This is a genomic window from Pseudoalteromonas sp. Of11M-6 (genome assembly GCF_022347905.1).
Classification (GTDB): Bacteria; Pseudomonadota; Gammaproteobacteria; order Enterobacterales; family Alteromonadaceae; genus Pseudoalteromonas.
In genome coordinates this window covers 1-115,343 of record NZ_JAKRFW010000003.1, presented here as the reverse complement: position 1 = coordinate 115,343, position 115,343 = coordinate 1, and the positions used below count along the sequence as shown (strand labels likewise).

The window sequence follows — 115,343 nt, the reverse complement described above, 5'->3', positions numbered from 1 at the left end:
ACCAATGAGCATTTTCAAATTGAGTATGTCAATCCAAAAATGCAGGAAATGACGGGCTATGATGAACAGCATTTTATTGGCTCTCCGCTTTTGAGTATTATTTCAAAAGACATGGCAATTCTCATTGATGATATCGATATTGACTTACGCAGTCGCAATCATTGGCGCGGGGATACCATGTTGGCGGGTAACAGAGAGGCGCCTATTTGGGTCAGTTTGAGCGTGTCGCCGATCCGTGAAGAAGGCGGCGCAATTTCAAGTTATGTCGCCTCAGCCCAAGATATTTCGTTTGTAAAAGAAAGCCAGCGTAAAATGGAAGAATTGGCTTACTTTGATACCTTAACTGGCCTTGCCAACCGAACGTTTTTCAGGATGCAGTTACGTAAATCCATGGCGCTTGCCGAACGTGGCCATTACGCCTTTGCTCTATTTTACTTTGACTTAGATGAGTTTAAACGCATCAATGATACCTTGGGACATGACGCGGGTGACCGCTTATTGCTTGAAGTCGCGACGAGATTGAAAAAGCGGCTCCGTGCAGAAGATACCATTGCCAGATTGGGTGGGGATGAGTTTGCGGTGTTACTGAGTGGCATCAATGAGCGAGAAAATGCCATGGAAGTTGCCAATATCATTCAAAAGACACTGGCAGAACCAATAAAACTGGGGAATAACGAAGTGATCGTCAGTGCAAGTATTGGTATCACCATGGCTCCGTTTGACAGTAAAGAAGAGGAGCAGCTGCTTAAACATGCAGATTTGGCAATGTATCAGGCCAAAGCAAAAGGGCGGAACACTTACCATTTCTATAGCCAAGATTTAGACGAAGCTGCTAACGAGCGCCTATATATAGAAAACGAGCTGCGTATAGCAATTAAAGCGCAACAATTTACCTTGCATTATCAGCCACAAGTGAACAGTGAAAGTAGAGAGGTTGTAGGCTATGAAGCACTTATTCGCTGGTTCCACCCAAGCGAAGGAACTATTCCGCCAAGTAAGTTTATTCCAATTGCTGAAGCGACAGGCCTAATCGTAGAGCTTGGTGCATGGGTGCTAGAAGAAGCATGCCATTTTTCTCGTCGTTTAAAAGCCGCGGGCAAGATTGCCAACGTATCCATCAACCTTTCTGCGAGACAGTTTAAAGACGCACAATTGATCAGTACGCTGTCAGATATTATTGACAGAACTGAGATGGAGCCGACTCTACTACACCTTGAACTTACCGAGAGTATGTTGATGGGAGACGTGGAAGCGGCAATCATACAACTTAAAGATATCAAAGCGCTTGGTGTTTCACTGTCTATTGACGACTTTGGTACAGGCTATTCGTCTTTGAGTTACATTAAGCGTTTCCCAGTTGATATACTCAAAATAGACCGCTCCTTTGTAAAGGATATCCCTGAAGATCCGAACGATATGGAAATCACTGCAGCTATCATTGCGATGGCGCAAAAATTAAATTTGCAGGTTATTGCTGAAGGGGTGGAAACTGAGGCTCAGATGACGTTCTTGGCGAAAAATAACTGCTATATTGTACAAGGTTATTACTACAGCCCGCCGTTAAGTGAAGCCGAGATTTTGCGGTTTGCCCCAGCGGTATAGCGACTCAGCCCCAAAGCTTGGGGCTGAAAATAATAAGCGCTTAACCACCAGCAATTTTCACTTTGAAGCCTTGGCCTTCTAATAATTGCTTAAGCTTTTCTCTGTCATCGCCTTGAATTTCAATAACGCCTTCTTTAACTGCACCACCTTGACCCATTTTAGATTTAAGCGTTTTTGCCAATTTCTTGAGATCGTGCTGTTCACTATCGATGCCAACAACAAGCATAACACCTTTACCTTTGCGCCCTTTAGTTTGTCTTTCAATACGAACGGCGCCGTCCTTAAAAACTTTCCCTTGAACTTCTTGCTTTGGCTCTTTGGTGTCAATACGGCCTACATCTGTGGAGTACACAAGTCTTGATTCTGACATTGATTCTGGTCCTCTTACGGGTTCTTTGCAGAGATCATAGCAAAAAGCAGATTAGATGTTTTTTATTTTTTGCTAAATGATTTTTAAGCGTTATATTTAAATTGGTGAGGGGAAACAAATCAAAATAATTTAGGAGCTTAATGATGAGCTTGAGTAAAAACGCTTCTGCTGACGGTAAGACACTAACCATTCAAATTAGAGGCAAGTTCGACTTTAATTTGGTGCAATCGTTTCGTCAGGCGTATGCGGAGGTGAATGATCAAACCGAAAAGGTTGTTGTTGACCTGCGTGAAACCGACTATATGGATAGCTCCGCTTTGGGTATGCTGTTAAATATGAAAAAAACACTAGGAAGCTCAGTTTCTAGCATTCAAATTAGTAATTGTCGTCCACAACTTAAGAAAATCCTCCAGATCTCTCGTTTTGATAAGAAGTTTGATATTGACTGAACGCCGATAGATTAGCCCCTCATGAATATCTTGGTAGTCGACGATCAGGTATTAAACTGTAAGCTGCTCAAGGCGATGCTTGAGCAACAATTTTATACCGTTTTTTGTGCGCACAATGGTCGTGATGCATTAAAAATTCTCGAAAGTCAGGACATCGACATCGTGCTGCTAGACGTTGTCATGCCCGTAATGGATGGCTTTGAGACTGCCCCCAAAATAAAGCAATATGCGGGCGACGTATACCTCCCCATCATCTTTATCACTGCACTTGAAGATCAAAGCAGCTTTGAAAAGTGTCTCGCTGTAGGAGGCGATGACTTTATTCATAAGCCGTTTGATAAAGTCATTTTATCAGCCAAAATCAAAGCGCATGCGAGGACTCGTAGGCTCAGCCAACAAAGCAACGAACAACGCCGACAACTAGAATATCACTATAACCAAATAGAGCGAGAGCACGAGATTGTTGAGCACATCTTTAGTAATGCGCTTGCACAACAATCTGAATATCCTGAGATTTGTGAATATCACTTGTCACCCGCGTCAATGTTTAATGGCGATATGTTTTTAATGGCCAAGAGCCCGATGGGTGGCTTTTATTGTTTACTTGGTGATTTTACTGGCCATGGTTTAGCAGCTGCGGTCGGCGCGCTTCCGGCGTCGCGCATTTTCTATACTATGGTGCAAAAGGGGATGGCGGTGAGTGATATAGCCGTTGAGCTCAATACCGCCCTTAATGAGTTATTACCCGGTCATATGTTTTGTGCAGCAGCAATCATTGAATTGAGCAGCTCAGGGAAAAGTGTTTCTGCTTGGCTTGGTGGTTTGCCAGATTTATATCTGATTGACCAAAATGGTAGCCTTATTAAAACCATTGAGAGCCAACATATGGCACTCGGCATTTTAGAAGTCGATGAGTTTGAACGTAATCTGCTGCATTTTGAAGTTAGCCCCGACCAACGCCTCGTAATGGCGACAGACGGTATCATCGAGTCTGAGTCTGAGCGGGGGGAAATGTATGGCGAACGACGGTTAAAGCGCTTGCTGGCGAGTCGGCAGCATATTTCCACGGATCAAATTATCTCTGAAGTTCGCGAGTTTTCTGGCAATACAGAGCAACAAGATGACTTAAGTATCGCGATTGTTAATTGCGTTGCTAGCGATTCAATTGTTTCTGCGCCTAACCATTATTCAAGTTTGCCGTTTAATATTTCGTTATCTTTAGATGCCAAGCAGATGAAAACGACAGATCCGGTACTTGAGCTGGTGGACTTGCTTAGTGAAGTTGACGGGATTTCGGCGCATCGCTCTAACATCTTCTTACTACTCTCCGAGGCCTACAATAATTCTTTAGATCACGGAGTGCTGGGGCTAGATTCTGAGATTAAAAATAAAGAAGATGGGTTTTTTGAGTTCTATAGTCTGCGAGAGAGTGTTCTGAAGGAGCTAAAAGAAGCGCTCATTATTATTTCTGTGCGCTATAGCCCTGAAGAGCTAAAGCTATACTTCAACATTTGTGATTCAGGTAATGGTTTTGAATCAAGCGAGCGCAATAAAGCGCAGCAAGAGCATAGCCACGGTCGAGGTGTTAGCTTACTTAACGAGATTGCCCAAAGCGTTAGCTACAACAGTGCTGGAAATGAAGTAGAAATGATTTATTCACTCACCTCCAAATCGGTCTAAATTCCACTCAAGCGCATTTCACCTCTGCTTTAGTTTAATATCTATTCCTATTACTCTATGTACCTGTTTTTTAGTGTTGGCAAGGTATAAAGAGCGTGGTAAAGTTGCATTAACTTTAGATGTTTAGATGGCTAAAATGTCAGATTATATTTCATTGAGTGGATTATCTATCTCCCGCGAATTGCTTTTGCTGCAATTAGAAAAACTAGATGCTTATATTGAGCAAAACTCAAGCCTTGCTGTGTGGTCATATCAGATCCCTGAGCTTGGGGAAGGAGGCGCTTGTAGCTTGTTTGGGCACCTTCAGGAAGCGCCTTTTTTGTTGAGTGACTACGTTGAAAAGAACACGGTGAATGAGCAATCGCTTGCTAAGCTGCAAACGATAGTGTCAGCGGTAGTTGAATTTACAGCTGTTGATTGGTTTGGCATATACCAAGCAAGAGCGACAAATGAAGGGAAACAACTTCTCAAATTAGCGTACTCTGGCGCGCCGAGTAGACCGCTATTCCCAATAACGGAGGCTTTTGCCGCTACGTCAAATAATATTCAAACGGTATTAAGTGCTAAAGCTCGAGTGATTAATGACATCCCTCAATATGTCGCCAGTGGTGGAGAGTACTACACTTGCGATCCAAAGGTGAAAGCAGAAACCTGTATGCCATTATTCGATGATGCTCAAAATTGTATTGGAATTATTGATGCAGAAGCGTTTTCTGAGTCATTTTTCAACGAAGAAATTTTAGCATTGCTTGCAGCAGCATGTACGAGAATCCCTGAATATTTACCCAAATAATTATCGGAATGTCCGGCTGTAAACTTGACGCCTTTGTGGTGCTGCCAAGTTTACAAAAATGAATAAAATTCTAGATAAATATGGTAACTGAGATGCAAGTCTCTATGTTACCATCAAGTCTACTGGAATCGGGCGTCAGCCGCTCGAGTTTGCATTAATTAAAATAAAAGAGATAAGCCATGTTCTCAGAGCTAAAACCACTTCCAACAGATCCTATTTTAGGCCTGATGGCCGCTTATAAACAGGACACTAACCCAAACAAAATTGACCTTGGTGTAGGTGTTTATAAGGACGAGCAGGGAAACACGCCGGTACTTAAAGCGGTTAAAAAAGCGGAAGCGTTTCGTTTAGAAAACGAAACGACAAAATCTTATATTGGTTTGGCTGGTAATTTAGACTTCTGTCAAAAGATGGAAACACTGTTACTTGGAGAGCATAGTACATTATTGGCAAATCGCGTACGTACGGCGCAAGCACCTGGTGGTACTGGCGCATTACGTGTTGCTGCCGAATTTATTAAACGTTGCAACACCAATGCAACTGTTTGGGTTACGACTCCAACTTGGGCAAACCACATCAGCCTATTTGAAGCAGCGGGTCTAACAGTTAAAGAGTATCCTTACTACGACTACGAAAACAAAGGGTTGTTGTTTGATGAGATGATCAATGCGCTGAAGCAAGTACCTAAAGGTGATGTAGTACTACTTCATGCATGTTGTCATAACCCAAGTGGTATGGACTTAAATCAAGCGCAATGGAAAGTGGTTGCTGAACTTGCAAAAGAGCAAGGCTTTACGCCATTAATTGATATTGCATACCAAGGCTTTGGTACTAGCCTTGAAGAAGATGCACAAGGCCTTAGAACGGTTGCGGATACAGTTGATGAAATGATCATCTGTTCATCTTGCTCTAAAAACTTTGGTTTATACCGCGAGCGTATCGGTGCGTGTTCAATCATTGCAAAAGACAGTGCAACTGCTGATGTTTCAAACTCAGTATTACTTAGTGTGGTTCGTAGTATCTATTCAATGCCGCCAGCACACGGTGCTGATATTGTAAATACCATTCTAAGCAGTACTGAACTTACGCAAATGTGGTATGACGAACTTGACGAAATGCGCGGTCGTATCAATGGTCTACGTACGTTGATCAAAGAAAGCCTAGCTGCAAAAGGTGTTGAGCAAGACTTCTCGTTCATCGACCGTCAGCACGGTATGTTCTCTTTCTTGGGTATTAATAAAGAGCAAATTGACAGACTACGCACTGAATATGCTATCTATATGGTAGGCTCTAGCCGCGTTAACGTAGCTGGCGTAAGCAAAGACAATATTGACTACTTTGCTGACGCAGTGGCAAGCGTGATTAAATAATACCACGCTACACAGCACAAAATAAAAAACCGCAGAACATGCGGTTTTTTATTTTCAGCCTAAACCACCCACTGAAGTAAGTGGTTATTATCATTTAGGCTTGCTTAATTTTGGTCACTTTATCTGGATCTGACGCTTTTTCGTTTTCAGCTTTGTTTTTGGTATTGGCCTTTGGTGCTACTTTGCCACCTTTTAACACAGACACAAAGTCATCTTTTTGTTTTGCAATTTCAAGCGCTAGGGATTCAACTTGTTGCTCACTCAGCGGCACGTCAACTTTCGTTAGCATGTCTTCCAATGCTTCAGCTACATCTAGCATCTTATCATAAGCATCAGCTTCTTTTTTAGACGTGAAAGTCATACGCTCGACTCCATTTCTTTCAACAACATATTTGATGATAACGGCCATGGTTATTCCCCTATTCACTGTTTTTTTATACAGTAAATCGAATCGAGTGATTAAGCAAGTTATTTTGAAAATTTTTCAAGTGCTGTTGAGTGAAGTAGAATTAATTAAATTCATTAAAAACAAAAGCTTAATGTTTATTTTAATTTTTGAAAGAATGAATGTTTTTTGACAAAGTCAATATTCCAATCTTTATTTAAAAAGCTTCTGCAATCACTCACCGAGGTAAATGCAGTAAGCTTTGGATACTTTTTACGCACAAGGAGTGTATATATGTTCAATAAACCCACCATACTTTCTATTTTATTGGCGCTAGGTTTAAGCTGTTCAAGTGTGCTCGCAAAACCTACGGATCAAGCAAAATCTGTCTCTCAAACACAGCAGCAAAGTGCTGTACTCGATATTAATTCCGCTGACGCTTCGGCGCTTTCAAGTTTACCAGGGATTGGTATTCGTAAAGCTGAAGCCATCGTAGAGTACCGTAAGAAAATGGGGCGCTTTAAAACAACAACGGAGTTGCTGGAAGTAAAAGGAATTGGGAAAGGAATATTGGCAAAACTGGAGGGGAAAATTAGAGTCTAGTCGTAGTTATTGTGTGCGAGCTTAGTTGCTCGCACACAGGTAGATTGAAGATCAGGGCTTATTCGAGGCGTTAAACTCAGCGATTGCCTGAGCTAACTTGGGTTTGCCAAATTGTATTTCCAGTGGTGTGGTCAGTAGCGGATAAATTAATCCTGCCACGAGTAAGACAGGTAATAACAGCCAGCCTTCAAATACGACCAATGAGGCAAAAAACGGTGTGAGCAGTAGCAACTTGGCTATTCTTAACACGACCTTTGTTTTTGCATCAAGGTGGCTAAGTGCAAGACGTAAGATCATCTGCTTGTCACGTAATTTAAACGCTCTCAGTTGCTCAATTTGGCTTAACCTAAAATGCATGAATGTGATATCTCAAGTTCTTTTGGTAACGTGGAAAAATAAGAAAAGAATAAATGCAACACTATAAAATGCAAAGATAATTTCCATCCATCCAGGCATAGATAATCCTGCAAAAGACCAATCTATGTTGCCGCAGTCACCCGTTGCAGCAAAAAAGCTTGGCAGCCATTCATGCAGCGGCATAAACGCAGGAAAGTTTGGTACAAAGTCACAGGTAAAAGCAAATGGATCCGTTGTGGTTTGCATATTGATATGTTCACGGGCGATAAAATAACCCCAAATACTGCCTACACCCCACGAAACAAATGCCAGACTACGCAGTGCGAAAGAGCGAGGAGAAATCATACCGATTAAACCAGCTGCTAATAACCCCAACATAGCAAAACGCTGATAGATGCACATAATACAGGGCTCTAAACCCATACCGTATTGGAAATACAGTGCAACGGCTTCAAAAATAGCAGCGGATAGTGCTAGCAATCCCCAAGATTGCCTAGAGAGATGAAAAGATGAAATCTTCATTATAGAGAAACCCTTTTTGTTTTATTATGCTTTATCTGGCCGCGTTAGAGCAACCTTACTTCGGCAGTGTGCGCTATCTTTGCGACGATTTTTCGACTCTTGTTACCAGCAGAAGTTCGAAAATATCAGAATAGAACACTTGATTAAGTCAATTGGAGTGAGACCGACATTCTCAGCATTTCTATTCTGGCGTATTTACTCACTCACTTTTCTCGAGGGCATCGATGTGAAAAGTAGCGCGCTCAATGGCGGAGCCGTGTAAGATAACATATTCAATATCATTATAAGCCGCGACTGACTGCAAAGGGTTACTATTTAAAAGTAATAGATTTGCCACTTTCCCAGCTGCGATACTGCCGTACTGATTGTCTATCGCAAATGCTTTCGCATTATTAATGGTAGCAGCAGATAGCAAGCTAACGAGGCCTACTCCGGCTTGATCCATCATCGTTAATTCTTGATAAGTCGATAAGCCAGGTTGCGAGACATAAGTTGGTGCGGGTGGCGTATCTGAGCCAAGCAGCAAGGTTGCGCCATTTTTATATAGATAATTTAGTGCTCGTTGCCCTTGTGAGAAAACTTGCTCAAGTTTAGCGACCTTTTGTTGATTACTTATTTCACCCCAGCCTTGCCCCATTTCTCGAGAAAACCAGCGACCAGGTTCACTTTGATACCAAGCAATTTGAGACGGAGGTAATACGGTACGATATTCAGACGAGAAGGTGAAAGTGTTGTCAGTCACTTTCGCCAGAGCATTCATCACATTTAATGTGGCTTGATAGGCGATGTCTTTTTCGATGATGGTATCCAGCACAGCTTTTACATTGGTTGGTAGTTCGCTTTCACTAGGGGCTGTATTTGGCGCTAACCAGTTCCAAAGTCCATGCGCCATAACGTTGATATTGGCATCTACAGCAAGTTGTTGCATATCAACGGCATTCGCATGTGCCATTACGGGTAACTTCAATGAGTTTGCGGACTCGACTAATTGTTTAGCAGTTTCTTGGTTAATAAGCGGTATAGCACTGTTTTCTCCGAAGCCATCTTCAAAGTACAGTTTGGCACAAGTTGCACCGTCAGATTTCATTCGCGTTAAGGGTTGATCTCCTTGATGAGCATGTGCTTGAGATGGCGTTAGCTCATGAGCAGGATCGCTGTGTTGCGCAGCAAAGTAGGGTTTATGTTGATGTAGCTTTGAGTAACTAAGGCCTTCTGCGTTGTACCCTTGGTAAACTGGCATTGCGCCACAAAAGTAGGCGTCGGGTGCGGGGCCATTTGCTGTAAATTCGGTCATGCCGATTGCAGTGTTTGACGGGTCAATAACTTGCGTGACGCCATAGTAAAGATAATTAGCGCCTTGCCGTTGTAAAAATGCTGCCTGCATTTGGCGAGCTCTAGGAGAAGTGTTAAGCAACCCCGGCATAGTTTTTAGGTGGACATGGCTATCGGTTAACCCTGGTATGAGGTATTGACCATGAGCATCAATGACCTGTGCTGCATCCGGTTTTTGACTTGAGTCAGAGACTTGTATAATTTTGCCATCTTGGATGGCGAGCCAATGATTGGAAATGATATTGACTTGGTGCTTATCAATAGGATTTAAAATGGTAGCATTGTCGATACGAAGGTCCACTGCTGCAAATAATGCATGAGAAGACAGGGCGCAACAGGCCGCAAATATTAATGTTTGTTTTTTCATAATGAAAACCAGTTAGTGTTGTATTAGATGCCTTCGAGCATAACTGGCGAGGTACTTTGTGTTTTAATTTTCATATAAATTAACTCTGAAATTTTTCTTAATTTAATTAAAACTATAACAATCAATAATGTAAGGTGTTCGTGGGTTGAAAAATTTGCTTTTGGGAAATTGGCTTGTCGTGCCTAAATTGAACCAGATTGTGGAGTATCCGACTGGCCGTGAATATACCGTCACTCCAAAAGTGATGAAATTACTGTTGGTGCTGGTCGATGCGAAACCTGAGCCTCTGTGTATTGATACCCTCGTCGAGTTAGTTTGGCACCCGAAGGTGGTGTCTGACAATTCGGTCTATCAAGCTGTTGCGCAGTTAAGAAAGATTTTAAACACAGATCCGCAATACGAAGAATACATAGAAAGAATATCAGCTCAAGGTTACCGCATTCATCCAAACATTGCGCTTAGAGAGCATAAAGCGGCTGTGATGCCTGTGAGCAAAAAGCGAATTTGGCTGCTTGGTGTCACCATTACGTTGCTCGCTCTCATCGCTATTTTTGCTTTTTATATTCAAACTGATCAAAAGCACAAGACACAAAACAACCCGTATTTTGATGAGATCACTCTTGCCACACACCTATCCCAAAGTACAGCGGTGGAAGAGTTAGCGCGAGCGAAAACGATTTATCAACAAGTGTTATCTAAACAAAGTGATAATGTCGAGGCACTTAGTGGCTTGTGCAATGTCTTTATGGGGCTAAGCGTATATGGCGCGGTGTCAGAGTATGAATCGCTTGCCTTATGTCGGCCATTGTTAGAAAAAGCACGGATCTTAGATGATACAAATATTGAAGTGATAACTTCTCTTGCACGCTTTGCGGTGATGGAGAATGAAATTGACCAAGCACAGAATTATTTTAAGCGCGGATTTGAGCTCTCAACCAAGCATGCTCGCCTATGGCATTGGTACGGTCGATTTCTTCGGGACCAACACAAAATACCCGATGCAATTGCTGCGCATAAACAAGCGTATCAGTTAGCACCAAACGATGCGGTTATTATCCGAGGGTTAGCCTATGCCTATTTGAATTTTAGAGAGTTAGTACTCGCTCGAAAATATTTTGATCGTAGCGTTGCCGTAGCCCCTCACACCAAAAACAATCCGCTCTATGCGCTAGACTTTTATCCGCTTAACCAGAATAGGGCAAGACAATATTTGCTGTGGTACCACAACAATCACATCAGTCATAGTAAATTGTACCCCGCGCAGCAGTTGAGCCACATATTGGTGTTATTGAGTTTAGGGCGAGCAGAAGAAGCTGAGGAAAAATATCAGCAAGCCGCAAATTTAGGTTCAATTTCTACAGCATTTAGACTCTATGTTGAATCTGGGATCGCATGGCGACAAGGCGATTTCGAAAAGGCCGAAGAACTCTTAAAACAGCGATACGAGCTCGACTCAAAGGGTAATCATTATGTGATGCCTTATATTCTTGCTTTACTTGCACGGCAGAAAATACAACCTGCGCTAACGCTTTTTGAACAGCATTTTGCTGATATCGCGGCGTTTACATTGCCAGAGGCAGGCAATGTAGGACAACACCTTACTTATGCCTTGATGCTGAAACGTACAGGTGAACAAAGCAAGCTCAAGCGAGTAACACAGTTGTTAGAACAATACCTTAACCAAGGAAATCAGCTAGATGCAGCGTTATCTCCATACTGGTCTGCACTTAACAATGAAGCAGCAGAAACACAACAAGCACTGACGCAGCTGCTCAACACTGGCTGGTTACCCGACTACAATGATAGTTTTTTTGCTACGGATCTTTATCTCGCTTTGACATCAGAGCACGAATTTAAACAAGCATGGCTGAATAAGCTTGAAAGCAGACAGAACGAGCTCTAAAACGTTAGGTTACGCATGCATAAAATTCGCTATGTGATTTAAAAGTAGGGAGCGAATTTTCTTGGTGATTCCTTGAATAGGGGTTCTGTGTTTCGGCAGACTTTGATATTGGCTTTTAAAAACAGAGTTCGATTTTGTTGCCTGTGAGTTTTGGTTTCCTTAAGCTGCTTTGTTGTTTGCAAGCAACGCTCAAAAGTAAATTGCAAAAGATGTCCAATAACATTATTACATGCCGCTTTGTCTGTTTATTTCGCAGTCGTTCCGTGTGCACTATAAGGAGAAGTATTTGAGTTATACAAAATGAAAGCAGAGGGTGGAAGGTCTGATGAGGAGCAATTTGTTTACATTATCAGCTCAGTGTTTAGCGAAGATAAGCCCGTTATGGCCAAGCCTATATCGCCTTAAGTGAGTTCAAAGTCTCACACCGCATCGCAATCTCATCTGCATTAAACATGGCTATTTTCAGCTAGGGTGATTTGTAGCTTGTTAGTTGAGCTTCATCTGGTACAATCAGTGGATTAACAAGCACAACCTGCCAATCAAGGCATTGATGTAATAATAAAGTGGTGTGAGATGAGAATTTTCAAAGCCAAGAGCCCAGCTGGATTTGCTGAAGAATATATTGTTGAGTCAATTTGGAACGGCGAATTCCCTCCGGGATCCATTCTACCTGCTGAGCGTGAGCTTTCTGAACTCATTGGTGTAACAAGAACAACACTGCGCGAAGTATTACAAAGGCTAGCTCGTGATGGCTGGTTGACTATCCAACATGGTAAGCCAACCCGAGTAAATAACTTTTGGGAAACGTCAGGGCTTAATATATTAGAAACCTTAGCGCGTCTTGATGAAGATAAGATGCCTGAGTTGACCGATCAGCTGCTGTCAGCGCGTACCAATATTAGTGCTATCTATACGCGTGCGGCGATAAAATTCAATCCGCAGCGTGTTATCGATATTTTGTCTAAGCATGAAGAGCTAGAAGACACCGCAGAAGCGTTTGCCGATTATGACTACCAAGTTCACCATGAGCTGGCTGGGGCTGGGCAAAACAAAATTTATGTGCTGATTTTAAATGGCTTCAGAGGTTTATACTCAAAAATTGGTTGCCATTACTTTTCTGATTCAAGAACACGAGGACTGGCGAGACAATTCTATGCAGATTTAACCAAACTGGCAGAAAATCAAGAACACGATGGTGCTATTTCATTAATGCGTAAGTATGGTCATCAATCGGGTGAAATTTGGCAGCAGATCCGCGGTGATATGCCCGAAAATATCATGGACTAATGTCCACTGAGTGATAGACATCTTAAAAAGGCTTCTTCGTGAAGCCTTTTTTGATCTCCGAATGGCATCTTGAGCGGAGGTATTTGCGTCTCATCGAATTTATAGATTGGTGCTATCGGTAAATTCGATTGTTAATTATGGCACTTGCCAAATACACTAGGCGCAGTTTTTGGCGATGAGAATGACAAAGAGACTTTGGTTATGAATTTAGCTAGGGTTGTTTTTTCATAAGCACGCCACAATATCATGAACAAGATATTTTGGGCTCGACACGAGATACCAAATAAGATTGGAAATAAACCTAACTATTGGAGATAAAAATGGGTGTATTAGTAGGCCGCAAGGCACCAGACTTTACAGCAGCAGCAGTACTAGGTAACGGTGAGATCGTAGATAGCTACAACCTGCACGAGCGTATTAAAGGTAAAAAAGCGGTTGTTTTCTTTTACCCACTAGACTTCACGTTTGTTTGTCCTTCAGAGCTAATCGCGTTCGACAAGCGTTACGAAGAGTTCCAAAAGCGTGGTGTTGAAGTGATCGGTGTTTCTATCGATTCTCAATTCTCACACAACGCATGGCGTAACACTCCAGTAAACGAAGGCGGTATCGGTCAAGTTAAATACGATCTAATCGCTGATGTTAAGCACGAAATCTGTCAAGCATATGACGTTGAGCACCCAGAAGCTGGTGTTGCTTTCCGTGGTTCTTTCCTAATCGATGCTGAAGGTAATGTACGTCACCAAGTAGTTAACGACCTACCACTAGGCCGTAACATCGACGAAATGCTTCGCATGGTTGATGCACTAGCATTCCACGAAGAGCACGGTGAAGTATGTCCAGCTGGTTGGACTGAAGGTAAAGCAGGTATGGATGCAAGCCCTGAAGGTGTTGCTAAGTTCCTATCTGAAAACGAAGGCGCACTATAATTTAGTGTCGGCTTTGTGATATCTCGCTGATATCAAAAAGAAACCCGCCAATTGGCGGGTTTTTTAATGGCTACTGATACCTCAATAGCTTTCTCAGGGTAAAACTTTGACTACTCGGCTACCTTGCCTACTTTAGCAAGTGCCATGCTAGTTAAAGTTGATAAACTGACCCAGTGATTTTATCAGTTGAATGCTTAGGTAAGCGGCAAATAAACTGATCACGGGAGTTGCGAGCAGACTCAGAAATTCGAGTTCATTAATCATTAGTCTCTTCCTTTTTTTCTTGCTCGTTGTTATTGGTTGTTTGAAACGCTTTCTCTAAAGACTGTTTGGTCTCAATTTTTATTTCTTCTAGATTCGCTTTGATTGACTCAGTGATAGCTTGCGTTACTTTGGTTTTTACTTCTTGAAGTAATGAAGCATCAATTTCTGCAGCTGTTGTTGTCATGCTTGCTGTAAACAGTAAAGTTGTCATGGTGATTTTCGCTAAAGTAGTCATAATAAGTTTCCTTGTAATTTGTTAGTCGCAATAACTATTACAAAGGTTGTGCCAAAATGAATTTAATTTTTATCTTGTTGATTTTTATGTGTTTTAATTTTTTCTTGGCACAGAGGAATTAATGGGGTGGTGAATTTGACCAGTGCAGAATGGGTGAAATAGCTAAGATTTAGTTAAATTTATTAAGGCTGGATTAAGCGAAGTAAGAAAGGATGAAAAACAAGGTTTGGGCCGAATTAACGGCCAAAGTTAGGGTCATCAGGTAGGTCAACCAAGATTAATACCGCCCCTTTACCACCATATTCTAAAGGTGCTTGGTGCATCGCCAGTATATCTGGATGCTGGACAAGATACTGCGGTACTTTATGTTTAAGCACACGCTCACCAATTCCATGCACCACGCACGCACAAGCAATATGCTGCTTCTTACAAGCATGAATTAATGCTGCCAGTTCTTGTTTTACCGTTTCTTTATTTAGCCCGTGTAAATCTAAGATGAGTTCGGGCGCGTAGTCACCACGCCTTAGCTGCTTTGCTAAATAGCGATCAGCTCCGGGCTTTACGAAATTGATGGTTCCCGAGGTATCAATATCAGGAATATACTCGTCAGAAAAGTAAAACTCAGATTGCTGCTGCTTGACTTGTTGCTTCAGCTCAATGCTCTGAATTTTTTTCTTTTGTTTGAGCTGCACCTGATCTTGTTTGAGGGGTTTTACACCATTCAAAGACTCACGAAACATCGCGAAATCGTCATTTAGGTCAGCATTAGTGTTAGATTCTCTATTCATGGTGACATTTTAAATAAAAAAAGCATAAAAACCTAGCTTAAAAACCGCTACAATAGCGCCATATAGTTTGATCTTTAGAGAGTCATCATGACGGAAATGTCGCAACCACTTATTACCGAAGAAATGGCCGTTGAAGCCTTTCAAGACTTACATACCATTCAGGACTGGGTACGCTGGACAGCGAGCCAGTTTGTGAGTAACGAGGTATTTTTTGGTCATGGTACGGATAATCCTTGGGACGAAGCGGTCAGTTTAGTGCTTCCGGTGCTGCATATGCCAATTGATGCCCCCAAAGAAATCATGCATGCGCGTATGACACAAAGTGAAAAAGCGCATCTGATGGAGTTTATCAAAGCACGTATTGAGCAGCGTATTCCCGTCGCCTACTTAACCAATCAAGCTTGGTTTGCTGGTATGCCGTTTTATGTTGATGAGCGCGTATTAGTACCACGCTCACCATTTGCAGAGTTAATCGCAAAACATTTTGCCCCCTGGGTAGCTGCACCGAATAAAGTAACGCGTATTTTAGATATGTGTACGGGCTCAGGTTGTATTGCGATTGCATTGGCCAAAGCATTTGAGCGCGCACAAGTAGACGCAGTCGATATTTCTTTTGAAGCCTTAGAAGTGGCTGATCACAATATCAATCAGCATATGATGCAAGACAGAGTCTTTGCTATCCAATCTGATGTATTTAGTGGTGTACCGGGTCAAAAGTACGATTTAATCGTAGCGAACCCTCCTTATGTTGATGCAGAAGATATGTCAGATCTGCCAGAGGAGTTCCATCATGAGCCAGAGCTTGGCTTGGCGTCAGGAGAAGATGGCCTTGATGTGACCCGCACACTACTGGCAGAAGCGGCTGATCATCTAAATGATGATGGTTTGTTATTTGTCGAAGTTGGCAATTCTATGGTACATATGGAGCAGCAATTTCCTGAAGCGCCATTTACTTGGTTAGACTTTGAGCATGGTGGTTTAGGGGTCTTTGTCGTATCCAAACAACAACTATTGGAATACTTTAAAAACTGATAGGGAGCCAATGCTCTCTATCGTCTATTTAGGAATGAGGAAAAACGATGGCAGGCAATAGCATTGGCCAATTATTTAAGGTGTCGACCTTTGGTGAAAGCCATGGCGCCGCGCTTGGTGGCGTGGTGGATGGTGTACCACCAGGGCTTGAGATCACTGAAGCTGATTTACAAATCGATTTAGATAGACGCAAACCAGGCCAAAGCCGCTACACAACACAGCGCCGAGAAGGTGATGAGATAAAAATTCTCTCGGGTGTGTTTGAAGGCAAGACCACAGGCACGAGCATTGGATTGTTGATTGAAAATACCGATCAACGTTCAAAAGATTACTCAAACATCAAAGATTTGTTCCGTCCGGGTCACGGCGACTATACCTATTGGCACAAATACGGACATAGAGATTATCGCGGTGGTGGCAGATCGTCGGCACGTGAAACTGCCATTCGAGTTGCAGCAGGTGCAATCGCGAAAAAATATCTCAAGCAAGTCCATGGCATCGAAATCAATGCCTGTCTTTCTCAATTAGGCCCGATTAAAGCCGAGCATTATGATTGGTCAGCGGTTGAAAACAATCCATTTTTCTTTCCCGATGAAGCTAAGCTAGAAGCGCTAGATGAATATATGCGTGCGCTGAAAAAAGAAGGTGATTCAGTCGGTGCGAAAGTGAAAGTCGTGGCGAAAAATGTGCCTGTTGGCTTAGGTGAGCCAGTGTTTGACCGTCTGGATGCTGAGATAGCGCACTCCTTGATGAGCATTAATGCCGTAAAAGGTGTAGAGATTGGTGATGGCTTTGATGTGGTTGAGCAAAAGGGCTCTGAGCATAGAGATGAGCTAACGCCACAGGGATTTACTTCTAATCATGCAGGCGGCGTTTTAGCGGGTATTTCTACAGGGCAAGATATTATCGCATCAATTGCGCTAAAACCGACTTCAAGTATCTCGGTACCGGGGCAGAGTATTGATACCCACAACCAACCACAAGAAGTTGTGACTAAGGGTCGCCATGACCCTTGTGTTGGTATTCGTGCCATTCCAATCGCAGAAGCCATGTTGGCTATTACGCTCATGGATCACTTATTACGTCACCGTGGTCAAAACCAAGACGTCAATTTGCCGCATAAGCCAATTCCTGGTCATATCTAGCCAGTAGCGAGTAAGCTAATTTTGGCACAGTGATTGCTTTTCTTGGACAAATCAAGGAGAGCAATCATGATCACTTACCAAACCCACTCCGCAATTCGTACCACTGAGTCTGTTTCGGAGCAGCAAAGCCTTGCCCAAACTAAACGAGCTAATACCGCTGCGCAGGAGCAAGACTATGTCGCGGCTGCTAACATCGCAACCCAATCATCCCCTGTACTGGATAATAAAGCCGACGAGCCATATAAATATGAAGTGGTGGAGCGTAATCAGTCATTTCTAGAAAAAATGAGAGAAGCGGTAATGTTTAGCCGCTTAGGGGCAAATAAAGAGAAAATAGACGAATTAAAAGAGAAAATGGCAGAACTTGAAAAGCTTGCGGCTGAGGGGAAGATTTCACCTGAAGAATTAGAAGAGCGGATGGCTGCCTTACAAGAAGCGATGAGAGAAGCGGTAACTCAGGAAGAAAACAAAGCGAACAAGGACACGCTAATGAGTTAATGAGGCTTAAAATAATAAAAGCCTCAACTGAGGCTTTTATTATAGCTATAAACTAACAGCGTTTAGCTGTGATATTTTTCACACGCTTCTAGCGTATTTTCGATTAAGCTCGCGACGGTCATTGGGCCCACACCACCTGGCACTGGGGTAATAAAGCTCGCGTTTTGTTCTGCGATGTCGTATTGCACGTCACCTACCAGTTTGCCAGATTCTAAGCGATTAATGCCTACATCGATGACTATCGCGCCTTCTTTAACCCAGTCGCCTGGAATAAACTCAGGTTTACCAACCGCCACAACTAATAGATCGGCGCGACGAACGTGAGCTTCCAAATCTTGCGTAAATTTATGGCAAACGGTTGTAGTACAACCGGCAAGTAATAGTTCTAGCGACATAGGACGACCAACGATGTTTGAAGCACCAACCACAACAGCATGCATGCCTTTATAACGCACACCGGTAGAGTCGAGTAGGGTGATGATCCCTTTTGGCGTACAAGGTCTCAGTGCTGGCATTCTTTGGGCAAGACGACCTACGTTATATGGGTGAAAGCCGTCGACGTCTTTATGAGGATCAATACGCTCTAACACTTTTTCTGCGTCTAGGCCTTCAGGTAGCGGCAATTGTACTAAGATCCCATCAACTTCAGGATCTGCATTAAGCTCATCAACAAGCGCAAGTAATTGCTCTTCGCTTGTGTCACCTGGTAAGTCGAAAGATTTAGAAACAAATCCGACTTCTTCACAGGCTTTACGCTTTGAACCAACATAAACTTGGCTCGCGGGATCCTGGCCTACTAATACCACAGCCAAGCCTGGCGCTCTTAGACCTTGCGCTAGTCTGTCTTGAACTCGTTGTGCAACAGTAGAACGAACTTGTTTCGCGATAGCTTTGCCATCAATGATGTTTGCCGTCATGATTGACCTATATTAAGGGTTAAAAAACTTGAACGATGATAGAGCCTTTAAATTCTTCTATACAAGCACTTTCATGTATTGATGAAATGATTGCTTAATAAAGATGAAAATGGGGTCGCTCTATTTGTATGTCCCTTTAGTTACAACAAAGGAGGACATTTGCCCGCTATTTTCTCAAAAAACAGCCAGCCCGCCAAGTTTGCATTGCGTAAAAGCAAAGGTTTTCATGATCGGTTCTACAAGAACCGCTCAAAAATTGTTTAAGTCAGCTGTTTTATCAACAATTTGTGGCAAAATTAGGCAGTTGAAACAAAAACTAAAAAAAATATTTGACCTACTTCGGGCAAATCACTATTATGCACCCCGTTGCCAACGAGGACTCACCGATAAAAAGGTTCTTAGTTCTCCAAGGTCACAGTCGGCGATTAGCGCAGCTTGGTAGCGCACTTGGTTTGGGTCCAAGGGGTCGCAGGTTCAAATCCTGCATCGCCGACCACTTTTAAAATAAGAATGTAGCATGAAGATGTTTACGAGTTTGCGCCCTTAGCTCAGCTGGATAGAGCAACGCCCTTCTAAGGCGTCGGTCGAAGGTTCGAATCCTTCAGGGTGCGCCATCTTATTTTAATCCACATGTAGTGGCGGCTGTAGCTCAGTTGGTAGAGCCCTGGATTGTGATTCCGGTTGTCGTGGGTTCAAGTCCCATCAGTCGCCCCATCTACATGCCAAAATTAGTCGGCGATTAGCGCAGCTTGGTAGCGCACTTGGTTTGGGTCCAAGGGGTCGCAGGTTCAAATCCTGCATCGCCGACCACTTCTAAAAAATACATATGTTCGGCGATTAGCGCAGCTTGGTAGCGCACTTGGTTTGGGTCCAAGGGGTCGCAGGTTCAAATCCTGCATCGCCGACCACTTCCTCTCTAGTATTTCAGTCCTTTATTTCAAATTTACTAACTTTTAATCAATTAGCACCAATATGCCTAATTATTTAACCTGATTGCTCGACTCCGTCGTTGAATAGGTTATAATGCCGCGTCTATTAATTAACGTAGTGCCCGTAGGGCAGGCAACAAGCGTCACATGCAACGGAGAGTTTGGCAATTTAGCCGAAGGCCCATAAAAAGCATGATGGTTGTCTTGTTAGTAAGGAAGGCGCTTTGTCGCCCAAAAATGAAGATTGAGGTAAATCATGCAAGTTTCTGTTGAGACGACTCAAGGCCTTGAGCGCCGTCTGACCATCACCGTTCCTGCAGAGAACGTTGAGACTGAAGTTAAAAAACGCCTACAAAAACTGTCAAGAACACAGCGTATCGATGGCTTCCGCCCTGGTAAGGTTCCAGTGTCAATCATCACTAAGCGTTACGGCGCGGCTGTACGTCAAGAAGTTGCTGGCGATCTGATGCAGCGTAACTATATCGAAGCAATCATTGCTGAGAAAATCAACCCTGCAGGCGCACCATCTTTTGCTCCTAAGTCACTAGAAGCAGGTAAAGATCTAGAATTCGATGCAACTTTTGAAGTATACCCAGAAGTTGAACTTAAAGATCTAGACAAAATCGCGGTTGAGAAACCTGCAGTTTCTGTCACTGATGAAGACCTAGCGAACATGCTTGAAACGCTTCGTAAGCAACACGCTTCTTGGACTGAGAGTGATGCTGCAGCTGGCGAAAAAGACCGTGTAACGGTTGATTTCGTTGGTACAATCGACGGTGAAGAGTTCGAAGGCGGTAAAGCTGAAGATTTCCCTCTAGAGCTTGGTCAAGGTCGTATGATCCCAGGTTTCGAAGACGGTATCGTTGGTAAAAAAGCAGGTGAAGAAGTTGTTTCTGACGTAACTTTCCCTGAAGAATACCACGCTGAAAACCTAAAAGGTAAAGCGGCTCAATTCACAATCACTGTGAAGAAAGTTGAAGTTCAAGAGCTTCCTGAACTAACTGACGAGTTCGCAACTAAGTTTGGTGTTGCTGAAGGTGGTGTTGACGCACTTAAAGAAGAAGTTAAGAAGAACATGGAGCGTGAGCTAAACCAAGCGGTTAAAGCTAACGTGAAAGATCAAGCGATCAAAGGTCTTCTAGAAACTAACGAAGTTGAAGTGCCAAAAGCGCTAATCGACCAAGAAATCGACGCACTTCGTCAACAAGCAGCACAACGTTTTGGTGGCAACGCTCAAAACATGCCTGAGCTTCCTGCAGAGCTATTCCACGAGCAAGCGGTAACTCGCGTGAAAACTGGCCTACTACTAGGTGAAGTGATCAAAGCGAACGACATCAAAGTTGATGAAGATAAAGTTGCTGAACTAATCGATACAGTTGCTTCTGCATACGAAGATCCAAGTGAAGTAGTTGAATACTACAAAGCAAACGATCAACTAATGCAGCAAATGCGCAACGTTGCGATGGAAGAGCTAGCAGTTGAAGCTGTACTTGCTGCTGCATCTGTTTCTGATGTTGAAAAGTCATTCGACGACATCATGAATCCACAGGCTGCTCAATAAGTCTTTGAAGAAATCATTGACTTACAGCTAAGCTGAAGTTTAAATGGCTCGAGTTACTCTAATAGAGAATTCGGGCCATTTTTGTTTTTAAGCCTTGATATTGAAGCATTAAGTACTTATATCTTGAGGCATGGCTTATTTTATTAGCTATACTTATTTTACGAGTCAGGTTTCGTTGAGTATTACTGATACAGTTATATCTACTCGTTTCAATTCGCTCAAAAAAGTATTAGCCTAAACACCGATCACAGAATGTTTTTATGGACCGCGCTAAGTCCAATGAAAGTTGCTGCGAATAGGCAATAGATTCTGTGCTAATAAGGAATAAAAAACATGAATGATGGTATGATCGATCCAATCAATGCGTTAGTACCTATGGTCGTGGAGCAAACGGCTAAAGGCGAGCGTTCTTATGATATTTACTCACGACTGTTAAAAGACCGTATTATTTTCTTAACAGGTCAAGTCGAAGACCATATGGCCAATCTAATTGTGGCGCAGATGCTGTTCTTAGAATCAGAAAGCCCTGACAAAGATATATTCTTGTATATCAACTCGCCAGGTGGTTCTGTGACTGCTGGAATGTCAATCTACGACACGATGAACTTTATCAAGCCTGACGTTAGTACGGTTTGTGTTGGTCAGGCTGCGAGTATGGGAGCATTTTTGCTATCTGGCGGTGCTAAAGGTAAACGTTATTGCTTGCCGAACTCGCGTGTGATGATCCACCAACCTTTAGGTGGTTTCCAAGGTCAGGCTTCTGATTTTGAAATTCATGCTCGTGAAATCTTGGCGATCAAAGAAAAATTGAATCGCTTAATGGCGGATCACACAGGTCAACCTTATGATGTGGTTGCGCATGACACAGACCGAGACAACTTTATGACTGCAGATCAAGCGTTAGAATATGGTCTGATTGATGCGGTTCACTCTCGTCGAGAGCTTAAGTGATTATGAATTAGCCGATGAATTGAATTCATCGGCTTCTACTGTGCCAAAGCCAAATTTCTTTGGTATAGTTAAAAGAAATACGATGTTATCTAGAGATAACAGCAATTGAATGAGGTAGCTGAATGTCAGACACTCCAACAGACGGCGATAAGAATAGCAAGCTACTCTACTGCTCATTTTGCGGTAAGAGCCAGCATGAAGTTCGTAAGTTAATTGCCGGTCCATCTGTCTATATATGTGACGAGTGCGTTGAACTTTGTAACGACATCATTAGGGAAGAAATCAAAGATATTGCGCCTAAGCATGACGCGTCTGATAAATTACCTGTGCCAAAAGAGATCAGAAATCACTTAGATGATTATGTGATAGGTCAAGACCACGCTAAAAAAGTCTTGTCTGTTGCGGTTTATAATCACTACAAGCGCCTGCGTAACCAAGGTGGTAAAGGTGATGTAGAACTTGGCAAGAGTAATATTCTACTAATTGGTCCAACGGGTAGTGGTAAAACCCTTCTAGCGGAAACGCTTGCACGTTTACTTGACGTTCCATTCACCATGGCAGATGCAACGACATTAACCGAAGCCGGTTATGTGGGGGAAGATGTTGAAAACATCATTCAAAAGCTTCTGCAAAAATGTGATTACGACGTTGAGAAAGCACAGCGTGGTATTGTTTACATTGACGAAATCGACAAAATTTCAAGAAAATCTGACAACCCATCAATTACCCGTGATGTGTCAGGTGAAGGTGTACAACAAGCACTACTAAAACTGATTGAAGGCACGGTTGCATCTGTTCCGCCACAAGGTGGTAGAAAGCACCCGCAACAAGAGTTTTTACAAGTAGATACTTCTAAGATCTTGTTTATCTGTGGTGGTGCGTTTGCAGGCTTAGATAAAGTCATCGAGCAGCGCAGTACAAAAAATACCGGAATTGGGTTTGGTGCTGAAGTTAAATCTAAAGACTCTGAGCGCTCATTAAGCGAAACGTTTAAAGACGTAGAGCCTGAAGATTTAGTTAAGTACGGCTTAATTCCTGAATTTATTGGTCGTTTGCCTGTAGTTGCAACTTTGACTGAACTGGACGAAGAAGCACTAATTGAAATCCTAAATGAGCCGAAAAATGCACTCACTAAGCAATACGCGGCGCTATTTAAGATGGAAGGTGTTGACCTTGAATTCCGTGAAGATGCGCTACGAGCGATTGCTCATAAAGCGATGGAGCGTAAAACGGGTGCACGTGGTCTGCGTTCAATTGTCGAAGGCGTACTGCTTGATACTATGTATGAGCTTCCTTCACTAGAAGAAGTGAGTAAAGTCGTCATTGATGAAACGGTGATCAAAGGCGAATCAGACCCTATTATGATTTACGAAAATAACGGTAAAGAAAAGGCGGCGTCTGAATAGCTCAGTATGAGATTGAAAAAAGGAGCCTAGCGCTCCTTTTTATTTCTTAGTCCACATCAGATAGAAACCAATATAGTCAAATTGCTATAACAATAAAGGGCAATAGCGAGACAAGTTTTTAGGGTGAATATTTCATACATTTCACCACGGTAAATTGAGTGTCAAAACTAAGCTTTTTATACGTTAAATTGATCTCTACTTGATGCGGATTACTATAAACTATTGAACTTTATCTGCGTTATCCCCATATAGCTCAGTATTCCCAAAATTAATTGAAGTGCGAAGAGAACATAATGACGCTTGAAAGAACGGATCGAGTAGAAATTCCTGTGCTAGCGCTACGCGATGTAGTGGTGTATCCGCATATGGTGATCCCGCTGTTTGTAGGTCGAGAAAAATCAATAAAATGCCTAGAAGCTGCGATGGACAATGACAAGCAAATCTTTTTAGTTGCGCAAAAAGACGCCTCAGTTGATGACCCAAGCACTGATGATGTCTATCAGACTGGTACCATTGCAACGGTACTACAGTTACTCAAACTACCTGATGGCACAGTGAAAGTGCTGGTTGAAGGTACTCAACGCGCGAAAATAGATGAGTTTCTAATTACAGACGAATATTTCTTGGCGCAAGCTCAGTATATTCCATCTCAGGATGTGGATGAGCAAGAGCAAGACATATTAGTTCGCAGCGCAATTAGCCAGTTCGAAGGCTACGTGAAGCTAAATAAAAAGATCCCACCAGAAGTACTAACTTCGGTATCGGGTATTGATGAAGCTGCACGCTTAGCGGATACGATGGCTGCTCATATGCCAATTAAAGTACCTGAAAAACAAAAGGTGCTAGAAATTAACGATGTGACTGAGCGTCTCGAGTATTTGATGGCGTTGATGGAAGGCGAGATTGACCTACTTCAAGTAGAGAAGAAGATCCGCTCACGCGTTAAAAAGCAAATGGAGAAATCCCAACGAGAGTACTATCTGAATGAGCAAATGAAAGCTATTCAGAAAGAGCTTGGTGAGCTGGATGATGTTCCTGACGAATTTGAAGCCCTGAAAAAGCGTATTAGCGAAGCGAATATGCCGCAAGAAGCGGAAGAAAAAGCGCTTTCAGAGCTTAACAAACTTAAAATGATGTCACCTATGTCTGCGGAAGCGACGGTTGTGCGCTCGTACATTGAGACGATGATCAATGTACCTTGGAAAAAACGCTCAAAGGTGAAAAAAGACCTAGCTGGTGCACAAAAGATACTAGATGCCGATCATTATGGTCTTGAGAAAGTGAAAGACCGCATTATCGAGTATCTAGCGGTACAGCAGCGCACCAATAAGCTTAAAGGTCCTATATTATGCTTGGTTGGTCCTCCAGGCGTTGGTAAAACCAGTTTAGGTCAATCTATCGCGCGTTCGACTGGCCGTAAGTACGTACGTATGGCGCTCGGTGGCGTGCGCGACGAAGCTGAAATTCGCGGACACAGACGAACTTATATTGGCTCAATGCCGGGTAAATTGATCCAAAGCATGTCGAAAGTTGGCGTAAAGAACCCGCTTTTCTTGTTGGATGAAATCGATAAGATGTCATCGGATATGCGTGGCGATCCTGCATCGGCTCTACTAGAAGTGTTAGATCCAGAGCAAAATAGCAACTTTGCAGACCACTATTTAGAAGTGGACTACGATCTGTCTGATGTTATGTTTGTTGCGACTTCTAATAGCTTTAACATTCCAGGTCCATTATTAGACCGTATGGAAGTCATTCGTCTTTCTGGTTACACCGAGGACGAAAAGCTAAATATTGCCAAGCAGCACTTAATTCCAAAGCAAGTGAAACGCAATGGATTAAAAGAGTCTGAAATCAATATTGAAGACAGTGCGATCATTGGCATTATCCGCTACTACACGCGTGAAGCGGGTGTCCGTAATCTAGAGCGCGAAGTTTCTAAGTTATGCCGAAAAGCTGTTAAGAACATCTTGCTAGATAAAAATGTTAAGCAAGTTGTGATTAACCAAGAAAATCTTGAAGACTTCTTAGGTGTACAACGTCACGATTACGGCAAGGCGGAAGACGGCGATAGAGTTGGTCAAGTTACCGGGCTTGCATGGACGGAAGTAGGGGGTGACTTACTCACTATCGAATGTGCGGCAGTACCAGGTAAAGGCAAACTTGCTTACACCGGCTCGCTGGGCGATGTGATGCAAGAGTCAATTCAGGCGGCAATGACGGTTGTGCGCAACCGTGCTGACAAACTACGCATTAATGACGATTTCTACGAGAAACGTGATATTCATGTTCATGTTCCTGAAGGTGCAACACCGAAAGACGGTCCGAGCGCCGGTATTGCGATGGTAACGGGCTTAGTGTCAAGCCTCACTGGCAATCCAGTGCGTGCAGATGTCGCGATGACAGGTGAAATTACCTTGCGTGGTGAAGTTCTGCCTATCGGTGGTCTGAAAGAGAAATTATTGGCAGCGCACCGTGGTGGAATTAAACGAGTTTTAATACCGAAAAAGAACGAGCGCGACTTAAAAGAAATTCCTGAGAATGTTCTTGAAGGGCTTGATATTCATGCGGTGTCATGGATTGATGAGGTATTATCACTGGCGTTAGCGCACCCAATAGACAGTTTTAGTGTGGAATCGCAAAAAAACTAAGAAAAAAGCCAAAAAATTGAGTGAAAAGGCTTTTCAAATCTAAAAGGTGTGTTAAGTTAGGCACTGTATTCAAGCCTACTGGTTCGGAAGCCCCGTAATCACTAGGCTTGAGAAAGATTTCGAGAATTAGAGAGTCGCTGTGATGTCTCTAAATGAATAGCAAAAGTTACCAGTAAGAAGTAACTTTTGACAATAACTATGGAAGAGGATGATATTGTGAATAAATCTCAATTAATCGATCAAATCGCAGCTGATGCTGACATTTCTAAAGCGGCTGCTGGTCGTGCGCTAGATTCATTCATTGAGTCTGTAACGGGTGCACTAAAAGACGGTGACTCTGTTGCACTTGTAGGTTTTGGTACTTTCTCAGTGCGCGAGCGTGCTGCACGTTCTGGTCGTAACCCACAAACTGGTGAGACTATTCAAATCGCAGCAGCTAACATCCCATCTTTCAAAGCGGGTAAAGCGCTTAAAGACGCAGTAAACTAATTCAATTTGAATTAGGCGGTGCAGAGTCATCGCGAACTGCTTCAAGATAAAAGGCGTATCTGCTAAGATACGCTTTTTTTATACCATCACTAATCTGATTGGTGTAATGCTTAACCCAAATCTAGCAAACACAAAGTGCTTTAGTGCTTTGACTTAGATAAGAGAAACAATAAATGCTTGAAAAGATCAGAGAAGGCTCGCAAGGCCCGGCGGCTAAAATCGTATTAGGTTTAGTCATCTTATCTTTTGCGTTAGCAGGGATCGGTGGTTACCTAGGTCAAACCACAGAGCAGCCTGTCGCAGAAGTGAACGGAGTAAAGATTTCACAAACCAAGTTTTCTCGTGCTTACTCAAATGAACGCGCACGACTAGAGCAACAGTTTGGCGAATACTTTGCACAGATTGCAGCCGATCCTAATTATATGGCGCAAATTCGCCAAGGTGTTGTTGATCAATTAGTACAACAAGAATTACAAACTCAATTAGCTAAAGAGCTTGGTCTTCGTGTGAGCGATGAGCAGGTTAAAAAAGCGATTGTTGAAATGCCATATTTTCAAATTGGTGGAGAATTCAGTAACGACCGTTACTTACAAGTTATCCGTCAAATGAACTTCCAGCCAGATAGCTTCCGTGAATATCTTCGTGACGAGATGACTCGTGCGCAGTTAATCTCTGCAGTTGCTGGCACTGATTTTGTACTGAAAAACGAACTTCAGCAATCTATTGCGCTACAGCAACAAACTCGTGCTATCGACTATGCGGTATTAAGCAAAGAGTTGGTGAAAGGTGAAGTGTCAGTATCAGATGAAGAAGTTCAGAACTATTACGACTTGAATCAAACTCAGTTCCAAGCTCCAGAATTGGTGTCGGTTAACTATATCGAGCTAAAAGCTGAAGATTTAGCGCCTGCAGAACCAGTTACTGAGGAAGCGTTAAAAACGTATTACGAAGAGCAAAAAAACCAATATCTTGAACCTGAAAGACGCCGCGTGTCACACATTCTTGTTGATGCAAGCGAAGATGCTGAAGCCGCTAAACAAAAAGCAGATGAGATTCTGGCTGAATTGAATAACGGTGCTGATTTTGCCGTTATTGCAGAAGAAAAATCTGACGACGTGGTGAGCGCTGAGCTTGGCGGTGATCTAGATTGGATTGAAAGGGATATGATGGATCCGGCGTTTGAAGATGCTGCATTTGCGCTTGCCGCGGTAGGTGATGTATCTGGAGTGGTTGAATCTGAGTTTGGTTTTCACATTATCAAGCTAACGGACATTCAACGCCAACAAGCGCAATCTTTTGAAGACGTAAAAGACAACCTTCGTGCAGAGCTTGAAAAAGCAGCTAAGATCGATGCGTTCTATCAAAAGCAAACCCGTGTAGCTGAACTTGCTTTTGAAATGGCTGACTCGCTACAAGACGCTGCTGAAGCCGCTGGCGTTGAAATCAAATCAACTGAGCTGGTAAGTCGTAATGCGCTTCCTGAGCCACTGAATTCACCAGCGATAAGCAATACTATCTTCACGCCAGAGCTGCTAGAAGACCGCGTAAACTCTGAAGTGTTAGAAGTTGCACCAGAGCATATCGTGGTGGTTCGTGTTGCTGAGCATAAAGCGGCAGCGACGAAGCCACTTGAGGAAGTCAGCGCGCAGATCAAAACGCAGTTGAGCAATGAAAAAGCGTCGACATTAATTGCAGAGAAAGCACAGTCACTATTTGAGCAACTACAAGGTGGTTCTACTTTAGCTGAGATTGCCAAAGCACAAAATATCGAAGTGAAAAGCGTGACTGAGCTTAAGCGTCGTAGCTACGACGTACCGCCAGCTATCGCAGCAGAAGCATTTAAATTGCCTCAGCCTGGTGTAGCAGAAAAAGAATCTGCACTTGTAGAGCTTGGTAATGGTGACTCGGCATTTGTAGTGCTGAAGTCTGTAACCACGCCTGAAGTTGATGGCAAAGTTGATGCGCAGCAGAAGCAGTCAATCACGGCTTCTTATGCAAACAAAAACTATCTTGAGCTACTAGCAGCACTTGAAGCTAAGTCTGAAGTGAAAAGACCACAGTTACAGGTCACAGAGCAGCAATAATCGTTTTTAGATAGCAGAAAGGCGCCAACACGGCGCCTTTTTTATGCCTTGTGACAGGGATATCGGTATTATTGAATATGCTCAAGTACGGTGCTTGCAACCGCTTGTGAAGACTGATAATTCTGGCCCGTCACTATGCGGCTATCTACCTTGATAAAAGACGCATCCCGCTCTCCATATACAAAATTCCCTCCAAGCTCTTCCACTTTAGGCTGAATTTGAAAAGGAAAATGCTTGAAATACGCTCTATCTGGATTTTCAAATGCGGTAGGGTAACCAGTGATTTGTTTTCCTTTGATGAGATACTCGCCATTTTTCAAGCGCAAATTAACGATACCAGCTGTGCCGTGGCATACAGCGGCAACAACACCTTGGTTTTGTTCATATATATGCATAGCAATACGCTGTAGAGTAAGGTTTTCTGCTACTTCATACATGGCATTACTGCCGCCTACATAATAGATCGCCGCATATTGGCTAGGGTCGACTTCAGCTGGGCGCATTGTGTTGCTGAGCGCATACATATAGTCAGGTTGGTAAAGGTACTTTTTATGTTCACCGTTTGAAGTATTTATATAGCTCAGGTTTAGCGCGCCACCTTGTGTGCTGACAAAATCAACAATTAGTCCTGCTTGAGTAAATACGTCATAGGCACTGAGAAGCTCTTCGAAGCTCGTGCCAGCTGGCAGCTGACTATCGCCGTGAAAGGCCTTGCTTGATGCGACAATGAGCACTCGGCGACCTAAGTTCGTTACTTGCTCGGAAGTTAGCGTGGTTTGCTGCGCAGATTTACTGATGATTTTCCATGTGCCAGCTATTTTCTTTAGGAGTAGGTGATCGATGTACTGCACGTTTGACTTCAATATATCAATACGGATTTTGGCCTGTGCAAGGTGATCATTCACGCTGATATTTAGAATTTTGGCGCGCCTGCCTGTGTCTTTTTTCAGACCTTTATACCAACTCAAATACTCTTTCAACGGGACTTGCCACATCGCTTGGTCTGACTTTTCTAAAATAAGCATCGCATTGGGATGAAACGCTTTTCTTATCATTTCAGGCTGGTTATTCGCGGTGCCACTGATGTAGTGGTTTAGTGTAGCGGTAATTTTAGCGGTCTCATCCTCAAAAGCGATGGCGATGCTGGTTTGGATAAGTAGTAAAAATAACAATGGTACTAGTTTTGATAGGGTCATAAGCTTCTCCTGTAATGACTCAGAAGAAACATAAACTTATTTAATTAAAGCAGTCACCTAGAGTATATTTTAGGAGTCTGAGAGTATGTTCTCGGAGTGCTTAAAGCTATTTGGAGAGTACCCCGTGAGCTTCTTAAATGCGGCAAAAAATGTGGATGCAGAATTAAAACCACACTCCAGTGCAAGGTGTTCCAGCGGCATGTTGGTGCTCGAAAGCAAGTGTTTCGCATATTCAACTCTCAAGCCATTGAGATATTGTTTAAAGTTACAATGATAGTGGCGATTTACTATTTGCGATAATTTGTTGTGGCTAGTGCCTAATCGTTTGGCTAATCGGGGGAGCGTTAAACCCGGCTCAGTAAATAGCTTGCTTTCTGACATTAACGACTCAAGTTTGGCTATGAGCTGATTGTATTCATCGTCGCTTATGTGCGTATTGGCATATTTCTTTTCATTAGCAGTTGGTTTTCGTAGTAATTTGGGTGCGAAAAGGATGCTTAAATAGAGCACAAAGCTGAACGTGAGTGCTCCTGTGATGTAAGAAGTGAATGACGAAAAGAAATACGCGGCCCAAATGAGCCAGCAACCGCAGATCACAACCAAAGTAAGATGAAACTCAGCGTTGCCATTGGCGCTTTTGCCTATAGCTAGACGATAAAAAGTATAAGAACTTATCAGTAAATAACCTAGCCAAAAATAGGATGTGCCTTTGTAACCCCACATTTGCCAAATTTCAGGGTGAAGCTGATAGGGCATAAGTATACCAAATCCAATAATAAAACCGCTTAATGCCAAAAAGTGCATTGTTAGATAACGATTTTTGGTTTTACTGTAGCTTGCAAGTACAAAATTAAGCAGGCAGGGACCAAGCAAAAAGTAGGCACTCAAACCTATTTGCAGGATCGTTTTATCCAGCTCTGGGTTAAAGTAAAAAAGGACTGATTTACCAATTCGAATACAGAGTAAAATGAGGAGCACCGACACCCAGCGCAGTGCCTTTGCCTCCTGAAATTTTATTAGCAGTAGGGCGCTGAGAATAAAGCCATTAAACACCCCGATAAGTGAGAAGAAAAATAACAGATGGGCACTAAAATCCATTACTTATTCCCCGCGAAATTAAGCAGATAGCAGCTTCTGCATGGTTTTAGATTTTGGAGTATTGAACACACGTTCGGTTTCGCCATATTCGACGACTTTACCGCGATTTAATACCAAAATCTCATCACTCATGTGACGAACCAAACTCAAATGATGTGTGATAAGCACGTACGCAAGTCCCGTTGCTGCTTGTAGCTCTAGCAGCAGATTTACGGTTTGCGCGCGTACGGATGGGTCTAATGATGACAACGCTTCATCCAATACCAGCACTTTTGGGTCTAAAATAAGGGCCCGCGCTAAGGCAACCCGCTGTAACTGCCCGCCACTAAACATATGAGGATAATAGTCTATGTGTTCGCCAAGTAGCCCGACGCGGCTGAGTGTGATGCGGATTTTCTTATAACGCTGCTCTTCGGTGAGTTCAGTATTGTATTGTAGACAATCATCAAGCATATCCCCAATGGTGAGACCCGGGTTGAGCGAGCGAGTTGGGTCTTGAAAGATAAGGCGAATAGTACGACAGTCATGATTGCGAATACCAGCGTCTTCTACAATTTGGCCGTTTAGTAATATTTGTCCTGAGTCTGCCATGTCGGCACCGGCAAGTACTTTGGCGAGCGTACTTTTACCAGAGCCAGTCTCGCCTATGATTGCGAGGGTTTGTCCGGGAGCAAGCGCAAACGACACATCTCTGAGTACCTGCATCGAGCGGCGTCTGAACAGCCCTTGACGAGAAGTGTAGGACTTGTTTAAGGACTGTACTTTTAAGACGGGTTGCATTTTTGCTTCACCTTAATTAACGGAAAGTGGCAAGCATAACTATGGCCATGCGAGCGACTTTGTCTTGGCGTGACGACACATTCTTTTTGTGCTTGAGGGCATCTCGGCCCCAAGCGGCATCCGATGGGTAAATGCTGTAATGGGGGAATAGTGCCTTTCAAGGCATAAAATGCTTCTTTATGGCCGAGCCCTTGACCAAAGTCAGGTAAACTCTTAACTAGCGCTTGGGTGTAGGGATGTAATGGCTGTTTAAAAATGGCCTGAGTAGGACCTGCTTCAACCATCTGTCCGCAATAGAGCACATGCATTGCGTGGGACCAGTCGGAGATCTCTTCTAGCTCATGCGAAATCATTAATATCGACATGTTTTTAAGCTGGTTTAATGCCTTGAGCAATCGAAATACTTGCGCGCGGGCGGTACTTTCAAGTGCGGTGGTTGGCTCATCGGCAATAAGTAGTTTTGGGCTTCTGGCGATGGCCATCGCAATCATGATTTTTTGGCACATCCCCTCAGAAAGCTCATGTGGGTAACTGCTACAGATCTTTTTATCGTCTCGGATCCCAGCTTTGTGCAATAGCGCTCGGACCTTTTCTTTTCGTGCTTTTCTACGACCAAAAAAGCCACCTTTTAAGACGCTATCGGGAATAGATTCCGCGACTTGGTCGAAAATGGTAGCGGTTGGGTCAAGGCTTCGACTTGGCTCTTGGTAAATCATCGCAATATCTTGGCTGACGAGCTTTCTGCGCTTTTCTGAAGATAAACGCATAAGGTCAACGCCACGCCAGTGCATGCGGTCTGCGGTTACTGTCCAGCGCTGATTGAGTACCCCTACAATGGCTTTGGCGATCAGACTTTTACCAGAGCCAGACTCACCGACAAGTGCATGAACTTCGCCTTCTTTAAGGCTAAGGTTGACCTTATCAACCGCGCGAATAACACCGTCTTCGGTACGTAGTTCAATGGTGAGGTTCTTAATGTCTAGTAATTGCATTAATCTGCCTTACGTTGTTTCAGCGCTTCACGCAGTCCATCACCAACCAAGTTGGTAGACAGTACTGCCAAAAAAAGCAATACACCTGGGAGGCCTACAGTCCAAGGCGCGAGATAAATTAAACTTAAGTTTTCTTGGAGGATAGCACCCCATTCGGTCGATGGAGGCTGCGCACCGAGCTTTAAGAAACCAAGTGCCGCAATATCCAAAATAGCAGTCGACAGCGCCATGGTGAAGATAACCACGATATGCTCGTAAATGTTAGGCAGTATGCCACGGACGAGCAGTTTCCAGCGTGTTGCACCATCAAGCTTAAAGGCGATGATATAGTCTTTACTCAGCTCAGTGACCACTAAGTTTCTGATCGAGTGGATGTATTGTGGCAATAGCGCGAAGATAATCGCCCACACTGTATTCATCAAACCTGGCCCCAATATAGCAATGATGATAATGGCCAGCAGTAACGAAGGAATGGCGAGCGTAATATCCAATAAGTGATTAAGAAAGCTGGATTTTAAGCCTCGACTGGCGCCAGCAAGCGTACCAAGTACGACGCCGAGCGCCGTGGTAACCAAGGCTGCAATGATAGATAAACCAAACGTGTAGGTTGCTCCATTCATTAAGCGCGATAAGATGTCTCGCCCTAAATCATCTGTACCGAGTATAAAGCGCACATCGCCATCGTCATGCCAAGAAGGTGGTAGCAACAGGGCATCAGCATGCTGCTGGTTAACACCATAGGGCGCGATCAGCGGCGCTGTTAAAGCCAACACCGTCAGAGCAACAAACAGCCATAAACCCACTAGCGCAACGTGGTTTGAGCGGAATTTACGCCATAACCTAAATAAAGGTGAGCGATTAGACTCTTCGGTAAATAGATTAAACTTTGCCATGAGCCTGATTCCTTGCGAGCGGATCGAGTATCGAGTGAATAAAATCAGACAACATGTTGGCAATGATAACAAAGAAAGACACCGCGAGCAGTCCCCCTTGGATGGCGGGGAAATCACGTTGATAGATGCTTTCAATTAACCATCGACCGATCCCAGGCCAAGAGAATATCACCTCAGTGATCATCGCAAGTGTGATGAGCGTGCTAAATTGGAGACCAATTTGTTTTATCACTGGAAGCAGCGCATTTCTCAGCGCGTGGTGGATGATAAGCTGGCTGCGATTAAGGCCTTTTGCTCTAGCTGTTTTAATATAGTTCTGGTCGAGGACTTCGAGCATAGAGTCGCGAGTAAAGCGGATCAAAACTGTCGTTGGGTACATAGCCAGCACAATTGTCGGCAGCGCTAAATGATGAAGTGCATCCCAAAATGCGGCACCACCATAGGGAAAATCTTCAAGATAAATATCAATCAGAATAAAATGAGTAACGGGCTGTATTTCATAAAGTAAGCCAATTCTACCGGACATGGGGAAAAGCCCAAGGCCCAGACAAAATGCCATAATAAGCAGCAGGGCTAACCAAAAAACTGGAATGGAAAATCCCATCAAGCTTAATGAGTTAATGAGCTTATCTGGCCACTTTTTATGATAAGCGCTGGCTATTACTCCACTTGGTACACCAATCAAGACTGCAACCGTCAAAGCATATAAACACAGCTCAAGCGTTGCTGGAAATAGATGTTTCACATGAGAAAGCACGGGCTGCCCCGATGATAAAGATAAACCCCAGTCGCCTTCAAACATACGAGCCATAAACGCGCCATATTGCACAAAGATATTTTCTTCGATACGGTATTTTTCAACTAGCGCTTGCGTTTGGGCATAACTCGAGTTGACTTCACCACTGAAGTTAGTGATCAACTCACCAGGAAACAGGTAATTGAGGGCGAAAGTAAATATCGTTAGGGTAAACAACATAAAGCAAAGCAAGCTCAGTCGTCGATAAGCATATTTTGCGAACATGTTAGTCTCTCCTTGCCTCAGCGAGCGAAATACCACCAAATGGACGTAATGAGACGCCCTTGATATCAGAGCTAGTTGCTTGGAACCTTAGCCCGTGCGCAATTGGAACGAGAGGCAGTTGCTCAATGACCATTTTTTGTGCTTGCTGATAATAGTATTTTCTTTCTTCCATATTGTTGGTGTCTAACGCTTGAGTGAGCAATAAGTCAAACTCCGGATTACACCAGTTGGAAGGGTTTTTGCCACTAAATGTTGCAGTGCAGCTCAATAATGGGCTGAAGAAATTGTCTGGATCAGGTGTATCTGCTGCCCAGCCTAACAACACGCTATCATGCTCATGGCGGCCAACGCGTTCAATAAAGGTATTCCATTCGTACTCAACGATCCTGGCATTGACGCCAATATCACGTAAATCACGTTGAATAAGCTCTGCCATTTTCCGCGCGTTAGGATTGTAAATTCGCGACACCGGCATGGCCCATAAGGTCATGGAAAAACCATCCTCAAGACCAGCCTGTTTCAAATACTCTTTGGCTTTTTCAGGGTCATATGTTGGCATTTTTTGTTGCGCTTCAAATGCCCATGAAGAAGGGGGAAGCATTGAGCGGGCTAAAATCCCATTGTTGTAAAATACCGCTTGCATGATTTTTTCAAAATCTATGCTGTGCGCAAGCGCTTTGCGGACTAGCGGATTATCAAATGGTGGCTTTTCGGTGTTGAATGCCCAGTAGCCTATATTCAGATTTGCGGCCTTTTCAACTTCTATGTCTTTTCTTTGCTCAAGCACGGTGAGCTGGGTAGCACTGGGGTGCGCCGTAATATCACATTCTTTAGTTAGCATTTTTGCGATGCGGCTAGTGCCATTGGTGGTGATATCGTAGACCAATTGTTCCATGTATACCGGGTGTTTCCAGTAATGCTCATGGCGATAATATCGGATCAGGTTATCACGTAAAAATTCACGGTACTTATACGGACCTGTGCCTACGGGCTTTTGATCAAAATCTTGCTTATGTTCAAGCTGTATAAGCTGATCGGCATATTCTTTAGAAAGAATGACAGCGAAGTCTGTGGCGATATTGGATAAAAAGCTACTTTCCGCGTTGAACAGATCAAAGCGAACGGTATGTTCATCCACTTTTTTTACTTGGCGGATCAGTTGGTCGAGTCCAATACTTTGAAAATAAGGATAATTTGCATCACCAACAAAGTGGTACGGATTGTAAACATCAAATAAACGGTTAAATGAGAATACCACATCATCGGCATTCATTTTTCTTGTTGGTGTGAAGTAGAGGGTATCGTGAAATTGGACATCATCCCTCAGGGTAAAAGTGAAAGATTTACCGTCATCGCTGACCTGCCAAGACGTTGCCAACTCAGGTAAGAATTCGCCGCTTTCAGGATCAATACTGATCAAGGTGTCATAAAGCTGATTGGCAATAATATCAATCGTAGACCCTGTTGTGGTCACTTGTGGATTAAATGACACAGGGTTCGCTTCTGCACAATATACTAAGCCTTGTGACTTATCATTCACTTTATTTGGCGTCTGATCCGTACAGCCAAATAAAGCGGTACACAGCACACCAAAAAACAATTTACGCACCACTATGCCTCTTGTTTTTGGTTTTGGTCCAGTAGGTTGTATTTTTTCAAATAACCTCTAAGTTGATGATACGTCAAACCAAGGTTTTGTGCAGTTTTCTTTTGATTAAATTGACTAAATTCAAGTGCTTTTTGCAGCATTGTGATTTCATAGTCGTTGGAAAGCGATTTTAAATCACAAGGGAAGTCGAATTCGAGGGCAGGATCTGCCTGTTGTTCGTTACTCGGTTGCGCTGCAGGCAAAGGCTCAACTTTATGAGTGGCTGCAGTTGTTGGCTGGGCATTTGGCGCTTTGATCCGTTGACTCGGCCTAAATGGGCTGGCAAAGGGGTCAAACACAATATCATGAACCGGAATTTGGTCACTCCCATGACGATATAAACTACGCTCCACCACATTTTTGAGCTCTCGTACATTACCGGGCCACGGGTAATCAAGCAGTTTCTCGATGGCTTTGCGGGTAAAGCCGCTAAATAACTCCCATCCTAAATCCCGAGCCATATTTATTGCAAAATGTTCGGCCAATAATAAGATGTCTTCTTTTCTCGCTCTTAATGGCGGTAAGGTGATGACGTCAAATGCGAGGCGGTCCAATAAGTCGTGTCTGAACTCTCCAGCATCGGCAAGAGTGGGGAGGTCTTCATTGGTAGCGCATACCAGTCGAGTATCTACTTTTACGGTTTGCTTGCCGCCAACTCGCTCGAACTCACCGTATTCAATTACACGCAAGAGCTTTTCTTGCACCATCGCAGAGGTATTAGCTAACTCATCCAAAAACAGTGTGCCACTGTTAGCGCGTTCAAATCGACCTTCATGGCGCTTGCTTGCACCAGTAAAGGCACCGCTCTCGTGACCAAATAATTCACTCTCTAAAAGGTTTTCGTTTAGGGCTGCACAGTTTAGTTTGACGTATTCCTGATCCCACCGCTCTGAGAGATAATGCAAACGTGCCGCAATTAACTCTTTACCTGTGCCACGCTCGCCAATAATAAGCACGGGCTTTTCTAAAGGAGCGAGCTGTGAAACCTTGTCTAGCACAGCTAAAAAGCTGTCAGATTGGCCTAATAAATTATCCTGTTGGCGAAAACGGCTCATATTGCCTAACTCTTAGTGGTTTTTACTAATAACTAGTGTATTTTAAAAAAAGTGATAACTAAAGGTTTTTTAAAAATAAAATAACCTTATGATTTTATTATGTTTTTAATTTTGTTAAAGTTGGCAAGCTATTTGATACATAGAAGTAAGCAATTTAGCTATTAACCAAAGAGGTAACCACTATGGGAATTTTTTCTCGTTTTGCAGACATAGTGAATTCTAATATCAATGCTATTTTGGATAAAGCCGAAGATCCAGAAAAAATGGTTCGCCTAATTATCCAAGAAATGGAAGATACACTAGTCGAAGTAAGATCGACCTCAGCAAAAACACTCGCTGAGAAAAAGGAGTTAACACGCCGTCTAGATCAGCTAAAAGCACAGGTAGATGATTGGCAAACCAAAGCAGAGCTTGCACTAAGTAAGGAACGTGAAGATTTAGCACGTGCTGCTTTACTTGAAAAGCAAAAGTCTGCGGAAGATGTTGCAGCCCTTGAAAAAGAGCTAGAGCATGTAGACACGCACATTGAAAAGCTGCAGCAAGAAGTCAGTACATTACAAGATAAACTGGCCGACGCAAAAGCGCGCCAAAAAGCGATTGTACTACGTCAGCGCTCAGCAGAATCTCGTTTAGAGGTGAAAAAGGCACTCGACAGCAGTAAAGTAGATGATGCCCTAAATCGCTTTGAGCGTTATGAGAGCAAAATCGATGGCCTAGAGTCGCAAATCGAATCTTACGATTTAGGTAAGAAATCTTTAGCGGATGAGATTGCTGATCTGCAAAAGAACGAAAAGATTGACGATGAGCTTGAACAGCTGAAAAAGAAAATGGCTGAAAAGTGAAAATAGTCGCACCTACTGTCAGGGTAGGTGCTAACCAACTACAATAATAACAGCCAGGTTGAAGGCAGGAGAAGATTATGTTTGACGCAGAAGTTTTAATGGCTCCGTTGATTATTTTTATGGTCATCGTGGCACCACTTTGGTTGATTTTGCACTACCGTAGCAAAAAGCAGGTAAGCCAAGGGTTAAGTGAACACGAGCATCGTCAGCTTATCGAATTAGCCAGCAAGGCAGAAAAAATGGCAGATCGTGTTGAAACGTTAGAAGCTTTACTTGACCAAGAGTCACCACAATGGAGACGCAAGTTATGAGTAGAGTAAAGCGAGAGCTATATCGTGACCCAAGTCGCGGCAAGATAGCTGGGGTATGCGCAGGTCTTAGCGATTACTTCAACATGGAGTTATGGCTTGTTAGGATCTTATTCATCACAGCCGTGCTATTATCAGGTGGTCCATTATTTATCGTCGTGTATGTGGCATGCTGGTTTATTTTAGATAAACGTGAAGTGACGCCAAACCGTTCACCTGATGCAAAAGATGAAGATAAAGTATCGGTGAAGTTTAAGGTGTGGCAAAAAGGCGAGCCGCCAAGACAGGCACTTTACGACCTAAAAGACAGATTATCACGACTTGATGGTCGCATTCAGAACATGGAACGCTACGTAACTTCCCCTGAATTTACGGTTAGCAGAGAAATTGACAAGCTATAAGGCGGTATTGGCCGCCTTGGCATTTTCTTGAGGGGCACTTTTCTACTTATGACTACGTCACGTTTTCGAACCCCATCTTCCCTAGATAAGTTAAAACAACAAGCCAAAAAAACGCTCCACCGCTCTTTTGATAAGCATATAAAGCTTGCCGTAACCGGGTTTAGTGGCAGCGGGAAAACCGCATTTATCACGGCTCTTATCAAGCACCTGACTACCCAAACGAGCACCGACAACTTACCGTTTTTAGATGTCGTGAGTGAAGGTCGTCTTGTTGCGTGTCGTCCTGAGCCGCAGAAGGCACTGGCGGTACCAACTTTTGACTATCAGCAAGCGATAACTTGTTTGTTGGAAGAGCCGCCAACATGGCCTGCGTCAACCAAACGTATCAACACCTTAACACTGGCGTTTAGGTATCATAGTGAACGCGGACTCAAACAGCACTTAGCGCAAACCCATACACTATACCTTGAACTATATGATTACCCAGGTGAATGGTTAATGGACTTGCCGCTACTTAAAATGACTTTTCCCGAGTGGTGTGAGCAGCAATTTGCATTATTAAATAAGCCTAAATACCAGCCATTTGCACAAACGTTTTTACAGCTCCTCAAGCAGTTTGATGGGACGGAAGCGGTGGATGAAAGTAAGCTGAAAATGCTTGCACAAAGTTACCATGCGCTTTTAGCGCAGTTGCAGCGGGACACTCGTTTATCTAACTTGCAACCTGGCAGAGCGTTGATCCCAGGTGACCTTGAGGGAGCGCCAATATTGCTGTTTTTCCCGGTACAAGTTCACCCAAACGACATTACCGAGCATTCACAATATCAACAGCTTGTGGAGCGTTTTGAAGCCTACAAAAAGCAAGTCGTCGCACCTTTTTACAAAGATTACTTTTGTCAGTTTGACCGCCAAGTCGTGTTAGTTGATCTATTGGGTAGTTTAAGTGATGGCTATGACACACTGAAGGAGCAAGAAGTTGCGTTAAAGCAGATCCTCGCCATGTTTTCTCATGGTAAAAGTGGCTTTTTGTCTCGTTTATTTAACCCAAAAATAGATAAGGTGCTATTTGCCGCCAACAAATGTGATGGCGTTTTGAACGAGCAGCAGACCAATTTGACAAGGTTGTTAAATGAAATGCTGGTGGACAGCGCCAATGAGCTGCGCTTCAATGGGGTAACCGTGGACACGATGTCTCTTTCTTCGGTGAGAAGTGTTGAGGCGAGAGCGGTGAAAGAGGGGACGCAACATGTGCAATGTATCTACGGCAAGCCAGTCGGCGAGCAGCAGTTTATTAATTATGTGCCACCAACCCCGCCTGATCACGTTCCAAAAGCGCAGGCTTGGCCTCAAAATGGGTTTGAGTTTTTAGCGTTTGAGCCGCTACCTGCGAGGCAAGGAAACTTATCGCATATCAGGCTTGATCATGCTTTGCAGTTCTTAATTGGAGATAAATTAAGATGACAGATCAGACAAAATCTTACCAAGGCTCGGGTAGGCGCTTAAACATCGATACTGAACGCCAAGATGAGTCTCAACATTTGGGTGGTGAAGGCAAAGTTCTCGGCAACGAGCTGGTTGTGAGTGAAAGCCTTGATGCTGTGCCTGAACCCGAGTTACCGAAAATTGAACGTATTTACGAATCGCCTTGGCGATTTGGGTTTAAGCAGTGCTTTTTGCTTGCGCTATTAATACTTATCATTGTGGAAGCAGCACTGACCTTGATAGAGAGCTATGAGCAAAATATTCTGCTGTTTAGTCTATACACCACCGTGTTGTCTCTTGGTTTACTTGCGCTATTTAAGTTCTTATTTTCGGAAGTCATCGCACTTAGCAAGCTAAAACAACATCAGCAAATTAAGCATGATGCCCTGCGCTTATTACAGAGTGACCAAATTGGCGAGGCGCGAGCTTGGCTTGGGCCACTATTAAAAGCGCATCCAGAGCAAAAGGTTGCCGCATTTGAAGAGGCGTTACAGCCTCACCACACAGACAAAGAAGTCATCACTTTATATGAAAAAACTTTGCTCCGAGGCCAAGATGCTGAAGCTAAAAAGCTAATTCAGGAGCATGCAACAACATCGGCGCTCTTAGTTGCTTTAAGTCCACTTGCACTTGTGGATATGCTGGCGGTGCTTTGGCGCGGAGTCGTGCTGGTGGAAAAGATCAGCAAACATTATGGTATTCGATTAGCGTATCGTAGCCGCATCACCTTGTATAAAATGTTGTTGAAGCAAATGGTATTTGTTGGCGCAAGTGAACTGGTAAGCGACCTTGCTGCGACCAGTGTGGGGGCTGAATTACTTGGCAAGCTTTCTACCCGTTCGGCACAGGGCCTAAGTGCTGGGATATTCACAGCCCGCTTGGGCTATAAGGCGATGGAACTTTGTCGACCATTGCCACGCTTGGAGCACAAACAAAGTCTTTTAAAAAATGCGATTAGCTCAGTCGTTGATGTGCTATTAAGGCGTAGCAAAAAAGATTAAGCGGCAACAATTTTATACACCTCTTTAAGTAAAATTGGCTAGTCACAATAAGTGAACTAGCCGTCTCCCCATCTGGCATGCTTGTCTATTATTCTAAACTGCCCTACATATTGGTTATTACACAAAAACGACGCTAATCAATTCACTACCATGTTTATTTGGTTGGCAATAATAAAATCAGCAGGCAAGTATGAAAAAATTAAGAGATGACAGTCAGTGTATTCACGGACCCAATCATTTTGACGACCCACATGGGGCGTTAACAGCTCCTTTGTATCAAACCTCAACATTCCACTTTAAAGACGCAGCGCAAGGAGCCGCAAGGTTTGCCGGTGAAGAGCCCGGCTATATCTATACTCGCTTAGGCAACCCTACGACGCGAGAGCTAGAAGAAAAAGTAGCTCGACTCGAGGGAATGGAAGATGCTGCGGCGACCGCCACTGGTATGGGTGCCGTTTCCGCATCGGTGCTGAGCTTTTTACAGCAAGGCGACCATATGATTGCATCAAGCGCATTGTATGGCTGTAGCTTCGCACTATTTGCGCATATGTTGCCTAAATTCGGTATTGAGGTGTCATTTGTTGACTTAACCGATGAACAAGCGTTACGTGATGCGGTACAGGAAAATACAAAACTATTGTTTGCTGAAACGCCAATCAACCCCAACATGACGGTATTAGATCTGAAAATGTTAGGGGAGATCGCTAAACAGCACGAGCTCTTGTTTGTCGTTGACAATACTTTCATGACGCCGCTTTTACAAAAGCCTGTGAATTATGGTGCTGATCTTATTGTGCATAGCGCAACCAAGTACCTAAATGGTCATGGAGATGTGGTAGCAGGGCTCGTGTGCGGTTCAAAAGAGCACATAGAACTTATCAAATTAACCGTGTTAAAAGACATTGGCGCTACAATCAGTCCTCATGATGCTTGGTTAATCAATCGAGGGTTGAAAACCTTAGCTTTGCGTGTACAACGCCACTGTCAAAGCGCACAAACGGTAGCAGAGTTCCTAGAAGCGCACCCTATAGTGAATAAAGTCTACTACCCTGGTTTACCTTCGCATCCTGGTTACCAATTTCTGGGTGAACAAATGAAAGGGGCTGGTGGGGTAATTGCTTTTGAAATCAACGGCTCGCTAGAGCAGGGTGAACAATTTATCAATGCGACCGAGCTGTGTACGTTAGCGGTAAGTCTAGGTGATCCGGAAACGCTCATTCAACATCCGGCATCAATGACACACTCTCCTTATACACAAGAGGAAAGGTTAGCTGCGGGAATTTCTGATGGACTAATTCGGATTTCAGTGGGGCTTGAAGACGTAGAAGACATTATTGACGATCTTAAGCAGGCGTTTGATAAAATATAGCTGTAAGTTAATTTTTACAAAGGGGCTGGGTTTAGCCCCTTTTTATTATGTATGTAATTTTATTTTTACAGGTGTGTATTTTATAGTTTACGAAAATGCTTGTTGTGCGAAATGTGATAAACGTGCGCACTATTAAACTTTCCTTCACTTTTACTTAGTATCAAAGTCACAAGTTGAAGCGCTCCGAACCATCAACAGGACGGCAATTGAAATTGCAAGATCATAAACTCGGGGTGAAGTAAGTGAGAATGTAAAATGGCTAAAGCAAGTAAATATGTATCTAAGCAGCCAGATGAAAATGGCGTTATTGCTTGGACAGATGAAGAGAACCAAATTTGGTCAGAGTTAGTTGCACGTCAGCTAGCGTGTATCGAAGGCAAAGCCTGTGATGAATATTTGGCGGGCCTTGAGAAAATTAACTTACCAAAAGACCGCATTCCACAACTAAGTGAATTAAACGAAGCACTAGCGAAAGAAACGGGTTGGCAGGTAGCACCAGTGCCGGCACTGATTGATTTTGATGAGTTCTTTCGATTACTTGCCAACAAACAGTTTCCTGTAGCGACCTTTATTCGCTCAAGAGAAGAATTTGATTACTTGCAAGAACCAGATATCTTCCATGAGATTTTTGGCCACTGTGCAATGCTAACAAACCCAGCATTCGCCGAGTTTACACACAAGTATGGTCAGCTAGGCTATGCCGCTGAGAAGAAAGATCGCGTATACCTTGCACGCTTATACTGGTTTACCGTCGAGTTCGGTTTAATGCAAACTGAGCAAGGTCTACGTATCTATGGTGGCGGTGTGCTGTCAAGCCCAGGTGAGACTCAATATGTTTACTCTGACAAACCAGAAATTAATCCGCTTAAAGTGTTAGATGTGTTACGTACACCTTATCGCATCGACATTATGCAACCTGTTTACTATACAATTAACTCAATCAACGACTTATTTGAGATCTCTAAAATGGATATCATGTCGCAGGTTGAACAAGCAAAAGAGCTAGGGTTATTTGAACCTAAGTTTCCGCCAAAAGAAAAACTAGCAAGTTAAGGAATTATCAATGTCTGATTTAAGTGCACAAAAATGTGAAGCGTGTCGTGCGGATGCGCCTAAAGTATCAGATGAAGAACTAGCGGTTCTGATCAAACAGATCCCTGATTGGGTACCTGAGGTACGCGATGGTATTATGCAGCTTGAGCGTGTTTACAAGTTTAAAAACTTTAAACAAGCAATTGCGTTCACAAACAAGGTGGGCGATATGGCTGAAGAAGAAGGCCATCACCCAGGTTTACTTACCGAATGGGGTAAAGTGACGGTAACGTGGTGGAGCCACTCTATCAAAGGTCTTCATAAAAACGATTTTATTTGTGCCGCTAAAACTGACGAAGTATTCGCAGCACAGTAGGTCGACATTTATGTCGACAAATATCGACAACCCCATGTCATATTTCGACCTACAAAATAAAAACGGCGCTAAACAAGCGCCGTTTTTATTCATCATTTAGGATAAAAGCCAAGAAAACGTTCGTCTTTTCATTTTCCAAGCAAATACAACTAGCGTTAGCAGACATAGATTAATCTATTTTTATCCCACCCTCAGGCTACGTAAACGTAGGGCTAATTATGCCATTAGTCCACAAGATAGCGGTTGCAGCAAGAATGATGACTAACAGCACTAGGCCACAAGTCACAACCGAGCTGGCATAAATAAAACCGCGCTCTTCAGGAATATGCATAAGAATAGGCACGCCCGTATAAAGCAGATAAACGGAGTACGCCAGTGCAACCATCCCAACCGATACGACAAACCAAAGCTCAGGATAAAATGCCGCAAATGCCGACATAAACATTGGTGTTGCCGTGTAAGCCGATAACTCTAGAGTCTGTGTATAGGTCGGTGTTGAGCCAAAAGTGATGGCCATCCAGTGGGCGAGATACGCCAGAATAAAGACGCCTGCAATTAATGCGCAGTACATTGCAACACCAATTAATATTGCCGACTCATGAGTTAAATAGACAGCATCCCCAGTACCAACACTCCAGCCTAAGTAGACCGAAGAATAATACCCCATAATGCTTGGGATCAGCGCAACAAGTGCAATATGTGACAAACTGTAAAACATACTTTCGTGACGGTTATCAATTGTTTGCCACTCTTCGTGCGGGTGAGCATATAAGCCCCATAGATGATTAAAGATCATAGTTAGCCCCTCAAATATAGGTTTGTACTATTTTTGTACAATTCAATTAAGTTATGAGAGATGAGTTAATTTTTGTCAAGAAAATGTAGTTGAATAGCAATATTACTATTTTCAGAATGATCTAAAACTTCTTGGGGAATAGCCTTGTGGTGCACCTTGCAGCGAGAAGTTATGATAAAATGGCGCAAACACATTAGTCTTTTGTTGTTATGTTAGAAAAGTACACAGATTTACTTGCGCCTATTAACCAATTTTTAGGTTGTGAAACCCCGCAAGCTTGGATTGAAAAAGCAAAACAAAGCGAGCACTTACCATTGTTGCTTATCGATCATATGCATTGTGAGTTAAAAGCGGCACAAAGCGCGGCCTTCTTAATTCGTAAATATGCAATAGATGATGCGTCTGCAAAAACATTGTTAAGTTGGTTGCAACCTTACGAAGATTTTATTTATCGCAGTGTTGGTGATGGCGAGTTTTCAGGCAGTAAAAATGAATTGATTGGTGAGTTAACTGCACGACCTGAATATGCTTACAATCAAGATATCTTGAGTAAGATGGTGAGGCTTATCAAAGAAGAGCTACATCACTTTGAACAGGTGCTAGAAATCATAAGGGCACGTGATATTCCCGTTGAGTACGTACAAGCATCTCGCTATGCGTCTGGAATGATCAAACACATTCGCACTTATGAACCCGCAGCTCTGGTTGATAAACTGATCATTGGTGCTTACATTGAGGCTCGTTCATGTGAACGTTTCGCTAAACTTGCGCCACACTTAGATCAAGAAATTGCTAAGTTTTATGTGTCGCTATTGCGCTCTGAAGCTAGACATTACCAAGACTATATTGATTTGGCGCATCAAGTTGCCAACGCAACCAATCCTAAGCGCTGTGATGTAGCTGGGCGCATTAAACTATTTCAGCAAGTGGAAAACGAGCTTATCAGCTCACCGGACCCCGATTTCAAGTTTCACTCAGGTGCGCCTATTTAAGCACTAAATTTATTCAAAAGGATGGCAAAGGAGCTGCTGTTTACCACTTTCGTCAACGACGATATATGAGCTTTGTGAATACCAATCGCCAAGCACAGTGCGTACCTTACCATCTTGGTAGGTGTGCACTTTTGGTCTGTGGGTGTGGCCGTGGATCATATTGTCTACGCCATGTTTTGCGAACATGTCTGCCACTGCTTCTTCGGTGACATCTAGAATCTCGAGGGGCTTGCCTTTTTGGTTTTCAATGCTCTTACGTCTTGCATTTGCAGCGACTCTGCGACGATACCAAAGTGGCATAGCAAGCATCAGCCTTGGCCACCACCAGCCGCGGCTCTTCCTGCGAAACTTTTGATAGGCTTCGTCTTGTGTACACATCTCGTCGCCGTGCAAAATCACCGTTGGTGTGCCGTATAGATCTATCACCGCTTGTTCAGGTAGCAAAGTCATTTGGCATTCGTCAGCAAAGGCCTGTTTGATTAAAAAATCACGGTTACCGTGAATAAAAAATACTTGAATGCCGAGGTGACTCAAGCTTCGCAGTTTTTGTGCAATACTCAGGGCGTAGGGGTCTTTTTCATCGTCTCCAATCCACACTTCAAAAAAATCACCCAGAATATATAAAGCGTCGACATCAGCGGTCATATGATGGTCGAGAAAAGCGAAAAATGCGTCGGTGATATCAGTGCGGTGCTCGGTTAAATGCAAGTCGGCGATAAAATAGGTTTTACCCATGGGACCTCAAAACTAATAAGGCCAGCATAAATACTGGCCTTGAATAAAAAGTAGGATATTACTCAGCAACGTATGCTTTTTCGATGATCACATCTTCAAGCGGTACGTCTTGGTGGAAACCAGAAGAACCAGTAGCAACACCTTTAATCTTATTTACTACGTCCATGCCTTCAACAACTTCACCGAATACACAGTAACCCCAACCTTGCGATGTTTCGCTAGAGAAGTTAAGGAAGTCATTGTCGTTAACATTGATAAAAAATTGTGCAGTTGCAGAGTGTGGATCTGGCGTACGTGCCATTGCTAGGGTACCCACTTTGTTTGCAACACCGTTGTTAGCTTCGTTTTTGATCGGTGCTTCAACTGGCTTTTGCTCCATACCCGATGCGAATCCGCCACCTTGAACCATAAAGCCGTCGATTACACGGTGGAAAATAGTACCGTTATAAAACTCGCTGTTTACGTAGTTTAGGAAGTTAGCTACCGTTTCAGGCGCTTTGTCAGCGAAAAGATTAATACGGATTTCGCCGTGATTTGTTTCTAAAACAACCATGTTAGTGTCCATCGTGTTGAATGATAAAATCCTATTTTATATCAACTGGGCTTTTGTGAAAAAGCATTCCTTAAAAATCAGCGTAAAAAATCAAAAAACTGCCGTAATTTGTTATTAAAATCTAGAGGCGCTGCTATGCAGGTGGTATGATTAAAAGCACTTTTGTTAAAAAATGAACCGTACTTAGGAAGAAAACTACATGTTGCAGATTTTCAACACACTCACTCGCCAAAAAGCCCCTTTTAAACCGCTTAAAGAAGGCAAGGTTGATATGTACGTGTGTGGTATCACTATCTATGATTTCTGTCATGTAGGACACGCACGCACTTACGTTTCATTTGACGTAATGAACCGTTATTTACGTTATTTAGGTTATGACGTCACGTATGTGCGTAATATTACTGACGTGGATGACAAAATCATTAAACGCGCCGCGGAAAACAAAGAGTCGATTAATGATCTAACCGTTCGCATGACCAAAGCCATGCATGAAGACTTTACTGCGTTGAATATGCTACCTGCGGATATTGAGCCGACGGTAACAGGGCATATGGACGAAATCATCGAGATGATCGCGCGCTTGATTGAAAAAGGCCATGCTTACGTTGCGAAGGATGGGGATGTATTGTTTGATGTCTCAACGTTTGAGCAATATGGTCAGTTATCTCAGCAGGATTTAGAAATGCTACAAGCGGGCGCACGCGTTGAGGTCGCACAAGACAAAGATGATCCACTCGACTTTGTATTGTGGAAGAAAGCCAAAGCGGGTGAGCCAGCGTGGCAATCTCCGTGGGGCGAAGGTCGTCCGGGTTGGCACATTGAATGTAGCGCAATGAGTTCAAAGCATTTGGGTGAATTTTTTGATATTCACGGTGGGGGTTCAGATTTGCAATTCCCGCACCATGAAAACGAGATTGCCCAATCTTGCTGCGCAAATAATGGCCGTTATGTGAACACCTGGATCCACACCGGCATGGTACAAGTTAACAAAGAGAAAATGTCTAAGTCTCTTGGCAATTTCTTTACCGTACGTGAAGTGCTAAAAGCTTTTGATAGAGAAACAGTACGCTATTTCTTGATCAATGGTCATTATCGTAGCCAGCTAAACTATTCACAAGAAAACCTTGAACAAGCACGTTCGTCGCTTGAGCGTATTTACACTGCACTACGTGGCGTTGAGCTGGTGGAAGTCGAGCTTAAAGGTAATGTTTACGCTGAACGTTTTGAGACAGCAATGAACGACGACTTTAACACGCCAGAAGCACTGCCAGTGATTTTTGAATTATCAAAAGAAGTGAATCGCTTAAAAGAGAGTGACGCAGAAGCTGCAGGTGAGCATGCATTTATTCTTGTGAAACTCGCGGAAGTCTTAGGTATTGCGCAGCAAGACCCTGAATCTTTCTTACAAGGTGAACAAGACGACGACGAAGTAGCGCAAATCGAAGCATTGATTGAAAAGCGCCGCAGCGCTCGCGAAAATAAAGATTGGGCTGCAGCGGATGAAGCGCGTGATGCGCTAACTGCCTTAGGCGTTGTGTTAGAAGATAGCGCGGGCAAAACAACTTGGCGTAAAGCTTAACCTTCTTGGTACCAACACGATACGCAAATAAAAATGCCTTCACATCAATCGGTGTGAAGGCATTTTTATTTATAACACTATTATTATTTTTAAGGCGTTAATGTCGCCTTAAACTCAGGTGCTTTGCGTGCATTAGTCAACTGTTCGAAAGCATAGGCAAGCTTGATTAATTTCGCTTCGCTATAAGCCTCAGCGAAGAAAGAAATACCCAGCGGTAGCTCGTGATGAAAACCCATCGGTACGGTAATGCTTGGATATCCTGCAATCGCCGCGGGAGATGACGACGAGGCTGAGAAGTTATCACCGTTAATGATATCGATACTCCAAGCTGGGGTATTCGTTGGTGCGATAAATGCGTCAAGGCGATGTTCTTGTATTATTTTATCAATGCCTTGTTGGCGGGCAAATTTTTTAACCAAAGCTTGGGCTTCTTGATATCGGTGTTCTGTGATATCGCCTTTCTTTGCTGCTTCCTCTATCAAATATTGATCAAAGTACTTAATGGTGGAGGGATGTTGCTGGTTGAATTGGATGAGCTGGTTTAGGTTTTTTACTTTTACCTGCTCTGGTGTCTTGGCAAGGTAAGCATTGAGATCATGTTTAAAGTCATAGAGCAAAATATCCAATTCGGCGGAGCCTAAAGCTTCCAGCTCAGGTAAGTCTAACCCTTCAATTATTTCTGCGCCATTTGCTTTCATGGTTGCAACGGCTTTTGCAAATACCGCTTGAACTGCTGGTGGAAACTGACCTAGATGACTGGTGATAGCAATTCGTTTGCCTTTGAAACTGGCAGTATTTAAGCCTTGGGTAAAATCAATCGGCTGTTTTGCATCGCTAACGATAGCATTGAGCAATAAGGCGGCGCCCATCACCGATTTTGCCATAGGGCCAGCGCTATCTTGGCTATGACTAATAGGAACAATGCCTTCACCAGAAACCAAACCGACAGTCGGTTTAATACCTACAACGCCATTATGTGCTGAAGGACAAACAATAGAACCGTCAGTTTCCGTGCCAATAGCGAGCAGTGCAAGACCTGCGGAGACGGCAACAGCAGAGCCGGAACTTGAACCACATGGTGTTCTGTCTAACACATACGGGTTTTTGGTTTGACCACCGAGCGTGCTGTAGCCGCTCGAGCTGAAACTTGATTTAAAGTTTGCCCATTCACTTAAATTGGCTTTGCCAAGGATGATAGCGCCGGCTTGTTCTAACTGGATGATAAGCGGCGCAGCTTGGGTTTTGACGTTGTGTTGCAGGGCGAGCGCGCCTGCGGTTGTTGCCATTGGCGCCCTGGTGTCGATATTATCTTTAACAATAACTGGCAGGCCATGAAGTGGCCCTCGATATTTTCCCGCGAGTATTTCGGCATCAAGCTTTTTAGCGTCTTGTAAAGCGTTGGGATTGAGCGTGATCACGGCATTGAGCATAGGGCCACTGTCGTCAAGTTGTGAAATCCTTTTTAAATAAAACTCAGTGAGTTGCGTTGCTGATAAAGTTCGATTTTGTATTTTGGTTTGTGCTTCGAGCGTGGTAAGGTCCGCAAGCGATTGACTATGAGCCGGCAACGCAAGCGCGAGACAAGTGGTTAAAGCGAGTAGGGACTTTTTCATGACGTATTTTACCAATCCGCAGTAGTATTTTTGTTATTTGTTTGTCCTTTATTTAGTCACGAGCCCTGTAAAAGGTCAAGCGAGTAGCTTGAACAAAGCATGATTTAGGCGTCTTTAAAACTTGTATTTTTGCTGCTCGCCACACACACTTAACTTCACGAGATAACAAAAAATATAACCATGATAAAAGCACCAATAGATATAGACGTAGAGATTCCGTGGCTTGACCAAAAGCTATTTTCATTAGGTAAATTTTCATTAGAGGTGGGAGAAGCACTCTCATTTATCGCTGTGATCGTTGCGACTTTGGTGATCTCCAAGATCCTACGACTAGCATTTAATCGTCTCGCGTCAAGACAAGGGGTGATCCAGCATACCTCAGCCTATGTGATAGGCAGGATCATTCACTACATCGTGTTATTTATTGGTCTTATTATTGCTCTGACGGCCTTAGGAATAGAGATCACTGAATTAGCGCTTGTTGCCAGTGCGCTCGGCGTTGGGATTGGCTTAGGCCTACAAGGTCTGGTGAATAACTTTGTCTCAGGTCTGGTGTTACTGCTAGAGAAAACCGTCAAAGTCGGGGACTTTGTGGAGCTGACCAACGGGGTGGTGGGGGAAGTGATAGCCATTCACATGCGCTCAACTTGGATCCGTACAAATGACAACGTCGACCTGCTTATTCCTAACTCGGAAATGGTGTCAAATACAATTACCAATTGGACAATGTCAGATAAATATCGTCGTTTCCGTATTCCTTTTTCGGTGGCCTACGGCAGCGACAAAGAGAAGGTGAAGCGTGCCGCATTGGAAGCGGCCAAAAATGTCCAATATACCTTGAATACGCCGGGGCGAGAAGCAACGGTATGGATGACAGGGTTTGGTGATAGTAGCTTGAATTTCACGCTAGGAGTTTGGGTGCAACCTGAGCAGGTAAAGCGACCAACGGCACTGGTTTCTGATTACCTCTGGGCTATCGATGATGCCTTTCGCAAATATCAAATCGAGATCCCGTTTCCACAGCGCGATCTTCATTTACGCAGTGGCTTTTCTATGGAAAAGCCTGATGAAAACTGAGGGTAGAATAACGGCTAGGGGGCTAGCCGTTAGTGAGTTTACTCACTGAATGATTTTAACCACTCGTTGCGGGAATGGAATTTCGATTTCCGCATTTTTAATCGCGGCAAACACCGCTTTATTCACTTCTAATTTAGTTTCGATAAGTGAAGTCGTAGGCACCCAGTAGCGGTAACTCAATATCACTGCACTGTCGGCAAATTCCTCAATCCCCACCTGCGGCTTAGGGTCTTGACTGACCTTAGCATTATCAGCGAGTACTTGATTGATAAGCGTTAATGCACTTTGATAATCAGCATCATAAGCTATTCCTATTTCACCTTTAACCAGAGAGTTTGCAAATGAGTTATGGAGAATTTCTCCCACCACATGTTTATTCGGGATAGTGATCTCTACTTTGTCTTCGTTGATGAGCGTGGTATGTCCAAGCTCAATCATTTTAACTTGGCCGTTAACCCCTTTGATGCTGATGGTATCGCCAATCACAAATGGGCGGGTAGCAATGATGGCAAGCCCTGCGCCATAGTTTGCCAGCATACCTTGCAGCGCAAGACCAGCACCTAAAGACGCGGCACCGATGGCGGCAACAAATGGTGTAATACTGATGCCAACCTTGCCAAGAGAAATAATCACAAACATGGCAATGATAAGCACTTTGATCACATTGCCAATAAAGTTGGTTAAAGCAGGATCGATATTGTGTTTTAGCATCAAGTTTTCAGTCGCTTTAGACAGCTTTCTTGATAACCACAAACCGAGAAGGAAGATGAATATCGCAGCGAGCAATTGGAAACTGTACGTCACCAGATACTCTCGAATAATGTTGTAATAGTGTTCTATTTGCTCGATTTCTTGATTGATCACAGTCGTATCCCGAGTTATTAAATTAGAGTAGCCAACCAATGATAAAACAAAGGCACCCAAAGTGCAGTTATCATGGCGGTAATTGTCATCGCCGCTGAAGCAAAAGCGCCAGCCATGGGGTGATGCTCTATCGCTGCGGCTGTGCCTATCGCATGGCAAGCAACACCAAGCGCAGTGCCTTTCGCTTGCATATGGTCAACTTTACACCAGTGCAAGATATGTAGTCCAAACACGCCACCAAATACACCAATTAGTATCACCATAATCGCTGCAATAGCGGGGATCCCTCCGAGATAATCACTAATGAGTAAGGTGATTGGTGTTGTAACCGACAGGGCCGCCATTGAAGCTGAGAGCTGCGGATCGGCTGCAAAAAACTGGCAGATAAGAAAAGCGCTTAACGTAGACAGTGAAACACCCAACCAACTGGTTAAGCACAATGCAAAAAATACCGGTTTAATTTGGTGAAATTGTTTATACAAAGGGTAAGCGAGTGCAACGACAGCTGGCTCTAACAAGTAATGAATTGGTAGCGTTGCTTGTTGATATACCTTGTAGTCGAATTTCGTGAACAGTAGAAATGCCGAAATGGCCAAAATGCAGATCAGCACAGGGTTTAATATCGGTAAGGAGATACGCTGATATAGTTTGCGTGCACTAAAAAATAACAGCACAGTGAGCGCTGACGCCATAATCATATTAATCACGAAACTTGATGCTCTTAATGATAGGGCTTAACAATACAAGACTTATTGTTGGCACACCAACTAGCAATAACAGTAGCATAAGCCAGTGGGATTGAAACAAACTGAGATGCTCTACCAAGCCCACTCCCGCTGGAATAAAAAACAGCGCCATATATTTTAAAATGGGCTCTGCTGCGGGGGCTAACCATTCTACTTTAATGATTTTTGTGGCAAGGAGTATGACAAGAAACACCATGCCAAGTAGGGCGGCAGGGATCTGTAAAGCACTAAGCTGAATAATCCATTTAGCGCTGAAGAGACACGCCAAAATGATGGCAAAGCCTAGTGCAAATCGTAATATCAACTTCGCTCTGTGTACCATTAAATGTAAATCCTCAGCACTGCAATGGCGCTAACATGTATGATGCCTAATTGTACGCTTTCGTATTGCGATGGCCATTATACTTTGGGCAAACAAGCATTCAACCTAGCGTTACCACTTCATGCGAGGCAAAAATGGCTTTTTATTCTCATCAGCTACAGAGGCATTCTTCATCGCAATTTTGGTATTTTTAGCGGCGAGCAATTTAATTTGTGACCACGTTTCTAACCACAATAGTATACGTGCGGGCTGGTTGTAGGCTCGATTATACACTTTCTTAATTGCTGCAATGGCATCTGGCGAGCGTGCGCTAAATTGAGAGAGTAACTCTGAGAGTCTAGCGTCAACATCATCACAGATCTCGGTAATGAGACCGTCCTTTAGTGCTTGCTGGGCGTCTATTCGCTGTGCATGGACTGTCATTAGCAATGCCTTATCCTTGTTCATTGTGGCAGGCAAAAGTAAGCTGCCGCCCATGTCAGGGCAAAGTCCCCATTTGGCTTCCATAATGGCAAACTGCGCACTGCTGTCGGCTAAACGAATATCTGCGCCTAATGCAATATGACAGCCTCCACCTAAACAATTACCTGTGATCTTGGCAATGACAGGAACTGGCAAAGTTTGCCAGCCGAGTACGACTCTTTGTACCAAGTTAGCATTGCCAGGTAACCATTTTTTCAGTAGCTTGATGATCCCAGAAGGTTTATTCAGCACGCTTTTTACATCTAGACCAGCACAAAAATGTGCGCCTTCACCTTGGAGAACGACAGCCCTAATTGATTTGCTTTTTCTAATTTTCTTTATCGCATTATCTAAACCAACAAACATGTCAACAGATAGCGCGTTTTGTTTTTCTGGTCGAGATAAGGTCACAAATGCGATGTTGTTCGCTTCGGAAAATAAAATCATGATGAGATGCTCCCTGCGGGTTTTGTGCGATAGTTTTAGAGTAATAACTTAAAAGCGACGTAACATTCAACTTTTACCGATAATTTGTTCGTCATTTAGCGTTATTTTCTGTTTGATTATCGCGACTATGTATTTATGTTTTACCTCATTTTGCTATCATTGCGCCAACTTTAAAACAACAGGCTAGCGTCCATGACAGCGAGACTTTGTAGCATCGAAGAAGCCACTCACCAAGCATATGATATCTTCCTTGAGTTGGCCCCGGATAATCTTGAAGAACACGATATTAATATGTTCAACGAACATCGCGAAGAGCGTGGCTTCATTGAAGAAAGTGAGCCGGACGAGAGTTGGTCGAGCATCACTGCGTATGAACAAGAAGCAGAACCAGAGCATTTCGCACAGGTTTTGGTTGGTATCGAGTTTGATGACTCGGATCAGGTGTACGCAAAAATCTTGATTAGCAGAGATTTAGATGCACCGTTTTGTCATATCATATGGAAGCAATAACCGGAAAGTAGTTGCCAGTGCCGTTTTTTAGAACTTTCGCCTTATTTGCAATTGGCTTGGTTTCGCTACCAAGCTTAGCTACGGATCCATTCGAAGATTTTCACGAATATGGCAAAATGCCCGATGACGAAATTCATCAAAAACACAAGGGCGAAATGCTGTACGGCGACGTTGAATTTGGCTTTATCGTTAACAAAGGTAATACGCAAAATACGTCATTTAAGTTTAAAAGTAACCTTTACCAAGATTTCCCCAAGTGGCGTAATCAATTTAAATTTAATGGCCTTTATCGCCGCGAGCAAAATACAGAAACAGACGTTGAAGATGTCTCAGCGTCGCGCTATTTTGGCTCTGCGCAAGGTAACTACAAGCTAGGAGACGATAACGCTTCGTTCTTTATGTACGGTGACTATGAGCGTGACAGGTTTAACGGCAAGGAATATACCACGACATTTGCGCTCGGTTATGGCAATCGTGTGTACGAGGGACGAAAGAATACTGTAGATATCGACGTTGGTCCCGGTATGTCCATTTCTCGTGTGGATAACGAAATCGAGCTTGAACCGGAAGAAGATAGAACCGAGCAAGGCCAGCTTTTGCGTATGGCATTGCAGTGGGAAAGAAACGTTTCAAAGCGTACCCGCTTTAATCAAGACGTCAGTTTTGAGCAATCGCTGTCAGGTTTAAACTCCCGATTGTTTGCTGAGTCTGCGCTAGTCACACAAGTGATTGGCGGGATTGCGCTGAAGTTTGCGTTTATTTACCGTTATAATTCGCAGCCAGAAAATGAAAAAGAAAAGGTAGACACCGAACTTGGTGCTACATTAGTTTACAGCTTTGATTAAGAAGACTATCGATGTATAAAAATACACAGTTTGCATGGGTTATATGGCTGTTTCTAGCCTTTATCGCCAGTTTTACCATATTGGCAATTTTCCTAGCTGGTAGCAATCTCGCCTTTGTTGGCTTTTTGGTGATCCTCGCGCTTGTTGCGTTTATTTTTTACGGCTTAACCATTCAAGTGAACCAAGAGCAACAAACGTTAAGCTGGTGGTTTGGACCGTCGGTCGCCAAAATGACCTTAAAGTTTGACGATATCGATTATGTTCAGCCTGTGACTAATTCTCTACGTCATGGCATTGGCATGCGGATCAGTACAGACGGTTGGGTATACACAGTTGCTGGATTCAAGGCACTCGAAGTGGTGATGAAGGACGGCACTAAATATCGCTTAGGAACTAATGACCAAGCTAACTTGGTTACGGCAATGGAAAGTAAACTTAAACAAGAAAAAAGCGCTGAATGATCAGCGCTTTTTATTAGTAACTCGACTAATCTTAGTGGTCGTGACCACAACCGCCTTCGCCATGAACGTGGCCGTGGGCAACTTCTTCTGCTGTTGCTTCACGTACTTCAAGCACTTCAACGTCAAAATTCAGTGTGATCCCAGAAAGTGGGTGGTTCGCGTCAACAATGACTTCTTCGTCTTCGATACCAATGATCACAACGATTTGGTCGCCTTCGTCGGTGGTAGCTCTAAATTGCATACCCACTTCGATTTCCATGCCTTCAAACATTGACTTAGGAACAGCTTGAGTCAATTCGTCAAAGCGCTCACCATAACCTTCTTGTGGCTCTATGGTCACACTGAAAGTGTCACCAGCTTGTTTGCCTTGTAGGGCATCATCAAGACCTGGGATCAGATAACCTGAGCCAAGCATCGCTATCACAGGCTCATCATCAAATGTGCTATCAATCGTGTTGTTGTCTTTGTCTTGAACTGAGTAGTGGATTGTCACTACCGAGTTAGGGCCAATAATCATATAAGATCCCGTTAGTTGTCTTCTAAAGAATAAGGTAGAGGTTGAATAGTAAGACTCACCTCTGGTGAATTTTTTGCTCTTAGCACTGCGTCTTGTGGTGTGTCATTTGGCATCACAGCCAGCGCATAATAACGGCTGCTGTTAGCATCAAAGGTTTGTTGAATAACCTTGCCACCACGACGCCAGTTGTCTTCAATCTGCAGTTCAATGTCTGCCTCTTCGATGCGCTCTGCAGCATTGCCTGTCACTATGTACATGGCACGTTTGTTTTTACCAAGATAGCGCATCCGAGCTACGGTTTCTTGACCAGTATAGCAACCTTTCTTAAAGCTGATCCCGTTAAGGGCCTGAAGGTTAACCATTTGTGGTACAAATTCGTCCACGTGATCTGCATCAAGGCTTGGCTCACCTGCTAAAATGCTGGCCGCAATAAACGGTGCTGGATTGCTTTGTTGTTCCACGTCCGCGGGTAAACTTGCGCCTTCGAATGCGATGAAAACAAAGCGCTCGTCTGCGAGTTTTAGCAGCTTGCCGTTGGCAACATCCACAGCGCTTGCGTCAGACGAAAGCTCAACGCCAAAGGCAGTAGCAAGCGCTTTACTGTCCTGAGTCATTAAGCCAAAGACTTCGCAGTCAGCAAAATCAATGTCAACTTTGGCAAAAACGCCGTACTTTTTTAGCTCACGAAGTGATGCTTCAGCTTCGGCTACACCTGCAAGCATTAAGTAGTCGTCTTGATAGCGAGTTAAGCGCGACACAGACCAAAGTTTGCCTTTAGGGCTACAATGCCCAGACCACATAAAATTATCTTCTTTGATAAGGTTAATGTCTTGAGTAACCTGACCGTGCAAATAGCTAAGTTTATCTTGTCCTGAAATGCGAATAACCTTGAACGGAAGCGCATAAGCACGAGCAATTGACATAATGTTGATCCCTATTAAAGTGTTTTCGTAATGTTACCGTAAAATCATAAGTGGAGATAGGGACGGACGATTTCAATGTGCCATTTCTATAAGTTTTATGGCATATGTCCTGCACAGTGGGTATAATTTTCTCAATAGTTTATGAGGGGTTAATCAGTTTATGGTTGAGTTACTGCCTAAAGCTCGAGTTAAATGGGCTTGCCGTCGTGGCATGTTAGAGCTGGACGTTATTTTAGAGCCGTTTGTTGAGCAGGCTTATGACGCGCTATCCGACGAAGGTAAGTACGTGTTTCAGCGTCTAGTTACCTGTGAGGATCCAGATTTATTTGCTTGGTTTATGGGTCATGAAGAATGTCCAGATCCAGAGCTAAAACGCATGGTTAAGTTAATCCTTGATCGGATCCGCGTATAGAATCGACTTTCAACACAATCTTCAGAACCACACCTTCTTTGTGGTTCTTTTTTCTTGCCTCGCTTTTATCCTTTTTCTGCTGTTTCCAACACTGTGGTGGTTAGTCGCAATCGTATTTGCCGTGACGGGTTATTGCAGTTGGCAAACTGTTCTATCTCGTACACCAAAGGCGGGTACTGTACTCTTGATCCCGGAGGAAAACTTCATTGAAATACAGTCGAAAACGATAAATTTCAAAGGGCAGCTTATTGGTGCGACCATATGGTTTGATAGTCAAATAGCGCTAAAAATCATGGATGCGAACCAAGCTAAGCAGCAGATATTTTTGACTCGACGGGCAATACCAGAAGCGGACTGGCGTTTACTTTGTCGCACCGTACTGCAAGCCAATTAGAAAAAGCAACGAGAGCATGGTGATAAAAATCAGCACATACTCTACATGCAAATATTATTATTTTGTCGGTGACAAAACGGTCGGTGTGGAGTTTTCAGCCATGTCAGGGAAGTCAATGGTGTAGTGCAGTCCGCGACTTTCTTTACGTTCTAACGCGCTGCGAATAATAAGTTCAGCTACTTGTACTAAGTTACGTAATTCGAGCAGGTTGTTACTCACTCTAAAGTTGGCGTAATAATCGTGGATCTCTTGCTGCAATAACTCAACGCGGCGTAGCGCACGTTCTAACCGTTTAGTTGAGCGAACAATGCCAACATAATCCCACATAAACAATCTAAGTTCATGCCAGTTGTGGGTGATAACTACTTCTTCATCCGAGTCGCTGACACGGCTTTCGTCCCAATCTGGTAACTTAGATGGCTCAGGACGATTATCGATTTTAGCTAAAATATCTTTTGCGGCAGCGTGGGCAAACACAATGCATTCTAACAACGAGTTACTCGCCATGCGGTTTGCGCCGTGTAGACCTGTGTAAGCCACTTCGCCAATTGCATATAAATTGTCGATGTCAGTACGACCGTTAAAGTCAGTCATAACACCACCGCAAGTATAATGCGCCGCTGGCACTACGGGGATTGGCTCTTTGGTGATATCTAAACCAACACTTAAGCACTTAGCATAAATCGTAGGGAAGTGCTCAATGATGAACTCTTTGTCTTTATGTGAGATATCCAGATAGACGCAATTTGCACCCAATCGCTTCATCTCATAGTCAATGGCACGGGCGACTACATCGCGAGGGGCAAGTTCTTCGCGTTCATCGAAGTCAGGCATAAAGCGTGTGCCGTCAGGACGTTTAAGCAGCGCGCCTTCACCGCGCATGGCTTCGGTTATTAAAAAGTTTTGTAGCTCAGGGTGGTATAAGCTGGTCGGGTGAAATTGGTTAAACTCCATGTTGGCTACACGGCAACCCGCACGCCACGCCATTGCGATGCCGTCACCTGAAGAAACATCTGGATTTGAGGTATACAAGTAAACTTTACTTGCGCCACCCGTTGCTAAAGCGACAAACTTAGCCGAGATGCTCTCAACTCTATCCGCTTTGCGATTGTAGACGTAAACACCTTTAATATCGCTTGAGTCACCATATTTATCTTTAATGAGATCGATGGCGTTGTATTGCTCTAATATATTAATTTTTGGGTGTAACTGTACTTGGCTAATTAATGTGGTTTGAACGGCTTTACCCGTTGCATCAGCTGCGTGCAATATACGACGATGTGAATGCCCACCTTCGCGGGTTAAATGAAAGCGCTCTTTCCCTTTGCTATCCACTTCCATATCAAATGGTACGCCTTGCTCAATCAGCCACTTCAAGCAATTTTTTGCATTTGAGGCGGTATAGTGCACCGCGTCGCGGTCACATAAGCCAGCGCCTGCCGCAAGTGTGTCTTCGACATGTGATTCGATACTGTCATTTTTCTTATCGAATACTGCGGCAATGCCACCTTGAGCATAAAGTGTGGAGCCTTCTTTTAACGCCCCTTTGCTTATCACGGTAACTTTACAGTGGTTTGCTAAAGAGAGCGCAAGAGAGAGTCCAGCAGCGCCACTGCCAATAATGACTACATCAGTATTGTGGTGAGTCGTATTTTTCATATTCGAAGATCTTTACTGTTTTTGCGTTTAATTCTGCTATTTATACCACATCTGCTATCATAGAAGGCAGAGAGTTTGTTCCGTTTAATGAGAATCATTTAGAACATTTTGTGTGACTGCTAATGGAATAATGCTAAAAAGCAGCCAAGAAACTAGTACGCAAAGATGGATGAATTCGTTTATTTTAAAAAAAAATACAAAAAAACAGAACTTTTTATTCAGTACTAAGTCAGAGTAGCTGTGAATGATGGCAACTAGATACGATTTAGAAAAGCAAAAAGAGGAGTACCGGCTCGAATGAGCGAGCAGGATTTAGATCTAGATATAGTTAAACGCGTTCAACAGGGAGATAAAAACGCATTCAACCTGTTAGTTGCCAAGTATCAAAATAAAGTCGCAGCGCTGATTTCTCGTTATGTAGCGAACCAAGGCGATGTGGCAGATGTGGCACAGGAAACGTTCATTAAAGCTTATCGAGCGTTGCCTAACTTTAGGGGCGAGAGCGCATTTTATACTTGGTTGTATAGAATCGCGGTTAACTGTTCAAAAAATTATTTGGTGGCGCTTGGTCGAAAGCCGCCAGCAAACGACGTAGATGCGGAAGAAGCTGAGTTTTATGATGGTGCAGACCAATTAAGATCGAACGCTTCACCGGAAAATCTATTGTTAAGCGACGAAGTGAAAGCAGTGATTTTCAAAACTATCGAGCGCTTGCCTGACGATTTAAAAACCGCAATTACTTTGCGTGAAATCGAAGGTATGAGCTACGAGGAAATAGCTGTCATTATGGATTGTCCGGTAGGTACAGTTCGTTCGAGAATTTTTCGCGCAAGGGAAGCGATAGATAACAATTTGAACCCATTAATAGGTGAGTCTTAATATGGCACAAGCTGAAAAACAAGTGACAGAAGATTTAACGACATCGCAAATTTTTGACGGTGATCTGTCACTCAACGCTGAAACTGATGTTCGTTTAGACGAACAAAAGTTTGCTCGGTATGCCTTGATTGGTGATGTAATGCGTAGTCAAAAGCAAGACACACCTTGCATTGATATCACCAGCAGCTTTGCAGCGGCACTTGAACAAGAGCAAACGTATAGCGAGCCGGCCGTTGAGCAAGTGAAAGAAACGACGCCGAAGAGCAATGTGATTGAGCTAAGTACATGGCGTAAGCCGTTTGCACAAGTGGCTATCGCGGCGAGTGTGTCATTGTTTGCTGTGCTTGGGGTTAATACGCTAAGCACTGACGCAACTTTACCTGCGGGCGATACGTTACAGTTGCAGTCAACTCCTTTTGCTGGAGGCGTTTCTCCTGTAAGCTTATCAACTGAGCCTGCGCTTGAATCAGCGGCTAAAGGCATTAGAGAGTTACAGCAGCAGCGTATTGGTGCATTGGTGCTAGAGCACCAAAGACAGTCACGCATGGCGTATGCACTGCAGCAATCAGGTGAAAACAACACCGCTGAAAAGCAAGAGGAAAAAGAGCAATAAATGAGAGCACTGTTAGTTGTAGTAAGTGTATTTTTCTCTAGTTGGCTGTGGGCAAATGAAAGCGTATCAGCCAAACAACTGCTAAAAGACATGGCCGAAGCGGTGCATCATAGAAACTTTGATGCGTCGTTTGTCGTGGTGAAAGGAAAATCTATGGAGCCTTACCGTTGGCTTCATGGTAACCAAGATGGGACTGAATTTGAGCTTTTAAGTTTGCTCAATGGTGCTGGACTTGAGATGATCCGCATTGGTGACAAAGTAACTTATTTTGAACCAAAGTCTGAGCCTTACACCATCCAAACAGATTCGATAGCAGGTCCTATTCCCGAAGTTTTGTTCAAAAATATCGACAGCCTCAAAGAAAGCTATGATTTTGTCTTAGGTGGAAAAGGTCGGATCGTTGACAGACCTGCTCAGCTTGTCAGGTTAGAAGCAAAGGACGACGCTAAATACAACTATTGGTTGTGGATCGATACCGAGTCATCTCTGTTGCTAAAATCCGCTTACGTAAACCAACAAGGCGAGTTGTTAGAGCAGCTTCAGCTTACCCATATCAGAGTGACTGAAACTCCTGCTGAGCAATTGTTAGAACTTTCACAAAAACAGTTTCCTGAAGCCGTATCTGGGTTGTTGAAGACACTTGAGAATGGCACAAAAAACAATTGGCAAATTGGTTGGTTACCTCAGGGCTTTGAGCTGCTAAAATCTGACAGACATAAGTTAGATTTAAATAATGAGCTGGCAGACTACTACTTGTTTTCCGACGGCCTTGTCGATATTTCGGTATTTGTACAACGTCCTTTACCGGGCCAGCGCCCAAGTGGAGCGCTTTCGTCAGGTGCGACAACGGTGTACGTACACAACACAGGTGCGTTTGACGTATCTGTAGTTGGAAATATTCCAGCAATGACCGCAAAAGCAATCGCTGAGTCTGTGAAAAGACCTTTATGATAGAACAAACTCTGACAGTTGCCGCCATAAAAGGCGCAACTGTCTACTTAGAAGCACAGCCAAAGCCCGCCTGTGAAGGTTGTAACGGCAAATGCGGCTCCCAAGTATTCGCCAAACTCTTTGGCACCCACAAAAAACAATTCCCTGTAGATTTGACGGAATCTGTCGAAATTGGCCAAAAAATTAAGTTGGCATTAGATGACTCTAATGTAGTGAAACATGCGTTTTATGTTTACATGATGCCATTGCTTTTTGCTTTTGCTGGCATGTTTATCGCAGCCCTCGTACTTGGTCTCAATGAACCTTTGCAGATACTTATTGCATTTACGAGTGCTGCACTCGGTTTATTTTTCGCCAGAGTCCAAGGGGATAAACTCAAACATCAGGTAAAAGTGATAAAAATTTACCCAATTAGCCTACCAATAACGCAAATAGATGGTGATTGTACTAAATAAAATGTAAAATCGAGGCCTTAATCTCTATTTGTGACTAACAGAAGTATTGAATCCAGTATATGAAGCATATCCGTAACTTTTCTATTATTGCCCACATTGACCATGGAAAATCGACGCTATCAGACCGCTTAATCCAAGTTTGTGGAGGTTTAACAGACCGCGAAATGCAGCAGCAGGTACTGGATTCGATGGACATCGAACGTGAGCGCGGCATTACCATCAAAGCACAGAGTGTAACGCTTAACTATCAAGCAAAAGATGGTGAAACCTACCAGCTAAACTTTATCGATACACCGGGACACGTTGACTTCACTTATGAAGTTTCACGCTCTCTAGCCGCTTGTGAAGGTGCGCTATTGGTTGTTGACGCGGGTCAAGGTGTAGAAGCACAAACACTAGCGAACTGTTACACCGCACTTGAGATGGACTTGGAAGTTATTCCGGTTCTGAACAAAATTGACTTACCACAGGCTGATCCACTTCGCGTTGCCGAGGAAATTGAAGATATCGTTGGTATTGAAGCATTAGAAGCAGTTCGTTGTAGTGCGAAAACGGGGATCGGCATTGATGAAGTGCTCGAAGTGATCGTACGTGATATTCCACCGCCAGAAGGTGAGCCAAATGAGCCACTACAGGCACTGATTATCGATTCATGGTTTGACCCGTACCAAGGCGTAGTGTCATTGGTGCGTATTAAAAACGGTGAATTAAGATCGGGCGAAAAGATTAAGATCATGTCTACAGAGCAAGCTCACCAAGTAGATAAGGTTGGTATCTTTACTCCTAAGCAGACCAATACCGGGGTGTTGAAAACAGGTGAAGTAGGCTTTGTTATCGCAGGTATCAAAGACATCCATGGTGCACCAGTTGGTGATACCATTACCATGGCTCGTGATTCTGCAACAGACCGTTTGCCTGGTTTCCAAAAGGTGAAGCCTCAGGTATACGCGGGAATGTTCCCAATTTCATCTGATGACTATGAAAACTTCCGCGATGCGCTTAATAAATTGAGCCTCAACGATGCATCACTATTCTTCGAGCCTGAAAACTCAACAGCACTAGGCTTTGGTTTCCGTTGTGGTTTCTTAGGTATGCTGCATATGGAGATTATTCAAGAGCGCCTTGAACGTGAATATGACATGGATCTTATTACCACAGCTCCAACGGTAATCTATGAAGTAGAAACTAAGCACGGTGTGGTGAAAATCGATAATCCATCGGATTTACCGCCAGTAAACGACATTATTGAAATTCGTGAACCAATTGTTGAAGCAAATATTCTCGTTCCGCAAGAGTATTTAGGAAACGTGATCACGCTATGTGTTGAAAAGCGTGGTATGCAGACCAAGATGACCTATCACGGTAAGCAAGTTGCGTTAACCTATGAATTGCCGATGTCAGAAGTGGTGATGGACTTCTTTGATAAGTTGAAGTCTACCAGCCGTGGTTTTGCATCACTTGATTACAACTTCAAGCGTTTTGAAGCATCAGACATGGTGCGTGTGGATATTCTGATCAATGGTGACCGCGTTGATGCACTTGCAATAATTGTTCACCGCGACGGTTCACAAACGCGTGGCCGTCAGTTAGCTGAAGCGCTGAGAGAATTGATCCCTCGCCAAATGTTTGATATTGCTATTCAAGCTGCAATTGGTAATCACGTCATTGCGCGTAGTACAGTTAAGCAGTTACGTAAAAACGTAATCGCAAAATGTTATGGTGGTGACGTGAGCCGTAAGAAAAAGCTACTGCAAAAGCAAAAAGAAGGTAAGAAGCGTATGAAGCAACTTGGTAACGTTGAAGTGCCACAAGACGCATTCTTAGCAATATTGAAAGTAGGTAAGTAACAGGAAATACAAATGGCAGGTTATTTTTCAATTTTATTGGTGCTACTCACGGTCGGTTCAGGCCTTATTTGGTTGATCGATCATTTGGTGTATGCACCAAAAAGACAAGCTAGGCTTGCTATTGCGCAAGGTGCGTCTGACACTCAGTTGGATGCCGACATCATTGCGGAAATCGCACCTGAACCTGCCATTGTTGAAAACGCGAAATCAATTTTTCCTATGATTGCCGCAATCACGATTTTCCGTTCGTTTATTTTTGAACCGTTTCAAATTCCATCCGGCTCAATGATGCCAACCTTATTGGATGGCGATTTTATTCTCGTGGAAAAATATGCTTACGGGATTAAAGACCCAGTGTGGCGTAGCAAAATCGTTGAAACGGGTACCCCTGAGCGCGGTGATATTGCGGTGTTCAAGTTTCCGCTAGACGAGCGTATTGATTTCATCAAACGTATTGTTGGTTTACCGGGCGACCATATTGTTTATCGCAATCGTCAGCTTTACATTAAACCTAAGTGTGAAGACGGGCAGAGCGAAGCAAACGGGTTGACGTGTGGCGAATATAACAAGATTGATGTAGACATTGTAAATCGTGACGAGTTTACGCAAGGTCCAATGCAGTTAGTGCGTCTAACCGAGCATTTGCCAAACGTAGAACATGATATTTTAATTAATCCTGAAGTGTTAGAGTTAACAGATCGCTACTATCAACAACCAGGTACTCGCCGCGATGAGTGGGTAGTACCAGAGGGAAGTTATTTTGCGATGGGTGATAACCGTAATAACAGCCAAGATAGTCGTATGTGGGGTTTTGTACCTGATGAAAACTTGGTTGGAAGAGCGGTATTTATTTGGTTAAGTTTTGATTTTGATAATGGCCCAGACAGCATTTTGCCAGGGTGGGTTCCAACTGGTGTTCGTTTTGAACGCCTAGGTAGTATTCAGTAAAAATGAAAAGAAACGTAGAAGAACTTTATAATAAAATAGGGTACAACTTCTCTGATAAGGCGCTGCTTGAGCAGGCTTTGACGCATCGCAGTCACAAAGGCCAGCACAACGAGCGTCTCGAATTTTTGGGCGACTCTATTTTAAGCTTTGTGATTGCAAATGCTTTGTATCACAAGTTTCCAAAAGCGCGTGAAGGTGATTTAAGCCGCATGCGTTCAACGTTAGTGCGTGGTCAAACTCTGGCGGAATTCGGTGTGGAATTCGCGTTGGGTGATTATCTGCGCCTAGGTCCAGGTGAGCTGAAGAGCGGCGGTTTTCGCCGTGAGTCGACGCTCGCAGATGCAGTAGAAGCCATAATTGGTGCCGTTTTCTTAGACTCTGACATCGACGTGTGTAGAGATTTGGTACTAAGTTGGTACGAATCACGCTTAACAGCGATTTCACCTGGTCATAATCAAAAAGACCCGAAGACGCTGCTGCAGGAGTATCTACAAGCTCGAAAATTACCTTTGCCGGGCTACACTGTAATAGATACCAAAGGGCAAGCTCACAACCAAACATTCACGGTCGAATGTATAGTGGAAGGGATGGAAAGTATAATTTCAGTAGGCAGCTCGCGACGTAAAGCTGAGCAAAAAGCTGCCGAAAAAGCGCTTAAGATATTAAAGAATGACGCTTGATACACATTGCGGCATGATTGCCATTGTCGGTAGACCTAATGTAGGTAAATCGACACTATTAAATAAATTGGTTGAGCAAAAGGTAAGTATTACCTCGCGTAAACCACAAACCACTCGTCACCGCATCATGGGGATCCATACAGAGGGTAACTATCAAGCGGTGTACGTTGATACACCAGGACTTCATATTGAAGAAAAGCGTGCAATTAACCGCTTAATGAACCGAGCAGCATCAAGCTCAATCGGCGATGTTGAACTGGTTATTTTTGTCGTAGAAGGGACGCATTGGACGCCTGATGACGAAATGGTACTGGCTAAAGTTAAAGACAGCGGTCGTCCTATCTTGGTGGTGATGAATAAAACCGATCAGGTAAAAGATAAAGACTTGTTGATGCCACATATTCAGTGGTTGAGTGAACAGGGGGATTTTATCGGGATCGTACCTATCTCTGCGAAGCAAGGTAAAAACGTTGATATGATCAGAGAAGAAGTGCACAAGCGTTTACCTGCGTGTGAATTCTATTTCCCTGAAGATTATGTTACCGATCGCTCGATGCGTTTTATGGCGGCAGAGATCGTGCGTGAAAAGTTGATGCGCTTTATGGGCGATGAGTTACCGTACTCGGTGACGGTAGAGATCGAACAGTTTAAGTGGCAAGACAACGGCGTTTGGCAGATCAACGCGTTGATCCTTGTTGAGCGCGAATCGCAAAAACGCATGGTGATCGGCAACAAAGGCGAAAAGCTCAAAGTTATCGGTCGCGAAGCGCGTAAAGATCTTGAGAACATGCTAGACAACAAGGTCTATCTCGAATGCTGGGTTAAAGTGAAATCTGGCTGGGCAGACGACGAACGTGCTCTTCGTAGCTTAGGGTACGGAGAAGACTGATTGGATAGCGACTTTCGACAGGCCTATCTGTTACATCGCAGACCTTACAGCGATTCTCAGGTACTGCTTGACGTGCTGGTCGAAGGCGTTGGACAACTTAAAATGCTTGCCCGAGTCAAGGGCAAGCAATCCCTCAAACATAATGCCCAGCTGCGGCCATTTTCATTACTTTTACTGCAATATGCAGGCAGATACGATTTTAAATACCTAAACCGTTTTGAACCCACAGACAACCAAATCCAACTCGTTGGGCGGCAGCTATATTGTGGTTTGTATCTCAATGAATTAACGCAACGCGTGGTACCAACCAACGAACCGCTAGAGCAGATCTTTGCGCTCTATCAGCTACATTTAATGCGTTTGGCCCAAGATGAAGATGTGGAACCTATCTTACGTAGCTTTGAGTTGCAATTGTTAGGTGAGCTGGGTTTCGGGGTGGAACTGGAATTTGACGCTGAAGGTAATCCAGTGCGGCCAAAAGCCGCGTATAAGTACGTATCTGAGTACGGTTTTATTGCAGTCGGTCGTGAACCTGATACGATACCGGGCAGTATGTTATTGGCCATTGCCAATCAAGATTTCCAAGACCTTGCCGTGAGAAGAGCGGCTAAGCTATTAACACGAAAATTAATGGCGCCGCTGGTTGGTAAGCAAGGGCTGAAAAGTAGAGAACTATTTATTTCAAAGAAATAATACCAATTTAATCAAAAGTATAAATCGGTAAATTGGTATCGCAGTAATAGGTGGGTGATCCACTTGCTACGTCATATTATCAAGGGATAAACGATGAAAGATATTTTACTCGGCGTCAACGTAGACCATATTGCAACGCTTCGTCAGGCGCGAGGCACTAGCTATCCTGATCCTGCACATGCAGCTGCAGTAGCTGAGCACGCAGGTGCCGACGGCGTTACTATTCACTTACGTGAAGACCGTCGCCACATTCAAGATCGCGATGTTTACGTGATGGCAAAAACCATCCAAACACGTATGAATCTAGAAATCGCAGTAACTGACGAAATGCTCGACATCGCTTGCGAAGTAAAACCTGAATATGTTTGCCTAGTGCCAGAAAAGCGCGAAGAGTTAACCACGGAAGGTGGCTTAGACGTTGCGGGTAATCTTGATAGGATCACAGCGGCAACTCAGCGTCTAGCTGATGCAGGTATTAAAGTAAGCTTGTTCATTGACGCGGACAAAAAGCAGCTAGATGCTGCAAAGCAAACCGGTGCGCCTTACATTGAGATCCACACTGGTGCTTATGCGGATGCTGAGAGCGACACCGAAATGAGCGCTGAGCTTGAACGCATTCGTGAAGGCGTTCAGTATGCCCATGGCCTAGGTCTTATCGTTAACGCTGGTCATGGTTTGCATTACCATAACGTTAAACCGATTGCACAAATGCCAGAAATCTACGAACTTAACATTGGCCATGCCATTATTGCTCGAGCGGCAATTGATGGGCTGGAAAAGGCAGTACGAGATATGAAGCGTTTGATGTTAGAGGCGAGACAAGCATAACGCTTAGTGGTAAAGAAAACGAAAGGGCTGTGTAGCCCTTTCTTTTTGCCTTGTAATCGAGTTAATACAGTTGGTATCAAAATGAAAAAAATGGTGTTGGTCTTTGCAAGTTGTGCCCTTGCACCACAACTTAGCGAAGCGACAGAGAACAACGAATTTGAAATCATCACTACTACGGCATCCAGATTGGCTGAGACGGCAGGAGAGCGTCCTGTAAGCCTCTCTTTGCTAACAGAAGCTCAATTAGATGATACAGGCGTCACGCATATCGAAAAGGCGTTGAGGCTCGTTGCTGGCGCAAATGTACAACATGGTAATGGTCAAGAGTATCTACCTGCATTGCGCTCACAAGTGCTCTCTGGTGCAGGCGCATGTGGCGGCATTTTAATGGCTGAAGATGGTATTGCACTCAGAGCCGCAGGTTTTTGCAATATTAATGAACTCTTTGAATCGCACTTTGAAGCAGCTGAGCGTATAGAAGTGCTAAAAGGGCCAAACAGCGTATTGTATGGCTCGAATGCGGTGCATGGAGTGGTTAATGTGATTACTTCAAACAGCATTCAAAAAACACCTAGGGTAGCGTTAGATATCGGCTCCTATGGTTATAGCCGAACTCGGATACAAGCTGGCGATAAAGCCCTTGGCTTGGGCGCAGCGTTAACCCTTACAAAAGATACGGGTTATCGTGACGACGAAAGCGTTGAGCAACAAAAGTTGAGCGTCAAACACCAATATGAAGGTGAGAAGGTTGGTGTCGTATCTGGAATGACATACACCCACTTAGATCAGCAGACTGCAGGTTATGTAACAGGAGTGGACAGCTATAAAGATAAGCAATTGGCGAAGCAAAACGAAAACCCTGAAGCATTTAGAAAGGCAGAGTCATTTAGAGCTTGGACAGAAATAACGGGGCACTTTGACGATAGCAACACCGTGCTGATAAAACCTTATGTACGCTGGCAAGAGATGGAATTTGTTAAGCATTTCTTGCCGGGTAAGCCGTTTGAAGAAAATGGTCAAACTGGTGTGGGGTTGCAAACGCTTATACACACTGAATTAAGTGACTCAATACAATTAGATTGGGGAATGGATGCGGAATATACCCAAGGCGAGATGTTGCAGTATCAGCCTACGCCGACTGAAGGCTCTGCATTTTTGCGCTCAACTATTCCCACAGGAAAGCATTACGACTATGAAGTAGATGCAAGGCAACTCGCGCCTTTTGCAAATCTCAGTTGGCGACAGGGTAACTGGTTAGTTGAACTGGGCGGTCGTTTTGAGTCAATGAAGTACGATTATCGCAACTTTTTGCCTACTGGGCGCACCAAAGAAGATGGCTCGGTGTGTGCAATGGGAGGATGTCGTTATAGTCGCCCAGCCAGTGGCAAAGATAGCTTTGCATATTTTTCACCAAAATTTGGCCTAAGCTATGCTTTCACTGAGCGAGATATTGCCTATGTTAACTTGTCCAAAGGCTATCGCGCACCACAAAGTGCTGAGCTTTACCAATTGCAGCGAGAGCAGGTAAAAGCATCGCTAGAGGAAGAAAAGGCGGACAATATCGAGCTTGGCCTAAAAGGGAGTGCAGATAGTCTTGGCTATCAGGTCGCGATTTATGACATGGAAAAAGAAAATTTGCTCTTCCGAGATAGCGACTTTTTCTATATTAACGATGGTCGCTCAAGACACCGAGGTGTGGAGTTGGAGCTGAGTTATTCATTCACAGCACATTGGCAACTAGATCTTGCCGCAACGCGTGCTAAGCATACCTATGAACAAGATAATATTCTTGGTGGCATCAATATTAACGGCAACGATCTAGATTCAGCACCAAGGAACGTCATTAACGCCCAATTACACTGGCAAGCACTGGATAATCTCAGTTGGTCTTTAGCTTGGCATCATGTAGGAGAGTATTTTACTGACCCCGAAAATCTTCATCGTTATTCCGGTCACGATTTGCTGAGCTTACGAGGGAAGTGGCAGGTAAATCCGCATTTGGCGTTGACGATGAGAGTGAAAAATCTAACCGACGAACGTTATGCTGAGCGCGCCGATTACACTTCATTTAGTGGTGAAAGGTATTTTCCAGGAAGACCAAGAAACATTCTAGTGTCACTGGACTACCGCTGGTAATAGATGAAAAAGGGAGCAGAAAGCTCCCTTTGTGAAACTATCGTGATATTTAGTCGTCTAGTGAGCGAAGTAGTGCATTGATCCCAACTTTTTCGCGGGTTTGCTGGTCTACTTTTTTCACAATAATTGCTGCATATAGACTATGAGAGCCATCTTTGCTTGGTAGTGACCCTGGTACTACCACCGCACCAGCTGGTACGCGACCATAATGGGTTTCGCCTGTTTCACGGTCGTAAATACGAGTACTTTGTGAAATATAGACACCCATGGAGATAACTGCACCTTCTTCAACAATCACACCCTCGACAATTTCAGAACGTGCGCCGATAAAACAGTTATCTTCAATAATCGTTGGATTGGCTTGTAACGGCTCTAATACGCCACCAATGCCCACACCGCCAGATAGGTGTACGTTTTTACCGATCTGTGCACACGAGCCTACAGTTGCCCAAGTGTCTACCATAGTGCCTTCATCAACATATGCACCAATATTAACGTAGGACGGCATAAGTACCACGTTCTTACCGACAAAGCTGCCTTGACGCGCTACCGCGTTTGGTACTACGCGCATACCACCTTGTTGGAACTGCTCTGGCGTATAGTCTGAGAATTTTAATGGTACTTTGTCGTAAAACTGGTTAACGCCATCGCTCATTGGTTGGTTGTCACGAATTCTAAAAGATAGGAGTACCGCCTTTTTCAACCATTGATGTACGACCCACTCACCACTAATTTTTTCAGCAACACGCGCTGCACCTGAATCTAGCATTTCCAAAGCGTTGACAATCGCTTGTTTTACTTCGTCTGATACCGTGGTTGGAGTAATGGTATCGCGGTTTTCCCACGCGGTTTCAATAGTCGTTTTTAAATCAGACATAAATTCCTCGTTAATCTGTTTCAGCATTTAATTTTTTGAGTAGGGCGCGATGAAGCTCTGCTTTTTGTACTTCATCTAGAGCCTTGTAATCTTTGTTTGAGACGACGAAAAAGTCTTCTGCGCGTTCGCCGACGGTTGTAATGCGCGCGGCATGAATATGTAGTGAATAGGCCTGAAATACCTCAGCAATTTTAGTCAGTAACCCCGGAATATCAATGGCCTGAATTTCAATAAGGCTACGGTTTGCTCTAGCATGAGGGCGCAAGATAATTTTTGGCCTAATATTAAAATCTTTAAACTTCTGTGAGCGATTCTTTTTGACTCTGATTTTCTTTTTTGGGTCTTTTAAGAGCGTCTCTAAGCCTCTCCTGATCCCCGCTGCACGACTGGTGCTGAGTGGGTCGCCATTCACTTCTAGGATAACAAAACTAAAGACAACATAGCCATCTTTTGTGGTCATGACCTGAGCATGCTGGATCTGTGCTTTTTTAGAACCAATTACACTGACTAGTTTGGCGAATAGCGCCGACTCATAAGGACTGTATACGAATACTTGCGTCCCGCCATGCATGGGCTTGTTAGAGACGATCACGCTTGGCTGACTTAAATCATCAGACTGTAATAAGTGCTCAGTATGCCAAGAGATCTGCTGTTCACTAAAGGCAGTAAAATAATTGGCCTTAAAGCGTGACCAAATAAGGTCAATGTACTCTTCGAAGTAGCCCAAATTAATCAGTCGTTGCTTGGCTTGGCGTTTCTTATCACGGATCTGGTCGCGCATATCCATTGGGTTTTCAAGACCCAAGCGCAATGCCCGTTGAGTATGTAGATATAGCTCGCGTAAGAGGGTGTTTTTCCAGTCGTTCCAGAGGTTGTCGTTGGTGGCACGAATGTCGGCAACCGTTAAGCAATAGAGATAATCTAGCTGGCGTTCGTTTTTCACTTTTTGTGCAAATTCTGCAATAACATCGGGGTCGTTAATATCTTTACGTTGGGCTGTGACAGACATCAGGAGGTGATTTTGCACCAGCCAAGCTACCAATTTAGCGTCGGAAGCGGTAAAACCGTGCATTTTGGTAAATGCCATGGCGTCAACGGCACCAAGCTCGGAATGGTCGCCACCTCGACCTTTGGCAATATCGTGAAAGATCCCAGCCAAGTAGAGTAGCTCTGGTTTGTCCATGCGGGCAACAATCTCAGAACAAATCGGGAATTCACTAATATGCTCTTTATCGAAATAGCGGTAGATGTTATTGATGAGTTTATGGGTATGCTCATCTACCGTGTAGGCGTGAAACAGATCGAACTGCATTTGTCCAAAAATATTACGCCACTGCGGTAAATAGGCAGCGATGATCCCGTGTTTGTGCATCAGAGTAAACGCTCGTCCCATGCCATTAGGGTGTTTCAATAACCTTAAAAAAGCGTCACGACAGCCTGCGTAATCTTGCAAATCGCCTAATAAACGGCGTCTGACTTGGCGCATAGTACGTATGGTACTTGGGTCAATCTGATTAATTTTAGGGTTGTCTGCAATATGTTCAAAGAGGACAAACAAATTCTCTCGACGGAAAAAGACCGAGGGGTTTTTAACGCGAATTTTATTGCCAATACGCTCAAAGTTTCTGTCAAGTGGCACGGCTTCTTGTTCCAACTGCTCAGGAAGAATACTTTGTTCGAAATAGGAAAGCAGCATCTGGTTCATTTCGCGCACTCGGCTCATGATCCTAAATAAGCGTTTCATCATACGCTCGACCGAGGCTTTACCTTCAGAGCCAAAACCGAGGAGCTCTGCGGCATGTGGTTGATGGTCAAACAGTAAGCGGTTCTCACTGCGACCAGCGGCTAAGTGCAGTGCAAAGCGAATGTTCCACAGGTTTTCGATGCACTCTAACAGCTCTTGATATTCTTCATGGGTCAAATAACCGTGATTGATCAACTCTTCCAAAGTTTCAGCGCGGAAGTGTTTTTTAGCGACCCAAAAAATGGTTTGCAGGTCGCGCAGGCCACCGGGGTTTTCTTTAATATTAGGCTCAAGGTTGTAGGCGGTACCATGGCATTTTTTATGGCGAATATTCTGCTCATTGACCTTAGCGATAAAAAAGTCACTAGATTGCCAAATTGGGGTTTCAACAATATGTCGTTTGAGGCGTTCATATTCAATATGGTTACCACAAATGAGGCGGCTTTCCAGCAGGCTAGTGGCAAAGTGAACGTCATTTTGTTTTTGTTCTAGGACTTGTTCATGGGTTCTTACGCTATGACCAATATCTAGACCTAAGTCCCATAAATAAGTGACAAAACGCTCTAAGCAGCTGGTCACTTCTTCACAGGGAACGGATTTGGTCAGCACCAAAAAATCGATATCAGAGAACGGGTGTAACTCACCACGGCCATAACCACCAATGGCGATTAACGACAAGTCTGGTTGGTGCGCTAGCCCAGTTTCATTAAACAATTTAATCAACAATCGATCGATAAATTCGGCTCGAGAGTTAATTAGATTTCTAACGGGTTGCTTGGCAAATTGATTGCTTAACCATTTGTAGAAAAAAGCAAGACAATCACGGTAATCGGTAAGTTCTTGTGCTTCGTCAAGAAGCGTCTTCACTTTGTTCGGTAATGCCACTTAGGATCCTGTGTCATGCGCGCAAAAACAGTAGAGTCCTGTTTTACACTAAATAAATAAGAATTGCGAGTGACGAGGAGGTGAAGGGTCAAGGATTGGACAACTATCATCGTGTGTAACTGACATCTAAACCAAGGGGGGCTGTAATCGCTGTTGTGTGAGTTTTGCAATAAAAAAGCCAGCAATCTGGCTGGCTTTGATAAATGCTTTTTGCAATTAAGCTGAATGCGTAATAACGCGGTCTATCGTTTCGTCATTGCGCAGCGTTAAGATCTCAACGCCATTATCTGTGACAAGCAGCGTGTGTTCCCACTGCGCCGAAAGACTACGGTCTTTGGTAACGACAGTCCAATCATCTTTTAGTAGCTTACATTGGCGCTTACCGGCGTTAACCATAGGCTCGATAGTCAAACACATGCCAGCTTTGAGCACTTCGCCAGTACCTGGTTTGCCGTAGTGCATTACTTGTGGCTCTTCATGGAATTCTTTACCAATACCGTGACCACAATATTCACGCACGATAGAGTAGTTAAAGCCTTCTGCATACTTTTGAATTGCAGCGCCAATATCACCCAAACGCACGCCCGGTTTTACCATTTTTATCGCAAGGTATAGGCTTTCTTGCGTGATCTCGCTTAAGCGCTTACCTTGGATCGTTGGTGTACCGACGTAAAACATTTTTGACGTATCACCATGATACCCATCTTTGATCACAGTGATGTCGATATTGATAATGTCGCCTTCTTTTAGCGGTTTATCGTTCGGGATTCCGTGACAGATAACGTGGTTAACTGAGGTACAAATAGACTTCGGAAAGCCGTGATAATTTAGCGGTGCAGGAATGGCACCTTGCTCATCAACAATGTAGTTGTGACAAATGGTGTTTAATTCGTCGGTGGTCACCCCTGGCTTAACATACGGCTCGATCATTTCCAGTACTTCCGCGGCTAAACGCCCGGCAACACGCATTTTTTCGATTTCTTCAGGGGTTTTGATCACAGCACTCATTTAGACTCCAAGTCAATTTAGATGAACATTTATTATGCACAAATTTTACGCATAAGATTGAGTTAATTCTTTATATATGGTATAAAGCGCGCCGTCTTTTTACAAATAATTCTTCCTCACACGATGAGAATGAATGTTTGTAGTTAAGACAACACACTTATTAATATTAACACACACACATATCGACACATACACTTGGGTGCATGCAGTTATAAAAACTTCGTGTTGGTGCTATGGGATATGTGGAGGCCTAACCCTAACTTTTAGAGGAAATATACAATGGCAAACGTTTCAATGCGCGATATGCTTCAAGCTGGTGTTCACTTCGGTCACCAAGCACGTTACTGGAACCCTAAGATGAAGCCGTTCATCTTCGGTGCACGTAACCGCGTTCATATCATCAACCTAGAAAAAACTGTTCCTATGTTCAACGATGCTCTTAAGTTCTTACAGAACGTAGCATCTAACAAAGGCAAAATCCTTTTCGTAGGTACTAAGCGCGCTGCAAGCGAAGCAGTTAAAGAAGCGGCTATCCAAAGTGAGCAGTTCTACGTAAATCACCGTTGGTTAGGTGGTATGTTGACTAACTGGAAAACAGTTCGTCAATCAATCAAGCGTCTTAAAGAGCTTGAGACTCAAAGCCAAGACGGTACTTTCGAGAAGCTTACTAAGAAAGAAGCGCTAATGCTTACTCGTGAAATGCAAAAGCTTGAAAAAGGCCTTGGCGGTATCAAAGATATGGGCGGTCTTCCTGACGCTATCTTCGTTATCGACGCTGACCACGAGCACATCGCTATCCGTGAAGCTAACAACCTAGGTATCCCAGTAGTATCTGTTGTTGATACTAACTCTAACCCAGATGGTGTTGATTTCATCATCCCTGGTAACGACGACGCTATCCGTGCAATCCAGCTATACACTGGTGCAGTAGCGACTGCTATCACTGAAGGTCGTGAAAGCAACATCGTTGCTCAAGCAGAAAACGACGACTTCGTTGAAGCTGAGTAATTACCTGATTAGGTATTAGCTGTCATCAAGTCTTCATCAAATTATTGGTGAAGACTTGATATTCTTTATAAGCGATTAACTGCTTATCCCGTTGTTTGCCAAGCAGACCTTGAAAGATAACGGATTTTTATCAAATTGAGGCGAGCTGTACTTGATTTGATATTCAGCCAACCTAAGGTTGGTTTTATCAAGAACTGAATTCAGATTTGAGGATATTCTAATGGCTGTAACTGCTGCCCTAGTAAAAGAACTTCGTGACCGCACTGGCGCTGGTATGATGGATTGTAAAAAAGCACTGACAGAAACTGGCGGTGATATCGATCAAGCAATCGAAAACATGCGCAAAAGTGGTGCTGCTAAAGCTGCTAAAAAAGCAGGCAACATCGCTGCTGAAGGTACAATCATCATCAAGCAAGGCGAAGGTTTTGCTGCACTAGTAGAAGTTAACTGTCAAACTGACTTCGTAGCAAAAGATGCAAGCTTCCTTGCATTTGCTAACGAAATTGCTGACGCAGCTGTAGCTGAGCAACTAACTATCGAAGACTTACAAGCTAAGTTTGAAGAGACTCGCGTTGCACTAGTAGCTAAAATCGGTGAGAACATGAACATCCGTCGTGTTTCTTACATCCAAGGTGACAAGCTAGTTGCTTACCGTCACGGCGAGCGTATCGGTGTTGTTGTAGCTGGTGATGCTGACGAAGAAACACTTAAGCACGTTGCAATGCACGTTGCTGCTTCTAAGCCAGACTACCTAAACCCAGAAGACGTACCTGCTGAAGTAGTTGAAAAAGAAAAAGCGGTTCAAGTTGAAATCGCAATGAACGAAGGTAAGCCAGCTGAAATCGCTGAGAAAATGGTTGTTGGTCGTATGAAGAAGTTCACTGGTGAGATCTCTCTTACTGGTCAAGCTTTCATCATGGAACCTAAGAAATCAGTGGGTGACTACCTTAAAGAGAAGAATGCATCTGTTTCTTCATTCGTTCGCCTAGAGGTAGGTGAAGGTATCGAGAAGAAAGAAGAAGATTTCGCAGCAGAAGTTGCAGCACAAATCGCTGCAGCAAAAGGCCAGTAATCACTTATTGTGATGCCTAATGACGTAAAAGCTGACATTAGCTTTGCGTCATTGCTGAAAATTCTCTAAAATAACCGCGCATTTATGTCTAGCATAAGCGCGGTTATTTTTTACCTCACTTTTAATTGGCCCGGATATTATGACTATCAATAAAAAACCTGTTTTTAGACGCGTTCTTTTAAAGCTTAGTGGTGAAGCTTTAATGGGAGATGAAGGCTTTGGTATCGATCCAAAAGTATTGGATCGTATGGCACAAGAAATCAAAGAGTTAGTAGAGCTCGACGTAGAAGTGGGTTTGGTTATCGGTGGCGGTAACTTCTTACGTGGTGGTTCACTTGCAGAAGCGGGCATGAACCGAGTGGTGGGCGACCACATGGGCATGCTGGCGACCGTCATGAATGGCCTTGCGATGCGTGATGCGCTGCACCGTGCTTTTGTAAACGCACGTTTGATGTCTGCTATCCCGCTAAATGGTGTGTGTGATGCGTACAATTGGGCAGAAGCAATTAGCCTATTAAAATCTGGCCGTGTTGTTATTTTCTCTGCAGGTACGGGCAATCCTTTCTTTACTACAGACTCAGCAGCATGTTTGCGCGGTATAGAGATTGAAGCGGATACCGTGATTAAAGCCACTAAGGTTGAAGGGGTATTTAGTGACGATCCGGTGAAAAACCCAGATGCTACGCTATACCGCACGTTGACTTACAACGAAGTGATCGATAAAGAATTGAAAGTGATGGATTTAGCTGCATTTACATTGGCACGTGACCACAATATGCCAATCAGCGTATTCAACATGAATAAACCGGGTGCATTGAAAAATGTCATCATGGGTGAAGAGGAAGGTACCCTTATCTCTTCTCAAGCAGCAGAATAATCTGACGACTATTTCAGCAACTCGCAGTTAAGTAGCGAATCTCTAAATTGCGAGTATAATCTGGCATAACAAGAACAGACTAGGAAAGTATTGTGATCGAAGATATTAAAAAAGACGCTCAAGAGCGCATGAAAAAAAGTGTGGCGGCACTTGGAAGCCAGCTTTCTAAAATCCGCACAGGTCGTGCACACCCTGCACTACTAGATGGTATCTCTGTTTCATACTACGGTGCAGATACACCGCTAAACCAAGTAGCAAACGTAACGACGGAAGACTCTCGTACGCTGGCTATCAGCGTATTCGACAAGTCACTTGCACAAGCGGTAGAAAAAGCAATCATGTCTTCTGACTTAGGTCTAAACCCAATGTCAGCAGGTACTGTGATCCGTGTTCCACTTCCTCCACTAACTGAAGAGCGTCGTAAAGATCTCATCAAGATCGTACGTGGTGAGGTTGAAGGTGGTCGTGTTGCAGTACGTAACATTCGCCGTGATGCAAACGGTGATATTAAATCATTGCTAAAAGACAAAGAAATTTCTGAAGACGAAGCGCGTCAAGCTGAAGATGATATCCAAAAACTGACTGACAAGTTCATCAAAGAAATGGATACTCAACTAAGCGCGAAAGAAGCAGAGTTGATGGAAATCTAAATGTCTTTATCCTAGCGTTTATATTTACGCACTGTTTACGTATTGCAGAAAATTCTGCTTTGTTTCTGAGCAGTTAGGTTTTTTTGGGCTAGGTACACTGACAAATTTATTAGGTTTGAAGCGCCGCCTAAGGTATACTAGGCGGCGTTTTTTTTCACTTAAATTGGAATTATGGTTTTAAAAGCAGAGGTTATTTCGCAGCAATCATTGCCAAAACATGTTGCGATAATAATGGATGGCAACGGTCGTTGGGCTCAAGCTCGCAGGCGTCCACGCGCCTTCGGACACAAGAAGGGCGTAGATTCTGTTCGTAGTGCTGTACAATTCTGTTCCAAGTTAGGTATAGAGTCTCTGACGCTATTTGCCTTTAGTAGTGAAAACTGGCGTAGGCCAGAAGATGAAGTCAGCACGTTAATGGAATTATTTATTTATGTGCTGACTAAAGAAGTTAAAAAATTACATAAGAACAACGTAAAGCTAACCATTATTGGCGAACTTTCTCGTTTTCCTGACAGCCTCCAAAAGCGTGTTCATGAAGCTCAAACATTGACCCAGGACAATACAGGGCTTAACTTAAACATTGCAGCAAATTACGGTGGACGTTGGGATATCACACAGGCAGCACAACACCTCGCAAAACAAGTTGCAGCGGGTGAATTGCAACCAAGTGATATAACCGAAGATGCCTTGACAGAGCAGATGACGATGGCCGATCAAGCGAATCTCGACTTGCTGATCAGAACGGGAGGCGACTTCCGCATCAGTAACTTCTTGCTATGGCAAGCTGCGTATGCCGAACTCTATTTTACCGACACGCTTTGGCCTGATTTTGACGAGCAAGCATTCTCTGAAGCCATTGCTTGTTACGTGTCTAGAGAGCGACGCTTCGGATGCACAGGAGAGCAGATAAAGCAGCTCCTCGCAGAGAAAGACGCAACAAGTTAAGGGTTCAAATTTGTTAAAACAACGTATTCTAACGTCAGCGGTGCTTGCACCTCTGGCTCTACTTTTGGTGTTTTATACACCGCTGGCAATGTTTAGTACGATTGCCGCACTAATCGTTTTGCTTGGTGCATGGGAGTGGTCGGCGCTTGCGGGCCTATGTCAAAAGCGTCAGCGTTTTACTTTCGTTGGCGTCATGGCGGTGTTAATTCTATTGCTTAACACCCACTGGCCAATACAGGATTTATGGCAGCAAGGGCGCTTAGTCGCTGATGCTAATTATGTATTTACGCTCGCTTTTGCGTGGTGGCTGGTTGCTACTTTCTTGGTAGTTAAATATCCACGAGCAGCTCGTGCTTGGAATGAAGGGATCATGATGCGCTCCATCGCTGGTGTACTGACACTAGTACCGCTGTGGCTTGCGTTAAACGTGATGCGTAGTGCCGGATACGAAGATGGCGAACACATAGGTTCGGTTCTTATCATGGTGGTATTGGGTATAGTGTGGAGCGCAGACATTGGCGCCTACTTCGCTGGAAAGAATTTAGGTAAGCACAAGCTCATGCCTAAAGTGAGCCCTAATAAAACGATTGAAGGTCTTGTTGGTGGCGTGATCACCGCAGTTGTTTTTGTGTTAGTGTTTTGTCACTTCGCTGCGATTGATCTCAACATGTGGCCAATTTATGCTGCAATGACCATTATTATTGCGCTATTTTCTGCCGTTGGTGATTTACTTGAAAGTATGTTTAAGCGCGAAGTAGGTCTTAAAGATTCAGGCCGTTGTTTGCCAGGTCACGGCGGTATTCTAGATCGCATTGATAGCTTAACGGCTGCAGCACCCATTTTTGCTTTTTGCTACGCTTGGACGGTAGTGCTATGAGCGAGCAAAACTTGGTAGTACTGGGGGCGACAGGCTCAATTGGACTATCAACCTTAGACGTCGTCAGCCGCAATACAGAACAATATCGTGTATTTGCCTTAGTCGCAGGGCAAAACGCGGAAAAGATGGCTGAGCTTTGTTTACATCATCAACCCAAATACGCGGTTATGAGCTCTGAGCACGCAGCTAAGCAACTTTCTCAACGTTTGACGGACACTACCACCGAAGTACTCCATGGCGTTGAAGCAATGGCTGAGATGGCTCGCCACGTGGATGTGGATATTGTGATGTCCGCAATCGTTGGTGCAGCTGGGTTGTTACCGACTTTAGCGGCAGTCGAAGCGGGTAAAAAAGTGTTGCTGGCGAACAAAGAGTCGTTAGTAATGAGTGGCCAGCTGTTTATGGATAAAGTAAAAGCGCATGGTGCGACTTTACTCCCTATCGACAGTGAGCATAATGCCATTTATCAGTGCCTACCAACGACTATACAAACGGGACAATCTTCAAATCTAAGCCACAGCGGTGTTAGTAAGATTTTATTAACCGGTTCAGGTGGACCTTTCTTGCAGCGTTCATTGGCTACCTTAGCTTCAGTAACGGTAGAAGAAGCGGTTGCGCATCCTAATTGGTCTATGGGCAGAAAAATCTCTGTCGACTCTGCGACCATGATGAATAAAGGGCTAGAGTTTATTGAAGCTAAGTGGTTATTTAACTGTTCAGCTGACGATATTGAAGTGGTGATACACCCACAAAGTATGATCCACTCTATGGTGCAGTATCGCGATGGCTCGGTGCTGGCACAAATGGGGCAACCAGACATGCGAACGCCGATTGCATATGGGCTTGCCTATCCTGGCAGAATTGACGCGGGCGTCAAGCCATTAGATTTTTCTCAGATTGTCGATTTCACTTTTACCAAACCAGATTTTAACCGTTATCCCAACCTCAAATTAGCGATTGACGCATGTCGTAGTGGTCAGGCCGCAACAACAACAGTGAATGCTGCAAATGAAATTGCCGTTGCGGCATTTTTAGAGGGTAAGATAGGGTTTTGTGATATCTATCGAGTCAATGCCTTAACGCTTGAGCACAGTGAGCTAAGCGTATTAGAATCCGTTGAGTCTATTATGGAAACAGACCGAACGGCACGCCACCGAGCGCAGCAAATTATCGCCACATTGAGGTAACCATGTTTGAATTTTTCTGGCACTTAGGCTCATTTATTCTTGCTTTAGGGATTTTAGTTACCGTTCATGAATATGGCCATTTTTGGGTTGCCAGAAAAGCCGGCGTTAAGGTCTTACGTTTTTCTATCGGTTTTGGTAAGCCTTTAGTTAAGTGGTATGACAAACACCAAACCGAATACGTTATCGCCGCAATTCCACTTGGTGGTTATGTCAAAATGCTCGATGAACGTGTCGACGATGTGCCAGAGCAGGAGCGCCACCTTGCCTTCAATAATAAGCCAGTACTTTCTCGTATCGCTGTGGTAGCTGCAGGCCCCATTGCGAACTTTTTGTTTGCCATTGTCACGTTAGCGGCAATGTATATGGTAGGGGTTCAATCAGTAAAACCCGTCGTTGGAGCTGTGACACCAACCAGTATCGCGGCGGATGCAGGGTTTCAATCAGGCGACCACATCATTGCACTGAATGATGAGTTGGTGCACTCATGGCAAGACGTTACGTTTGAATTGATGGCGCATTTAGGTGAACCATCACTGGTTGCCAAAGTACAAGATGAAAAGGGTAGCTTAGCAATTCGCACGCTACGTTTGAGTGACTGGAAGCTGGAAAAGCAGGACGAAGCGCCGCTGACCTCAGTCGGCATTACGCCATATAGGCCGCCGCTGACGCTGCAGCTCGGTTATATTGAAGAAGGTGCGGCTGCCGACAAAGGTGGCTTACAAGTAGAAGACACGCTAGTTGCGATAAATGGTGACAAATTGGCGTCGTGGCAACAGCTGGTGAGCCGAGTTCAAAAATCTGCAAATCAAGCCATAAGCATTGATATTCTGCGCGATGGTAAGCCACAAACCCTAACGGTAACCCCTCGGGCAAAAACGTCATCAGAAGGTGTCGTACAAGGCTACTTGGGCGTTGTGCCTGTGATGGAAAAATGGCCAAATGGTTATATTGAAACTAGACAATATGGCATCCTAGATAGTATGGTGCTTGGCATTCGTAAAACTTACGACTTGATTGCCTTAAGTTTCGACATGATCGGCAACTTAATCACGGGCCAAGTCTCGGTAAAAAACTTAAGCGGGCCTGTGGGGATCGCGGTTAGTGCCGGAAATAGCGTTAGTTACGGGTTAGTTGCATTTTTAGGCTTCTTAGCGCTTATCAGCGTGAATTTAGGAGTTTTTAACTTATTACCGCTCCCTGTCCTAGATGGTGGGCATTTAATGTATTACTTAATTGAACTAATTCGCAGAAAACCAGTCTCTGAAAAGACACAAGAGTTTGGGTTTAAGATTGGAGCAGCGCTTCTTCTTGCCTTAACGTTTTTTGCACTATTTAATGATGTTTCTCGGCTTTAAGCCGTGCGGTGCTAAAAAGCGCACATTATATGCAGTTTAAATGTTTGCATTTTTGTTCAAGCATACAACGGATAACATAATACAAAAGCTGTAACGTTTGAATGTTGTGATGTAGTGGGCCTTAGCGTATCGCGCCAAAATTGTTGTAAAGGATAAAGATAATAAAATGCCTATAAAAAAACACATTGCAGTAACCAGTTTACTGGGCGCTAGTTTTGCTGCCTTAGGGCAAAACTCCTTTATCGTAGAAGATTTAAAAGTAGAAGGGCTGCAGCGAGTTGCACTAGGTGCTGCATTGACACATATTCCGATCAACGTTGGTGACAATGTCGATCAGTTTACTATTTCACGCACAATCAAGGCGTTGTATAAGTCTGGCCACTTTGACAACATTGCGGTATTCCGTGATGGTAATCAGATTATTTTTAAGGTTAAAGAACGTCCAACTATCAGCTCAATCGAATTTGATGGCAACAAAGACATCAAAGACGAGCAGCTAAATGAGAGTTTAGAACAGCAAAATATTCGCCAAGGTGAGCCGTTAGACAGAACGGTACTCGATAGTATCGAAAAAGGCTTAACGGAATTCTTCCACAGTATTGGTAAATACAATGCTAAGGTTGAGGTGAGCATTGTAGAATTGCCACGTAACCGTGTGAAGTTGATGCTGAAGTTTGAAGAGGGTGATGCTGCTTCTGTACGTCAAATTAACCTTGTTGGTAATGAACTGTTCTCGGACGAAGAACTTCTTAACCTAATTGAATCTCAGCAGGACTTGCCGTGGTGGCGCTTCCTATCTAATGACCGTTATCAAAAACAAACCATTGAAGGCGATTTAGAAAAGATCCGCAGTTTTTACCTAGACCGTGGTTATTTACGTTTTAACATCGATTCAACGCAAGTTTCAGTAAGCCCAGAACGTGAATCAGTTTATGTTACGGCAAACATCACCGAAGGTGAAAAGTATACCGTTAAAGGATTTGATTTCATTGGTGACTTACTAGGCCGTGAAGACTTAATTAAAGGTATTGTGCCACTTCGCGCTGGTGAGCTTTACAACGGCTCAGTTGTAACGGCGACGGAAGACTTCATTAAGAGTTATTTGGCGCGTTTTGGATATGCCAACGCTGAAGTGCGAACAGTCCCAGAAATCGATGATGAAAACAAAGAAGTACAGTTAACACTATCAGTTGATCCTGGAAAGCGTGTATATGTACGCCGTATCGTGGTGAATGGTAACCAAAATACAGCGGATGAAGTGTTACGTCGTGAAATGACGCAGCTTGAAGGTGCATGGTTGTCTAACCAAAACTTAGAGCGTTCGAAGCTTCAAATTCAACGTTTGCCATATATGGAATCGGTAGAGTTTGAAGTCAAGCCAATTCCAGGGGTTGAAGATCAGGTTGATGTTGACTTTAAAGTAAAAGAGCAACCAGCAGGTAGTTTCCAAGCTGGTGTTGCTTATGGTTCTTATGCGGGCCTTCAGTTTAACATCGGTGTCAGTGAGTCTAACTTCTTGGGGTCTGGTAACCAAGTTGCTTTCAATATTAACACTTCGCGTGGTTCAGAGCGTTATAGTGTATCTTATACCGATCCGTACTTTACACCTGATGGTGTGTCGCAAGGCAGCAGTATCTTCTATAGTAAGTTCGATGCAAGTGAGTTTGGGATTGTAGATTATAAATCGACGAGCTACGGTATCGGCACTAACTTTGGTTTCCCAATCAATGCGATTAACCGTGTTAACTTTGGTATTCGTTGGATTGAAGAAAGCCTTTCGCAAATTTCAGACTTTGAGCAAACACGCGTACTTCGTGAGAGCTTCTTAAACGAAAGCGATCCAAACGCAGATTACGACTTTACCAAATATGAGTTAAGCGCAGGTTGGTCACGTGTAACGGTTAACCGTGGTATGTTCCCAACCGCAGGTTCTCGTCAAAGCTTGAACTTAAGTATTACTACACCAAACTCAGATCTTAATTTCTTCAAGATTAATTACGATTCACGTTTTTACTGGCCAATCAGTAACGACCATCGTTGGGTATTCTCAGCGAGAGCGGGCTTAGGTTATGGTAACGGTTATGGCGAGACCAATGGCTTTGAGCAAGTATTGCCATTCCAAGAGTTCTTCCGTATTTCAGAGCAAGAGCTGCGAGGCTTTGACCGAAACACGATCCTACCTCGAGCGGTACAGCGTGCGCCTAAGTGTATTCCGGGTACACCTAAACCAGATGGTACATCAGGTAGCTGTATTGGCGGCGATCAGCAATTTGATACGCTAAACCTAGGTGGCCGTATCGGTGGTAACGCAAAAGCACTAGCAGGTTTAGAGCTTATTGTACCAACGCCATTCTTAGACGAAGATAATACCAGTTCTGTAAGAACCAGCTTCTTCGTTGATGCGGCAAACGTTTGGGATACCGAGTTTGATGTAGATCGCTATAACAACTTGACGGAAGATCAATACAATCTACTTTCTGATTTCTCTGATCCATCAAGGTTCAGAGTATCAACGGGTTTATCGATTCAGTGGATCTCGCCAATGGGTCCAATGCTGATCAGTTTCGCTTACCCACTCAAAAAAGAAGAAGAAGACGATACGAAGACGATCAGCTTCAATATCAGTAATACATTCTAAGGAGTTTTATTGTGAAAAAATTTATTAAATCATCAACACTAGCCATGACAGCAGCACTAATGATGGGTGCTTCAGGTAGCGCGCTTGCACACAAAGTCGGCATCGTAGACATGCAGGAAGTGTATAAGCAAATTCCACAAATGGCGAAAATTGAACAAACGCTACAAGCTGAGTTTGCTGAGCGTCGTCAAGAGCTTGAAAAAATTCAAGGTGACATTCGTTTCGAAGCTGAAAAATTTAAGCGCGAAGCGACGACTATGAGTGAAGAGCAAAAAGAAGCGCTTCGTGAAAAAATCCAAGGAATGCAAAAGACACTTGCTGAAAAAGGTCGTCCACTAGAGCAAGAAATTAAAGTTCGTCAAAACCAAGAGCTTGCTAAAGTACAAAAGCTAATCGTAGATGCGATTGAGTCTGTTGCTAAAAAAGGTAAGTTTGATGAAGTTAAAGTAAAAGATACGACAATTTACTTCAATCCTGATAAAGTAGCCGACCTTTCTGAAGAAGTGGTAAAAGCGGTTAGCAATAAGTAATGACAAAACTTCACACCTTATCTCAACTTGCTGAGTTTCTAGGTGCTCAGCTGCAAGGTGATGGCGATAAATCAATTCGAAATATCGCCACTCTCGCACAGGCAAAAGACGACCAAATCGCGTTTTTAGCCAACAGCAAATACCGTGGTCAGCTTGAAAGCACGACTGCGGGGGCCGTGATCTTGAGTGAAAAAGACGCGGATTATTTTGCGGGTAATAAACTCATTATCGCAGATCCCTATGTAGCCTATGCAAAACTTGCACAGAAGCTAGACTCAACACCTAGCGCAGCATCAGGAGTTCATCGTACAGCAGTTATCTCTGATACCGCAACGCTTGGCGAAAATGTCAGTGTGGGTGCGAATGCTGTAATTGAAGATGGCGCTGTGATTGGTGATGATGTTGAGATAGGGCCAGGCTGCTTCATTGGAAAACATGCCAAAGTAGGCGCAAAGACTAAACTCTGGGCAAACGTGACTATCTATCATGAAGTACAGATAGGCGAGCAATGTCTATTCCAGTCTGGTGCCGTAATAGGAAGTGATGGTTTTGGCTACGCCAACGAGAAAGGCGAGTGGGTTAAAATCCCTCAAGTTGGCACCGTAATTATTGGCGACCGTGTCGAAGTTGGCGCGAGTACCTCTATTGATAGAGGTGCGCTAGAAGACACCATTATTCATAGCAACGTCATTTTAGATAACCAGATCCAAATTGCCCATAACGTCGAAGTTGGTTACGGTACAGCCATCGCAGGCTGCACGGTATTAGCGGGCAGTGTTAAGATCGGCAAGTACTGCCAAATTGGCGGCATGACAGCAATCAATGGTCACAACGAAATTTGTGATGGGGTTGTCATTACTGGTATGAGCATGGTTACTAAAGGAATTACTGAGCCAGGGATCTATTCTTCTGGTTTACCTCACCAAACGAATAAAGAGTGGCGTAAGTCTATTGCACACTTACGCAATTTATCTGACTTTAAGTCGCGCCTGAAGGCACTTGAGCTGCTGACAGCACAGCTTAAAGATACTGATGTAGAATAAGGAAGCTATTTTGGCTAACGAATTAAACAGCTTTGATATCCAAGAGATTTTAAAACTTCTTCCGCACCGCTACCCAATGTTGCTTGTTGACAAAGTGGTAGACTTTAAGCCTGGCGAATATCTTCACGCGATTAAAAACGTGACGATTAATGAGCCTATTTTCACGGGTCACTTCCCAGAGCAACCTATTTTCCCAGGTGTGTTGATCCTAGAAGCGATGGCACAGGCAACTGGTTTACTTGGTTTTAAAACGGTCGAGAATCGCAGCGAGAATGAACTATACTTATTTGCAGCGATTGACAATGCACGTTTCAAACAACCTGTTCTACCGGGTGACACGATGCATTTGCACGTTAAGTTCGAAAAAGAACGCCGTAATATCTGGAAATTCAGTGCTGAAGCTAAAGTAGAAGGCAAAACTGTGTGTTCAGCTGAAATTATGTGTGCTAGAAGAGAGTTTTAATGGCTATTCATCCTACCGCAATTATCGAATCAGGCGCGCGTCTAGGCGAGAATGTTTCTGTAGGCCCTTATAGTTATATTGGCAATGACGTAGTCATTGGCGATAACTGTAAGATTGAATCACATGTTGTGATCAAAGGCCCATCTGAAATTGGTTCAGGCAATCACATTTTCCAATTCGCGTCAGTAGGGGAAGCCTGCCAAGATAAAAAGTACAAGGATGAACCAACCAAGCTAATTATTGGTGATAACAACGTTATTCGTGAGTGTGCGACCATCCATCGTGGCACAATTCAAGACGAAGGGATCACGCGAATTGGTAGCAACAACTTATTTATGGCTTACACCCATGTAGCACACGACGCAGTCATTGGCAGCAATGTGATTTTCGCTAACAATGCGAGTGTAGCCGGACACGTACATATTGGTGACTGGGTTATCCTTGCGGGTAATTCTGGTGTACATCAATTTTGTAAAGTGGGTTCACATGCCTTTATTGGTATGTACTCGGGTGTGAACCAAGACGTGCCGCCATTTGTTACAACGACTGGCACGCCAGCGAGACCCGTTGCAATTAATACTGAAGGCTTAAAGCGTCGCGGCTTTGAGTCTGATGAAATCATGGCAACAAGACGCGCATACAAAACGTTGTTCCGTAAGGGGCTGCGTTTAGAAGATGCGTTAGAAGCGCTAAAAGAAGAGGCTTCTGAGTTCGCAGCAGTTCAACAAATGATTGATTTTATTGCGACTTCTAATCGTGGTTTGATCCGCTAAACTTGAACCGCAATACAGGTTATACTTACGCCATACATTTTGTATGGCGTTTTTTTATACTGAAAAATAACAATGGCTAACGAAAAAAATATTACCATTGGCGTGGTCGCAGGAGAGTTATCGGGCGATATACTCGGAGCAGGCCTCATAAACGCGCTAAAACTTCATTACCCCAATGCCAATTTTGTCGGGATCGGTGGTCCTAAAATGCAACAAGCTGGTTGTAAAAGCCTGTTTGACATGGATGAACTGGCTGTTATGGGACTAGTCGAAGTGCTTGGTCGCTTACCTCGCTTGCTAAAAATTAAAAAGCAATTGGTGAATTACTTTATTGATAATCCACCCGATGTATTCATCGGTATCGATGCGCCGGATTTTAATTTGCGGGTTGAAAAACCGTTGAAAGCGGCTGGGGTTAAAACCATTCAGTATGTAAGCCCAAGTGTGTGGGCGTGGCGTCAAAAACGCATCCATAAGATTGCTGAAGCGACTAACCTAGTGCTGTCTTTGCTGCCGTTCGAAAAAGCCTTTTATGATAAACATGAAGTGCCTTGTACATTTGTGGGTCACACGCTAGCGGATGAAATTCCACTTGAGCCGGATACCGCAGGTGCGCGTGCACAGCTGAGCTTAAGTCAAGATGATACGGTTTTAGCACTGCTTCCTGGTAGCCGGGGCTCTGAAGTTGGCTTATTGAGTCGCACTTACCTTGCCACTGCAAAAAAACTAGTCGATAAAATTCCCGACTTAAAAATCGTCGTGCCTTTGGTAAACGAAAAGCGCAGAGCGCAGTTTTTGGAAGCCTTGAAAGAAGTCGCGCCGGAATTGAACCCAATTATGCTTGACGGCCAGTCAGCACTGGCAATGCAAGCTGCGGATAGCGTTTTACTGGCCTCGGGTACAGCCACACTTGAGGCGATGCTATATAAAAAGCCAATGGTGGTAGGGTATAAGCTAAATCCTAAGAGTTATTGGATTTTTAATACCTTTTTTACCTTTAACATCAAATACTTTGCTTTGCCGAATTTATTGGCTGACGCACCACTTGTGCCTGAATTTTTACAGGCAGAATGTAATCCTGACGCACTCGCTGATGCACTTTTCCCGATGTTAAAGGGCAATAATAGTAAGCTTGTTAGAAAGTTTTACGAGATACATGAGAACATTCGCCTAAATGCCAGCAAACAAGCGGCTCAGGCTGTAATGGAGTTAATAGATGCAAATTGAACGTCCTGATGTGCAGTATATTGCAGGCGTTGACGAGGTAGGACGTGGCCCGTTGGTGGGTGACGTTGTGACCGCTGCCGTTATTTTAGACCCAACCAAACCAATAGTAGGGTTAACCGACTCAAAAAAACTGTCAGAGAAAAAGCGCATTGCATTGGCAGAAGAAATAAAAGAAAAGGCATTATGTTACTGCATTGCGAGAGCATCAGTTGCAGAAATTGACGATCTGAATATTCTTCACGCAACGATGTTGGCGATGACACGCGCAGTTGAAGGGTTGGAAATTCAACCAAATCATGTATTTGTTGATGGAAATCGTTTACCTAAGCTAAGTGTTGCGGCAACCGCAGTTGTAAAAGGGGATAGCCTAGTTGCCGAGATAAGTGCAGCATCCATATTGGCGAAAGTCACCCGAGACAATGAGATGTTAGCACTCGATGCGGAATATCCAGAGTTTGGTTTTGCAGGCCACAAAGGTTATCCAACCAAAGCCCATTTTGCCGCACTCGAAGCACATGGTGTTACTCCGCATCACCGTACAAGCTTTAAGCCTGTGCAACGAATTTTGGCCGAGAAGGAGTAAACATGCCAGCCCCGCAATTTGTCCATTTGCGTGTACACAGTGACTTCTCAATGGTGGATGGTCTAGCAAAGACCAAACCAATTGTGGCTAGGGCCGAAGAGCTTGCAATGCCTGCGCTTGCCATCACCGATCAAATGAACTTATGTGGTTTGGTGCGTTTTTATGGTGGCGCACACGGGGCAGGGATTAAGCCAATAATTGGTGCGGATTTTTGGCTGAAGTCAGATCAGTTTCCTGATGAACCAAGCCGAATTCTCGTTCTCGCCAAGAACAATCAAGGGTATAAAAACCTCACCTTGTTGATCTCCGATGCCTATCTTCGTGGTCATGTATTCCATCGTCCTGTTATTGATAAAGAATGGCTCGCCAAATACAAAGAAGGGCTGATCCTTATCTCGGGCGCGAAAGATGGCGATTTAGGTAAAGCCATCTTAAAAGGCAATCCTAAGCTAATTGAAGAAACGCTGGCGTTTTACGAGCAACATTTTAGCGACCATTTTTATATTGAGCTGCAACGCACAGCACGTGCACAAGAAGAAGAATATCTCCATGGTGCTGTGGAGGTCGCGGCTGCGCGTAATATACCCGTCGTTGCGACGAATGAAGTGGTGTTTTTACACGAAAAAGACTTTGATGCCCACGAAATTCGTGTTGCTATTCACGACGGCTATACATTAGAAGACAAAAATCGACCAAAACGCTTTTCTAAAGAGCAATATTTAAAGACTTCTGAGCAAATGCAAGCGCTCTTTAGTGACATTCCAGAAGCTTTAGAAAACACCGTAGAAATCGCCAAACGCTGTAACGTGACGGTACAGCTTGGCACCTACTTCCTACCAGATTATCCAACGGGCGATCTGGCGATTGAAGATTTCTTGGTAAAAGTGTCGCGAGATGGCCTAGAAGAACGGTTGCAGTTCTTATTTCCCGATGAAAATGATCGCAAAGAAAAGCGTGGTGAATATGACGACCGTCTGCAGGTTGAACTCGACGTTATCAACCAAATGGGATTTCCAGGTTACTTCTTAATCGTAATGGAGTTCATTCAGTGGAGTAAGGATAACGGCATCCCTGTAGGTCCTGGTCGTGGTTCCGGTGCCGGCTCTTTGGTGGCATATGCGCTTAAGATCACAGATCTTGACCCACTTGAATTCGATCTCCTATTCGAACGATTCCTAAACCCAGAACGGGTTTCGATGCCAGACTTTGACGTCGACTTCTGTATGGATAGACGAGACGAGGTAATTGATCACGTTGCTAAACTGTACGGTCGAGACGCCGTATCTCAGATCATCACCTTTGGTACGATGGCGGCAAAAGCGGTAATTCGAGACGTTGGTCGTGTGCTTGGTCACCCTTATGGCTTCGTAGATAGGATCTCCAAGCTTGTACCTGGCGACCCCGGTATGACACTTGCCAAAGCGTTTGATGTTGAACCTCGCCTGCCTGAAGCTTACGATAGCGATGAAGAAGTTCGTGAACTGATTGATAAATGTCGCATTCTTGAAGGCTGTACGCGTAACGCGGGTAAACACGCCGGTGGTGTTGTTATCTCGCCTACCACCATTACCGACTTTGCAGCACTGTATTGCGACGAAGAAGGTAAGTTCCCTGTTACCCAGTTTGATAAGAACGACGTAGAAACCGCAGGTCTGGTTAAGTTTGACTTCCTCGGTCTAAGAACGCTAACCATTTTGCAATGGGCGCTCGACATGGCGAACGAACGCCTTGGTAGAGAAAGTCGTGAGCCGATTGATATCGCAGCGATCCCATTGGATGACCCTGCAAGTTTTAAAGTGTTACTAGACGCACAAACAACTGCGGTATTTCAGTTGGAATCTCGTGGTATGAAAGACTTGATCCGTCGCTTGAAGCCAGACTGTTTCGAAGACATGATCGCACTGGTTGCGCTATTCCGTCCGGGTCCTTTGCAATCAGGCATGGTAGATAACTTTATCGACCGTAAGCATGGTCGTGAAGAAGTATCGTATCCAGACGCACAATACCAGCATGAAAGTCTACAACCCATACTGGAGCCAACCTACGGGATCATCCTATATCAAGAACAGGTAATGCAGATAGCGCAGGTGCTTGCCGGTTATAGTCTAGGTGGCGCTGACTTGCTTCGTCGTGCGATGGGTAAGAAAAAGCCTGAAGAAATGGCGAAGCAACGTGCAACGTTCGAAGATGGTGCCAAAGATAATGGCGTCGAAGGCGAACTTGCCATGAAAATCTTCGACTTGGTAGAAAAGTTCGCGGGTTACGGCTTTAACAAATCACACTCCGCAGCCTACGCGTTAGTGTCGTACCAAACGCTATGGATGAAGACCCATTTCCCTGCCGAGTTTATGGCGGCAGTAATGTCAGCGGATATGGATAACACCGACAAAATCGTAACCTTGGTAGATGAATGCGAAAACATGAAGTTGACGCTGCTACCACCAGACGTGAATGCCGGTGTCTACAAATTTGCTGTAAATCTTCAGGGTGAGATCGTCTATGGTTTAGGTGCGATAAAAGGCGTAGGTGAAGGCCCCGTTGAAGCGATCCTTGAAGCGCGAGCCCAAGGGGAAGAATTTAAAGATTTATTCGACTTCTGTGCGCGAGTTGATTTAAAGCGTCTAAATAAACGCGTGATTGAAAAGCTCATTTACGCAGGAGCGCTTGATAAGCTTGGTCCTGACAGAGATCAGCCTGGGCGCGCGACTTTACTGGCAAGCTTAAAAGATGCCATGAAGTCGGCAGAGCAGCATCACAAAGCCGAATCACTTGGACAGAGCGACTTATTTGGTTTGCTAGCAGTTGAGCCTGAGGAGGTTGAGCAAGCCTTTATCAAAGCCACGCCGCTCAGCGATAAAGAATGGTTAAATGGGGAAAAAGAAACCTTAGGTCTTTATCTAACAGGCCACCCAATTAACCAATATCGTAAAGAATTAAAATATTATACCTCTGGCAAGTTAGTTGACTTACAACCCGGTAATCGTGATACGGTAGCAACCGCGGCGGGACTGGTTATCAATGCTCGTACCTTGATAAACAAAAAAGGAGCGCGTTGGGGGCTTATCACTTTAGATGACAAAAGTGCCCGAATTGATGTACGCTTATTTCCTGAACAGTTTGAAATGTACCAAGAAATGCTGCAAATTAACCAAATCTTGGTAATATCTGGACAGGTCAGCTTTGATAACTTCTCTGGTGGCATTACAATGACCGCAAGAGAAATCTCTACCATTGCTCAGGCGCGAGAAAAGCGTATTAGTGCAATAAAAATGACGCTAAATATGGCTCAAATTGACGCGAACTTCTTTGATAATTTCAAAAAAGTGCTAGAACCATACAAATTTGGAACGTGTCCGGTAAAAATTAAATATCAGCGTCCTGATGCATTAGCAGAGTTAACATTAGGAACACAATGGTGTGTGACGCCAAGTGATGAGCTTTTAACTCGTTTATCACTGTTGGCGGCGCAGGAATTAGAATTAGAATTTAACTAAACAGGTAGTTTAGAGCATGAGCCTCAATTATCTTGAATTTGAACTTCCAATCGCTGAATTGGAAGCAAAAATCAAAGAATTACAAAACGTAAGCCGCTCTGGCGATTTAGATCTTAGCCTTGAAGAAGAGATAAGCCGCTTAAAAGACAAAAATGTTGAGCTAACCAAGAAAATTTTCGATGGTTTAGGTACTTGGCAAGTGTCTCAATTAGCGCGTCATCCGCTTCGTCCATATACTCGCGATTATATTGAACGCATTTTTACCGAGTTTGACGAGTTCGCAGGCGACCGTACTTTTGCTAACGATCCGGCTATTCTTGGTGGTGTTGCACGTCTTGACGACAAGCCAGTAATGATTATCGGTCAGCAAAAAGGTCGTGATACGGCTGAAAAAATCAAACGTAATTTTGGTATGCCAAAGCCAGAAGGTTACCGTAAAGCATTACGCTTAATGGAAATGGCTGAACGCTTTAAGATGCCAATCATTACCTTTATCGACACTCCGGGAGCTTACCCGGGTGTAGGTGCTGAAGAGCGCGGTCAAAGTGAAGCGATTGCACGTAACCTTAAGGTGATGGCAGCGCTCAAAGTGCCAACCATTTGTACTGTGATCGGTGAAGGCGGCTCTGGTGGCGCATTGGCTATTGGGGTAGGTGACAGAGTAAACATGCTGCAATACAGCACGTATTCGGTAATTTCACCTGAAGGGTGTGCTTCTATTCTTTGGAAGAGTGCAGACAAAGCTTCACTTGCAGCAGAAGCAATGGGTGTATCAGCTTCTCGCGTAAAAGAGTTAGACCTTATCAATAACATCATCGAAGAGCCGCTAGGTGGCGCACACCGCAATTACGATGCGATGGCGAAAAACCTGAAAGTGCAGCTTAAACGTGACTTGGCTGATCTTGAAGCGCTAAGTACCGAAGAGATGTTAGATCAGCGTTATAAGCGTCTGATGTCATTTGGTTATTGTTAATACGGGTTCTGCTCGTATTGATATCAATGCTAATTTAAGTTAAAAAGCCGCTATTGAGCGGCTTTTTTTATTGATTGTAAGAAAACATGATTAATAGTCGGGTTTACCAACAAGTAGAGTCAAGTTTAAAGGTATTGAGTTCCAGCCTTGACGCCAAAGGGTTGTGTATTGCTTTATCTGGTGGTGTGGATTCGGTTGTGTTGCTCCATCTTTGTCGAGAATATGCAAACAAGCATAACGTTATACTCCAAGCGGTTTATGTTAATCATGGCTTGTCACAGCACGCTACGCAGTGGCAGCAGTTTTGTAAATCGCTTTGTGAAACACTCAATGTCCCCTTTGTTGCAAAGCAGGTTGCTATTACTCGGAAAACCCGTACTAGCCTTGAAGCGCAAGCACGCGAAGCTCGCTATCAAGCTTTAGATGACGCGGCCAAAGCCGGTTTTGCAATCGTACTTGGGCAACATGCCGATGACCAAGTAGAAACTTTCTTACTGAGATTAAAGCGCGGCTCTGGATTACTCGGGCTTGGAGCGATGAGAGCGACTACTCAGCTGCCATCTGGGCGCTATTGTATTCGTCCGTTACTTGCCGTTAGTCGCAGTGACATTGAAGCATTTGCACAGCAGTTTGGCCTTGAGCATATTACTGATGAGTCCAACGCTGACGATGTGTTTGACCGTAACTTTTTACGCAATCAGGTGATCCCGCTACTTACCTCTCGATTCAATGGTTTTGTAGGTAACACACTGCGCAGTATTGATATTCTACAGCGCCAACAAGCCATAATTGATGAGGTGAGTGAAGAAGACTTGCAAAAGTGTCGTTGTCGGATGGCGCTAAATATCACGGCTTTACAACGGCTCTCTTGTGCAAGAAGAGATAATGTTATCAGACTGTGGCTATCAAAGCAGGGCATAGAGATGCCGAGTCACAAACAGCTAGATGAAATCGTACAACAGGCGTTTTTATCGCGCCAAGACAGTCAACTTGAAATTCGTTTTAAGCAAGGCGCAGTGAGGCGCTATCGTGATGCACTTTATTGGGTAACGGAAACTAGCCAAAAGCATGACATTGAGACCGTTAACCTCAACGAACTCAGCGGGCAAAGTACACCTGTTGCTTTACAAACTGGCAAGGGGATCCGCAAACCTTTCACGGACGAAATCGTTAGCATTCGCTACGGCAGACTTAAAGATAAAATCAAACCACAGAGCAAACCTGGCTCTAATACCTTGAAACATTGGCTAAAAGATTTACACATTCCAAGCTGGGAGCGTGATTCTATTGCGGTTGTTTATTACAATGATACACCGGTTGCGGTGAACGGACTGTTTGTGAGTGCCGATCACGCAGAAGACAATGGCATTATTTGGGTAGTAAAAGATGACTGAAAGTAAAAAGATTGGCCAACAGTTAGCGCAAAAGGCACCTTATGCGGTGGTGTTCACTGCGGTGGTGTTTATCGTACTTTTTATGTCGAGTGAAGTGGTGTGGCTAAATCAAATATTTGCTTCCGCATCAGGCATTATCAGTATCGTGTTTTTACTTCTGTATTGGCATGGTAAGGGTGGAATGTATTTTATTCTTGGCTTACTTGCGCCAATGCTTGCGGTGATGTTTTCAGAGTTACCCGATTTCCTTGCGCTTGCATGGGTAATAAATGGATTTTTTAACGGCGCGGCGTTAGCCCTGATGGCCTACCTATACTTAGGAAAAGGTGCTCAGCGTTAACGCATAACACTGAGCAAAAGGGGAAGTGTTTTTTTATACTGCGCGAGCGCAGTTTCGTCCGGCTGCTTTGGCGCGGTATAAGCCGCTATCCGAACGAGCAAATATGTTGTCGGCAGTATCATGGCTCGATGCCAGCGTAAAGCCAATGCTCGTGGTCACCGTATATTTAGCCAACATGCTCGACTTTCTTACGGCTTCCATAATTCTTTCTGCAATTACCTTGTTGGTGGTAAACGCAGGATCGTCAATTAAAATGGCGAACTCATCACCACCGAATCTAAATACCGAATCAGTTGCGCGCGTTGAGGTTTGCAAAATACGTGAAAACTCAACCAGCACTTCGTCACCGGCTTTATGACCATGAACATCATTCACCTGCTTAAAGTTGTCTAAATCTAAAAGCATTAGGCTAAAATTACGATGTTGACGACGGCAACGCTCGAGTTTCTCTTCTAAATTGTCAGTAAATTGACTGCGATTATAAAGTCCTGTTAGAGAGTCCTTAGTTGCTAATTGCAATACACGGTTGTACATCAAGGCATTACGCATTGGGTAAATTAAACAGGCGTGTAATTTTGACAATTTTGCCTTGATCGCTTCACTAAATGGAAACTCACTGAAATACACCAGCTGTCCTAAGTGCTCTTTTTCTAGCTCAAGATCAAACGTACTAGCCAGAAATTGGCTATCGCTGTCCTTCATCTGAAAGACACCAAGGCTACAATGGAACTGGAGCCCCGAAATTTTTGAAATTCTTGCCACATGCTCCGCGTAAATAGTCAACAGCTCTTCAATGTTGAGTGTTGTCTGAAGTTTGTCGACTAATCGCGCGTAGTGTTCACCGCCTTGCGTACTATACTGTTCAGAATTGAACGGCAAGTAATCGCCTCTGGTCGGCAATCTCTGTGTCAAAATATGGACATTTTCCATATTTCTTCCCCTTAAATACAACAATACATGATTAATATGCGAACTTTGTGCCAAAAATTTAAACTGGCTTAAAAACAAACGCTTGCTATATTTAAGAGAAAGAAAAAGAAATCCACCTTTATTCCCCGTCAATTTTTTCGCTCAGGAGGCAGATTGCAAAGTATCTTCGCGCAGGTTTTTGCCTTGCTGTTATGTGCAGTGATTTTAGTCTGGTCCTTTAAGCGGATTGGCTTGCCGCCTATTCTGGCTTATTTGCTCACTGGAGTCATTGCAGGCAGTCACGGCATTGGATGGATGAGTGACAGCCAAGAAATCCACTTTATGGCCGAGCTTGGGATCGTGTTTTTACTGTTCAGTTTAGGGCTTGAATTTTCCGTGCCAAAATTAATGGCAATGCGAAACGTAGTATTCGGTTTAGGGAGTTTGCAGGTCATCGTTACCACGATCATTGGTATGTTTGTGTTGCGTTTTATGCAGTATGAGTGGGTGGGTGCATTTGTGATTGCAAGCCTCATTGCACTTTCTTCTACGGCGGTTGTGGTTAAGCTGTTAAAAGAGCTGGGGATGCTCAACACACGTCATGGTCAGCTCGGTATTGGTATGTTGTTATTCCAAGATATTGCCGTTGTGCCGCTGCTCATCGCGTTTCCGCTTATTTCCTCTGCGAGTAATTCAGAGCTGGCGTCAGCGCTACTTTTTGCATTTGCTAAGGGTGCGGTTGTGTGTCTGGTTTTATGGGCAGTAGGTAAGTGGTTACTACCTAAAATATTTAACGAAATCGCATTAGTAAGAACAGATGAGCTCTTTGTTTTATCTACTTTAGTTGTTGCCCTGTGCGCGGGTTCGCTCACTTATGCATTCGGACTTTCAATGGCGCTCGGCGCATTTTTAGCGGGCATGATGTTAGGGGAAAGCCAATATCGGCATCAGCTTGAGGCAGAAATTAGACCGTTTCGAGATATTCTAATGGGACTCTTTTTTGTCACAGTGGGTATGCAACTAGATATTCCTTATGTGCTCGACCAGTTTATTTATATTGTTGCAGCACTTGGCGCTGTGCTTGTGATCAAAGTGTTGATCATCGTTGGCGTTGCGCAGTTAATGGGAGAGCGTAAAAAAGACGCTTGGGGCGCTGGTATTTTGATCTGGCAAATGGGGGAATTTGGCTTTGTATTGGTTGCTCTTGCCAGTAAACATCAATTATTAGACAAGAATGAAGTGTCCTTCTTGATCACGCTTGGCGTGTTGTCTATGGCGTTAACGCCTTATCTTATTAGTAAAACCGCGCATATTCTCAATATCTTGGGAATAGAAAAAGACTGGCAACCCGAAGCGCCAAGTGGTTATAACGCGGCTGATTTAAAAAATCATGTTGTGATTTTTGGCTACGCGCGTGTTGGTCAAACTATCGCACGATTTTTACGTCCAGAGGCTATTCCATATATTGCGGTAGAGCGCAACCCGCAAATTGTACAAGACGCACAAATTGCGGGTGAGCCCGTGTTATTTGGTCATGCGGCACAAAAAACGCTGTTAAAGTCAGCAAATATTGATAAAGCGCGCTTGGTTATCATTACCTTTGATGACTTTGAACAGACGCAGGTGGTTGTTGACGCCATTCGTCGGCGTACCCACGAAGTGAAGATCTTGGTACGCATGAAAGATGACAGCTACATGGAGCAATTAAAAGCCATGGGCGTCGCAGAAGTTGTGCCAGAAACTTTAGAAGCAAGTTTGATGCTGGTTTCTCATGTGTTGTACATGTCTGGCGTGCCAATGCGCAGGATTTTTCGTCGCGTCAGTAAAGAGCGAGAAAATCGTTATCCGTATTTACATGGTTTTTTTGCTGGAGACAGCAGTGATCTGCATGAAGTCACGGGCGAGCGGTTAGAATATCTGCATGCCATTGCTTTGCCTGACCATGCATTTGCCGTTAACAAGTCAATTGCTGAGCTTGAGCTCAACGTTAAGCGCGTTGATATTACTGCGTTAAGGCGTGACGGCGAAGAAATTGCTCAACCAGATGAGCAAACCATTTTACGCGTTAATGATGTTTTGCTGTTAAAGGGGAAACCCCGCCGCGTTGAACGTGCGGAGCAGTTTTTACTCGATGGCCTACCGTAATAACGTTTCTTAAATTTATGCTTTTTTAACAGATCGCCGCGTAAAGCGTCTCCTACAACACAAAGTAGGAGCAGGTTCACCCTGCGATCTTGAGTGCAGTTTTTGTTGTCACAGTTCGCCGCGTAAAGCGTCTCCTACGACATGGAGTAGGAGCAGGTTCATTCTGCGATTTTGAGTGTTATTTTTGTTGTCACAGTTCGCCGCGTAAAGCGTCTCCTGCAACTCGGAGTAGGAGCAGGTTTATCCTGCGATCCTGAGTGTTGCCTTTGTTGTCACAGTTCGCCGCGTAAAGCGTCTCCTACAACACGGAGTAGGAGCAGGTTTACCCTGCGATCCTGAGTGTTATTTTTGTTGTCACAGTTCGCCGCGTAAAGCCTCTCCTACAACACGGAGTAGGAGCAGGTTTACCCAGCGATCCTGAGTGTTGCCTTTGTTGTCACATATCGCCGCATAATGCGTCTCCTACAACACGGAGTAGGCCTGCGTTCTTGCTCTATCTATGTGCCTTGATCATCAGGTGTATTAAATGACACGATATGCTTTTGCATCAAATGCATTTGAGTAAACAAAAAGGTTTCACCGTTAAAATCTGCCAAGTAACGGCTATTACTGGGTACCTCTGCAAGGCGTTGATATATCCCTGTACTGAGATGATAAGACCATAGCTGGTTGTCGTTGTTTACGCCGTACAATATACCATCTTTATAAACGGCAAATGGCTGCGCTAACTGAGCGCGTAACGCATGGATCTCAGTCGGTGTAGGAGCTGTGTTTGTGTTAACAAGCCAAAAACGCTGACCCATATCTTGATAAAGAAAATGCCCACTATCTACTTGTGCGGCCCAAACTACATTTTCAGAAACAATGAGTGAAGCTTCTTGGGTATCTTTGTTTATAATGTAAAGCCCCGCGTTTCCATTCTCTCTTGCTGTGACCAACAACGTTTTCGGCGTTAGCCACTGCAGGACAGAATCAATGGCAAGCGAATTAGCAATGAGGGTTTTCTCACCATTTAAAGACCAAATAGTGAGTCCTTGTTGTGTTGTGCCCGCTATCTCATTACCCGCAGGAGACCACACAATTCGTTTGCTGATATTGTCTTGCTGTGAATCGGTAAGCTGTGCAACACCTTGGTCATTGTAAAGCCATAATTGCCTTGAACCAGTACGTGTAGACGTAAAAGCAATATGATCACCATAAGGTTGAAACTGAGGGTTGTCTTCCTTCATTGTTGTTCTGGCTATCTTTGCTGCCGCAGTGGTTTGGTGATTTCGTATTTGAGCAAGACTTAATGTAAAAATATCGGTATCGGCATTTATCTGTGTCGCTAAAATCTGTTTTCCATCAGCTGAAAAAGAAGCCTCCCTTAGATTCTTTCTACCCCCAGTATCAAGTGCAACCATTCTCCCGTTGGTTTCCAGTTTATAAAGTCCATTAGTCGTCGATGCGAGCAAATACTCGCCGCTTGGATGATAACTGACTTCAATTGGCTGTAATGGTGACAATTCGTGCGGTAGTAATATCTTTGCCGTGATCGTTGGTGTCTTATCGGGATTGTAAATATTCAGGTGGTGAGTGTTGTGCTCATCAATGCTTACCATTGCGAAAACATTTTTATCTGCAATATAGTCAAGAGTGTAGTTTTCAAAGTTTGGCATATACTCGGTAGTGCGGCTTTTTTTTGTCTTTAAATCAAAAAGGTAGGGCACTGCTTGTTTGGGACGTAAATGAGATAAGTAACTGATCTCGCCATTTTTCATCCAATTTGGACGCCATATGGGCTTTTCTTGGCAAGCAATAACGGCATGTGGATTTTGTGGTGAGTTGATTGCAGTATCGAGATTTAGTGTGTTTAAAGACCAGCAAAAGGGAGACGTCTCTTGAGCCTTGCAATGACTCCGTTCGGTAAAAGTTAGTTGCTTTGCGTCGTGTGACCAACTTGGTTTTCCGTATACGCCCTGGCGAGCGGTTAAACGAGAGGTTTTGTGCGAGGCTAGATTTTTTACCCAAAGCTGACTATGGCAATTATCGCTAAAGCGCTGAAAAACAATCCATTGGCCATCAGGTGAGTAGCTGGCATTTGCATCCCATGCGTCACTTGTGGTCATTGGAGTAAAAGTAGGTTGAATAGGTACTCTGGGGTTGGCCTTTGGTTGAATTAAAACCGTAAAGAGATAAGCCGTGATAACTACGGCTAGTGCCGCTACCCCAAATTTTGCAGCGCGTGGGCGAGATTTTTGAGTCGCTTTATGCGCGCTCGGCTTATCGCTTGTCGACGTAACGGATGCCTCTAAACTATAGCCTTTTTTACTGTGCGTTTTTATAAACTCTAACTCACTATCAGCATATTTGAACACTTGGCGAATTTGGAAAATGCAGCGCTGCAATGTATTGGGAGAAACAACTCTGTCGTGCCAAACGGTGTTAAGTAGTTGCTCAAAACTCACCACCTCTCCTGGCTGTCTTGCCAATTCACAAAGCACCGCTATTGCTTTAGGGGGGAGCGCATATGTCTGTTGGTCGATAACAATATGATTGCGGTTTACATCCACAAGGTGATCTGCAATCAAAAACTGCTTTAATTCCATTTTAAAATTCTTTTTTCAGCGAATTATCAGCGAAAAATCAGCAAACTTTGCTGTTTTATCGCCCTGTTTTTTTCTAATGTAACACACTGATAAAAATAAACTAAAAAGGAAAGTCATGCGTTTTATTATTTTGCTATTGTTAATGCTACTTGCAGCATTGGGCAAGGTGTATGGGCAAACATTAGAACAACAAGCCATCACGATTGGGTCTAAAATAACTTTTGCATCTAAGATATTAAGTGAGAATAGGGAGGTCATGGTTTATACGCCAAATGATTATGACCCTAAGAAACAATATCAAGTGTTGTACTTACTTGATGCAGAATTCTTTTTTACCCAAACCGTGGGCATTGTGGAGTCTTTGGTTAGCACTGGAAAAATACCAGCTACCATCGTTGTTGGGTTGAAAACCACGGTGAGAACAAGAGACTACTTACCGCCAATTAACGGTGAGGCTCAAAGTGATAGACAGCGCTGGATTAAAGAGAAGTTCCCTCAATTCGGCAAGACAACCGAGTTTACAGCCTTCTTAACTCAAGAGTTATTTCCTTTCATTGAGTCGCAATATTCACTCAAACCTAATCGTACGTTAGTAGGGTATTCCAATGGTGGGATCTACGGACTACACACCTTTTTAAATAAGCCAGAGATATTTACTAATTATCTGCTTATTAGTCCGCCAGGTTGGTGGGGTGAGGAAGAGCTAGATCAGCAGTTTAAAGCACTTAGCAACTCAGCACATGATTTACGTCGCAATCTGTATATTAGCATCGCAGGGGAAGGTGGCGACTTTTACACCAACGGTATGCGAGTTGTGTCAAACCTGAAAGCACTTCGATCAAAAGAAGTAAATTGGCAATTTAGCCTCAAAGAATTGGAAACGCATCAAACTACGTTTTACCCAAGTCTCTATGAAGGATTAACGAAACTTTTTGACGATTTTTACTTTGAGCTTAATGAAGAAGCAGGAAAATATGCGCATATCTCTGATATTGAAGATTATTATCTTAAGCTCTCTAAGCGTTATGAGTTTGATGTGTTAGTGCCAGAGTCTATATACAGAGCACTTGCTGACGCGCAAATCAGCCATAAACGTCTAGACGCTGCACTTGCGACTTTAAATGCATTTGTCACGCGTTATCCCGACTCGTCTTATGCCCATGCAAGCCTAGGACATGGATATTTAGAGAATAAAGCGTATAACAAGGCGCTGAAAAGCTTTAATCACGCCTTGCAACTTGCGAAAGCACAGCAAGTCGACGATCCGTCAGTATATGATTATTTTGAAAGCATGATAGCTCAAGCAAAAAGTAAAATCGTGCAGTAAGCTATACAGATCGCCGCGTAAAGCGTCTCTTACAACACAAAGTAGGAGCAGGTTCACCCTGCGATCTTGTGCGCTGTTTTTGTTGTTACAGCTCGTCGCGTAAAGCGTCTCCTACAACACAAAGTAGGAGCTGGTTTACCCTGCGATCTTGCGTGATGTATTTGTTGTTACAGCTCGCCGCATAAAGCGTCTCCTACAACACAAAGTAGGAGCAGGTTTACCCTGCGAGGTTGTGCTCTGTTCTGTTTTTGTTGTTACAGATCGCCGCGTAAAGTGTCTCCTACAACACGGAGTAGGAGCAGGTTTACCCTGCGATCTTTTATGCTTTTACTACCTATCTATCGAGCTTGCTCAATAAATGCTGCTTAACGGTGGGCCATTCTGAGGCGATAATCGAATACACAACGGTGTCTCTTAGCTCGCCGTTTCTACCGATCTGGTGGCTGCGCAAGATACCATCGAGTTTGGCGCCAAGTCGCTCAATGGCACTGCGAGAGGCATGGTTGAAAAAGTGAGTTCTAAACTCCACGGCAATGGCGTCAAAATCTTCAAAAAGTTGCTGTAACAGCAAAAGCTTACACTCGGTGTTAACCGCTGTTCGACGCACTTTATCGCTGTACCAAGTATAGCCAAGCATGGCACGGCGATTGGTTATATCTGCATTGTAATAGCGGGTGGTTCCCACAATTTCGTTGCTGCTATTTAGCCTTACCACATACGCAAGGTTGCCTTCAGATGCTTGGCTTATCGCAGTGTTAACATAGCGTTCCATATCGTCTGGATTGGGCACATTGGCATACCAAAGCTTCCAAGCTTCACCATCTTTTACTGCTTGTTGCAGCGCATTAACATGGGTTGTTGATAATGGTTCAAGGGTGACATGGTGTCCTATCAGTGGTTTATTAGTTGGCCACATGCGTTACTACTTCCTTATTTTGAGTATTTTGATGGTATCTTGTTTTGCAAGAGATACAGCTAAGTGATTTGGGTCAGTTACAAAAGCCAAGGCCGATATATTGGCTAAGGGATTGGTCAAATCATCAAAAGTTGCGATATGTGTGAGCTTGCCTGTTGCGGTAACGCTAAACTCTGCAATACCAGAGCTACTCTCAGAGGCTGCGAACAACCTTTTGCCATCAGCAGCAAGTAACAAGGTGGAGACACCGTTAAGTGGCTTGCCAACTTGGTTTGCATCAATGGTCTGGAGCAAATGATATTGACCGTTTTGTTGACGCTCAAAGGCTAAAATACTGTTACTGCCCGCCGCTGCAACATAAAAAACAGTCAAATCTGAGCTTGCAACCAAGGCTTGTGGTTTACTGAGTGCGAGCAGGTTAGTGTCGTTTTTAACGATGCGCTGCTTAACAGTATAAGTACCTTTTGTCTGTTGCCACAGCGTAACGACATCGCCTTCATAACCTGCGACGATAAGCGCGTTAGTCTCTTTACTTACTAGCACATCCACAGGCCCACCCATATCAGTTTGCTCAGCGCTATCAATTGGGCCGAGCCACGTCACGCTGTTTGTAGGAGTGATCCTAAAAGCAGTGACCGTATTGCTTTTATAACTTGGGATAAATGCATAGCGCTTGTCGCCACTTAAACTAATTTTCCAAGGTGCAAACAAGCTAAGGGTGTCATGAGCTGAGGCATTTTTGGTTGGATCAAACACCACTTTGTAAGACACTTCGTCAGAAAAGGTTTGCACAAGGTTAAACTTACCCGTTTTATCTTTTGCAAACACATTTAATGCACCATCGTAAAAGCTAGTGTTAAGAATGAGATTGCTATTTACGAATACCGCATCGGATGCGCCAGTCAGTAAAAGTGGATGCGCGTCGCTCGATTGAAAGAGCTGATCTTGGACTAGCTGCTTATTTTCATTAAGCGTAAATGTAACCACTGCGTTATCGTCGCCACTTGCTGCAACGGCCTGCGTACTTTGGTGATTAAAACGCAGCTGCCTTGGATTATCTAAGCCGCTAAACCCAGCGGTGTTATTTTGGATGATTTGAACAACGTCGAACGTTTGGCTTTGTGCGCTAAATGAAATTGACCCAAGTGCGATAAGCAGAAGTGCGCTTATAGTAGGTTTATACATCTTTTTCACTACCTATTTTTATTTTTGTAAATCTTACTTGAGTTCCAAAAACTCTCTCATTTCGTCCAAGCGGTTCATGCCGTCTTCAAATCCAAGCTCAATGAGTTTTTGTGTATAAGTACGCTCAAACAGCAAGTAACTCGTTAAACTCGACGGAGAATGCTTTTTAACCCCCATGGTTCTGAGTAACAGCTTGATTGCCAACGGCATATCTTCGTAATAATGATCTGCGACTTCATTAAAATTAACCGTTGGCTTGATGAGCATATGATCTACTCGCCTAAGTTCTTTGTGCTTTTCTCTGGCCGGTAGCAAGCTTACCGTACGGTTGACGCGGTCGAGCCGTTCGATGTCTGAATTTAGGGTATCGCTAAACACACTGTCTAGCAGGTGACCGGCGACCACAGACATTCCCGGAAAATGCGGCTCATAACCGAGCGGCTGTGGCAGTTTAGGCTGCTCAACACCGATCACAAAGATTTTATCCGCACCTAAATGAATGGCAGGGCTAAGCGGGGAAAGCTGGTGGATAGAGCCATCACCATAGTAATGATGCTTAACGCGCACACTTGGAAACACCATAGGTATAGCCGAACTTGCCATGAGTAAGTCGAGCGAAATTGTGCCCGGAACGCCTTCGCGCTTTGAGCGCTGCCAAGGTTCAGCATTGTTCGCCTGATAAAACGCCACTGATTTACCAGTAGAATAGCTCGAAACCGTAATCGCGATTGCATCAAGATAATGGCGGTGTAGATTGTGATCGATGCGATTTAAATCAAGCACATTGGCCAGCAGCTTTCGAAGCGGCGAGTTATTTAACAAGCTGGCTGGTGGCTGATTAAGGTATTGCGCTTGAAAGCTGCGCATCATATTGGCAAATAAATGGCCGTATGCACCAGTAAACGAGCTTTTGTACACCATGTCGGTGCTAAAGTTCTTCCAAATATATTCCACTTTTTTCACCGCAAGGTGAAAACAAGATGCGTAACAGGCAATTCCCGCCGAGTTAATTGCGCCGGCAGAGGTACCAGTAATGATCTCAAAAGGGAGGGGAGAAGTACGAGGCATACTTTGCGCAAGCGCCTTTAATACCCCAACTTGATAAGCGGCTCTTGCACCACCTCCAGTCAGTAGTAAGGCAATTTTTTTATCACTCGTTCTGTGCTTTCTCAAAAGAGGCCATCCTGCTGTTAAATTTGCTTAATTTAAATTTGGTCTTTTTATGCGTTATTTATCTTTGTTGATGTTGTAATGCTTTAGGGGCAAAGAGTTGATAACTCCAGTAAATGCGTTATTTTTAGTAGTAAAGTGCCACTTTGCCCTCAAGCCGCTTATAGGTTGTATTATTTATTCTAGTTGAACCTAGCTAAAACCCAAGTTGTCTGAGTGCACATACCGCGCAACATATTAGGCTATTATTTTGAAATTTAAGCACTAAAGCGCTATGGTGGCACAAACAAATTTTAACAAACTAGCGGTTTAATTTAGTCGCTAATTGGCGCGATTTTGTATTTAATAAAGTGGCAATTTAGCTTAACTTCAATGTACTGAACTTAAGTTCGGTACTCAAGTATTTTTATTAAGATCAAATGTTTGAACAAGGTGTAGCCAGAGTTTGCACCACAACGCATTTTTTTAGGGTTTCAGCGCGCATTAAGTTATTAGTCAAGTATTTGGTGATAGTTTTACATTAACGCGTATCAACAATGACGAAGAGGGAGTCCCCATGTCAGAGAATCATCAAGAAGGTAATAAAAGACCTTCTAACAGCCAGTTGTTATTTGCCGCGGTAGTTGTACTAGCGTTGATTATTGTGGCTGTGTTTGTGCTAGCACAAAAAGACACTCCATCGACGGAAAACCAAAAGGTAAAGCAAGATATTGTTGTGCCTGAACAAACAGAAACGCCACTGGTCAATACCGCAAGAGAAACACCACCTGAACAAGTGGTTGAGCCTGAAGTAACCTTGCCACCGCAACGAGAGCAAATCGAGCCAGAGCAAGTAGAGCCGGTTGAACCTGAAGTAACACTACCACCGCTTTCACAAAGTGATACAGAAATTAAAGAAGCGGTATCGAACTATCTTTCTAATCAAGCGGTAAAATTGCTGGCAGACGATGATGTGATCCGCCGTACGGTGGTTTATGTAGATAACCTAGCAAAGGGTAAAGTGGCAGAAAATCACGCACCAGTGGTGAAGCCGCAAGATGGCTTTAGCGTAATTGATGACGACATTATTATTACCGATCCTAACAGCTACGAGCGTTACACACCCTATGTCGCCATGTTCGACACCATGAGCACCGCGCAAGTGGTTAGATTATACGACCAATACAAACCATTGTTTGAAGAAGCATACGAAGAAATAGGCTACGAAGGAGATGCATTCAACGGCACGTTAACTGATGCAATCGACGAGTTGTTGGCAACACCCATTCCAGACACCGCACTGCCTTTGGTAAAAGACTCAGTTACCTATAAATATGCTTATGCAGAATGGGAGCAACTTTCTCCGGCGCAAAAGCAGTTTTTAAGAATGGGCCCTGAAAACATGAAGAAAGTGAAAAAGCGTCTAGAAGAAATCAAAATTGCGTTGAACAAATAAGCACACAGCCTCATAAAATCCACAAAAGCTTGGCAAACTGTTTAAACATCACTCAGTTAGCCAAGCTTTTTGACTTTTCCCTTGCATCCCCCTGCAATCTTCGAGATAATTCTTCCCGCGCCAAACAAGGCCCTCAATGGTAGTCTTATTGGTCCTCTCGCAACAATAGTACGTGAATCTGGTCAGGTCGGGAACGAAGCAGCCACAGCGTATGACTTGTGTGCCGGGATGTGGCTGGTAAGACTGCCACCCAAACCTCCATATTTGCTGTTTGAAGTATAAGTCTTATTCATAGTTACCAAAACTATACTAATTCCTTTATAAATCCAACTAAATGCTAGATCTCAGTTAACTAGATCAAATGGTACTTTCTCTACTAATCTTCTAAAACTCATACGTACAAGTTGGTTTAGTTGCCGTGTTAGCCACGCCCGCAAAGACAAAGTGATTGTGCTTGGCTCCGCGCAAGATATATCACCATTTTTAGTTTTTAGACACAGAACCTAAATTTAGGCAGCTGATCCTAATTTGCGATGACGTAGAAGTATTTGCAGACTTAAAAGATGACTTAAAGAAAATCACGGCCATTAATCACAGATCAAACATGAGCGATACTATGTCGCTGCTAATGGGCTATCAGCTAACTTGATGGTTAATGCCAGCAAAGAGCCTTGCAAAAGCCATGGCAATACTTTAATTGTGTAGAACTTAGAACTTAGAACTTAGAGCTTGAGCAACAAAGTAGAATAACACCTCTCGACTTCTCCATGGCAACGATCGGGCGGTTGTCAAAAGAACAAGGCGGTCCATCAACGCAAACCATCCGTAATCGCACAGGAAAGCATTTTCAGCAATTAATTGAGGCTAGCAGGCGCGACGTGTAAAAAGCCACTCTCACTGCGCCAAAAGCCGTTATTGAACAGCAACGACCAACATATTCTCGATGCTATCGACGATCCAGTGATTAGAGCTGTTGTAGGCTCACTGATTGCCGAACGTAATAAATACCGTGATCAGCTCAATACATTAAAAGCCAACTCTGACTTATTTATAGACAGAACCAAAAGCGATAAAACCAACACCACACTTGAAAACAAACAACTGGTACCGCTGGAAGTTGAAACTATTAAAGCCGCAATTTCTGATGCGTTTTTCAATAAACAAGACTGGGAAGTTATGCCAACTGGACAAGTCAAAGATGCTGAGGTAAACGAGATCTATAAGCGTGGGTATGTGAATAGGCTTAAAAAGATACTCTGAATTTAGCTTTCATCCCAATTTATACATTTTAATTACGGCACCTAAAAAGATTGAAATAATTACAAGACAAGTAAGTAGCTGAATGCTCACTAGAAGCTTGGTTAAATAATCATTCGCTACTAGATCACCAAATGTGGTCGTTGTGGAGATCCCTATGCTGAAGAACGCAAAGTCGACAAAGCTAACCCTGCTTCTCACCAATTGAATATCATCCCTTAATGCATCAATTGCTTTTCTACGAGTTTCACTAATGATATTTTCGTAGTCATATCGTTTCTGAAAAAGCTTCTTTTTGGTATCAGATGCTTTTCTATATTCATCCCAAGTTTCATTGGACATAAAGCCTGCCAAATTTTGAAGGAGGTTCTCGGAGTTTAAGTATGCTTGATTCGCCGTCTTTGATTTTGCTTGTGCGAGTTCAACTCTTTTCTTTCCTAGTTCTTTTAAAATATCTAAATCAGCTTCTGTAGTTATTTCTTTCGGGAGCTTTTTCTCAAGAATATCCAACTGAACTTGGATAGCTTCTTCAGTATTTCTAAACGGTTTAAGCTTCTTCTCATCATAGAGTCTGAAGTTGTTATCAATTTCAGAGTTTCTTTTGTTATCTAGAGCAACTAGGCTGTCTTCCAAAATTTTCAGTTGATGTTCAATATCTAGGATTTGCAGTTCAGCTTCTCGTAACTTTGTATAGAAAATATCGTAATTTCTTTTATACGTATACAAATCAACTTGGAAGCTAGTTTGGTAATGTGGTCTATCTTCCCAAAGGAAGCTTTCAATATTCTGAAAGGGATGCACGTTTAGTTGGGGGTTGATGATGAATCTATCTGGCTTTTGCAACCACAGCAGCCAGTAAACGACCGCAAATAGAAGTACACATATCAGATAGTAGCTAAACCAACGTATAGGACTTTTCAATTAAACACCTTTAAATACTAATTATAGTGTGGGTTTGATATTTTTAACTTTTGTATGATTTAATGCTTTTTTTGAATTTTTCTCATCCCAGCTTTCTATAATGAACACGGCTGCGGTATGTGCTGCATGTACTGCTAGTCGAGCATGACGAGGTTTTATATTGTAGCGAGTTCTTCCCTCAGCATGCGCGGCACTTGCATGAGTTCGTAAGGCTCCGATACCACTAACTGTCGAAAATAACCCACTCAGGATTCGAATTAGGTCCTCGTCCTGAATCTGCCTAATATCAAAGCCAAGTTCATCTTTTATGACTTTCCAAACTCCCTGTAGGTCTTTTTTAGCAGGCATAGCTAAGCCCGCATCTTCGATAAAAGTCTTACAGACTGCTTCAAGTATGTTGCAAGCTGCCAATATTGCTTCTCTTGGGTCACGAACTAAATTTTCTATAGCCCTGTCGAATTCAGCATTGATAGCTGGTAAGTCTCGGTTTCTGATGATGGTAGATAAAGACTTTATCGGAGCACTAGCCCCATCTAAAATAAGACCACCTTGATGATATTCAAGTCCATATTTAGACAAACATTTCCTAATATTTTGAACATACTTGTAAGCTTTATTTTCAACTTTTTGAAGCATTACCTCGGTGTATTCTGATTGATAATCAGGGTTTTCCATATAATTTTCTATGAGCTTACCCAGAATATCTAAAGGTTCATTGGACTGGTTATTGACTCTTCTTAACCACTCAAGGGCTTTGACCGACTTACTACCTTCAGGCGGTTCTCCAGGAGCGTTGGAGTACATGAATAGAGAATCCATAGATGCGTGAGTTTCTAAGTTTGACAGAGCATCTACTGATACAGCGATAAGCGGGGCAGGTATCTGTTTGTTCATTTGGTATAACGCCTTGAGTTTGTAATGTAATTAAGGCTGCCAGAAGTTAATCTATTTTGACAGATGAAGTGCAATGAGAGCATTCAGTTAGTTTCTTGGAGTATGGCACATCTTCACTTGAACGGCTCCAAACATGAAAACAAAATGGACACCTAAACCACCTTGTTTCGTATTGTTTTGGCGCGGGGTTTAGGTCAATAAAATCCCTAAAAGCCCGTGTCGGTTTTCTTTTATAGCGTGGGTTTTGCTGAAATCCATAAACTGGGTCATATAACGGCTCGGTCTCTTCTGCCAATTGCTGTTGTTCCTCCCACTTACTCGTTTTTGTCCTAGAATAAGATTGTAGAGTGAATGTAAACATTGTAAAAGTAATTATTTAGAGCAAATGGTAGAGGTATAAGATGGATGGAAACAAGACGATTTAAAGATAGATAATAGCCCAATAGCTCGTTGATTACGGTTGTTATGCAATCAAAAACACTTCTCAATAGTAGCTTTGGAGCTACAACAGGTGAATAGGAATTTATGGGACCAACATGAAAAAATCACTCGCAATTGTTGTTTTTATAACCGCAGTAGTTGGCATTGCTGTTTTCGTTATTGGAGATATACAAAAGAAAACATTAAAGGAAGCAATTGCCTCTGCTGTAAATGTCGAACCAAGCAAATTATTGTTAAATCTCCCTCCAAAACATGCTCGCTTTCCGGGCTCAATACTATCCCCAAGCAATTCATCATTTATGGTTTACAGCTCGGGTGATGCTGATGATGAATCTATTTTGAGAGGTGAACAATTTACTATAGAAGCAGTTGTTAACGATATGTCCAATGTTCAGGCTGGTGGAAAAAGCAGCTTGTTTAATAATGCGTTTTCTAATGATGGACAATTGGAAGTAACTCTTAATATTAAAGATGCATTTATTGCAGAATTACCAATTGGTGCATTGAAGGAGAAAATTGCAAAAAATGTTTTAGTGCAGGCGGCTATGGAAAATAATATAGAGCCAATTATTGTAAGTCGCGCGTATGTTGGTGTCGTTGAGTACGTGGTTCGCGCGCTAAATGAGTCTGGTGTCAAAACGCTAGTTGATATGTCTAAAACTGGATATAAAGTTGAGAAAGCAAGACTTGGCTCATTTAACTTTTCAGATAATATTGAAGATAGAAAAGAAATATCATTTTCTATTAATTCGCCTATCGTATTTGCCTATGAAGTGATGGAAGCAAGTTATGTTGCTACTGATTTATCTGACAAAGGTGCGTTAGTACTAAATGAGTTGAGCTCTAGAAGAGTGGCAGAGATCGGTAATGAAAACCCTGTTCAAGAACGAAAAACGAACAATTCATTTGGAGTGGTTACAATTGCCAATGCACATTACGCTAACTTTCGGTCGTTAGATATACCGCAATCTACAGAAGCTTCTCTTTTGATGCGGCAATTCTTTGAATCTTATGACCCAGTTTTTGTAAAGCAACTGAATAGCACCAAACAAATGCCGATCAGTGATGATAAGTTATTGGATTGGACGGTGGATCTGACACTAGAGCTTCTTGAGAATCCTGTAGAGCACCTAGTGGTATATTACACAGGGCATGCCCTTTCTTTACCTAATGGAGAAATCGTACTACTTCAAGGTAATGTAAATAAAGACTACGCGGAACGAGCTGCACAGAGCTATAGCCCTTCACTTAGTGAGTCGGGAGATGGCCTTATTCTTGTAGAGCAGCTATACAATGCGCTGTCAATGGCAAACGTACCTTTCACACTAATGATCGATGCATGTTACCCAAATGATGAGATGGCTGATGCCCTTACTAGGGTTAGCATGCTATTAGGGGATAAGGAAGGAACTGAACTTTACTATATTGGTGATAGTGCGCTGATCACAAATGAGCTGTCAGATATTGGGAAGGTCATGCGGCAAATTGGGAGCAGATTTGAGTACCGCCAACAAAACAATGCTGTGATATTTTCATCGAAACCTGGTGCCAAGTCCGTATTTAAGTCTAACCCAGTTAACCCATATGGCTTTGAGTTGCCACCACTAGCTGCACGAATATTAAAATTTAGTGACGTAGTTGATTCTAATAATAGAAAAGAAAAACTATCTAAAATTGTAAGAATGAATATAGATTCATTGAATGGTGTCGGAGAAATTAGTCTAAGTGGTTCAGTTACATGGAGTAATCTTGAAACCATGATGAATTCATTGTAACAAGTAAAGCATTGTCGTGGATCATTTAGCTAATATCCAATGTAAATTTAGAACTCAATGGCCCAGAGTATATAGCATTCAATGGGACTAACTGGTCGTTGTTTCGGGCAATTTTCAGTCAGCCTATTTATGTATTTCGCGTTGTGGCGTTGTTGTACAAATTTGTTATCCGCTTATCACTGGGTAAAAAAATGGCAAAACCCATCAGTATTTTTTGTAATGCGCTGTAATGGCCTCACTCATTTTTCGTTTCTATACTTTGTACGGAGCTTGAGGGAAGGCCTTCAAGCACAAGTTCGAAAGAAGGAGTTTGTTTATGTCCAGTCCAGCGAATGTCACAATTAAGAATAGAACAAACCAATCAATTACTACGAAAGTCACTCGAGACTCTTGGGTTGAGGGTGATGGCAGTTCAATTGATGGTAAAGTAATCCCTCGAGGTGAACATGGCGTCTTTAAGGTGGTCGCTAAAACAGGCCACCATGGTGAGTTAGATATTGATTTTATTGGCGGAGACAGCGGTAACGTACTCGGTACTTTGGAAATCTTGAGTATTAAAGATCCTCAGGAAGGTGTAAAGAGCCTTGCAGTAAATGCTAACCAAAGCGAAATAGATGTGTCAGCAATGGGATATAGAAGTTCGCCTAATGATGACGAATTACGAAGAATTAATTTCTTAATTGTCTAGTCGTTAATATTGAAAAGAGTAAGGCAGTTTTTTGTCACCAAAATCTGGTTTGTGTAGTGAAAATATCATTGCTGACCTATACCTTAACTTCCTCATTAAAGTGGCATAGAGTTAACTTTCTCTATGCCAGCATGTCTTATACAGTATTTTAGTCTTTTAAAAGCGGTTACAAGTGTTGTTTTCTTTTCTCCTTGAGAAAATCAACGCAAATGTTAATGTTTTCTACATTAGACATTTACCACTATCAAGGACTGAAGCAGTGAAGATTAATTCACCACTAGTTAATTCGCAGGTCAATTTAGCCAGTAACTTAACCGCTAAAAAGGAGGCTGAGGCGCATAGCATCGAATCTCAAGCACCAAAGAAGGAGATGAACGCTGCGGCATTGTCAGCCGAAAATACGCCAGTATTAACTGAAGAAGAAATCCAAAAGCTAATGTCCACTTCCCCTTTAATGGCACACCTCTAAACTGGAGTTTTCCAACTTAGTGCGGTAAATCGCCGGAGGCAAGTTACCAAGGCTCTCATGTGTT

108 protein-coding genes, 5 tRNA genes and 1 other RNA gene (1 of these 114 running past the window's edge) are annotated in these 115,343 nt (G+C 43.5%); 77 read left to right on the top strand and 37 right to left on the bottom strand.

Annotated features, from left to right (window positions below; genetic code table 11):
• Nucleotides 1–1,602: the 3' portion of an EAL domain-containing protein gene (locus MHN32_RS03045; protein ID WP_174170003.1), read on the top strand. 1,362 nt of this gene lie to the left of the window's left edge; the window shows 1,602 of its 2,964 coding nt (coding positions 1,363–2,964); the start codon falls outside the window, past its left edge; it ends in the stop codon at nt 1,600–1,602.
• A 40-nt stretch (nt 1,603–1,642) separates the two neighbouring features.
• On the opposite strand, the gene MHN32_RS03040 is transcribed toward MHN32_RS03045, so the two are convergent.
• Nucleotides 1,643–1,972, bottom strand: coding sequence for a translation initiation factor (locus MHN32_RS03040; protein WP_017216143.1), 330 nt, complete (start codon nt 1,970–1,972; stop codon nt 1,643–1,645).
• A gap of 143 nt (nt 1,973–2,115) precedes the next feature.
• On the opposite strand from MHN32_RS03040, the gene MHN32_RS03035 reads away from it, so the two are divergent.
• The 4 genes from MHN32_RS03035 to MHN32_RS03020 all read left to right on the top strand — a co-directional run bounded on the left by MHN32_RS03035 (nt 2,116) and on the right by MHN32_RS03020 (nt 6,264).
• The gene (locus MHN32_RS03035; protein WP_010371095.1) at nt 2,116–2,421 is read left to right on the top strand and encodes an STAS domain-containing protein; all 306 of its coding nucleotides are present in this window, start codon (nt 2,116–2,118) and stop codon (nt 2,419–2,421) included.
• A gap of 21 nt (nt 2,422–2,442) precedes the next feature.
• Nucleotides 2,443–4,101, top strand: coding sequence for a fused response regulator/phosphatase (locus MHN32_RS03030; RefSeq protein ID WP_239420851.1), 1,659 nt, complete (start codon nt 2,443–2,445; stop codon nt 4,099–4,101).
• Between the two features lie 127 nt (nt 4,102–4,228).
• The gene (locus MHN32_RS03025; RefSeq protein WP_174170004.1) at nt 4,229–4,894 is read left to right on the top strand and encodes a GAF domain-containing protein; all 666 of its coding nucleotides are present in this window, start codon (nt 4,229–4,231) and stop codon (nt 4,892–4,894) included.
• Between the two features lie 179 nt (nt 4,895–5,073).
• Nucleotides 5,074–6,264, top strand: a complete 1,191-nt coding sequence (locus tag MHN32_RS03020; protein ID WP_010606712.1) for an amino acid aminotransferase — start codon at nt 5,074–5,076, stop codon at nt 6,262–6,264.
• Between the two features lie 94 nt (nt 6,265–6,358).
• Here MHN32_RS03020 and MHN32_RS03015 read toward each other — a convergent pair whose 3' ends face one another.
• Nucleotides 6,359–6,673: a YebG family protein gene (locus MHN32_RS03015; RefSeq protein WP_174170005.1), complete on the bottom strand. Its 315-nt coding sequence runs from the start codon at nt 6,671–6,673 to the stop codon at nt 6,359–6,361.
• Between the two features lie 270 nt (nt 6,674–6,943).
• On the opposite strand from MHN32_RS03015, the gene MHN32_RS03010 reads away from it, so the two are divergent.
• Nucleotides 6,944–7,252 (top strand): helix-hairpin-helix domain-containing protein, encoded by a 309-nt coding sequence (locus tag MHN32_RS03010; RefSeq protein WP_174170006.1) that lies wholly within the window; start codon nt 6,944–6,946, stop codon nt 7,250–7,252.
• Between the two features lie 51 nt (nt 7,253–7,303).
• Here the strand turns inward: MHN32_RS03010 and MHN32_RS03005 are convergent, their stop codons facing one another.
• From MHN32_RS03005 to MHN32_RS02995, 3 genes are all read right to left on the bottom strand, one after another.
• Complete coding sequence (locus tag MHN32_RS03005) at nt 7,304–7,609, bottom strand: hypothetical protein (protein WP_017216140.1); 306 nt, start codon at nt 7,607–7,609, stop codon at nt 7,304–7,306.
• A gap of 12 nt (nt 7,610–7,621) precedes the next feature.
• Entirely contained in the window at nt 7,622–8,131 is a 510-nt protein-coding gene (gene dsbB / locus MHN32_RS03000) for a disulfide bond formation protein DsbB (protein ID WP_174170008.1), read from the bottom strand.
• 199 nt (nt 8,132–8,330) lie between these two features.
• Entirely contained in the window at nt 8,331–9,830 is a 1,500-nt protein-coding gene (locus tag MHN32_RS02995) for an amidohydrolase family protein (protein WP_239420850.1), read from the bottom strand.
• A gap of 145 nt (nt 9,831–9,975) precedes the next feature.
• Between MHN32_RS02995 and MHN32_RS02990 the strand changes: the two genes are divergently transcribed.
• From MHN32_RS02990 to MHN32_RS02980, 3 genes are all read left to right on the top strand, one after another.
• The gene (locus MHN32_RS02990) at nt 9,976–11,733 is read left to right on the top strand and encodes a winged helix-turn-helix domain-containing protein (protein ID WP_239420849.1); all 1,758 of its coding nucleotides are present in this window, start codon (nt 9,976–9,978) and stop codon (nt 11,731–11,733) included.
• Between the two features lie 573 nt (nt 11,734–12,306).
• A complete protein-coding gene (fadR, locus tag MHN32_RS02985) occupies nt 12,307–13,020 on the top strand; it encodes a fatty acid metabolism transcriptional regulator FadR (protein ID WP_010371123.1) in 714 nt (237 codons plus the stop codon).
• Nucleotides 13,021–13,340: 320 nt separating this feature from the next.
• A complete protein-coding gene (locus MHN32_RS02980; RefSeq protein WP_010371125.1) occupies nt 13,341–13,946 on the top strand; it encodes a peroxiredoxin C in 606 nt (201 codons plus the stop codon).
• Between the two features lie 256 nt (nt 13,947–14,202).
• Here MHN32_RS02980 and MHN32_RS02975 read toward each other — a convergent pair whose 3' ends face one another.
• Both MHN32_RS02975 and smrB read right to left on the bottom strand, forming a co-directional pair.
• On the bottom strand, nt 14,203–14,445 hold the full coding sequence (locus MHN32_RS02975) for a hypothetical protein (RefSeq protein WP_045990797.1): 243 nt from the start codon (nt 14,443–14,445) through the stop codon (nt 14,203–14,205).
• A 236-nt stretch (nt 14,446–14,681) separates the two neighbouring features.
• Nucleotides 14,682–15,233 carry an endonuclease SmrB gene (gene smrB / locus MHN32_RS02970; protein WP_010371129.1) on the bottom strand — a complete coding sequence of 184 codons (552 nt, stop codon included), beginning with the start codon at nt 15,231–15,233 and terminating at the stop codon, nt 14,682–14,684.
• A 96-nt stretch (nt 15,234–15,329) separates the two neighbouring features.
• Here smrB and prmB point away from each other — a divergent pair, with 96 nt between their 5' ends.
• From prmB to MHN32_RS02955, 3 genes are all read left to right on the top strand, one after another.
• A complete protein-coding gene (gene prmB / locus MHN32_RS02965; RefSeq protein WP_026000853.1) occupies nt 15,330–16,265 on the top strand; it encodes a 50S ribosomal protein L3 N(5)-glutamine methyltransferase in 936 nt (311 codons plus the stop codon).
• Nucleotides 16,266–16,312: 47 nt separating this feature from the next.
• A complete protein-coding gene (gene aroC / locus MHN32_RS02960; protein ID WP_239420848.1) occupies nt 16,313–17,410 on the top strand; it encodes a chorismate synthase in 1,098 nt (365 codons plus the stop codon).
• A gap of 66 nt (nt 17,411–17,476) precedes the next feature.
• Entirely contained in the window at nt 17,477–17,908 is a 432-nt protein-coding gene (locus MHN32_RS02955) for a hypothetical protein (protein ID WP_010606721.1), read from the top strand.
• Nucleotides 17,909–17,970: 62 nt separating this feature from the next.
• On the opposite strand, the gene folD is transcribed toward MHN32_RS02955, so the two are convergent.
• Nucleotides 17,971–18,825, bottom strand: coding sequence for a bifunctional methylenetetrahydrofolate dehydrogenase/methenyltetrahydrofolate cyclohydrolase FolD (gene folD / locus MHN32_RS02950; RefSeq protein ID WP_102057141.1), 855 nt, complete (start codon nt 18,823–18,825; stop codon nt 17,971–17,973).
• Between the two features lie 419 nt (nt 18,826–19,244).
• On the opposite strand from folD, the gene MHN32_RS02945 reads away from it, so the two are divergent.
• From MHN32_RS02945 to MHN32_RS02895, 11 genes are all read left to right on the top strand, one after another.
• Nucleotides 19,245–19,321 (top strand) — tRNA-Pro (locus MHN32_RS02945).
• A 41-nt stretch (nt 19,322–19,362) separates the two neighbouring features.
• Nucleotides 19,363–19,439 (top strand) — tRNA-Arg (locus MHN32_RS02940).
• Nucleotides 19,440–19,463: 24 nt separating this feature from the next.
• Nucleotides 19,464–19,539 (top strand) — tRNA-His (locus MHN32_RS02935).
• A 19-nt stretch (nt 19,540–19,558) separates the two neighbouring features.
• Nucleotides 19,559–19,635: transfer RNA gene (locus MHN32_RS02930), tRNA-Pro, on the top strand.
• A 21-nt stretch (nt 19,636–19,656) separates the two neighbouring features.
• Nucleotides 19,657–19,733: transfer RNA gene (locus MHN32_RS02925), tRNA-Pro, on the top strand.
• 277 nt (nt 19,734–20,010) lie between these two features.
• The gene (tig, locus tag MHN32_RS02920; RefSeq protein WP_010606723.1) at nt 20,011–21,315 is read left to right on the top strand and encodes a trigger factor; all 1,305 of its coding nucleotides are present in this window, start codon (nt 20,011–20,013) and stop codon (nt 21,313–21,315) included.
• Between the two features lie 333 nt (nt 21,316–21,648).
• Entirely contained in the window at nt 21,649–22,266 is a 618-nt protein-coding gene (gene clpP, locus MHN32_RS02915; RefSeq protein WP_010606724.1) for an ATP-dependent Clp endopeptidase proteolytic subunit ClpP, read from the top strand.
• Nucleotides 22,267–22,388: 122 nt separating this feature from the next.
• Nucleotides 22,389–23,672 (top strand): ATP-dependent protease ATP-binding subunit ClpX, encoded by a 1,284-nt coding sequence (gene clpX, locus MHN32_RS02910; RefSeq protein ID WP_010606725.1) that lies wholly within the window; start codon nt 22,389–22,391, stop codon nt 23,670–23,672.
• A gap of 293 nt (nt 23,673–23,965) precedes the next feature.
• The gene (gene lon, locus MHN32_RS02905; RefSeq protein ID WP_017216125.1) at nt 23,966–26,323 is read left to right on the top strand and encodes an endopeptidase La; all 2,358 of its coding nucleotides are present in this window, start codon (nt 23,966–23,968) and stop codon (nt 26,321–26,323) included.
• 216 nt (nt 26,324–26,539) lie between these two features.
• Nucleotides 26,540–26,812: a nucleoid-associated protein HU-beta gene (gene hupB, locus MHN32_RS02900; protein WP_010371157.1), complete on the top strand. Its 273-nt coding sequence runs from the start codon at nt 26,540–26,542 to the stop codon at nt 26,810–26,812.
• 173 nt (nt 26,813–26,985) lie between these two features.
• Nucleotides 26,986–28,896: a SurA N-terminal domain-containing protein gene (locus tag MHN32_RS02895; RefSeq protein ID WP_239420847.1), complete on the top strand. Its 1,911-nt coding sequence runs from the start codon at nt 26,986–26,988 to the stop codon at nt 28,894–28,896.
• A 68-nt stretch (nt 28,897–28,964) separates the two neighbouring features.
• On the opposite strand, the gene MHN32_RS02890 is transcribed toward MHN32_RS02895, so the two are convergent.
• The 8 genes from MHN32_RS02890 to pspF all read right to left on the bottom strand — a co-directional run bounded on the left by MHN32_RS02890 (nt 28,965) and on the right by pspF (nt 37,579).
• Nucleotides 28,965–30,092 carry a nuclear transport factor 2 family protein gene (locus MHN32_RS02890; RefSeq protein ID WP_239420846.1) on the bottom strand — a complete coding sequence of 376 codons (1,128 nt, stop codon included), beginning with the start codon at nt 30,090–30,092 and terminating at the stop codon, nt 28,965–28,967.
• 69 nt (nt 30,093–30,161) lie between these two features.
• Nucleotides 30,162–31,190, bottom strand: coding sequence for an AraC family transcriptional regulator (locus tag MHN32_RS02885; RefSeq protein ID WP_239420845.1), 1,029 nt, complete (start codon nt 31,188–31,190; stop codon nt 30,162–30,164).
• An 18-nt stretch (nt 31,191–31,208) separates the two neighbouring features.
• Nucleotides 31,209–31,970 (bottom strand): ATP-binding cassette domain-containing protein, encoded by a 762-nt coding sequence (locus tag MHN32_RS02880; RefSeq protein WP_239420844.1) that lies wholly within the window; start codon nt 31,968–31,970, stop codon nt 31,209–31,211.
• A complete protein-coding gene (locus tag MHN32_RS02875) occupies nt 31,955–32,962 on the bottom strand; it encodes an oligopeptide/dipeptide ABC transporter ATP-binding protein (protein WP_010606731.1) in 1,008 nt (335 codons plus the stop codon). The genes MHN32_RS02880 and MHN32_RS02875 overlap by 16 nt, the downstream gene beginning before the upstream one ends.
• Nucleotides 32,962–33,855: an ABC transporter permease subunit gene (locus MHN32_RS02870; protein ID WP_010371175.1), complete on the bottom strand. Its 894-nt coding sequence runs from the start codon at nt 33,853–33,855 to the stop codon at nt 32,962–32,964. The genes MHN32_RS02875 and MHN32_RS02870 overlap by 1 nt, the downstream gene beginning before the upstream one ends.
• A complete protein-coding gene (locus MHN32_RS02865) occupies nt 33,842–34,876 on the bottom strand; it encodes an ABC transporter permease subunit (RefSeq protein WP_237115916.1) in 1,035 nt (344 codons plus the stop codon). The genes MHN32_RS02870 and MHN32_RS02865 overlap by 14 nt, the downstream gene beginning before the upstream one ends.
• Nucleotide 34,877: 1 nt before the next feature.
• Nucleotides 34,878–36,461 carry an ABC transporter substrate-binding protein gene (locus MHN32_RS02860; protein WP_239420864.1) on the bottom strand — a complete coding sequence of 528 codons (1,584 nt, stop codon included), beginning with the start codon at nt 36,459–36,461 and terminating at the stop codon, nt 34,878–34,880.
• A 26-nt stretch (nt 36,462–36,487) separates the two neighbouring features.
• The gene (gene pspF / locus MHN32_RS02855; protein WP_227386993.1) at nt 36,488–37,579 is read right to left on the bottom strand and encodes a phage shock protein operon transcriptional activator; all 1,092 of its coding nucleotides are present in this window, start codon (nt 37,577–37,579) and stop codon (nt 36,488–36,490) included.
• A gap of 182 nt (nt 37,580–37,761) precedes the next feature.
• On the opposite strand from pspF, the gene pspA reads away from it, so the two are divergent.
• From pspA to MHN32_RS02815, 8 genes are all read left to right on the top strand, one after another.
• Nucleotides 37,762–38,421 (top strand): phage shock protein PspA, encoded by a 660-nt coding sequence (gene pspA, locus MHN32_RS02850; protein WP_010371188.1) that lies wholly within the window; start codon nt 37,762–37,764, stop codon nt 38,419–38,421.
• A 77-nt stretch (nt 38,422–38,498) separates the two neighbouring features.
• The gene (gene pspB / locus MHN32_RS02845; RefSeq protein WP_010371190.1) at nt 38,499–38,732 is read left to right on the top strand and encodes an envelope stress response membrane protein PspB; all 234 of its coding nucleotides are present in this window, start codon (nt 38,499–38,501) and stop codon (nt 38,730–38,732) included.
• A complete protein-coding gene (gene pspC / locus MHN32_RS02840; RefSeq protein ID WP_010606736.1) occupies nt 38,729–39,130 on the top strand; it encodes an envelope stress response membrane protein PspC in 402 nt (133 codons plus the stop codon). The genes pspB and pspC overlap by 4 nt, the downstream gene beginning before the upstream one ends.
• Before the next feature lie 48 nt (nt 39,131–39,178).
• Nucleotides 39,179–40,591, top strand: a complete 1,413-nt coding sequence (locus MHN32_RS02835) for a YcjX family protein (RefSeq protein ID WP_211866579.1) — start codon at nt 39,179–39,181, stop codon at nt 40,589–40,591.
• A complete protein-coding gene (locus MHN32_RS02830) occupies nt 40,588–41,613 on the top strand; it encodes a TIGR01620 family protein (RefSeq protein ID WP_211866577.1) in 1,026 nt (341 codons plus the stop codon). Before MHN32_RS02835 ends, MHN32_RS02830 begins: the two co-directional genes overlap by 4 nt.
• A 190-nt stretch (nt 41,614–41,803) precedes the next feature.
• Entirely contained in the window at nt 41,804–42,982 is a 1,179-nt protein-coding gene (locus MHN32_RS02825) for an aminotransferase class I/II-fold pyridoxal phosphate-dependent enzyme (protein WP_239420843.1), read from the top strand.
• A gap of 255 nt (nt 42,983–43,237) precedes the next feature.
• Nucleotides 43,238–44,035, top strand: a complete 798-nt coding sequence (gene phhA, locus MHN32_RS02820) for a phenylalanine 4-monooxygenase (protein WP_010371198.1) — start codon at nt 43,238–43,240, stop codon at nt 44,033–44,035.
• A 10-nt stretch (nt 44,036–44,045) separates the two neighbouring features.
• Nucleotides 44,046–44,390: a 4a-hydroxytetrahydrobiopterin dehydratase gene (locus MHN32_RS02815; protein WP_010606741.1), complete on the top strand. Its 345-nt coding sequence runs from the start codon at nt 44,046–44,048 to the stop codon at nt 44,388–44,390.
• Nucleotides 44,391–44,586: 196 nt separating this feature from the next.
• On the opposite strand, the gene MHN32_RS02810 is transcribed toward MHN32_RS02815, so the two are convergent.
• Entirely contained in the window at nt 44,587–45,186 is a 600-nt protein-coding gene (locus MHN32_RS02810; protein ID WP_010606742.1) for a Yip1 family protein, read from the bottom strand.
• Nucleotides 45,187–45,395: 209 nt separating this feature from the next.
• On the opposite strand from MHN32_RS02810, the gene miaE reads away from it, so the two are divergent.
• A complete protein-coding gene (miaE, locus tag MHN32_RS02805; protein ID WP_239420842.1) occupies nt 45,396–46,178 on the top strand; it encodes a tRNA isopentenyl-2-thiomethyl-A-37 hydroxylase MiaE in 783 nt (260 codons plus the stop codon).
• A gap of 9 nt (nt 46,179–46,187) precedes the next feature.
• On the opposite strand, the gene MHN32_RS02800 is transcribed toward miaE, so the two are convergent.
• Both MHN32_RS02800 and MHN32_RS02795 read right to left on the bottom strand, forming a co-directional pair.
• Complete coding sequence (locus MHN32_RS02800; RefSeq protein WP_239420841.1) at nt 46,188–46,913, bottom strand: UDP-2,3-diacylglucosamine diphosphatase; 726 nt, start codon at nt 46,911–46,913, stop codon at nt 46,188–46,190.
• 58 nt (nt 46,914–46,971) lie between these two features.
• Nucleotides 46,972–47,466, bottom strand: coding sequence for a peptidylprolyl isomerase (locus MHN32_RS02795; protein WP_010371206.1), 495 nt, complete (start codon nt 47,464–47,466; stop codon nt 46,972–46,974).
• Nucleotides 47,467–47,665: 199 nt separating this feature from the next.
• Between MHN32_RS02795 and cysS the strand changes: the two genes are divergently transcribed.
• Nucleotides 47,666–49,045: a cysteine--tRNA ligase gene (cysS, locus tag MHN32_RS02790; RefSeq protein WP_102057128.1), complete on the top strand. Its 1,380-nt coding sequence runs from the start codon at nt 47,666–47,668 to the stop codon at nt 49,043–49,045.
• An 89-nt stretch (nt 49,046–49,134) separates the two neighbouring features.
• Here the strand turns inward: cysS and MHN32_RS02785 are convergent, their stop codons facing one another.
• On the bottom strand, nt 49,135–50,658 hold the full coding sequence (locus MHN32_RS02785) for an amidase (protein ID WP_239420840.1): 1,524 nt from the start codon (nt 50,656–50,658) through the stop codon (nt 49,135–49,137).
• 180 nt (nt 50,659–50,838) lie between these two features.
• On the opposite strand from MHN32_RS02785, the gene MHN32_RS02780 reads away from it, so the two are divergent.
• The gene (locus tag MHN32_RS02780; protein WP_239420839.1) at nt 50,839–51,735 is read left to right on the top strand and encodes a mechanosensitive ion channel domain-containing protein; all 897 of its coding nucleotides are present in this window, start codon (nt 50,839–50,841) and stop codon (nt 51,733–51,735) included.
• Between the two features lie 42 nt (nt 51,736–51,777).
• Here the strand turns inward: MHN32_RS02780 and MHN32_RS02775 are convergent, their stop codons facing one another.
• The 4 genes from MHN32_RS02775 to MHN32_RS02760 all read right to left on the bottom strand — a co-directional run bounded on the left by MHN32_RS02775 (nt 51,778) and on the right by MHN32_RS02760 (nt 54,576).
• A complete protein-coding gene (locus tag MHN32_RS02775; protein WP_069018686.1) occupies nt 51,778–52,599 on the bottom strand; it encodes a mechanosensitive ion channel domain-containing protein in 822 nt (273 codons plus the stop codon).
• Between the two features lie 17 nt (nt 52,600–52,616).
• Nucleotides 52,617–53,297: an LrgB family protein gene (locus tag MHN32_RS02770; RefSeq protein WP_211200811.1), complete on the bottom strand. Its 681-nt coding sequence runs from the start codon at nt 53,295–53,297 to the stop codon at nt 52,617–52,619.
• Between the two features lies 1 nt (nt 53,298).
• Nucleotides 53,299–53,667: a CidA/LrgA family protein gene (locus MHN32_RS02765; protein WP_239420838.1), complete on the bottom strand. Its 369-nt coding sequence runs from the start codon at nt 53,665–53,667 to the stop codon at nt 53,299–53,301.
• A gap of 111 nt (nt 53,668–53,778) precedes the next feature.
• Nucleotides 53,779–54,576, bottom strand: a complete 798-nt coding sequence (locus MHN32_RS02760) for a crotonase/enoyl-CoA hydratase family protein (protein WP_239420837.1) — start codon at nt 54,574–54,576, stop codon at nt 53,779–53,781.
• A 192-nt stretch (nt 54,577–54,768) separates the two neighbouring features.
• Here MHN32_RS02760 and MHN32_RS02755 point away from each other — a divergent pair, with 192 nt between their 5' ends.
• The 3 genes from MHN32_RS02755 to MHN32_RS02745 are packed head-to-tail and all read left to right on the top strand — an operon-like array spanning nt 54,769 to nt 56,392.
• Nucleotides 54,769–55,086 (top strand): DUF440 family protein, encoded by a 318-nt coding sequence (locus MHN32_RS02755; RefSeq protein WP_239420836.1) that lies wholly within the window; start codon nt 54,769–54,771, stop codon nt 55,084–55,086.
• 17 nt (nt 55,087–55,103) lie between these two features.
• On the top strand, nt 55,104–55,931 hold the full coding sequence (locus tag MHN32_RS02750; protein ID WP_174170027.1) for a DUF481 domain-containing protein: 828 nt from the start codon (nt 55,104–55,106) through the stop codon (nt 55,929–55,931).
• Between the two features lie 11 nt (nt 55,932–55,942).
• Nucleotides 55,943–56,392 carry a hypothetical protein gene (locus MHN32_RS02745; protein WP_010606754.1) on the top strand — a complete coding sequence of 150 codons (450 nt, stop codon included), beginning with the start codon at nt 55,943–55,945 and terminating at the stop codon, nt 56,390–56,392.
• Between the two features lie 31 nt (nt 56,393–56,423).
• Here the strand turns inward: MHN32_RS02745 and MHN32_RS02740 are convergent, their stop codons facing one another.
• The gene (locus MHN32_RS02740) at nt 56,424–56,909 is read right to left on the bottom strand and encodes a peptidylprolyl isomerase (protein WP_010606755.1); all 486 of its coding nucleotides are present in this window, start codon (nt 56,907–56,909) and stop codon (nt 56,424–56,426) included.
• An 11-nt stretch (nt 56,910–56,920) separates the two neighbouring features.
• Nucleotides 56,921–57,832 (bottom strand): tRNA-modifying protein YgfZ, encoded by a 912-nt coding sequence (gene ygfZ, locus MHN32_RS02735; protein WP_239420835.1) that lies wholly within the window; start codon nt 57,830–57,832, stop codon nt 56,921–56,923.
• A 160-nt stretch (nt 57,833–57,992) separates the two neighbouring features.
• Between ygfZ and MHN32_RS02730 the strand changes: the two genes are divergently transcribed.
• Nucleotides 57,993–58,244: a succinate dehydrogenase assembly factor 2 gene (locus MHN32_RS02730; RefSeq protein WP_010371260.1), complete on the top strand. Its 252-nt coding sequence runs from the start codon at nt 57,993–57,995 to the stop codon at nt 58,242–58,244.
• Between the two features lie 40 nt (nt 58,245–58,284).
• Nucleotides 58,285–58,638 carry a protein YgfX gene (locus tag MHN32_RS02725; RefSeq protein WP_343224371.1) on the top strand — a complete coding sequence of 118 codons (354 nt, stop codon included), beginning with the start codon at nt 58,285–58,287 and terminating at the stop codon, nt 58,636–58,638.
• A gap of 57 nt (nt 58,639–58,695) precedes the next feature.
• Here the strand turns inward: MHN32_RS02725 and nadB are convergent, their stop codons facing one another.
• Nucleotides 58,696–60,297 carry an L-aspartate oxidase gene (nadB, locus tag MHN32_RS02720; protein WP_102057120.1) on the bottom strand — a complete coding sequence of 534 codons (1,602 nt, stop codon included), beginning with the start codon at nt 60,295–60,297 and terminating at the stop codon, nt 58,696–58,698.
• A gap of 297 nt (nt 60,298–60,594) precedes the next feature.
• Here nadB and rpoE point away from each other — a divergent pair, with 297 nt between their 5' ends.
• From rpoE to MHN32_RS02665, 11 genes are all read left to right on the top strand, one after another.
• Complete coding sequence (gene rpoE / locus MHN32_RS02715) at nt 60,595–61,176, top strand: RNA polymerase sigma factor RpoE (RefSeq protein ID WP_010371267.1); 582 nt, start codon at nt 60,595–60,597, stop codon at nt 61,174–61,176.
• 1 nt (nt 61,177) lies between these two features.
• A complete protein-coding gene (locus MHN32_RS02710) occupies nt 61,178–61,789 on the top strand; it encodes an RseA family anti-sigma factor (protein ID WP_010606759.1) in 612 nt (203 codons plus the stop codon).
• Nucleotides 61,790–62,740 carry a MucB/RseB C-terminal domain-containing protein gene (locus MHN32_RS02705; RefSeq protein WP_010606760.1) on the top strand — a complete coding sequence of 317 codons (951 nt, stop codon included), beginning with the start codon at nt 61,790–61,792 and terminating at the stop codon, nt 62,738–62,740.
• Nucleotides 62,737–63,195: a SoxR reducing system RseC family protein gene (locus MHN32_RS02700; protein ID WP_010606761.1), complete on the top strand. Its 459-nt coding sequence runs from the start codon at nt 62,737–62,739 to the stop codon at nt 63,193–63,195. Before MHN32_RS02705 ends, MHN32_RS02700 begins: the two co-directional genes overlap by 4 nt.
• 59 nt (nt 63,196–63,254) lie before the next feature.
• Nucleotides 63,255–65,042 (top strand): translation elongation factor 4, encoded by a 1,788-nt coding sequence (lepA, locus tag MHN32_RS02695; RefSeq protein ID WP_239420833.1) that lies wholly within the window; start codon nt 63,255–63,257, stop codon nt 65,040–65,042.
• A 12-nt stretch (nt 65,043–65,054) separates the two neighbouring features.
• Nucleotides 65,055–65,990: a signal peptidase I gene (gene lepB, locus MHN32_RS02690; RefSeq protein ID WP_010371286.1), complete on the top strand. Its 936-nt coding sequence runs from the start codon at nt 65,055–65,057 to the stop codon at nt 65,988–65,990.
• 2 nt (nt 65,991–65,992) lie between these two features.
• Nucleotides 65,993–66,670 carry a ribonuclease III gene (gene rnc, locus MHN32_RS02685; protein ID WP_010371291.1) on the top strand — a complete coding sequence of 226 codons (678 nt, stop codon included), beginning with the start codon at nt 65,993–65,995 and terminating at the stop codon, nt 66,668–66,670.
• Nucleotides 66,660–67,559: a GTPase Era gene (gene era, locus MHN32_RS02680; RefSeq protein WP_010371295.1), complete on the top strand. Its 900-nt coding sequence runs from the start codon at nt 66,660–66,662 to the stop codon at nt 67,557–67,559. The genes rnc and era overlap by 11 nt, the downstream gene beginning before the upstream one ends.
• On the top strand, nt 67,560–68,252 hold the full coding sequence (gene recO / locus MHN32_RS02675) for a DNA repair protein RecO (RefSeq protein WP_010606763.1): 693 nt from the start codon (nt 67,560–67,562) through the stop codon (nt 68,250–68,252).
• Between the two features lie 93 nt (nt 68,253–68,345).
• Nucleotides 68,346–69,080 carry a pyridoxine 5'-phosphate synthase gene (gene pdxJ, locus MHN32_RS02670; RefSeq protein WP_174170033.1) on the top strand — a complete coding sequence of 245 codons (735 nt, stop codon included), beginning with the start codon at nt 68,346–68,348 and terminating at the stop codon, nt 69,078–69,080.
• A gap of 81 nt (nt 69,081–69,161) precedes the next feature.
• Entirely contained in the window at nt 69,162–71,216 is a 2,055-nt protein-coding gene (locus MHN32_RS02665) for a TonB-dependent receptor (RefSeq protein WP_239420832.1), read from the top strand.
• Nucleotides 71,217–71,265: 49 nt separating this feature from the next.
• On the opposite strand, the gene dapD is transcribed toward MHN32_RS02665, so the two are convergent.
• From dapD to map, 3 genes are all read right to left on the bottom strand, one after another.
• Nucleotides 71,266–72,093 carry a 2,3,4,5-tetrahydropyridine-2,6-dicarboxylate N-succinyltransferase gene (gene dapD, locus MHN32_RS02660; RefSeq protein ID WP_039497128.1) on the bottom strand — a complete coding sequence of 276 codons (828 nt, stop codon included), beginning with the start codon at nt 72,091–72,093 and terminating at the stop codon, nt 71,266–71,268.
• Nucleotides 72,094–72,103: 10 nt separating this feature from the next.
• Nucleotides 72,104–74,722 (bottom strand): [protein-PII] uridylyltransferase, encoded by a 2,619-nt coding sequence (gene glnD, locus MHN32_RS02655; RefSeq protein ID WP_102057114.1) that lies wholly within the window; start codon nt 74,720–74,722, stop codon nt 72,104–72,106.
• 216 nt (nt 74,723–74,938) lie between these two features.
• Nucleotides 74,939–75,730: a type I methionyl aminopeptidase gene (map, locus tag MHN32_RS02650; protein ID WP_010606768.1), complete on the bottom strand. Its 792-nt coding sequence runs from the start codon at nt 75,728–75,730 to the stop codon at nt 74,939–74,941.
• A gap of 279 nt (nt 75,731–76,009) precedes the next feature.
• Between map and rpsB the strand changes: the two genes are divergently transcribed.
• The 19 genes from rpsB (at nt 76,010) to MHN32_RS02555 (ending at nt 97,159) form a co-directional block, all read left to right on the top strand.
• Entirely contained in the window at nt 76,010–76,738 is a 729-nt protein-coding gene (rpsB, locus tag MHN32_RS02645) for a 30S ribosomal protein S2 (RefSeq protein ID WP_010371318.1), read from the top strand.
• Nucleotides 76,739–76,958: 220 nt separating this feature from the next.
• Nucleotides 76,959–77,810: a translation elongation factor Ts gene (gene tsf / locus MHN32_RS02640; protein WP_102057110.1), complete on the top strand. Its 852-nt coding sequence runs from the start codon at nt 76,959–76,961 to the stop codon at nt 77,808–77,810.
• Between the two features lie 139 nt (nt 77,811–77,949).
• Complete coding sequence (pyrH, locus tag MHN32_RS02635; RefSeq protein ID WP_010371324.1) at nt 77,950–78,687, top strand: UMP kinase; 738 nt, start codon at nt 77,950–77,952, stop codon at nt 78,685–78,687.
• A 92-nt stretch (nt 78,688–78,779) separates the two neighbouring features.
• Nucleotides 78,780–79,337, top strand: coding sequence for a ribosome recycling factor (gene frr, locus MHN32_RS02630; protein ID WP_010371327.1), 558 nt, complete (start codon nt 78,780–78,782; stop codon nt 79,335–79,337).
• A gap of 171 nt (nt 79,338–79,508) precedes the next feature.
• Entirely contained in the window at nt 79,509–80,282 is a 774-nt protein-coding gene (locus MHN32_RS02625; protein ID WP_010606771.1) for an isoprenyl transferase, read from the top strand.
• Nucleotides 80,283–80,292: 10 nt separating this feature from the next.
• Nucleotides 80,293–81,159 carry a phosphatidate cytidylyltransferase gene (locus MHN32_RS02620; protein ID WP_017216091.1) on the top strand — a complete coding sequence of 289 codons (867 nt, stop codon included), beginning with the start codon at nt 80,293–80,295 and terminating at the stop codon, nt 81,157–81,159.
• On the top strand, nt 81,156–82,346 hold the full coding sequence (ispC, locus tag MHN32_RS02615; protein WP_239420831.1) for a 1-deoxy-D-xylulose-5-phosphate reductoisomerase: 1,191 nt from the start codon (nt 81,156–81,158) through the stop codon (nt 82,344–82,346). The genes MHN32_RS02620 and ispC overlap by 4 nt, the downstream gene beginning before the upstream one ends.
• A gap of 2 nt (nt 82,347–82,348) precedes the next feature.
• Nucleotides 82,349–83,701: a sigma E protease regulator RseP gene (gene rseP / locus MHN32_RS02610; RefSeq protein ID WP_239420830.1), complete on the top strand. Its 1,353-nt coding sequence runs from the start codon at nt 82,349–82,351 to the stop codon at nt 83,699–83,701.
• A 166-nt stretch (nt 83,702–83,867) separates the two neighbouring features.
• Nucleotides 83,868–86,339: an outer membrane protein assembly factor BamA gene (gene bamA, locus MHN32_RS02605; protein ID WP_010606775.1), complete on the top strand. Its 2,472-nt coding sequence runs from the start codon at nt 83,868–83,870 to the stop codon at nt 86,337–86,339.
• Nucleotides 86,340–86,350: 11 nt separating this feature from the next.
• Complete coding sequence (locus MHN32_RS02600) at nt 86,351–86,869, top strand: OmpH family outer membrane protein (RefSeq protein ID WP_102057107.1); 519 nt, start codon at nt 86,351–86,353, stop codon at nt 86,867–86,869.
• Nucleotides 86,869–87,912, top strand: a complete 1,044-nt coding sequence (lpxD, locus tag MHN32_RS02595) for a UDP-3-O-(3-hydroxymyristoyl)glucosamine N-acyltransferase (RefSeq protein WP_010606777.1) — start codon at nt 86,869–86,871, stop codon at nt 87,910–87,912. Before MHN32_RS02600 ends, lpxD begins: the two co-directional genes overlap by 1 nt.
• 10 nt (nt 87,913–87,922) lie before the next feature.
• Nucleotides 87,923–88,375 carry a 3-hydroxyacyl-ACP dehydratase FabZ gene (fabZ, locus tag MHN32_RS02590; RefSeq protein ID WP_010371351.1) on the top strand — a complete coding sequence of 151 codons (453 nt, stop codon included), beginning with the start codon at nt 87,923–87,925 and terminating at the stop codon, nt 88,373–88,375.
• On the top strand, nt 88,375–89,148 hold the full coding sequence (gene lpxA, locus MHN32_RS02585) for an acyl-ACP--UDP-N-acetylglucosamine O-acyltransferase (RefSeq protein WP_088530226.1): 774 nt from the start codon (nt 88,375–88,377) through the stop codon (nt 89,146–89,148). Before fabZ ends, lpxA begins: the two co-directional genes overlap by 1 nt.
• A gap of 72 nt (nt 89,149–89,220) precedes the next feature.
• Nucleotides 89,221–90,375: a lipid-A-disaccharide synthase gene (gene lpxB, locus MHN32_RS02580; protein WP_010606779.1), complete on the top strand. Its 1,155-nt coding sequence runs from the start codon at nt 89,221–89,223 to the stop codon at nt 90,373–90,375.
• Nucleotides 90,365–90,958, top strand: a complete 594-nt coding sequence (rnhB, locus tag MHN32_RS02575; protein ID WP_010606780.1) for a ribonuclease HII — start codon at nt 90,365–90,367, stop codon at nt 90,956–90,958. The genes lpxB and rnhB overlap by 11 nt, the downstream gene beginning before the upstream one ends.
• 2 nt (nt 90,959–90,960) lie before the next feature.
• Nucleotides 90,961–94,452: a DNA polymerase III subunit alpha gene (gene dnaE, locus MHN32_RS02570; RefSeq protein ID WP_239420829.1), complete on the top strand. Its 3,492-nt coding sequence runs from the start codon at nt 90,961–90,963 to the stop codon at nt 94,450–94,452.
• A 16-nt stretch (nt 94,453–94,468) separates the two neighbouring features.
• A complete protein-coding gene (gene accA / locus MHN32_RS02565; protein ID WP_010606782.1) occupies nt 94,469–95,425 on the top strand; it encodes an acetyl-CoA carboxylase carboxyl transferase subunit alpha in 957 nt (318 codons plus the stop codon).
• Between the two features lie 86 nt (nt 95,426–95,511).
• Nucleotides 95,512–96,819, top strand: coding sequence for a tRNA lysidine(34) synthetase TilS (tilS, locus tag MHN32_RS02560; protein WP_206471037.1), 1,308 nt, complete (start codon nt 95,512–95,514; stop codon nt 96,817–96,819).
• Entirely contained in the window at nt 96,812–97,159 is a 348-nt protein-coding gene (locus MHN32_RS02555; RefSeq protein WP_239420828.1) for a hypothetical protein, read from the top strand. The genes tilS and MHN32_RS02555 overlap by 8 nt, the downstream gene beginning before the upstream one ends.
• A gap of 33 nt (nt 97,160–97,192) precedes the next feature.
• Here the strand turns inward: MHN32_RS02555 and MHN32_RS02550 are convergent, their stop codons facing one another.
• Complete coding sequence (locus MHN32_RS02550; protein ID WP_010606785.1) at nt 97,193–98,089, bottom strand: GGDEF domain-containing protein; 897 nt, start codon at nt 98,087–98,089, stop codon at nt 97,193–97,195.
• A gap of 153 nt (nt 98,090–98,242) precedes the next feature.
• On the opposite strand from MHN32_RS02550, the gene MHN32_RS02545 reads away from it, so the two are divergent.
• Nucleotides 98,243–100,213, top strand: coding sequence for a monovalent cation:proton antiporter-2 (CPA2) family protein (locus MHN32_RS02545; protein WP_235366689.1), 1,971 nt, complete (start codon nt 98,243–98,245; stop codon nt 100,211–100,213).
• A gap of 497 nt (nt 100,214–100,710) precedes the next feature.
• Here MHN32_RS02545 and MHN32_RS02540 read toward each other — a convergent pair whose 3' ends face one another.
• Entirely contained in the window at nt 100,711–102,801 is a 2,091-nt protein-coding gene (locus tag MHN32_RS02540) for a winged helix-turn-helix domain-containing protein (RefSeq protein ID WP_239420827.1), read from the bottom strand.
• A gap of 115 nt (nt 102,802–102,916) precedes the next feature.
• On the opposite strand from MHN32_RS02540, the gene MHN32_RS02535 reads away from it, so the two are divergent.
• Nucleotides 102,917–104,128 carry an alpha/beta hydrolase-fold protein gene (locus MHN32_RS02535; RefSeq protein ID WP_239420826.1) on the top strand — a complete coding sequence of 404 codons (1,212 nt, stop codon included), beginning with the start codon at nt 102,917–102,919 and terminating at the stop codon, nt 104,126–104,128.
• Nucleotides 104,129–104,462: 334 nt separating this feature from the next.
• Here MHN32_RS02535 and MHN32_RS02530 read toward each other — a convergent pair whose 3' ends face one another.
• From MHN32_RS02530 to MHN32_RS02520, 3 genes are read right to left on the bottom strand one after another with little or no spacing between them, the layout of a single operon-like run.
• Complete coding sequence (locus tag MHN32_RS02530; protein WP_239420825.1) at nt 104,463–105,044, bottom strand: GNAT family protein; 582 nt, start codon at nt 105,042–105,044, stop codon at nt 104,463–104,465.
• A 6-nt stretch (nt 105,045–105,050) separates the two neighbouring features.
• Nucleotides 105,051–106,229, bottom strand: coding sequence for a beta-propeller fold lactonase family protein (locus MHN32_RS02525; RefSeq protein WP_239420824.1), 1,179 nt, complete (start codon nt 106,227–106,229; stop codon nt 105,051–105,053).
• Between the two features lie 33 nt (nt 106,230–106,262).
• Entirely contained in the window at nt 106,263–107,402 is a 1,140-nt protein-coding gene (locus tag MHN32_RS02520; RefSeq protein WP_045964207.1) for a patatin-like phospholipase family protein, read from the bottom strand.
• 553 nt (nt 107,403–107,955) lie between these two features.
• Between MHN32_RS02520 and MHN32_RS02515 the strand changes: the two genes are divergently transcribed.
• The 3 genes from MHN32_RS02515 to gmtX all read left to right on the top strand — a co-directional run bounded on the left by MHN32_RS02515 (nt 107,956) and on the right by gmtX (nt 110,094).
• On the top strand, nt 107,956–108,834 hold the full coding sequence (locus MHN32_RS02515) for a DUF3014 domain-containing protein (protein ID WP_010371393.1): 879 nt from the start codon (nt 107,956–107,958) through the stop codon (nt 108,832–108,834).
• Nucleotides 108,835–108,980: 146 nt separating this feature from the next.
• Nucleotides 108,981–109,077, top strand: an RNA gene (ffs, locus tag MHN32_RS02510) — signal recognition particle sRNA small type.
• A 615-nt stretch (nt 109,078–109,692) separates the two neighbouring features.
• Nucleotides 109,693–110,094 carry a gamma-mobile-trio protein GmtX gene (gene gmtX, locus MHN32_RS02505; RefSeq protein WP_239420823.1) on the top strand — a complete coding sequence of 134 codons (402 nt, stop codon included), beginning with the start codon at nt 109,693–109,695 and terminating at the stop codon, nt 110,092–110,094.
• A 9-nt stretch (nt 110,095–110,103) separates the two neighbouring features.
• Here the strand turns inward: gmtX and MHN32_RS02500 are convergent, their stop codons facing one another.
• The gene (locus MHN32_RS02500; protein WP_174170048.1) at nt 110,104–111,012 is read right to left on the bottom strand and encodes an ion channel; all 909 of its coding nucleotides are present in this window, start codon (nt 111,010–111,012) and stop codon (nt 110,104–110,106) included.
• A gap of 21 nt (nt 111,013–111,033) precedes the next feature.
• Nucleotides 111,034–111,906: an abortive infection family protein gene (locus MHN32_RS02495; RefSeq protein WP_174170049.1), complete on the bottom strand. Its 873-nt coding sequence runs from the start codon at nt 111,904–111,906 to the stop codon at nt 111,034–111,036.
• 536 nt (nt 111,907–112,442) lie between these two features.
• Here MHN32_RS02495 and MHN32_RS02490 point away from each other — a divergent pair.
• The 3 genes from MHN32_RS02490 (at nt 112,443) to MHN32_RS02480 (ending at nt 115,279) form a co-directional block, all read left to right on the top strand.
• Entirely contained in the window at nt 112,443–114,122 is a 1,680-nt protein-coding gene (locus MHN32_RS02490) for a hypothetical protein (protein ID WP_174170050.1), read from the top strand.
• A gap of 316 nt (nt 114,123–114,438) precedes the next feature.
• The gene (locus MHN32_RS02485; RefSeq protein WP_039497169.1) at nt 114,439–114,810 is read left to right on the top strand and encodes a hypothetical protein; all 372 of its coding nucleotides are present in this window, start codon (nt 114,439–114,441) and stop codon (nt 114,808–114,810) included.
• A gap of 259 nt (nt 114,811–115,069) precedes the next feature.
• On the top strand, nt 115,070–115,279 hold the full coding sequence (locus tag MHN32_RS02480; RefSeq protein ID WP_239420822.1) for a hypothetical protein: 210 nt from the start codon (nt 115,070–115,072) through the stop codon (nt 115,277–115,279).
• Nucleotides 115,280–115,343 lie beyond the last annotated feature (64 nt).

Excerpts from the sequence above, each read along its gene's own strand:
- MHN32_RS03040 (WP_017216143.1), bottom strand. The coding sequence starts at position 1,972 with ATGTCAGAATCAAGACTTGTGTACTCCACAGATGTAGGCCGTATTGAC.
- MHN32_RS03035 (WP_010371095.1), top strand. The coding sequence starts at position 2,116 with ATGAGCTTGAGTAAAAACGCTTCTGCTGACGGTAAGACACTAACCATT.
- MHN32_RS03030 (WP_239420851.1), top strand. The coding sequence starts at position 2,443 with ATGAATATCTTGGTAGTCGACGATCAGGTATTAAACTGTAAGCTGCTC.
- MHN32_RS03025 (WP_174170004.1), top strand. The coding sequence starts at position 4,229 with ATGGCTAAAATGTCAGATTATATTTCATTGAGTGGATTATCTATCTCC.
- MHN32_RS03020 (WP_010606712.1), top strand. The coding sequence starts at position 5,074 with ATGTTCTCAGAGCTAAAACCACTTCCAACAGATCCTATTTTAGGCCTG.
- MHN32_RS03015 (WP_174170005.1), bottom strand. The coding sequence starts at position 6,673 with ATGGCCGTTATCATCAAATATGTTGTTGAAAGAAATGGAGTCGAGCGT.
- MHN32_RS03010 (WP_174170006.1), top strand. The coding sequence starts at position 6,944 with ATGTTCAATAAACCCACCATACTTTCTATTTTATTGGCGCTAGGTTTA.
- MHN32_RS03005 (WP_017216140.1), bottom strand. The coding sequence starts at position 7,609 with ATGCATTTTAGGTTAAGCCAAATTGAGCAACTGAGAGCGTTTAAATTA.
- dsbB (WP_174170008.1), bottom strand. The coding sequence starts at position 8,131 with ATGAAGATTTCATCTTTTCATCTCTCTAGGCAATCTTGGGGATTGCTA.
- MHN32_RS02995 (WP_239420850.1), bottom strand. The coding sequence starts at position 9,830 with ATGAAAAAACAAACATTAATATTTGCGGCCTGTTGCGCCCTGTCTTCT.
- fadR (WP_010371123.1), top strand. The coding sequence starts at position 12,307 with ATGAGAATTTTCAAAGCCAAGAGCCCAGCTGGATTTGCTGAAGAATAT.
- MHN32_RS02980 (WP_010371125.1), top strand. The coding sequence starts at position 13,341 with ATGGGTGTATTAGTAGGCCGCAAGGCACCAGACTTTACAGCAGCAGCA.
- MHN32_RS02975 (WP_045990797.1), bottom strand. The coding sequence starts at position 14,445 with ATGACTACTTTAGCGAAAATCACCATGACAACTTTACTGTTTACAGCA.
- smrB (WP_010371129.1), bottom strand. The coding sequence starts at position 15,233 with ATGAATAGAGAATCTAACACTAATGCTGACCTAAATGACGATTTCGCG.
- prmB (WP_026000853.1), top strand. The coding sequence starts at position 15,330 with ATGTCGCAACCACTTATTACCGAAGAAATGGCCGTTGAAGCCTTTCAA.
- aroC (WP_239420848.1), top strand. The coding sequence starts at position 16,313 with ATGGCAGGCAATAGCATTGGCCAATTATTTAAGGTGTCGACCTTTGGT.
- MHN32_RS02955 (WP_010606721.1), top strand. The coding sequence starts at position 17,477 with ATGATCACTTACCAAACCCACTCCGCAATTCGTACCACTGAGTCTGTT.
- folD (WP_102057141.1), bottom strand. The coding sequence starts at position 18,825 with ATGACGGCAAACATCATTGATGGCAAAGCTATCGCGAAACAAGTTCGT.
- tig (WP_010606723.1), top strand. The coding sequence starts at position 20,011 with ATGCAAGTTTCTGTTGAGACGACTCAAGGCCTTGAGCGCCGTCTGACC.
- clpP (WP_010606724.1), top strand. The coding sequence starts at position 21,649 with ATGAATGATGGTATGATCGATCCAATCAATGCGTTAGTACCTATGGTC.
- clpX (WP_010606725.1), top strand. The coding sequence starts at position 22,389 with ATGTCAGACACTCCAACAGACGGCGATAAGAATAGCAAGCTACTCTAC.
- lon (WP_017216125.1), top strand. The coding sequence starts at position 23,966 with ATGACGCTTGAAAGAACGGATCGAGTAGAAATTCCTGTGCTAGCGCTA.
- MHN32_RS02895 (WP_239420847.1), top strand. The coding sequence starts at position 26,986 with ATGCTTGAAAAGATCAGAGAAGGCTCGCAAGGCCCGGCGGCTAAAATC.
- MHN32_RS02890 (WP_239420846.1), bottom strand. The coding sequence starts at position 30,092 with ATGACCCTATCAAAACTAGTACCATTGTTATTTTTACTACTTATCCAA.
- MHN32_RS02885 (WP_239420845.1), bottom strand. The coding sequence starts at position 31,190 with ATGGATTTTAGTGCCCATCTGTTATTTTTCTTCTCACTTATCGGGGTG.
- MHN32_RS02880 (WP_239420844.1), bottom strand. The coding sequence starts at position 31,970 with ATGCAACCCGTCTTAAAAGTACAGTCCTTAAACAAGTCCTACACTTCT.
- MHN32_RS02875 (WP_010606731.1), bottom strand. The coding sequence starts at position 32,962 with ATGCAATTACTAGACATTAAGAACCTCACCATTGAACTACGTACCGAA.
- MHN32_RS02870 (WP_010371175.1), bottom strand. The coding sequence starts at position 33,855 with ATGGCAAAGTTTAATCTATTTACCGAAGAGTCTAATCGCTCACCTTTA.
- MHN32_RS02865 (WP_237115916.1), bottom strand. The coding sequence starts at position 34,876 with ATGTTCGCAAAATATGCTTATCGACGACTGAGCTTGCTTTGCTTTATG.
- pspF (WP_227386993.1), bottom strand. The coding sequence starts at position 37,579 with ATGAGCCGTTTTCGCCAACAGGATAATTTATTAGGCCAATCTGACAGC.
- pspA (WP_010371188.1), top strand. The coding sequence starts at position 37,762 with ATGGGAATTTTTTCTCGTTTTGCAGACATAGTGAATTCTAATATCAAT.
- pspB (WP_010371190.1), top strand. The coding sequence starts at position 38,499 with ATGTTTGACGCAGAAGTTTTAATGGCTCCGTTGATTATTTTTATGGTC.
- pspC (WP_010606736.1), top strand. The coding sequence starts at position 38,729 with ATGAGTAGAGTAAAGCGAGAGCTATATCGTGACCCAAGTCGCGGCAAG.
- MHN32_RS02835 (WP_211866579.1), top strand. The coding sequence starts at position 39,179 with ATGACTACGTCACGTTTTCGAACCCCATCTTCCCTAGATAAGTTAAAA.
- MHN32_RS02830 (WP_211866577.1), top strand. The coding sequence starts at position 40,588 with ATGACAGATCAGACAAAATCTTACCAAGGCTCGGGTAGGCGCTTAAAC.
- MHN32_RS02825 (WP_239420843.1), top strand. The coding sequence starts at position 41,804 with ATGAAAAAATTAAGAGATGACAGTCAGTGTATTCACGGACCCAATCAT.
- phhA (WP_010371198.1), top strand. The coding sequence starts at position 43,238 with ATGGCTAAAGCAAGTAAATATGTATCTAAGCAGCCAGATGAAAATGGC.
- MHN32_RS02815 (WP_010606741.1), top strand. The coding sequence starts at position 44,046 with ATGTCTGATTTAAGTGCACAAAAATGTGAAGCGTGTCGTGCGGATGCG.
- MHN32_RS02810 (WP_010606742.1), bottom strand. The coding sequence starts at position 45,186 with ATGATCTTTAATCATCTATGGGGCTTATATGCTCACCCGCACGAAGAG.
- miaE (WP_239420842.1), top strand. The coding sequence starts at position 45,396 with ATGTTAGAAAAGTACACAGATTTACTTGCGCCTATTAACCAATTTTTA.
- MHN32_RS02800 (WP_239420841.1), bottom strand. The coding sequence starts at position 46,913 with ATGGGTAAAACCTATTTTATCGCCGACTTGCATTTAACCGAGCACCGC.
- MHN32_RS02795 (WP_010371206.1), bottom strand. The coding sequence starts at position 47,466 with ATGGTTGTTTTAGAAACAAATCACGGCGAAATCCGTATTAATCTTTTC.
- cysS (WP_102057128.1), top strand. The coding sequence starts at position 47,666 with ATGTTGCAGATTTTCAACACACTCACTCGCCAAAAAGCCCCTTTTAAA.
- MHN32_RS02785 (WP_239420840.1), bottom strand. The coding sequence starts at position 50,658 with ATGAAAAAGTCCCTACTCGCTTTAACCACTTGTCTCGCGCTTGCGTTG.
- MHN32_RS02780 (WP_239420839.1), top strand. The coding sequence starts at position 50,839 with ATGATAAAAGCACCAATAGATATAGACGTAGAGATTCCGTGGCTTGAC.
- MHN32_RS02770 (WP_211200811.1), bottom strand. The coding sequence starts at position 53,297 with ATGATTATGGCGTCAGCGCTCACTGTGCTGTTATTTTTTAGTGCACGC.
- MHN32_RS02765 (WP_239420838.1), bottom strand. The coding sequence starts at position 53,667 with ATGGTACACAGAGCGAAGTTGATATTACGATTTGCACTAGGCTTTGCC.
- MHN32_RS02760 (WP_239420837.1), bottom strand. The coding sequence starts at position 54,576 with ATGATTTTATTTTCCGAAGCGAACAACATCGCATTTGTGACCTTATCT.
- MHN32_RS02755 (WP_239420836.1), top strand. The coding sequence starts at position 54,769 with ATGACAGCGAGACTTTGTAGCATCGAAGAAGCCACTCACCAAGCATAT.
- MHN32_RS02745 (WP_010606754.1), top strand. The coding sequence starts at position 55,943 with ATGTATAAAAATACACAGTTTGCATGGGTTATATGGCTGTTTCTAGCC.
- MHN32_RS02740 (WP_010606755.1), bottom strand. The coding sequence starts at position 56,909 with ATGATTATTGGCCCTAACTCGGTAGTGACAATCCACTACTCAGTTCAA.
- ygfZ (WP_239420835.1), bottom strand. The coding sequence starts at position 57,832 with ATGTCAATTGCTCGTGCTTATGCGCTTCCGTTCAAGGTTATTCGCATT.
- MHN32_RS02730 (WP_010371260.1), top strand. The coding sequence starts at position 57,993 with ATGGTTGAGTTACTGCCTAAAGCTCGAGTTAAATGGGCTTGCCGTCGT.
- nadB (WP_102057120.1), bottom strand. The coding sequence starts at position 60,297 with ATGAAAAATACGACTCACCACAATACTGATGTAGTCATTATTGGCAGT.
- rpoE (WP_010371267.1), top strand. The coding sequence starts at position 60,595 with ATGAGCGAGCAGGATTTAGATCTAGATATAGTTAAACGCGTTCAACAG.
- MHN32_RS02710 (WP_010606759.1), top strand. The coding sequence starts at position 61,178 with ATGGCACAAGCTGAAAAACAAGTGACAGAAGATTTAACGACATCGCAA.
- MHN32_RS02705 (WP_010606760.1), top strand. The coding sequence starts at position 61,790 with ATGAGAGCACTGTTAGTTGTAGTAAGTGTATTTTTCTCTAGTTGGCTG.
- MHN32_RS02700 (WP_010606761.1), top strand. The coding sequence starts at position 62,737 with ATGATAGAACAAACTCTGACAGTTGCCGCCATAAAAGGCGCAACTGTC.
- lepA (WP_239420833.1), top strand. The coding sequence starts at position 63,255 with ATGAAGCATATCCGTAACTTTTCTATTATTGCCCACATTGACCATGGA.
- lepB (WP_010371286.1), top strand. The coding sequence starts at position 65,055 with ATGGCAGGTTATTTTTCAATTTTATTGGTGCTACTCACGGTCGGTTCA.
- rnc (WP_010371291.1), top strand. The coding sequence starts at position 65,993 with ATGAAAAGAAACGTAGAAGAACTTTATAATAAAATAGGGTACAACTTC.
- era (WP_010371295.1), top strand. The coding sequence starts at position 66,660 with ATGACGCTTGATACACATTGCGGCATGATTGCCATTGTCGGTAGACCT.
- pdxJ (WP_174170033.1), top strand. The coding sequence starts at position 68,346 with ATGAAAGATATTTTACTCGGCGTCAACGTAGACCATATTGCAACGCTT.
- MHN32_RS02665 (WP_239420832.1), top strand. The coding sequence starts at position 69,162 with ATGAAAAAAATGGTGTTGGTCTTTGCAAGTTGTGCCCTTGCACCACAA.
- dapD (WP_039497128.1), bottom strand. The coding sequence starts at position 72,093 with ATGTCTGATTTAAAAACGACTATTGAAACCGCGTGGGAAAACCGCGAT.
- map (WP_010606768.1), bottom strand. The coding sequence starts at position 75,730 with ATGAGTGCTGTGATCAAAACCCCTGAAGAAATCGAAAAAATGCGTGTT.
- rpsB (WP_010371318.1), top strand. The coding sequence starts at position 76,010 with ATGGCAAACGTTTCAATGCGCGATATGCTTCAAGCTGGTGTTCACTTC.
- tsf (WP_102057110.1), top strand. The coding sequence starts at position 76,959 with ATGGCTGTAACTGCTGCCCTAGTAAAAGAACTTCGTGACCGCACTGGC.
- pyrH (WP_010371324.1), top strand. The coding sequence starts at position 77,950 with ATGACTATCAATAAAAAACCTGTTTTTAGACGCGTTCTTTTAAAGCTT.
- MHN32_RS02625 (WP_010606771.1), top strand. The coding sequence starts at position 79,509 with ATGGTTTTAAAAGCAGAGGTTATTTCGCAGCAATCATTGCCAAAACAT.
- ispC (WP_239420831.1), top strand. The coding sequence starts at position 81,156 with ATGAGCGAGCAAAACTTGGTAGTACTGGGGGCGACAGGCTCAATTGGA.
- rseP (WP_239420830.1), top strand. The coding sequence starts at position 82,349 with ATGTTTGAATTTTTCTGGCACTTAGGCTCATTTATTCTTGCTTTAGGG.
- bamA (WP_010606775.1), top strand. The coding sequence starts at position 83,868 with ATGCCTATAAAAAAACACATTGCAGTAACCAGTTTACTGGGCGCTAGT.
- lpxD (WP_010606777.1), top strand. The coding sequence starts at position 86,869 with ATGACAAAACTTCACACCTTATCTCAACTTGCTGAGTTTCTAGGTGCT.
- lpxA (WP_088530226.1), top strand. The coding sequence starts at position 88,375 with ATGGCTATTCATCCTACCGCAATTATCGAATCAGGCGCGCGTCTAGGC.
- lpxB (WP_010606779.1), top strand. The coding sequence starts at position 89,221 with ATGGCTAACGAAAAAAATATTACCATTGGCGTGGTCGCAGGAGAGTTA.
- rnhB (WP_010606780.1), top strand. The coding sequence starts at position 90,365 with ATGCAAATTGAACGTCCTGATGTGCAGTATATTGCAGGCGTTGACGAG.
- dnaE (WP_239420829.1), top strand. The coding sequence starts at position 90,961 with ATGCCAGCCCCGCAATTTGTCCATTTGCGTGTACACAGTGACTTCTCA.
- accA (WP_010606782.1), top strand. The coding sequence starts at position 94,469 with ATGAGCCTCAATTATCTTGAATTTGAACTTCCAATCGCTGAATTGGAA.
- tilS (WP_206471037.1), top strand. The coding sequence starts at position 95,512 with ATGATTAATAGTCGGGTTTACCAACAAGTAGAGTCAAGTTTAAAGGTA.
- MHN32_RS02555 (WP_239420828.1), top strand. The coding sequence starts at position 96,812 with ATGACTGAAAGTAAAAAGATTGGCCAACAGTTAGCGCAAAAGGCACCT.
- MHN32_RS02550 (WP_010606785.1), bottom strand. The coding sequence starts at position 98,089 with ATGGAAAATGTCCATATTTTGACACAGAGATTGCCGACCAGAGGCGAT.
- MHN32_RS02540 (WP_239420827.1), bottom strand. The coding sequence starts at position 102,801 with ATGGAATTAAAGCAGTTTTTGATTGCAGATCACCTTGTGGATGTAAAC.
- MHN32_RS02535 (WP_239420826.1), top strand. The coding sequence starts at position 102,917 with ATGCGTTTTATTATTTTGCTATTGTTAATGCTACTTGCAGCATTGGGC.
- MHN32_RS02530 (WP_239420825.1), bottom strand. The coding sequence starts at position 105,044 with ATGTGGCCAACTAATAAACCACTGATAGGACACCATGTCACCCTTGAA.
- MHN32_RS02525 (WP_239420824.1), bottom strand. The coding sequence starts at position 106,229 with ATGTATAAACCTACTATAAGCGCACTTCTGCTTATCGCACTTGGGTCA.
- MHN32_RS02515 (WP_010371393.1), top strand. The coding sequence starts at position 107,956 with ATGTCAGAGAATCATCAAGAAGGTAATAAAAGACCTTCTAACAGCCAG.
- MHN32_RS02495 (WP_174170049.1), bottom strand. The coding sequence starts at position 111,906 with ATGAACAAACAGATACCTGCCCCGCTTATCGCTGTATCAGTAGATGCT.
- MHN32_RS02490 (WP_174170050.1), top strand. The coding sequence starts at position 112,443 with ATGAAAAAATCACTCGCAATTGTTGTTTTTATAACCGCAGTAGTTGGC.
- MHN32_RS02485 (WP_039497169.1), top strand. The coding sequence starts at position 114,439 with ATGTCCAGTCCAGCGAATGTCACAATTAAGAATAGAACAAACCAATCA.